Annotated in this window: 106 protein-coding genes and 4 pseudogenes; 18 read left to right on the top strand and 92 right to left on the bottom strand. The window is 45.2% G+C overall.

The annotated features are described in order from the left end of the window. Positions 1 to 1328: 1328 nt before the first annotated feature. From AM231_RS08600 to AM231_RS08575, 6 genes and pseudogenes are all read right to left on the bottom strand, one after another. The gene (locus tag AM231_RS08600; RefSeq protein ID WP_054402253.1) at positions 1329 to 2039 is read right to left on the bottom strand and encodes a DUF421 domain-containing protein; all 711 of its coding nucleotides are present in this window, start codon (positions 2037 to 2039) and stop codon (positions 1329 to 1331) included. A 231-nt stretch (positions 2040 to 2270) separates the two neighbouring features. Beyond that, positions 2271 to 2457: pseudogene (locus tag AM231_RS08595) on the bottom strand (RNA polymerase sigma factor); the annotation flags it as partial. Positions 2458 to 2642: 185 nt separating this feature from the next. Next, positions 2643 to 3344 (bottom strand): ABC transporter permease, encoded by a 702-nt coding sequence (locus AM231_RS08590; RefSeq protein WP_054402252.1) that lies wholly within the window; start codon positions 3342 to 3344, stop codon positions 2643 to 2645. After that, positions 3337 to 4260 (bottom strand): ABC transporter ATP-binding protein, encoded by a 924-nt coding sequence (locus tag AM231_RS08585; protein WP_054402251.1) that lies wholly within the window; start codon positions 4258 to 4260, stop codon positions 3337 to 3339. Before AM231_RS08585 ends, AM231_RS08590 begins: the two co-directional genes overlap by 8 nt. Before the next feature lie 145 nt (positions 4261 to 4405). Further along, positions 4406 to 5341, bottom strand: coding sequence for a sensor histidine kinase (locus AM231_RS08580; RefSeq protein ID WP_054403580.1), 936 nt, complete (start codon positions 5339 to 5341; stop codon positions 4406 to 4408). 6 nt (positions 5342 to 5347) lie between these two features. Next, on the bottom strand, positions 5348 to 6043 hold the full coding sequence (locus AM231_RS08575) for a response regulator transcription factor (RefSeq protein ID WP_054402250.1): 696 nt from the start codon (positions 6041 to 6043) through the stop codon (positions 5348 to 5350). Between the two features lie 228 nt (positions 6044 to 6271). On the opposite strand from AM231_RS08575, the gene AM231_RS29010 reads away from it, so the two are divergent. Then, on the top strand, positions 6272 to 6442 hold the full coding sequence (locus AM231_RS29010; RefSeq protein ID WP_165593381.1) for a hypothetical protein: 171 nt from the start codon (positions 6272 to 6274) through the stop codon (positions 6440 to 6442). 164 nt (positions 6443 to 6606) lie between these two features. On the opposite strand, the gene AM231_RS08570 is transcribed toward AM231_RS29010, so the two are convergent. Next, the gene (locus AM231_RS08570; RefSeq protein ID WP_054402249.1) at positions 6607 to 6990 is read right to left on the bottom strand and encodes a YmaF family protein; all 384 of its coding nucleotides are present in this window, start codon (positions 6988 to 6990) and stop codon (positions 6607 to 6609) included. Positions 6991 to 7009: 19 nt separating this feature from the next. After that, complete coding sequence (locus AM231_RS08565; RefSeq protein WP_054403579.1) at positions 7010 to 7771, bottom strand: DUF2935 domain-containing protein; 762 nt, start codon at positions 7769 to 7771, stop codon at positions 7010 to 7012. Positions 7772 to 8221: 450 nt separating this feature from the next. Between AM231_RS08565 and AM231_RS08560 the strand changes: the two genes are divergently transcribed. Both AM231_RS08560 and AM231_RS08555 read left to right on the top strand, forming a co-directional pair. Next, the gene (locus tag AM231_RS08560) at positions 8222 to 8641 is read left to right on the top strand and encodes a DUF1259 domain-containing protein (RefSeq protein WP_054402248.1); all 420 of its coding nucleotides are present in this window, start codon (positions 8222 to 8224) and stop codon (positions 8639 to 8641) included. A 50-nt stretch (positions 8642 to 8691) separates the two neighbouring features. Next, positions 8692 to 9111, top strand: coding sequence for a DUF1259 domain-containing protein (locus tag AM231_RS08555; protein ID WP_053493545.1), 420 nt, complete (start codon positions 8692 to 8694; stop codon positions 9109 to 9111). Between the two features lie 192 nt (positions 9112 to 9303). Here AM231_RS08555 and AM231_RS08550 read toward each other — a convergent pair whose 3' ends face one another. From AM231_RS08550 to AM231_RS08445, 23 genes and pseudogenes are all read right to left on the bottom strand, one after another. Next, positions 9304 to 10035, bottom strand: a complete 732-nt coding sequence (locus tag AM231_RS08550) for a lipase family protein (protein ID WP_242615092.1) — start codon at positions 10033 to 10035, stop codon at positions 9304 to 9306. A gap of 211 nt (positions 10036 to 10246) precedes the next feature. Further along, on the bottom strand, positions 10247 to 11272 hold the full coding sequence (locus tag AM231_RS08545) for a lytic polysaccharide monooxygenase (RefSeq protein ID WP_054402246.1): 1026 nt from the start codon (positions 11270 to 11272) through the stop codon (positions 10247 to 10249). A 273-nt stretch (positions 11273 to 11545) separates the two neighbouring features. Next, positions 11546 to 11830, bottom strand: coding sequence for a hypothetical protein (locus AM231_RS29465; protein ID WP_131724725.1), 285 nt, complete (start codon positions 11828 to 11830; stop codon positions 11546 to 11548). A gap of 144 nt (positions 11831 to 11974) precedes the next feature. Next, the gene (locus tag AM231_RS08540) at positions 11975 to 12871 is read right to left on the bottom strand and encodes an AraC family transcriptional regulator (protein ID WP_054402245.1); all 897 of its coding nucleotides are present in this window, start codon (positions 12869 to 12871) and stop codon (positions 11975 to 11977) included. A 137-nt stretch (positions 12872 to 13008) separates the two neighbouring features. After that, a complete protein-coding gene (locus tag AM231_RS08535; RefSeq protein ID WP_054402244.1) occupies positions 13009 to 13398 on the bottom strand; it encodes an iron chaperone in 390 nt (129 codons plus the stop codon). Positions 13399 to 13435: 37 nt separating this feature from the next. Continuing rightward, positions 13436 to 14095, bottom strand: coding sequence for a M48 family metallopeptidase (locus AM231_RS08530; RefSeq protein ID WP_054402243.1), 660 nt, complete (start codon positions 14093 to 14095; stop codon positions 13436 to 13438). A gap of 129 nt (positions 14096 to 14224) precedes the next feature. Next, positions 14225 to 15370, bottom strand: coding sequence for an oxalate decarboxylase family bicupin (locus AM231_RS08525; protein ID WP_054403578.1), 1146 nt, complete (start codon positions 15368 to 15370; stop codon positions 14225 to 14227). A 141-nt stretch (positions 15371 to 15511) separates the two neighbouring features. Continuing rightward, complete coding sequence (ggt, locus tag AM231_RS08520; RefSeq protein ID WP_054402242.1) at positions 15512 to 17143, bottom strand: gamma-glutamyltransferase; 1632 nt, start codon at positions 17141 to 17143, stop codon at positions 15512 to 15514. Between the two features lie 55 nt (positions 17144 to 17198). After that, on the bottom strand, positions 17199 to 18551 hold the full coding sequence (locus tag AM231_RS08515) for a uracil/xanthine transporter (RefSeq protein ID WP_082341567.1): 1353 nt from the start codon (positions 18549 to 18551) through the stop codon (positions 17199 to 17201). A 426-nt stretch (positions 18552 to 18977) separates the two neighbouring features. Further along, positions 18978 to 19895, bottom strand: a complete 918-nt coding sequence (gene hprK, locus AM231_RS08510; RefSeq protein WP_054402241.1) for an HPr(Ser) kinase/phosphatase — start codon at positions 19893 to 19895, stop codon at positions 18978 to 18980. Between the two features lie 175 nt (positions 19896 to 20070). Next, on the bottom strand, positions 20071 to 20982 hold the full coding sequence (locus AM231_RS08505) for a tyrosine-type recombinase/integrase (protein ID WP_054402240.1): 912 nt from the start codon (positions 20980 to 20982) through the stop codon (positions 20071 to 20073). Positions 20983 to 21493: 511 nt separating this feature from the next. Then, the gene (locus tag AM231_RS08500) at positions 21494 to 22288 is read right to left on the bottom strand and encodes a DUF2935 domain-containing protein (protein WP_054402239.1); all 795 of its coding nucleotides are present in this window, start codon (positions 22286 to 22288) and stop codon (positions 21494 to 21496) included. Positions 22289 to 22552: 264 nt separating this feature from the next. Beyond that, positions 22553 to 22729 (bottom strand): annotated as a pseudogene (locus AM231_RS29860) (IS3 family transposase); the annotation flags it as partial. Between the two features lies 1 nt (position 22730). Beyond that, positions 22731 to 23888: pseudogene (locus AM231_RS28035) on the bottom strand (IS3 family transposase); the annotation flags it as partial. A gap of 138 nt (positions 23889 to 24026) precedes the next feature. Then, the gene (gene yedF, locus AM231_RS08485) at positions 24027 to 24254 is read right to left on the bottom strand and encodes a sulfurtransferase-like selenium metabolism protein YedF (protein ID WP_053493555.1); all 228 of its coding nucleotides are present in this window, start codon (positions 24252 to 24254) and stop codon (positions 24027 to 24029) included. Then, a pseudogene (gene yedE / locus AM231_RS08480) lies at positions 24244 to 25459 on the bottom strand (selenium metabolism membrane protein YedE/FdhT). The gene yedF and the pseudogene yedE overlap by 11 nt, the downstream one beginning before the upstream one ends. Positions 25460 to 25745: 286 nt before the next feature. Then, on the bottom strand, positions 25746 to 26618 hold the full coding sequence (locus AM231_RS08475; protein ID WP_054402237.1) for a methyl-accepting chemotaxis protein: 873 nt from the start codon (positions 26616 to 26618) through the stop codon (positions 25746 to 25748). A gap of 246 nt (positions 26619 to 26864) precedes the next feature. Beyond that, positions 26865 to 27161, bottom strand: a complete 297-nt coding sequence (locus AM231_RS08470) for a hypothetical protein (protein WP_054402236.1) — start codon at positions 27159 to 27161, stop codon at positions 26865 to 26867. 75 nt (positions 27162 to 27236) lie between these two features. Continuing rightward, complete coding sequence (locus AM231_RS08465; protein WP_131724724.1) at positions 27237 to 29102, bottom strand: hypothetical protein; 1866 nt, start codon at positions 29100 to 29102, stop codon at positions 27237 to 27239. Further along, entirely contained in the window at positions 29074 to 32625 is a 3552-nt protein-coding gene (locus AM231_RS08460) for a DUF4132 domain-containing protein (RefSeq protein WP_054402234.1), read from the bottom strand. The genes AM231_RS08465 and AM231_RS08460 overlap by 29 nt, the downstream gene beginning before the upstream one ends. A 73-nt stretch (positions 32626 to 32698) precedes the next feature. After that, positions 32699 to 33838 (bottom strand): VWA domain-containing protein, encoded by a 1140-nt coding sequence (locus tag AM231_RS08455; RefSeq protein ID WP_207383547.1) that lies wholly within the window; start codon positions 33836 to 33838, stop codon positions 32699 to 32701. Continuing rightward, the gene (locus tag AM231_RS08450) at positions 33835 to 36399 is read right to left on the bottom strand and encodes a DUF5682 family protein (RefSeq protein ID WP_242615091.1); all 2565 of its coding nucleotides are present in this window, start codon (positions 36397 to 36399) and stop codon (positions 33835 to 33837) included. The genes AM231_RS08455 and AM231_RS08450 overlap by 4 nt, the downstream gene beginning before the upstream one ends. After that, positions 36387 to 37487: an ATP-binding protein gene (locus AM231_RS08445; RefSeq protein ID WP_423212919.1), complete on the bottom strand. Its 1101-nt coding sequence runs from the start codon at positions 37485 to 37487 to the stop codon at positions 36387 to 36389. The genes AM231_RS08450 and AM231_RS08445 overlap by 13 nt, the downstream gene beginning before the upstream one ends. A 267-nt stretch (positions 37488 to 37754) precedes the next feature. Between AM231_RS08445 and AM231_RS08440 the strand changes: the two genes are divergently transcribed. Further along, positions 37755 to 38888: a DUF4261 domain-containing protein gene (locus AM231_RS08440; RefSeq protein WP_054402233.1), complete on the top strand. Its 1134-nt coding sequence runs from the start codon at positions 37755 to 37757 to the stop codon at positions 38886 to 38888. 126 nt (positions 38889 to 39014) lie between these two features. Here AM231_RS08440 and AM231_RS08435 read toward each other — a convergent pair whose 3' ends face one another. After that, positions 39015 to 40031: an ankyrin repeat domain-containing protein gene (locus AM231_RS08435; RefSeq protein WP_054402232.1), complete on the bottom strand. Its 1017-nt coding sequence runs from the start codon at positions 40029 to 40031 to the stop codon at positions 39015 to 39017. Between the two features lie 250 nt (positions 40032 to 40281). On the opposite strand from AM231_RS08435, the gene AM231_RS08430 reads away from it, so the two are divergent. Next, complete coding sequence (locus AM231_RS08430; protein WP_054402231.1) at positions 40282 to 40845, top strand: hypothetical protein; 564 nt, start codon at positions 40282 to 40284, stop codon at positions 40843 to 40845. A gap of 383 nt (positions 40846 to 41228) precedes the next feature. On the opposite strand, the gene AM231_RS08425 is transcribed toward AM231_RS08430, so the two are convergent. The 14 genes from AM231_RS08425 to AM231_RS08360 form a co-directional block, all read right to left on the bottom strand. After that, positions 41229 to 41762 (bottom strand): GNAT family N-acetyltransferase, encoded by a 534-nt coding sequence (locus tag AM231_RS08425; RefSeq protein WP_054402230.1) that lies wholly within the window; start codon positions 41760 to 41762, stop codon positions 41229 to 41231. Positions 41763 to 41856: 94 nt separating this feature from the next. Further along, positions 41857 to 42177, bottom strand: coding sequence for a metal-sensitive transcriptional regulator (locus AM231_RS08420; protein WP_054403574.1), 321 nt, complete (start codon positions 42175 to 42177; stop codon positions 41857 to 41859). A 119-nt stretch (positions 42178 to 42296) separates the two neighbouring features. Beyond that, entirely contained in the window at positions 42297 to 42527 is a 231-nt protein-coding gene (locus AM231_RS08415) for a ferredoxin (protein WP_054402229.1), read from the bottom strand. A 166-nt stretch (positions 42528 to 42693) separates the two neighbouring features. Next, positions 42694 to 42933 (bottom strand): glutaredoxin family protein, encoded by a 240-nt coding sequence (locus AM231_RS08410; RefSeq protein WP_054402228.1) that lies wholly within the window; start codon positions 42931 to 42933, stop codon positions 42694 to 42696. Between the two features lie 32 nt (positions 42934 to 42965). Next, positions 42966 to 43166, bottom strand: coding sequence for a heavy-metal-associated domain-containing protein (locus tag AM231_RS08405; RefSeq protein WP_054402227.1), 201 nt, complete (start codon positions 43164 to 43166; stop codon positions 42966 to 42968). Between the two features lie 106 nt (positions 43167 to 43272). Beyond that, entirely contained in the window at positions 43273 to 43566 is a 294-nt protein-coding gene (locus AM231_RS08400) for a hypothetical protein (RefSeq protein WP_054402226.1), read from the bottom strand. A gap of 29 nt (positions 43567 to 43595) precedes the next feature. Beyond that, positions 43596 to 44411 carry a hypothetical protein gene (locus AM231_RS08395; protein ID WP_242615090.1) on the bottom strand — a complete coding sequence of 272 codons (816 nt, stop codon included), beginning with the start codon at positions 44409 to 44411 and terminating at the stop codon, positions 43596 to 43598. A 25-nt stretch (positions 44412 to 44436) separates the two neighbouring features. Beyond that, positions 44437 to 46815, bottom strand: coding sequence for a heavy metal translocating P-type ATPase (locus AM231_RS08390; protein ID WP_242615190.1), 2379 nt, complete (start codon positions 46813 to 46815; stop codon positions 44437 to 44439). Positions 46816 to 46895: 80 nt separating this feature from the next. Next, the gene (copZ, locus tag AM231_RS08385) at positions 46896 to 47096 is read right to left on the bottom strand and encodes a copper chaperone CopZ (protein ID WP_054402224.1); all 201 of its coding nucleotides are present in this window, start codon (positions 47094 to 47096) and stop codon (positions 46896 to 46898) included. Between the two features lie 89 nt (positions 47097 to 47185). Beyond that, positions 47186 to 47386, bottom strand: a complete 201-nt coding sequence (locus AM231_RS08380) for a copper ion binding protein (RefSeq protein ID WP_054402223.1) — start codon at positions 47384 to 47386, stop codon at positions 47186 to 47188. 853 nt (positions 47387 to 48239) lie between these two features. Beyond that, positions 48240 to 48896 (bottom strand): SGNH/GDSL hydrolase family protein, encoded by a 657-nt coding sequence (locus AM231_RS08375; protein ID WP_054402222.1) that lies wholly within the window; start codon positions 48894 to 48896, stop codon positions 48240 to 48242. A gap of 94 nt (positions 48897 to 48990) precedes the next feature. After that, entirely contained in the window at positions 48991 to 49596 is a 606-nt protein-coding gene (locus AM231_RS08370; protein ID WP_054402221.1) for a pentapeptide repeat-containing protein, read from the bottom strand. A gap of 233 nt (positions 49597 to 49829) precedes the next feature. Further along, on the bottom strand, positions 49830 to 50024 hold the full coding sequence (locus AM231_RS08365) for a hypothetical protein (protein ID WP_054402220.1): 195 nt from the start codon (positions 50022 to 50024) through the stop codon (positions 49830 to 49832). Further along, entirely contained in the window at positions 50008 to 50427 is a 420-nt protein-coding gene (locus AM231_RS08360) for a MerR family transcriptional regulator (protein ID WP_054402219.1), read from the bottom strand. The genes AM231_RS08365 and AM231_RS08360 overlap by 17 nt, the downstream gene beginning before the upstream one ends. Before the next feature lie 358 nt (positions 50428 to 50785). Here AM231_RS08360 and AM231_RS08355 point away from each other — a divergent pair, with 358 nt between their 5' ends. Further along, entirely contained in the window at positions 50786 to 51742 is a 957-nt protein-coding gene (locus AM231_RS08355; protein ID WP_054402218.1) for a cation diffusion facilitator family transporter, read from the top strand. Positions 51743 to 51818: 76 nt separating this feature from the next. Here AM231_RS08355 and AM231_RS08350 read toward each other — a convergent pair whose 3' ends face one another. Genes AM231_RS08350 through AM231_RS08340 form a run of 3 tightly spaced genes read right to left on the bottom strand, consistent with a single transcriptional unit; the run spans position 51819 to position 54757 of the window. Further along, positions 51819 to 52220: a c-type cytochrome gene (locus tag AM231_RS08350; protein ID WP_053493569.1), complete on the bottom strand. Its 402-nt coding sequence runs from the start codon at positions 52218 to 52220 to the stop codon at positions 51819 to 51821. 30 nt (positions 52221 to 52250) lie between these two features. Beyond that, positions 52251 to 53966 carry a GMC family oxidoreductase gene (locus AM231_RS08345; RefSeq protein ID WP_054402217.1) on the bottom strand — a complete coding sequence of 572 codons (1716 nt, stop codon included), beginning with the start codon at positions 53964 to 53966 and terminating at the stop codon, positions 52251 to 52253. Positions 53967 to 53992: 26 nt separating this feature from the next. Beyond that, positions 53993 to 54757 carry a gluconate 2-dehydrogenase subunit 3 family protein gene (locus AM231_RS08340; RefSeq protein WP_054402216.1) on the bottom strand — a complete coding sequence of 255 codons (765 nt, stop codon included), beginning with the start codon at positions 54755 to 54757 and terminating at the stop codon, positions 53993 to 53995. A gap of 123 nt (positions 54758 to 54880) precedes the next feature. On the opposite strand from AM231_RS08340, the gene AM231_RS08335 reads away from it, so the two are divergent. From AM231_RS08335 to tatC, 3 genes are read left to right on the top strand one after another with little or no spacing between them, the layout of a single operon-like run. Further along, on the top strand, positions 54881 to 55567 hold the full coding sequence (locus tag AM231_RS08335) for a hypothetical protein (protein WP_054402215.1): 687 nt from the start codon (positions 54881 to 54883) through the stop codon (positions 55565 to 55567). Between the two features lie 21 nt (positions 55568 to 55588). Then, positions 55589 to 55774, top strand: a complete 186-nt coding sequence (gene tatA, locus AM231_RS08330; RefSeq protein WP_053493573.1) for a twin-arginine translocase TatA/TatE family subunit — start codon at positions 55589 to 55591, stop codon at positions 55772 to 55774. Beyond that, the gene (gene tatC, locus AM231_RS08325; RefSeq protein ID WP_054403572.1) at positions 55774 to 56505 is read left to right on the top strand and encodes a twin-arginine translocase subunit TatC; all 732 of its coding nucleotides are present in this window, start codon (positions 55774 to 55776) and stop codon (positions 56503 to 56505) included. Before tatA ends, tatC begins: the two co-directional genes overlap by 1 nt. Positions 56506 to 56609: 104 nt before the next feature. Here the strand turns inward: tatC and AM231_RS08320 are convergent, their stop codons facing one another. From AM231_RS08320 to AM231_RS08300, 5 genes are all read right to left on the bottom strand, one after another. Next, positions 56610 to 57584, bottom strand: a complete 975-nt coding sequence (locus AM231_RS08320; protein WP_054402214.1) for a DUF1835 domain-containing protein — start codon at positions 57582 to 57584, stop codon at positions 56610 to 56612. 241 nt (positions 57585 to 57825) lie between these two features. Further along, complete coding sequence (gene ric / locus AM231_RS08315) at positions 57826 to 58524, bottom strand: iron-sulfur cluster repair di-iron protein (protein WP_054402213.1); 699 nt, start codon at positions 58522 to 58524, stop codon at positions 57826 to 57828. Between the two features lie 212 nt (positions 58525 to 58736). Next, positions 58737 to 59717: a helveticin J family class III bacteriocin gene (locus tag AM231_RS08310; RefSeq protein ID WP_054402212.1), complete on the bottom strand. Its 981-nt coding sequence runs from the start codon at positions 59715 to 59717 to the stop codon at positions 58737 to 58739. A gap of 229 nt (positions 59718 to 59946) precedes the next feature. Beyond that, a complete protein-coding gene (locus AM231_RS08305; protein ID WP_054402211.1) occupies positions 59947 to 61446 on the bottom strand; it encodes a malate:quinone oxidoreductase in 1500 nt (499 codons plus the stop codon). A 370-nt stretch (positions 61447 to 61816) separates the two neighbouring features. Further along, positions 61817 to 62449: a spore coat protein gene (locus AM231_RS08300; protein ID WP_054402210.1), complete on the bottom strand. Its 633-nt coding sequence runs from the start codon at positions 62447 to 62449 to the stop codon at positions 61817 to 61819. Positions 62450 to 62760: 311 nt separating this feature from the next. Here AM231_RS08300 and AM231_RS08295 point away from each other — a divergent pair, with 311 nt between their 5' ends. Continuing rightward, positions 62761 to 64149, top strand: a complete 1389-nt coding sequence (locus AM231_RS08295) for an amino acid permease (protein WP_082341564.1) — start codon at positions 62761 to 62763, stop codon at positions 64147 to 64149. Positions 64150 to 64190: 41 nt separating this feature from the next. Here the strand turns inward: AM231_RS08295 and asnA are convergent, their stop codons facing one another. From asnA to AM231_RS08260, 7 genes are all read right to left on the bottom strand, one after another. Continuing rightward, on the bottom strand, positions 64191 to 65192 hold the full coding sequence (gene asnA, locus AM231_RS08290; protein WP_341271617.1) for an aspartate--ammonia ligase: 1002 nt from the start codon (positions 65190 to 65192) through the stop codon (positions 64191 to 64193). A gap of 142 nt (positions 65193 to 65334) precedes the next feature. Further along, a complete protein-coding gene (locus tag AM231_RS08285; protein WP_054403570.1) occupies positions 65335 to 65970 on the bottom strand; it encodes a LysE family transporter in 636 nt (211 codons plus the stop codon). A gap of 253 nt (positions 65971 to 66223) precedes the next feature. Beyond that, complete coding sequence (locus tag AM231_RS08280; protein WP_054402208.1) at positions 66224 to 66667, bottom strand: SMI1/KNR4 family protein; 444 nt, start codon at positions 66665 to 66667, stop codon at positions 66224 to 66226. A 251-nt stretch (positions 66668 to 66918) separates the two neighbouring features. Then, positions 66919 to 69123 (bottom strand): heavy metal translocating P-type ATPase, encoded by a 2205-nt coding sequence (locus tag AM231_RS08275; RefSeq protein ID WP_054403569.1) that lies wholly within the window; start codon positions 69121 to 69123, stop codon positions 66919 to 66921. Between the two features lie 292 nt (positions 69124 to 69415). Beyond that, on the bottom strand, positions 69416 to 70438 hold the full coding sequence (locus tag AM231_RS08270; protein WP_054402207.1) for a serine hydrolase domain-containing protein: 1023 nt from the start codon (positions 70436 to 70438) through the stop codon (positions 69416 to 69418). A 57-nt stretch (positions 70439 to 70495) separates the two neighbouring features. Further along, the gene (locus AM231_RS08265) at positions 70496 to 71320 is read right to left on the bottom strand and encodes a MerR family transcriptional regulator (protein ID WP_054402206.1); all 825 of its coding nucleotides are present in this window, start codon (positions 71318 to 71320) and stop codon (positions 70496 to 70498) included. Between the two features lie 169 nt (positions 71321 to 71489). After that, positions 71490 to 72281, bottom strand: a complete 792-nt coding sequence (locus AM231_RS08260) for an alpha/beta fold hydrolase (RefSeq protein ID WP_054402205.1) — start codon at positions 72279 to 72281, stop codon at positions 71490 to 71492. Between the two features lie 246 nt (positions 72282 to 72527). Here AM231_RS08260 and AM231_RS08255 point away from each other — a divergent pair, with 246 nt between their 5' ends. Continuing rightward, positions 72528 to 74573, top strand: coding sequence for a serine hydrolase domain-containing protein (locus tag AM231_RS08255; RefSeq protein WP_054402204.1), 2046 nt, complete (start codon positions 72528 to 72530; stop codon positions 74571 to 74573). A 174-nt stretch (positions 74574 to 74747) separates the two neighbouring features. On the opposite strand, the gene AM231_RS08250 is transcribed toward AM231_RS08255, so the two are convergent. The 5 genes from AM231_RS08250 to AM231_RS08230 form a co-directional block, all read right to left on the bottom strand. Then, complete coding sequence (locus AM231_RS08250) at positions 74748 to 75713, bottom strand: DUF4097 family beta strand repeat-containing protein (RefSeq protein WP_054402203.1); 966 nt, start codon at positions 75711 to 75713, stop codon at positions 74748 to 74750. Positions 75714 to 75975: 262 nt separating this feature from the next. Further along, positions 75976 to 76791: a ZIP family metal transporter gene (locus tag AM231_RS08245; protein ID WP_054402202.1), complete on the bottom strand. Its 816-nt coding sequence runs from the start codon at positions 76789 to 76791 to the stop codon at positions 75976 to 75978. 296 nt (positions 76792 to 77087) lie between these two features. Continuing rightward, positions 77088 to 77738 (bottom strand): response regulator, encoded by a 651-nt coding sequence (locus AM231_RS08240; protein WP_054402201.1) that lies wholly within the window; start codon positions 77736 to 77738, stop codon positions 77088 to 77090. Further along, on the bottom strand, positions 77728 to 78672 hold the full coding sequence (locus AM231_RS08235; RefSeq protein ID WP_165593379.1) for a sensor histidine kinase: 945 nt from the start codon (positions 78670 to 78672) through the stop codon (positions 77728 to 77730). Before AM231_RS08235 ends, AM231_RS08240 begins: the two co-directional genes overlap by 11 nt. Before the next feature lie 594 nt (positions 78673 to 79266). Beyond that, entirely contained in the window at positions 79267 to 81450 is a 2184-nt protein-coding gene (locus AM231_RS08230) for an MMPL family transporter (protein ID WP_054402199.1), read from the bottom strand. A 243-nt stretch (positions 81451 to 81693) separates the two neighbouring features. Here AM231_RS08230 and AM231_RS08225 point away from each other — a divergent pair, with 243 nt between their 5' ends. Next, positions 81694 to 82257, top strand: a complete 564-nt coding sequence (locus tag AM231_RS08225; protein WP_054402198.1) for an NAD(P)H-dependent oxidoreductase — start codon at positions 81694 to 81696, stop codon at positions 82255 to 82257. Between the two features lie 75 nt (positions 82258 to 82332). On the opposite strand, the gene AM231_RS08220 is transcribed toward AM231_RS08225, so the two are convergent. Both AM231_RS08220 and AM231_RS08215 read right to left on the bottom strand, forming a co-directional pair. Continuing rightward, a complete protein-coding gene (locus AM231_RS08220) occupies positions 82333 to 82704 on the bottom strand; it encodes a winged helix-turn-helix transcriptional regulator (protein WP_054402197.1) in 372 nt (123 codons plus the stop codon). Between the two features lie 105 nt (positions 82705 to 82809). After that, entirely contained in the window at positions 82810 to 86007 is a 3198-nt protein-coding gene (locus AM231_RS08215; protein ID WP_054402196.1) for a bifunctional cytochrome P450/NADPH--P450 reductase, read from the bottom strand. A 406-nt stretch (positions 86008 to 86413) separates the two neighbouring features. Here AM231_RS08215 and AM231_RS08210 point away from each other — a divergent pair, with 406 nt between their 5' ends. Further along, the gene (locus tag AM231_RS08210; protein WP_054403568.1) at positions 86414 to 86905 is read left to right on the top strand and encodes a DUF2798 domain-containing protein; all 492 of its coding nucleotides are present in this window, start codon (positions 86414 to 86416) and stop codon (positions 86903 to 86905) included. A gap of 161 nt (positions 86906 to 87066) precedes the next feature. On the opposite strand, the gene AM231_RS08205 is transcribed toward AM231_RS08210, so the two are convergent. From AM231_RS08205 to AM231_RS08185, 5 genes are all read right to left on the bottom strand, one after another. Beyond that, positions 87067 to 88194 carry an NAD(P)/FAD-dependent oxidoreductase gene (locus AM231_RS08205; RefSeq protein ID WP_054402195.1) on the bottom strand — a complete coding sequence of 376 codons (1128 nt, stop codon included), beginning with the start codon at positions 88192 to 88194 and terminating at the stop codon, positions 87067 to 87069. A gap of 145 nt (positions 88195 to 88339) precedes the next feature. Further along, positions 88340 to 88714, bottom strand: a complete 375-nt coding sequence (locus AM231_RS08200) for a VOC family protein (protein ID WP_054402194.1) — start codon at positions 88712 to 88714, stop codon at positions 88340 to 88342. 233 nt (positions 88715 to 88947) lie between these two features. Further along, the gene (locus AM231_RS08195; protein WP_054402193.1) at positions 88948 to 89910 is read right to left on the bottom strand and encodes a DUF5643 domain-containing protein; all 963 of its coding nucleotides are present in this window, start codon (positions 89908 to 89910) and stop codon (positions 88948 to 88950) included. Between the two features lie 32 nt (positions 89911 to 89942). Beyond that, a complete protein-coding gene (locus AM231_RS08190) occupies positions 89943 to 91151 on the bottom strand; it encodes a DUF4179 domain-containing protein (RefSeq protein ID WP_054402192.1) in 1209 nt (402 codons plus the stop codon). Beyond that, complete coding sequence (locus AM231_RS08185) at positions 91138 to 91683, bottom strand: sigma-70 family RNA polymerase sigma factor (protein ID WP_423212907.1); 546 nt, start codon at positions 91681 to 91683, stop codon at positions 91138 to 91140. The genes AM231_RS08190 and AM231_RS08185 overlap by 14 nt, the downstream gene beginning before the upstream one ends. A 203-nt stretch (positions 91684 to 91886) precedes the next feature. Between AM231_RS08185 and AM231_RS08180 the strand changes: the two genes are divergently transcribed. The 3 genes from AM231_RS08180 (at position 91887) to AM231_RS08170 (ending at position 95832) form a co-directional block, all read left to right on the top strand. Further along, positions 91887 to 93362, top strand: a complete 1476-nt coding sequence (locus AM231_RS08180; protein WP_054402190.1) for an MDR family MFS transporter — start codon at positions 91887 to 91889, stop codon at positions 93360 to 93362. 37 nt (positions 93363 to 93399) lie between these two features. Continuing rightward, positions 93400 to 94851 (top strand): alpha/beta hydrolase family protein, encoded by a 1452-nt coding sequence (locus tag AM231_RS08175; protein ID WP_054402189.1) that lies wholly within the window; start codon positions 93400 to 93402, stop codon positions 94849 to 94851. Positions 94852 to 94944: 93 nt separating this feature from the next. Further along, on the top strand, positions 94945 to 95832 hold the full coding sequence (locus AM231_RS08170; RefSeq protein ID WP_054402188.1) for a TetR/AcrR family transcriptional regulator: 888 nt from the start codon (positions 94945 to 94947) through the stop codon (positions 95830 to 95832). A 255-nt stretch (positions 95833 to 96087) separates the two neighbouring features. On the opposite strand, the gene AM231_RS08165 is transcribed toward AM231_RS08170, so the two are convergent. Further along, positions 96088 to 97584, bottom strand: a complete 1497-nt coding sequence (locus AM231_RS08165) for an Lsa family ABC-F type ribosomal protection protein (protein WP_054402187.1) — start codon at positions 97582 to 97584, stop codon at positions 96088 to 96090. Between the two features lie 129 nt (positions 97585 to 97713). Beyond that, positions 97714 to 97842 carry a hypothetical protein gene (locus tag AM231_RS30190; RefSeq protein WP_278044613.1) on the bottom strand — a complete coding sequence of 43 codons (129 nt, stop codon included), beginning with the start codon at positions 97840 to 97842 and terminating at the stop codon, positions 97714 to 97716. 262 nt (positions 97843 to 98104) lie between these two features. Here AM231_RS30190 and mscL point away from each other — a divergent pair, with 262 nt between their 5' ends. Continuing rightward, on the top strand, positions 98105 to 98506 hold the full coding sequence (gene mscL / locus AM231_RS08160) for a large conductance mechanosensitive channel protein MscL (protein WP_054402186.1): 402 nt from the start codon (positions 98105 to 98107) through the stop codon (positions 98504 to 98506). 229 nt (positions 98507 to 98735) lie between these two features. After that, a complete protein-coding gene (locus AM231_RS08155; RefSeq protein WP_054402185.1) occupies positions 98736 to 99182 on the top strand; it encodes an OsmC family protein in 447 nt (148 codons plus the stop codon). 115 nt (positions 99183 to 99297) lie between these two features. Here the strand turns inward: AM231_RS08155 and AM231_RS08150 are convergent, their stop codons facing one another. The 17 genes from AM231_RS08150 to AM231_RS08070 all read right to left on the bottom strand — a co-directional run bounded on the left by AM231_RS08150 (position 99298) and on the right by AM231_RS08070 (position 115123). Then, positions 99298 to 99984, bottom strand: a complete 687-nt coding sequence (locus tag AM231_RS08150) for a DNA alkylation repair protein (RefSeq protein WP_054402184.1) — start codon at positions 99982 to 99984, stop codon at positions 99298 to 99300. A gap of 143 nt (positions 99985 to 100127) precedes the next feature. Then, entirely contained in the window at positions 100128 to 101279 is a 1152-nt protein-coding gene (locus AM231_RS08145; protein WP_054402183.1) for an NAD(P)/FAD-dependent oxidoreductase, read from the bottom strand. A 70-nt stretch (positions 101280 to 101349) separates the two neighbouring features. Continuing rightward, positions 101350 to 102066: an SAM-dependent methyltransferase gene (locus AM231_RS08140; RefSeq protein ID WP_054402182.1), complete on the bottom strand. Its 717-nt coding sequence runs from the start codon at positions 102064 to 102066 to the stop codon at positions 101350 to 101352. Beyond that, positions 102053 to 103210 carry a type III polyketide synthase gene (locus AM231_RS08135; protein WP_054402181.1) on the bottom strand — a complete coding sequence of 386 codons (1158 nt, stop codon included), beginning with the start codon at positions 103208 to 103210 and terminating at the stop codon, positions 102053 to 102055. Before AM231_RS08135 ends, AM231_RS08140 begins: the two co-directional genes overlap by 14 nt. Before the next feature lie 212 nt (positions 103211 to 103422). Next, positions 103423 to 103827, bottom strand: coding sequence for a hypothetical protein (locus AM231_RS08130; RefSeq protein WP_054402180.1), 405 nt, complete (start codon positions 103825 to 103827; stop codon positions 103423 to 103425). A gap of 50 nt (positions 103828 to 103877) precedes the next feature. Beyond that, positions 103878 to 104369 carry a hypothetical protein gene (locus AM231_RS08125; protein ID WP_054402179.1) on the bottom strand — a complete coding sequence of 164 codons (492 nt, stop codon included), beginning with the start codon at positions 104367 to 104369 and terminating at the stop codon, positions 103878 to 103880. 39 nt (positions 104370 to 104408) lie between these two features. Further along, positions 104409 to 104768: a DUF4181 domain-containing protein gene (locus tag AM231_RS08120; RefSeq protein WP_054402178.1), complete on the bottom strand. Its 360-nt coding sequence runs from the start codon at positions 104766 to 104768 to the stop codon at positions 104409 to 104411. Between the two features lie 340 nt (positions 104769 to 105108). Continuing rightward, positions 105109 to 106233, bottom strand: coding sequence for a GerAB/ArcD/ProY family transporter (locus AM231_RS08115; RefSeq protein ID WP_054402177.1), 1125 nt, complete (start codon positions 106231 to 106233; stop codon positions 105109 to 105111). A 17-nt stretch (positions 106234 to 106250) separates the two neighbouring features. Beyond that, the gene (locus AM231_RS08110; protein WP_053493612.1) at positions 106251 to 106490 is read right to left on the bottom strand and encodes a hypothetical protein; all 240 of its coding nucleotides are present in this window, start codon (positions 106488 to 106490) and stop codon (positions 106251 to 106253) included. A 9-nt stretch (positions 106491 to 106499) separates the two neighbouring features. Continuing rightward, on the bottom strand, positions 106500 to 107714 hold the full coding sequence (locus AM231_RS08105; protein WP_053493613.1) for a Ger(x)C family spore germination protein: 1215 nt from the start codon (positions 107712 to 107714) through the stop codon (positions 106500 to 106502). 35 nt (positions 107715 to 107749) lie between these two features. After that, positions 107750 to 109339, bottom strand: a complete 1590-nt coding sequence (locus AM231_RS08100; protein ID WP_054402176.1) for a spore germination protein — start codon at positions 109337 to 109339, stop codon at positions 107750 to 107752. A 187-nt stretch (positions 109340 to 109526) separates the two neighbouring features. Beyond that, the gene (locus AM231_RS08095) at positions 109527 to 110960 is read right to left on the bottom strand and encodes a DUF4179 domain-containing protein (RefSeq protein WP_054402175.1); all 1434 of its coding nucleotides are present in this window, start codon (positions 110958 to 110960) and stop codon (positions 109527 to 109529) included. Between the two features lie 23 nt (positions 110961 to 110983). Next, the gene (locus AM231_RS08090; protein ID WP_054403567.1) at positions 110984 to 111478 is read right to left on the bottom strand and encodes a sigma-70 family RNA polymerase sigma factor; all 495 of its coding nucleotides are present in this window, start codon (positions 111476 to 111478) and stop codon (positions 110984 to 110986) included. 250 nt (positions 111479 to 111728) lie between these two features. After that, positions 111729 to 111926 carry a hypothetical protein gene (locus AM231_RS08085; RefSeq protein ID WP_242615089.1) on the bottom strand — a complete coding sequence of 66 codons (198 nt, stop codon included), beginning with the start codon at positions 111924 to 111926 and terminating at the stop codon, positions 111729 to 111731. A gap of 221 nt (positions 111927 to 112147) precedes the next feature. Continuing rightward, on the bottom strand, positions 112148 to 112663 hold the full coding sequence (locus tag AM231_RS08080) for a DUF3189 family protein (RefSeq protein WP_054402174.1): 516 nt from the start codon (positions 112661 to 112663) through the stop codon (positions 112148 to 112150). Between the two features lie 143 nt (positions 112664 to 112806). Beyond that, a complete protein-coding gene (locus AM231_RS08075) occupies positions 112807 to 113889 on the bottom strand; it encodes a Gfo/Idh/MocA family protein (RefSeq protein WP_054402173.1) in 1083 nt (360 codons plus the stop codon). A 256-nt stretch (positions 113890 to 114145) separates the two neighbouring features. Then, positions 114146 to 115123 carry an N-acetylglucosamine kinase gene (locus tag AM231_RS08070; protein WP_054402172.1) on the bottom strand — a complete coding sequence of 326 codons (978 nt, stop codon included), beginning with the start codon at positions 115121 to 115123 and terminating at the stop codon, positions 114146 to 114148. Positions 115124 to 115343: the final 220 nt, after the last annotated feature.

The raw sequence follows: 115343 nt of genomic DNA, 5'->3' as shown, positions 1-115343 counted from the left end.
TTTTCCCGCTTTCCAAGCCCCATTCTTCGATTGAGCGCTTTGCCTCTCTTCCGTCAAGTTCATGGAAACGGACTTATCTTACCAGTACATCAACTACAAAATAATGGGATGTCGAACATATGTTCTGATTCGATCAAAACCGCATCTTCGAATTGCTTCTACAACTACGACAGTATACCTTGCTTTACATACGAAACAAGTTCTGTGGCAATGTCCATTAAAATGACCTTAATCTCCTGCATAACCAACACCGAATATATGTTTCTATTTGTGTTAAATCGAATCCCTCATAGAACATTAGAATAACCTTCGGCGTACGCTTACCGCTTATGCCAATCAGACTATGCGGCCAATGATGCTCATGTTTGAAATTCGCCGGCGGGAAAGTCCGTCTTCCGATATCCGGCAAACAAATCCGGCTCAACCGTCAGATCGTTTTGATGAAGAATATCAAGCTCGGTACGTTATGGTGAAACCGCTGTTGCTGATCTTGCAATAAATGATTTTGAGCACTTTCGGATTAGAGGGCCGTTAAAAAGTGACAGATGTAAAAGGGTATCACAGGTCCAATAATACATGGATTTGCGATGCTTTTATGGTGTGACATAGAACCTGTCCCGCCCCTTGGTTACGGGGTTTAGTGAAATTATTTAATGACATTAAATACAACTTCTTCTTTCAATTATTGCATCTACGATCACTATCTCCTTCTAATATTTAATGTGATTAATTAAATTAATTAATCATATTACATAGTAGGCGGTCAACCTTCTAATTTCTAAGAGCCGAGTAATCCACGACTCCATTATTTCCGTGCACCCTACATAAACCTCTGCCAGAATACCTCTCTTCTACCATGTCAGCCCGCTCGATTTTTCGGTGTATGTCTTGCTAACTTGCAGCTAAATAAAAACCTCTGATTATTTCTTGGGTAATCGCAAAAAACACATCCATTCGACAGATACACGATTAACTCGGAATTACTGTCGCAGGGTCGGCAGGTGATAGCTTTGAATCGGTCGGACTTTCCGGAAGATCATTTTTATATCCAGGAAGCCGTCAAAGAATCGTTGGCTTCGAATACGCGGCTTCAACATTAGGATTCACGCTATAGACTGAAGCCATCGCACTACAGCTTGCTAAGGAGCACATCAAGATACGTAGCGTTGATCCGGGTAGCAACCACACCCTAAGGAAAGGGATAACTCCGAATTCCCCTCATCGCAATACCGTAATAAAAATATTTCTTCTCTCCGCCAGCACGAAAAAATCCTCAGGGCCGCAAAATACGTTCCTGAGGGTTCTATATTCAAAGGCATCAATTCCTACTACTCTATATCAATTGGATGTTGAATCTTATCCTTATAAAAATCCATATAGAGTTGCCCGTCAGATCCCTTTACAGCATAAAAGACATCATTAACCTTTTTACCACGAGCGTTTAATTTCTCTATGATCCAATCTGGTTGTATACTGTTCACTTTCATATTCTTTTCCAGCAGATTTCCATCCATGATAAGTTCAATGGGCATCTTTTGACTCGCATTCGATCCTTTCCTCAAGTCTTTTAAAGTTACATTTTGATGCTGCTTTTTTTTCATAACGGATATTTTTCCGTTTATCTCCAGCAATGCATACTCTATTTCACTGTAATCAAAAATATCCTTTTGTCGTAACATCTGATTTAATGTATCTATCGTTAAATTGTTTTTCTTCAAGTTATCATCAAGAATTTTTCCGCTCTCAATAATAACTGTAGGTGTGCCCTCAGCCCACATGCGAATATTACGTTTTTTCACAACGATTTTTGATAATAAATACGATGTGCCGGTAAATACGGCCAGAGAAATAACTAAATGCATTGTTTGCAGCTTTTCATTAAAGGCTAAATTTGCTGCGATTGAACCCATGACCACAGCAGTAACAAATTCATGAAAATTCATGTTGGATAATGTCTGTTTTCCTAGTATTCGCGTAATAATTAACAGAAGCACGAATGCCGAGAAGCTGCGAAACAAGATGATGGCATTTTCGACCACGATTTCCCACACTCCAAATTACATTTTAGTCATAAGTATGGGCAAATAATAGTTTCTTAAACAATCCATTATAACTATATTAGGAAATGGAGTAAAATTCTATTTAATAACTTTATTTTTTACTTTCTATCGGAATAGTTATCTTTTTATCATAGGTTTTTATATATCTATATCCCTCTAATAGCAGTTGTTCCGGCTGATTCGATGTGATAAAGGAATATGTCTGCTCCCATAGTAACTGATCGATCTTTTCATAAATGGATACAATCATGTCTTCCATGGCATCCATTGCATCATGCTCGTTTCCCATATATGAATAAGCAAGACGATAATAAGCTTCCTGATCGGCCATAACGAGTTGCAATAAAGCTTCTTTGTTTCCTTTTTTCGCTTGTTTGACAAGACGGCTTATGTACATGTTCCTCCTCCTTCCATAGATAAGAGCTGTCAAAGGCATTAAAAGTTCATTTTTGCAAAAAAACTCCACAACCATGTCATAGGGAAGTTCCTGGACCCCGGGAAGGTTGCGGAGAGCGATTAAGTTCGGTATCTGATTCGACTACATAATCGCATTATACAAAAATCCGGCTAAGTCTCTCATCGCTAAATATCACCTAATTGATTCACCTTGGCAACCGACAAGTACACACTGACTAGGCCGATAAGACTCATCACGGCGTATAACATATCCGTATTTAACGTAATATGAAGCAGTCCGGTGAAATTAGGGAATTGCGCAAGAAAAACGGCGCAAATCACAGTCGGAATAACGGCCCGCTTCCAAAGCCCGAACAAGAACAGCGGAACAAAACTAATCAGAGCGACAACGACGGAATAAATGATCGACTTGGTCGTATACGCCATGATGTCTTCCATCGTTGGTTGTCCATGAATTACGTCGAATATCTGATCAATCACGTAGGTCGTGATGCCGGATAAGACAAAAGATATGAGCGTGCACAAGAAAACCGCCAGGAAAATAAACAGCACCTTTGCCATCAGCAGTTTCTTGCGGCTGATGGGATATCCGAATGAAAGAGACATCGTTTTATTCTTATATTCTTCAATAAACACATGATTAATCATGGAAGCCCCGAACAGAACAAACCCCATTTGAATAGGCACCATCAGCTGTAAGGCACTTGCGTAGCTTTCCGTAAAACCCATAAAAGCCATATCATCAGTAAATATAACTTTAAAAAAGAAGGTCGGTAAAAACATAATAATTACCCAATAGACCATCACTTCACCAATTACTTTTTTCTGATCTAATTTTCTCCACTCGAGTTCAATCAGCTTAGCCAACCTTACCGCCCCCCTGGATTTGATGATAAAAATAGTCCTCCAGCGTACTTGTATGCTTTTGGATCTCCTCGATTTCAATATCGTTAGATAAGAGCGTTTTTGAAATGTCACGTGTGGAGCGGGTCATATCATAGATACGGATCCTTGTTTCCTTCACAATTTTAATATTGGAAATTTGAAGCTCATGTTCAAGTAAGTAGACTGTTTTCTGTACATTCGAGGTTACCAATTCGATATAATCGGTCCGCAGCTTCTGGATGTCCGCCAGTGCTACTTCATTCACCAGTTTCCCATGCTGAATCATGCCGATTCGGTCTGCCATCTGCTCTATTTCGCCCAGAATATGACTGGACAAGAGAAAGGTAATACCATATTCCTTGTTTAACATCCGGATTAATTCTCTCATATCTTTAATACCGATGGGATCCAGCCCATTCGTAGGTTCATCCAGGACAATCAGCTCAGGCTTCGTAATCATGGCCCGGACAATTCCCAAACGCTGCTTCATGCCCAGCGAGAAATCCTTCACTTTCTTGTCATTGATCCCTTGCAAATTGACCATATCCAGCGCTTGGGTGATCGCCTTTTTATCATAAAAGCCCAGATATTCACAGTGAATCCGAAGGTTCTCCATGGCCGTTAAATGCTCGAAAAAAATTGGATATTCAATGATGCTCCCGACTCGCTTCAACCCGTCTTTTGTGGATTCGGTTAGCTTCTTGGCAAATAGCATGATCTCTCCTGAAGTGGGAATGATGAGTCCGGTGATCATTTTCATAATCGTTGTTTTACCGGCCCCGTTCGGTCCGAGTAAACCGTAGGTTTCTCCTTGTTTTATCGTGAGATTAACATTCGAGGTAATCGTTTTGTCCTTTACCTTTTTGGTGAGCTCATGGGTTCGAATGACGTCGTTCATGTGCGCTTGATCCTCCCGTATAAAATCGTTCTTTGAATTACTTCCATCGTAAAGCAAGGATTGGTTGATTTTTCTTACTCATTCCTTACAAGTTTCTTAAGTTGTGAAAAAGAGGCGTTCAGACAGAACACCTCTCTTGGGAGATCTAATAGGACACTTGTTTAAAAGTACACGTAAACGTCGTTTTCTCAAACGGTGTGCTCGTTAACCGAATCGAACCTTTCATGGCCTCCGTTAAACGTTTCGAAATGCTAAGACCTAGCCCGCTTCCCTGAAAATGCGGATTTCGGGCATCATCTAAGGTATAGAGCCTTTCAAACACGCGATCTTGGTGAACTTCCATAATCCCTTTTCCGCGATCCCAAACGTCAACAGCAACCGATTCCCCTTCTTCGCGAAGTGTTAAACCAAACACGCCCCCGTCACTTCCATACCGGATCGAATTCGATATTAAGTTGCTCAGGATTCGATGCAGCGCATGTTCATTGCCAAATATGTATAATGGACACTCCGGAATTTCTAGCTCTACCCGAAGACCTTGGGATGACAGCAGCTCATAAAATTCAAGCACGCTTTGGCGACAAATCTCACCCAGCGAAATTTTGCTGAGCGGGATTTCGTAGTCTTCTGACTCGATTTTTACAAGGTCAAAAAATTGGTTAAGCAATGCACCAAGATTATTCACCTTATCGTTCAGCCGCGAAATAACCTGCTTTCTTTCTTCTTCAGTTAAAGATTCTTCCAGGTTTAGCTTCTCTGCATATCCAAGAATGACAGTTAGAGGCGTTTTCAAATCGTGGGACATATTAGAGATCATTTTCCTGAGGCTATCCTTGGTTCGGGCATAATCTGCAATCACTTTTTGGTTATAATCCAGAAGACGGTTGATTTGGATAAGAACATGTTGGATGGCTTGCTGGTCGGTTTGGAGAAGCACCTTCTCAGCGGTTTGGTGTTCGATGATGTCGGAAATTTTATTCGTTATTTGCTGTATGTTCTGATTCCATCCTCTTCGGGAAACATATTGCCAGATATTCATCAGTAGCAAAACAGCAATCACTGCGCATAGAAAATAAATTATCATTCGCTAGCCACCCAGTTTATATCCGATACCCCAAATCGTACGAATAAACTGAGGGTTTGACGGATCCTCTTCGATTTTTTCTCGAAGCCTGCGGATATGAACATTTATCACATTTTCGTTCCCATAATAATCCTCTTGCCATACGAATTGATAGATTTGCTCCTTGGTGAACACCCTGCTCTGATTCGTTAAGAACAATTTCAAAATGTGAAACTCCTTCGAGGTGAGGGGGACGTTCTGACCACGGACCTGTGCAGAGAATGTGCTTAAATCAAGATTGAGGTCATGAAATTGAATCCGATCCCCCGTCGGCTGACTCTCGGTCCGGACATATTGCGTTGCTCTGCGTATGGCAGCCTGCACTCTGGCGGTCAGCTCAATCATGGAGAACGGTTTGCTTAAATAATCATCCGCTCCAAAACCAAGTCCAAGCGCCTTATCGAGATCGCTGCCCTTAGCCGAAATAATCAAGACGGGAACGACGCTTTTTTCCCTGATCCGCTTCAGGACTTCCATGCCGTTCACTTTAGGGAGCATTAAATCGAGTAGGACGAGATCAAACTCCTCCTGATCAATGAATGATTCTGCTTCCTCTCCATCCAATGCAATGAGTACTTCATAATTTTCCTGCTTCAAATGACTTTCAATCAGCTGGCTGATATCCCTGTCGTCTTCTACAAGCAGAATACGCTTTGGCACTTATACTCCCCCCCAGGAACTTCTGTTCATAAATTAATCTACGGATCTCGCTGTTAAGTTCAATTTTGATGATTCTGCTGGGAAAGGCCACCCGATGTGGATGGCCTCTGAATGATGAAATTTTATACAAATCAAGTATAGCATAGTGTACAGACGATTGTATAAATTGGTGCGGTTTGGCGAACTGTAGTCATGCAGAGATTATTAAGACAACATGGAGGGATCGTTTTGGCGAAGAGCAAACAGCATCAAGAAGCTCATGGAATTGGACAGATTGAACAGCAGTTAAATGATCAAATGGAAGCGGCTGAAGAAATCCAGGGACAATCGAAACTCGACCGAGCAATTCATAAAACCGCGAACCGTCATGCGGATCCATTAGAGGGCAATTCAAAATAAAACCGAGGGCTTTCCGCACAAACCATTATATCCAAAAAATCCCATCGTGAAGTCATGATGGGATTTTTATTTATTGAAGAGATGCCGCTTCGTCGAGAACAGCGTTAGTTCTGAAAAGGAAACTACACGTGAATGCCTCTTCAATCCGGCATAGAAGTTACTATTTAACCCTGCTCATTACCTGTGTTTCCACTATATCGATGAGCATGTGGAATCCTGCCATCAACAGTGGTGTAACCTTCAAAATAATGATAATGCCCACCGCCCGCCAAGGGAATAGCCGGACCAGTTGTACCTCTAATCATGTGTTTGTGTTGGTCATTGAATGATGTTTGGGCATGATACTGATGGACGTGTGGAACACCACTTGGAGCTGGCTCCGTCACACCCACATAATGATGGAAGTGTCCAACATCAAAGGATGTATTACCTTCAAAGGGATGGACGTGAACGTTAACTGGTCTTCCATCCCAAGATGTAAGAAAGAGTTGATGCGAGTGTCCCGAATCGGAGCCATTGGAAACAAACCCCGTTATGGGTATTTCCATCAAATATACCTCCCTTAAATTAATGCATGATTTCTTTCTTATTTACCTTCACACCAGACAATGACCGATCGAACATATCAAGAATAAATAAGAATCGTTCAGCCTCACGAAAAACGTGATCCGCTAATAAGGGATGAATGATACTCTTGATTCGACACTCCTCAATTAAATCGCGCGCAGTCTTCTTAAAATCTCGCAATGATTTAACTGAAACACGATTTTCATCAACAAATTGACTTAGTAATGGCTGGGTTTGCGATTGTGGACGCATGGAGCTTAAGTCAATGGCTTGATACATCAACGTATCAAAGTCTTGGCTAAACTCCCTTGCTTGCTCCACTAATTTTCGTTCGGATGGATCAAGCAGATGACCGATAAATTTTGCATGGTCAGCCATGATTTTTAGAAAAAAAACATTCTCATCGATAATCGCATCAGGTAATGGTTCAAGTCTTCCGTTATTGAGTTCCTCTAACCGATTTCTAAAGTAATTTGCTTCTCGGCTAACATGATCTACAAGCAGTGGGAAATTTGTTCCCCCAGGAAGTTGGCACCGCAGTATAAGCCCAAGTACCTTTCTCTTAAATGCCCAAATGTTTGCAGCAGCATTGTGAACCTCTGAATTAAACTGTCGAATTGTTTGTGGGTCAGTATCTGCTTGAAAAGAATGCGATCTTCTTTCAATATCCTCAAAGATTGCATGAAATTGATTAGCCTCATTAATTAACTGTGTGTCTTCACATCTAAAGCCTAGTCGTAGAAAAAAGGAATGTTCTTTCATAATGCGTGACCAAAAACGTATTTCGTCTAATGATCTGACTACAAAAGGATCCGACAAACCATACCCCACCCTTCGGCATACTTAAAGACAACCATCTGTATTGGCTTGATAGCAGAGTATATGGTGATGGCATGTTTCAATATGCTATCATCCCTCACTTTACTTCTTCAATAATGGCTTTCCCCTCTCATTAATCTGCTCTGGTCACGCCTGATCGGACATCTGCCACTTCCAGCAGCACCCTTCGCCTGGAATCTTGAGTATTGGAAATTTATCACCGTTACAGATCAAGCTCAACTTATCAATGAGTCAATTACGCTATATCAATGATCTTCTGTCTATGTGAGAGCAAGGCGAGAAAAACTATTCTAAATAATCTATGTTTTGGTCCAATCCAATACTCTCCTCTAGTCATAGGATACATAGAATTTGATTAAAGGAGGATTACTAATGGCGGAACAAGTGAAGGTAAGCCCACAATTTAGAAGACTCTGTGCCCAATTTGCAAGAATCCTGGGAGGCGAATCGGAAATCGAAGAAGGTCCGGTTTGTTTTGTAACGCGTATGACTAATCTTCGAGAAACCATCCTGGGTAGAAGAACAAGATCCCCACTGGTTCAAATGCAAATGTTTTCGTTTGAATCGCTTGATAAATCGGGCCGTGCACTTTGTTTGGGTGAAACTGCTGTACATCAAAACCAGGTGAATCGATTGATTTCGAATCTTCGCAAACGTGGAATTAAAGTAACCGCCGTTCATAATCACTGGTTAAAAGAACAACCTCGCTTAATGTATATGCACTGGGAGTCTGTTAACAATCCTGTAGCATTTGCTAGAAAAACAAAAGAATCCATTGCATTCTTGGGTTAATATGGATAGCCATGTTGACTTTCTATCATTTAATGAGAGGATGATTTCGTATGGCGGAAGTACAAGCGAGTGCTCGCTTTAGAAGATTATGTAATCGATTCTCAGCTATTCTAGGCGGAACCGAGCACGAGATTACAAAAGGACCTGTTTGTTTTGTTTCGAGGAACAGAAGAATCAGAGCTACTATTCTAGGAAAACGCACCACATCTCCCTTGATCCGTTATCAATTATTCTCTTTTGAATCGTTGGATAGTTCAGGTCGTGCTCTCTGTTTAGGAGAAACAGCTCTCTTCCAAAGCCAAGTCAATCAATTGCTGACCAATCTTCGCAAGAACGGGATTAAAGTAACAGCCGTCCACAATCACTGGTTGTTTGAGAACCCTCGTCTAATGTATATTCACTGGGAGTCCATCGATGATCCCATTGCATTTGCAAGAAAAGTTAAACGTTCCATAGCTTTCTTGGGGTAATTGTGAGCCCATAGGAAGCTTGTTATAACTGACCAAGGAATCAATTCCAGATATAAAAGAAGGCTATCGGATGAGATAGCCTTCTTCTGCGTTACAATTTACCGCTTTTAGTTCCCATTCAATCTGGGGCAGCCCGGATACAGATAGAGGCTGATATGATACTTTTCTCCCTTCACCATAGCTATTCTCAAATCATTGATCCGGATAAATTTCATGAATCTTAGAGATCAAAGCTGCCGAATTCGTATTCAATACTTGATTAGAATCCGTCCACGCTGATTTCAGGAAGTACGAAGCATGAAACCGCCATCCCTGATGAATCGGATTAAACTCCATATGTATTTCACGTCCCGGCCTTCCTTGGTACACCCTGGAACCCGGCTTCCGCCAAGTGCCGATTTGAGTAATTCTGTCCCGATTTTGGCCCGTTATATATGTAAACCTGTCATTATAAGGGATGTCCTTCAAATAAAACTTAGGGCAGCCTACAGTGAACACCTGAACTCCTTGAAATTCATAATTCTGCTCCAGATATAGGCCTGTCCGATAGGCGATCACGCCTCCGGCGCTATGCCCGATTAATATCAGATGCTTCGCACCCATTGCATGTTCTCGAATAATCTCTGTCGTACTTATTACTCGCCGGGATTGCTGCCGAGTCAGATCATAGCCTGCTTGAGTCAGCTGCCTTGATAATAAACGGATAAGCGAGGAACCCTCTATACCGTTCGCCATTCCGTAGGGATAGATCACGATGATTTTTGCGTCCCGATATCTTAGAGCAATTTCGCTGGCAGCGGCCTCAAAGTTATTCTGATACGTTAATATACCAGCTATAAAGCAAACCACAGTTCGGCAGTTGTTGGTACATGTGCTGCTGGGGGATACGAACGCCTCTAACATGATGCCATCTCCCTTCTTCATTGATGGTCCAATATATAAATAGCTTGAACAGCCAATCATCCTTTTAACGTCAAGACGCTTTTTATAATAACATATCTGTACACTTCTATTTACCACCTAGACGTCCATGAGATAACAAGCTTCCTTATGATGTATTATAGACCCATTTTCTAAATAACCTGCAATAAGCCCTGAAGGGATTCAGCCTTCAGGGCTTCTCATGTCGTAAACCCTAAGGAATAACCTTCCAAACATTATTGCCGGTTGGCGTTTCCCCTAAGGTCCACCACTTGGCTTCATAATTGACACCATTGTAAGACACCTTATTTCCGCCTACGTATACTGTGGTTGCACTCCAGGCCGGGTATGTGGTCGTATTGGTGCCTGTCGTACTGACTGTTAAAACTGAAGATGCCGGAGAAGAGTTACCCGAGGCATCGATGGCTGTCACCGTAAAATTATAGGATGTACCGCTCGCCAAGCCTGTGGACGTGAAGCTAGTGGAGCTTGTCGTGCCTATCGCAGTATTGTTGCGGAATACTTGATAGCTCGCCGCATTGCTTACCGCAGACCAACTTAACGATACGCTATTGTCTGTTATGGCAGTCGAGGTTAAATTTGTAGGTGCGGCCAGTGGGCTGCCTCCACCAAAATCCACATCAACGACGTTAACATAAGCGGTAGGTGCTCCGGAAACCTCCCAAATCGCCAGAATGACATGATAACCTGTTCGTGCGGGAACGTTGCAATTCGTGGTGTGGTAGTTCGTCGGGCTTGATCCATTTAGATCCTCCTGGCAAAAAGGAGTCAAGTCAAAAGATGCTCTCGTCAGAGGTGCATTTGGATTCCAGCCTGGTTTCGTGATGAAATATTTAAAGGTGGTCGTTGCATGCGCCGCGTTCAATTGCCAGCTAAAAGGCTGCGGTCCTGCTTGAATCGGCACTTTGCTCCAACGGGTCGAAGTCTGCTCATCCAGCTTCGGAAAGGTATTGCTTGCGCTTGCAATATGGCCATCGGGCGGTCCGCCGTTAGGGAATCCTTTAGGCGCTTCCGCACTTTGCGGCTCATACGCTGCTCCGCCACAATCCGTATTGACTTTATTTTTGCATAATAGACCGCGACTCGCCGGTGAATCTAAATAACCGTGGGCGGAGCTGGTGCTGGGAAACAAAATCATCAATAACGTGAAGATGATCAGGATGCCGCAAGCACCTAACAGTTTGTGTAACAAACGGTGATCCGGTGAAGCCAAATTCATTAATCATTCCTCCTCGGGATTTAGTTTCTGACTGCGTCGAAATGGTTTTCACATGAAAATATGGGTCTAAAATCCAATTTATTCCTCGCAGATACTTATCCTAAAATTTTTATTAAAATGGAAACGCCTTACAGGCTGTCTTGCTCCCAATTTAATCGGTCCCCACGCAGTTAATAGCCATAAAAAACCGCCCAAGGGATATTCCCCTTGAACGGCGCTGCTGCTTGCTCTGCTATGAATACTTCCTTTCATCGAAACATCAAGCTTGATAATCTACTCGTTAAAGGCAATCTCTCGCATAACGACTTTGTTCCCCCATGTGGTGTTGGCGGACTTGATGTTGATTTTGATAGCCGATCCAGTCAGAGGCTGCTGGAGATTCACCTTAACCGTTTCACCCGCTTCACGCTCACCTGCACTTGTCCATGGAATCGTATATTCCACGCCTTGATCTATCCAGCTCTGTGTTGACTCATCCCAAGCGGACAGCGTAAATGCGCGTATTCCCTGGCCGTTACCATAATTGGCGGAAAGTGTGAGTTCACTACTTATATGCAATTAGATCATATTAGCATTTTTTGATGAAGTGCAATATGTTCTTGTATGCAGCAGTTTTCACTAGACTCATATAACGAGCAGAAGGGCCACCCTGATTGGGGTGACCCTGTCGTTTTAAAATGTATGACAATTCCCGTGAAGAACTCAGTTGATTCTTCTTACCGCGAACCATAGCTCAAGATAGTTCAGATTATCCTTCGCTCCATAGATTTCAAATTCCATTCCATCGATTTGCTCATACCCCGCCGTAGGCAGCCATTCAGAAAAAAATCGCTGATACATTGTATCGATCGTTTCATTAAATTGATCCCATGTAAATGGATCCGAGGAAAATACTGCCCAAGTATACGCAGGAATCGTTATCGTGGTGTATCCATGGGTTTTGCTGGATTCGCTCTTAAAAGCACAAAGCATGTAGGGAAAAGTATCCTTCTCCGTTTTTCTATAACTACATAATGCATGTACTTTATGCAAATCTACACTCACATTCCCTGGCAAGTCGCCGGCATTCCCGGCAAGTCTCTCAACCTCACCATTTGCATGAGATTGCTGCCAGAACTCTGCTGGAGTTTTAAGTTCTCCATCGCTTCCGTTGGTATGAAACACCCGCTCCATTCCAAATACTTCAAAGGATTCTTTTGTTTCGATACGATAATTCATGGCCTCTGCCCCTTTAATTGAAATAAGGAAAGAAAGCCGAGGATAGGCCTTAAGCGCAGTTCCTTCCTGACGAGCGATTGCTGGATTAACACCGTGTAACAATTGAAATGCCCTTGCAAAAGATACGGGAGATTCATAACCATACCTCATCGCGATATCGATTACCTTTTCATCGCTGTTTTGCAAATCAATGGCTGCCAGAGTAAGCCGCCTGCGTCTAATATATTCCGAGAGTGATACATTTGTAATGAAAGAGAACATCCTTTGAAATTGATATGACGAACAACAAGCTTGCTTGGCAACCTCAGACAATTCAATCTCTCCGCACAGATTCATTTCAATGTAATCCAGCGCCCTATTCATTCTCGCAAGCCAATCCATCTCTTTCCCTCCTTTCAATCAAAGTATAGTGCAGCAGCAATCGCTGTTTCGCAACAGTTTGTGCACTTAAAAGTTGTGCGCTGTCATCATGCCAAAAACTACGATTCGCCAGCTCACCCCAGCTTAAATGATATCTGCTACTTCTTCTTCGATGATTTCCTCTTAGCTTTAGCGATATTCTCGCCCACCCTGAACTTTACAATTTTCGTTATCAGATCGTATGGGATAGGTTTGCCAAGCGGAAATTGTATGGTTCCTTTACCTGTAATATAAGGAGCCAGTTCCTGCTCAAACTCTGATATGCCACTTGGCGCCGGGTAGAAGCCGATATGATTCTTGAAAGCCGCAAAGTGGACAACATTACCCTGCTGCCAATACGTTGGCATTTGATAACCGATCTTCTCGTTCGCCTCGGGTGCAGCTTCTCGGATTACTCGCCTGATGGACTCCAAGATTTCTTGGATGTCAGCCGGGAAGGTTGAGATATAATGGTCAATCGACTCGTACGTAACTTTATTCTTATCCATGGCCGTGGCCTCCCTCTTCACCTCATACATTACATGCTTACAATGTCATAGCTTGCCCATATCTTGCCAGAAAAGCTTCTTTCTCCTTGTAGTCCTTCATCACGCTGCCAACACGTCGCCAGAAGGAACGATCATGATTCATATGGAGAATATGGCACAGCTCATGGATAACGACATAGTCAATGACTTCTAACGGTGCCATCGCCAGGCGGTAATTGAAGGTAAGATGCTTGGATGAATTACAGCTGCCCCACTTCGTCTGAGATTCTTCGATGGTGTATGATTTAGGATGGACCTTTAACTGCTGTTGATAGATTTTAATACGTTCGCCGATCACCTTCTTAAGACTTACGAAGTAGAACTTCTTCAGATCTTGCTGGAGTTCTCCCTGGGTTCGTCCATTTGTTTCGATTAACTCATGGAGGGGATAGTATTTCCCCAGATGAAGGAACTTTCCTTGGCCCTCTTCGTCATATGCTTTAACCTTGGGAGCCGTACGAGCAGCTTCCAGGGCGTGCAATTGCTTCAAAATCTTGCTCTCATACTGCTTCACCGTATGGATGATCACTTCATCTTCCGTGCGATTGGGTGCTTTTACGATAAGCAAGCCTGAAGCATGAAGCTCAATTGAGATTTTCTTACGTGAGCTGTATTCGACATGGCATTCAATCTGCTGAGAACCTAGATCAATTTTCATGATATCCACTTCACTTCTAGTTGGTTTTAATTCTATTATCAGAATGGAGGCCAAGAATTGCAAGCCATACAATAAGAATAGCCTTGACCTCAGCGGTATGCGAGGTCAAGGCTACAATGCTTCGTATGATTATTTTTTATGCTTTACGTTAGGGCTTTTTTCTTTCGGAAGCTTCTCAATAAAGGAATCATCCAGGTTCAGGTGTTCCTTCAGCAGATATGGTGGCGTTTGAGACATCCACTGTGTAAGAGAAAGATCCGCGAAATAATCACTTCTGAACATTTCCAGGAATTTAAGAGGCTTATCACCGGTATTCTGGATGTAGTGTCCCATGGCAAATGGCACATAACCTACATCTCCGGCTTGATAGTCATAGGTGCGGGCCTTACCGCCAGAAGCGAATACCGTCATTCTTCCTTGTCCTTCCAGATAATATTGCCACTCATCTGCGTTAGGATGCCAATGCAGCTCTCGCATACCACCTGGCTCCACTTCCACCAGAGCAGCCGCCACGGTTTTGGAAACAGGGAAGTTCTTCGAATCGGCAATCCATACCTTGCCGCCGCAAGTCTCAATAGGCTTCTGCTCTGTAAGCTTGTAGCTGAAGGATTCTTTCACCGAATCATTAAGATCCCTCGGCAGCTCTTGAATGATAGGACCTGGCACTTCTCCTTGATACATATAAACTTCTTGTTTAGGTATCTTGTCAAAGGTCTCTTCACAGACACCAAAATTTGCAGCCAGTACATCTTTAGGCGTATGCGAGAACCAGTCAGTAATCGAGAATGTACTGTTCTCGGAGAAGCTGCCGTCATCAAAGACCAATATAAATTCCACACCTTCGCTCAGGCCTTTGATGGAGTGCGGGATTCCTGGAGGGAAATACCACAAGTCGCCTTCCCCGACATCATCTACGAAGTAGCTGCCATCCGGATTAATCGCTGTGATACGTGCTTTTCCTTTGATAATAAAGGACCATTCTGCTTCTTTGTGCCAATGAAGCTCACGAACTCCGCCTGGCTCCAGGTGCATATTAACGCCGGCAATTTCAGTCGACGCTGGCAATTCCCTAACCGTTACTTCACGGGACCAACCTCCATGCTCTACGCGCATATGGGAGTCCGCATAGGAGAATTTCAGGTTCGGCATTGTACCATGGTCCGTATCTGGGGGTACCAGAATATCAGGATTTTGCAAGTCCCTGGCGACGTTACGAGCGCCCCAGATATCGCCGCCCCGGTCTCCCTTTTTCGGCTGAGGTGTATTTTCGCCCATACACTCGTGATTCTTGTTATTCTGGTTCATTGGGTTGTGCATGTCATTCTTCATATTGTTATCATTATTGTTCATGTTATTATTCATATTATATCACCTTTCTTTATTGGAATAGTTGGATATCATATCGCAGTTTGCCTGTTAGTCGCCAATAGCTAGTCCATCCGCTCGTGGGTCAGCACCTGCTTCGAGATGATCCGGCCAAATGCGAATTGCTTGGGCATGACCCATTAAATCACTGAAATTTTCGATAATCTCCACATTTTCATGTCCTAATTCACGCAGCTTGTCCGCTATTTTCTCCTCGTATCTTCCTTCCAGCCTCAAGCCCCTGACGTGGTCGCCCCAGGTTCTGCCAAGGAGCCACCGCGGTGCATCTATAGCTTCTTGAACCGAATATCCCTGATCCAGTACGCGCATGATGATCAGTGCTTGCGTCTGGGGTTCTCCGTCACCACCCATGGCGCCGACCACCATTTCAGGTTGATCTTCCTTAAGAACCATGGAGCACGTCAGCGTATGAGCAGGCCGTTTATTGGGCTCTAACCGATCTCTGGCCATCGGGTCCAAGGAGAAATGAGTTCCCCGGTTTTGCAGAAGAATTCCGGTATCACCTGCAACCAGTCCGGAGCCCCATTCCCAGTATAAGCTCTGGATCACGCCGACTACGTTCCCTTCTTCATCAGCAGCACAGGAGAACGTCGTATCTCCTTTTTTGCCAAAGCCTGTTTCCGGCGGTCCAAGAGATGGATTGTGCATCTGCTTGAACCGATCACGGAAATAATCCTTGCTCAGTAACGTATCCAGCGGGATATGATTAAAATTCGGATCATCCAAATAGGTATCCCGATCTTTGAAGGAGAAGGCCGTTGCGCGAGTAAAATGATCAATGAAATCACTTTCGCTTTCCTTCATCTGCTTAACATTCATATGTTCCATCATGCCAAGAATTTGCAAGGTAACAAACCCGGCGGAGTTTGGCGGCGGAGCAAGAACCTTCCAATCTCGATAGCTCACTTCCACAGGTTCCGTCCAATCGACCTGGTGGTTTGCAAAGTCTTCCGGTGTCAGAAATCCACCCTGCTCCTGCAGAAAGTCGCATATGCGTTTGGCTATGTCGCCTTTATAGAAGACATCGAAGCCACCTTCCGCAATCTGTTCCAGGGTCTTTGCCAGATTCGGATTTCTCATAATGTCACTAGCCACGTATGGAGCTACTCCATTTTTCAAAAACGTTTTGGCTGTAGTGGGGTAGGTCCTCAATAAGTCGATAGCAAATTCTGAGAATCTCGCTACAGAATCGCCGACTGGAAAACCATTCTTAGCATAATCGATAGCAGGTTCGAGACATCGGGATAATGGCAGCTTGCCAAATTTACGATGCGCTTCAATCCAACCACTCACGGCTCCCGGAACCGTATTAGCTGCCTTGGCACCACGTACATCAATCTCGTCCTTCCCGGAGAAATCGGACATGGAGACATTTGATGCTGATTTGCCTGATGCGTTCAGGGAGTGTGTCTTTCCTGTTTTTGCATCGTAGATCAGCCAGAATGCATCGCCGCCAGCGCCCGTCATATGAGGGAATACGACACCAAGTACACTGTTAGCTGCAACCATGGCATCCACTGCGCTGCCACCCTCATTAAGAATTCGATTAGCAGCCATTGATGCCAAGTTGCTTGGTGTAGCTACTGCTGACTTCCTGGCTATACAAGATCTTCCGTAACGGGGATCGATATCCCGTCCTATCTTGTACGTGTTCGTATTCATCTGCTCACCTTCCTAATATAGAGTTGCTTCCAGTGGAATAGGAAACATTAGTGTACTATTTAACCGAATTATTCGTGATTAAACTCTTATTTTGGTTTTTATCTCCTTTTTCTTGGATCTTGTCCCATGGAATGATGTTTTCCAGCACCAAAGCTAACGTAATTCCAACGAGCAGACCATTATGAATAAAAGGCTGAATATACGTTGGAATGCTGGCAAAATAGGACTCTGGGAACGTCATAATCACGACGGCTACAAAGATCGGTATAGCTGACCGGTATACGTTGCGTTTGTTGAATTTCACCTTTTTCAAGAAATCGAGCGAAGACATCAGCAGCTGTAGATAAGAGACGAACAACACAGTGCTACCCACGCTTAACGGAATATTAGAGAAAAAATGAGCGACAGGCGGAAACACGCCCATCATGAGAAATAGCACCCCACCAATGATAAAAGGCATTCGATGAATAATGCCGGATTGCTTTAAGAATCCGATCGAAGATACGAACGGAGCATACGGAACCAACCCCAATAATCCGCTTATTCCCGTGAATATGCCGGATATGATGAGGCTCGCGCTAAACTGTTTTTTGCTGGTATCGCTTTCGTACAGATCTTCTGTACCCTTCAAGGCGCCAAAGGTGTTCGCCAAATTGAGAATACCTGTTACCACAGCCACAATAATAATGCCGATATTGAATTCCGGTTTCCCCAACAAAAAGAAATCAAAGGTAAACGATGAACTACTCTCCACGGTCTTCTCTTCGCCCAAGAAAATAGCGAATGCAGCCCAGCCTATGACAATGCCGATGAGGAGAGAATATTTACTGATCTTGTTTGGCAGGGTCACATTAACAACAACCATGAGCAGCATCATAATGATGGACAGAATGGCAATACTCCCTACAATCGAAACGTTGTCAGGCGTGTTGCCCATGGGGATTCCCAACATCCCTTTGAGAAAAATTTGAATTAGCTGGAAGCCGAATAGAAGCATGAACACGCCCATCACGCCAGGCTTGAATAATTTGGCAAGCGCGGTCCCCCAGCCGAATATGCCGACGACCACCGTGATGGCTGCAGAGATTAGAATCCCCACGGCAAGGCTGCCCCCCAACTCACCCAAGGAAATCCCTTGAGCGGTGGCAATGCTTACCGTAGTCAAGATCATCCCCCACCACAAACCGGATTGCCCTTCCAGAATGGCCCTGCGGTGTCCCCATAATGCTTGAAAGACGCATGCGCACCCCGTCACGATAAAGGATAGCTGCAGCGTCGTCATAATTGCATTATCCGATAATTGGAACGCCTTTCCTACGGTGACTGGAATAATAACGATGTTGGCAAATATGAAAAATAACCACTGCAGTCCCGCAACCCAATTTTCTGTTTTTTTCAATTCTCCCATTCGGATGATCCTCCTAACGATGATGTATATACTTATGTCTGTAAAGCTAACCGCATTCAGCCAGAAATCCGGGAATGCGCACGATGCGTGGTTCGGGGTATGCTTAGTGACTGCTGCTATATGCCCCTGGATGACGCGTTCCAATCACTCGTCCATTTATCTAAACAGCAAGTACATGGCTCATATGTATGTTTAACATACAATTCTTTGTAATTACCCACTTCTGACAAACTTAATTAAGTGAGCTAGTATCTTTTGTTCCACCTTGAGGTTTTGCCAACCAGATTATGCATGAAGATGCGCTCGTTGGCATAACAAAATAGACCCTATTCGGGTCTATACCTTTTGAAATATACTTGGCGATAAAAAAGGTATGTTTGTTGCCTGATGACATTGTTAAGCGTAAATCTCAGATTGTTGTGCCTATCACGATTGCATCTCATCCTCGACTCGTTTCATAAACTCTTCGGCTGCGCTGTAGCCCAGTTGGCGAAGATACCAATTGTTCGCAGCTGCCTCGATCAGACTGGCGACATCCCGTCCCGGCTGAAGCTGTACCTCGATATGCGGAATCTGAATGCCCAAATATTCTGTGAATTGGGGCACTGCCTCCAGCTCATTATTCAATGAGTCCTCTTTCCATGGACATAACTCGATATCCAGTACAATGCGTGTTTCGTCCTGAAAGGCCGTCCGTCCATATTGACGCACGACATTGATCAGCCCAATGCTTCGCAGTGCGAGGAATTCACGGGTGATCTCATTATGAGTTCCCAGAAGCGTCGCCGGCCCCAGCTTCTTGAGAACGACGATATCGTCAGCAACAAACCGATGCCCTCTTCTAATAAGCGTATGGGCCGTTTCACTTTTGCCAATACCCGATTTGCCTCTAAGCAAGATCCCTATGCCGGATACGTTCACGCATACCGCATGTATCGACATTTCTGGCGCCAACGCCTTCACTAAATAACCGTTCAGCTTGGCAATAAACTCCGTTGTTGTCTCCGTTGTTCGGAGCAATGGAATGCCCTCCTGATTGCAAAACAGCGTCAGATAGGGAATTTCCTGCTGTCCCGATGTTACGATGAAGCATGGCGGATGGTATTTGACGATATTTCCTATATGCAGCATGCGTTCTTCCACGCTTAGTGTCAATAAATAAGTAATCTCCTTACGGCCAAGCACTTGAACTCGCTCCATAGGAAAGAAATCGAAGTACCCAACGAACTCAAGCCCGGGTCGGTGCGTCTGATGACGGGTAATCATACGTTCCATCCCCTCTGCCCCTGCAAGTACTTCCAAATGAAACATGTCCGTAAGACTTTGAACAGAAATCGACTTCATATGGTTGTTCTCCTCCTGCGGTTTAGGTATATCTCTCTTCACCTGCATTCCGTTATATTCAACGGCACCTATGTACTTTCCTGCACAATATACTGAAATTGATATGTTTCCTCCCTATACGATACACACAAAAAGCCGCCGATACCAGCGACTTCTATACATGGCGAATACATATTCAGATCCTCGGCACCTCAATCGTTGTCATGGCGCTGCGCTTCTGTTCATCGTTGATATGGGTATAGATCATCGTCGTTTCGATAGATGCATGGCCTAGTAGTTCCTTGGCCACACGGATATCGACATTGTTATTCAGCAGCATGGTCGCGAAGGAATGGCGAAGCTTATGGCAGGACAACTTCAAGTCAGTCATATGCGGATGGTCCTGCTTATACCCATTAAAGACCTGAGTAGTAATTTTTTGAATCTGGCGGATGGAAAGCCTTCTTCCTTTCTGGGAGACGAAGAAGGCTTCCTCCTTCGAGCTGTATGGCTGTATGCGTTCTTCCTGCACCTTCTCAAGGTATTCTCCGACTAAAGCCGGCAGCGGGATCTCGTTCCACTTTCGCCCTTTACCCAACACTTCCAGCGTACCTTTCTCCTTCTTAAAATGAGATAGGTTCAACCGATGAACCTCTCCCACCCTTAGTCCACAGTATCCCATCAAGAGGAATATGGCTAAATTGCGATTTCGATAACGTCCTTCTACATAAGATAGTGCTTTCTGAAGATCCTGCTCTTCCAGATAGACCGGTATTTTATTCTTCTCCGTCTTTGATTTCTTAACTTCAAGTGCAGGGTTTCTGGTTGTGAGTTCAAAATCGATTAACGAAGCATAAAAAGATCGGATTGCAGATAAGGTTCGATTCCTCGTTTTATCGCCAGCCGATTCCTGCTTGGATACGAGAAAACCAACCACATGCAATTTCCCCGCCTGCTGAACAGGCAGTTCATCCAATGACAAGAGATAGTCGTAAACCTCTCGCATATATTCTTTTCTTGTCGCTTCGGTATAACCCGACTGCTTCATCCATATCGTGAAGGCTTGAATAGGTTCGGAGTAGATTTCCTCAATATCATATTTATTCATTTATGCCATCCCTCGTCTTTCTATGATGCCGTCTATATTTGTTTGGGAATAAATAGTATTTTCGGCGTAAAATCAAATGGATAATGACCTATGTATCACTATATAAATCGTTTAAATCGCAAAGGGCGCAAAATACGTGTTTGGCGTACTTATTATAGCACGTATAATCCCCTAAAAGAAGTCGCCTTCCTTCTTGATTTCATTCAAGTTAGCATGTGTAATTAATCGTCTTATCGATTAATCATTCAGTTGCTGTTAATCTTCCTCGTATGCTTCATTATGAGGTTAATAGGTGATATATCGTTCATTGAATCTTGATAGATGTCCATAAATTCAATCATTTCTTAATTCTCTGTGTAGCTTCCCTTCGGATTTCGGAATCACCGATATCCTCTATTCATATCATCCTCATGACATAAAAACACCACAGACCTCTTATCCGATCTGTGGTGTTTCGGCGCCTACTTTGTCTAATCAAAAACACATCCTATTAATCCGTACAACATATTCTTTAACCCATAACTCTAGGCTTCGTCGGATCGCATTGCGGGTTCTGGACTTCTCCCAACGCAGCCAACTTGGACAGATAATAGCATTCTTCACGATACATATGATCTGGCATGAGCGGATTAATCCGGTCCAGCACCTCCCCGGTCAGTTCAAACTCCTCCAGTTCCGATAGAAAATGCATAAATACCTTCATTTCCAAATTAACATCAGCATGGAATTTGCGCAGGGCCGGAAAGTCTTTTAACTGAGTTCGTAAGTATCCTGTCATTTCCACTGCCTTCAGATAAAATCCTTCAAAATCCTTTTGGAATGCCATACTCTTTGCAATTAAAGGTTTTTCAGTTAAGTCCAGATCAGATGCTATAGCTGCGGCATGACCATATGCATCCTGCAACCAGAGCAAATCATAGTGCAGGGGATGGAACCAAGGAACTCCCTTGCCTTCCAGCAAGGACTGCAAGATTCGAAGATACTCCTCAAGTTCATTCACCATATGATTCACGAAGGATGGCGTCAATAACAGATCAATCTGGCCGGCAAGCTGACGTTCCAGCAGACTCAATTTGAACTGGCGCAGTTCGAGTGAAGCTTCATTGGCTTCCTGATTCAGTCTTGGAAGAATAGCAGCTGCATCCGGACGACGAGACTGGTCAAGCAGCGTATCAAATCGGGTCATTAAACGTTCCGCTATGGCGATATCCGCTTTTTCCTTAGGTGACAGTGCCGTAAAAATAAATCGACAGTGGTCGCCAAGAATCTGCAGCCAAAACCGGTGTTCATACAAGGGATCACTCATCAAGCATGGCCTCCTCTCACATATGCATAGTCATAAATATATATGCGTCAGGCCATGGAGTAGAACGAGGAAGGCATAATGGGATTTATGGCAAGAACCTTGCCGGGAAGTAGATCACGCAAAGGTTTACTCATCATTACACACATGAAAATGAAAATTTAGCGATTCACAGTCATTCTAACATGCGACGTTATAACATCCTTATATAAAACAAAGAAGCCGCCTTATTGTAGTGACCCCCAAAAGTTAGACACGGTTATTTCTTCAGACAGCTTTCTTCAAATGAGTTCGGTACTGTACCGGACTCATTTTTATTTTTGCCTTCAACCGTTTGGTATTGTAATATTCAATATATTTTTTCAGCTCTTCTTTGAAATGCTCTACATTTTCAAACTCTTTGTAGTATAGAAACTCCGACTTGAGAATACCGATTCTCTATGCNAATTCCCTTTTCGTGACATGCTTTGGAGAATGCCTCTGGACTTAAGTGCATGGCGATACGGTTTCATTTGGTAATGCCATCCTTGATCTGAATGAAGGAGAAGGTGGTGCTCTTCCGGCAGACGTTTCAGTCCTGCATCCAGCATCTCAGATACCAGAGAATATGTTGGTCGTGAACCTATGGTATAGGTGATAATCTCCCCGTTGAATAGGTCCAGAATAGGCGATAGATACAGCTTTTCTCCAAACAACTTAAACTCCGTGATGTCCGTCACCCATTTCTCATTGGGCGCCTTAGCCGTGAACTGGCGATCCAGATGATTCGGTGCAGTCTTGCCGACTGTCCCTTTATATGACTTATACTTTTTCATGCGGACCAAGCATTGAAGGCCCATCTTTTTCATGAGCCGCTGCACCTTTTTGTGGTTTACTTTCCATCCACGGATTGCCAGTTCATCACGAATACGGCGATATCCGTAACGCCCCTCATGTTCCGCATAAATGGACTGGATTTCAGCTTCTAAGTCGGCATTCGAATCGGGTTGATTCATACGTGCTATAAGGTTGTAGTAGGTGCTGCGTGGGATACCAGCCAGCTGTACGAGTGCCATCACCGGATATTTATGCCTCAGTTCCCAGACCGCTTGTGCTTTGTCTTGTTTGGTGATTTTTCCTTGTTTCGAACTAAGGCATTCAACTTTTTTAGATACTCGTTTTCCATTTCGAGCTGCTTGATACGTTCTTCGAGTGCTTCGACAGATCCTTCAACTACGGATCGTTTGTTAGACGAATTGGAAACTTTCTTCATGGATGGACGCCCCTTCTTTTTCGGCTCAAGGGCTTCTAGACCGCCTGTTTCCATCTTTTTCTGCCAGGAATGCAAGATGGAGAAGTTCGGAAGGTTGAACAGAGCAGCGGTATCCATGAGAGAAGCTTCGGATTGAGCCATATGATTGAGTACGTCCAGTTTAAAGCTTGCCGGATAATTTGTATAGCCGTTAGTAAAGGTAGACTCACCATGCATCTCATAGAGCTTCAACCAATATTGGAATTGGGACTTGGTAACGCCCATTTGATTGGCGTATTCCATTTGTGATAGAAAATCTGGATCATACCCTTGAATTATCGCCAATTTCCTATCCTTGGAAAATTTAGTCATGAAAAACTGCACCTCCAACTGTTAGAGAGTGTCTAACAATTGGGGTGCAGTTCATATTGGCGGCTTCTTACAGATAAAACAGATGAAAATACAGAAGAAAACTATGGTTTTCAGACACTTCGGTCAAATTTCTTGTAATTACACCTGGATGAACAGGCTGAATTCCTGGCCCTCTTTGAATGGCTCTTGAGCCATGGTATAGCCGTGCTTAACCACTTCTTCCGGTACGTTTCGAAAAGCAGACGGACAATCTGATATGACCTGGAGCGTTTGTCCCTTCTTCAGTTCTCGCAGTGTTTCGAGTGTGTAAATAACCGGGTATGGACAAGATTCGCCCCGGAGATCCAGTGTAAAATCAACGGACATTGGTTGTTTCCCCTTTCTTGAATCCTACGCCAAAGCGGTAGTTTTTTTGCCAATAAGCGGCGATAGCAAATCCGCCCCCAAGGACAAGTAGTGTAACAATCAAGGCAACCGCCGGTCCCATGGTGGTAATCAGGTTGACAGGCGATCCACTCTTCACAAGAAGATTATATACGCCCAGGTGATCCCATGCATATGCCAGACCAGTAGCTCCCAGGATGTTTCCAATAAACACAGGTAAAAAGACAACTTGCCCTTCCATCAGCCGGTACATCATACCGGTTTCACAGCCCCCGGCCATGACGATTCCCAGTCCGAACAGCAGTCCGCCAACAAACGTACTTGGCGCAGCTATTTTCGTAATCGGATCCAGACCGTACACCAAAATAATGATGAGTGTAGCGATAGAGCTGATGGCCATGCCAAGAATAATCGCCTTGGTCATCGTGGCCCGGCCGCTGATCCACAAATCGCGAAACGCTGAGGTAAAACCAGATTTGCCCTCGCTCGATCAGGATACCGAATGCAGCTCCGAATAAGGCGGCTGTTCCCAGCATCGTATGACCAGTGATATAGAAATATACAATCAGTGCAATGTAGGCGAGACCCAGAATACCTCCCACGAGAGGCTGCCGACTTTTGCCTGATTTAACAGCTGATAAAGTACCGCCCATTTTTAGTACAGGCTTGCCTTTCCACCATCTTGTATTAACCAGCTTCGCACCCAAATAAGTACCTGCCCCCGTAGCCACGATGAAAATCCAGGCATGAAGGGAAAATTGCGGCACACCGGTAAAAAAAGCTGCTAGATTGCAGCCCAGAGCCAGCCGAGCTCCAAAGCCGGCGATGATGCCACCGACAAAACCCTGGACGTACCGGCGCTTCTGTCTCGGTTTGCGGATTTTGAAATTGCTGCTCAGCAGAATGGTGATGAGAGCTCCGATAAACATGCCCCATACAATCCATCCATCTGTCCGCGTCCAGGTCGTGCCGTCCATATGGACAAGGCCAAAATACGCCCAATCCGATACATCCACTCCCATGAATTCGAGTATATGCCCTCCCAAACGAGTGAACTCACCGGTAACGGCCCATACCGTATGGGTAATTCCGAAATAGACAGCACTGAGAATACCCGCCAGAGCCATAACCAGATAGGGACTCCAATAGCTTCCGAACCATTTTGAATATAACTTTTTCACTTGCATCTTAACTCCTCTTCCGCTAAAGTCGCAGGCCCTATTCTATTATGAAAAGCCACGAGTTTTATTTTACTATAAAAATGATATGGTGCGCTTGAATTTTTTAGACAGGGCGACGATTGTATTTCCTACAAGTAGTGGCAGGTAGGCTTCTTCATCCAGGTATAAAAGCCGAATCCTATGAAGGTGTTATCTGCATCGCAGCCATAAAAAAGAGAAATACGTAAATACGTATTTCTCCCCAGCTTGTTCGCTTGGATATAATTATGTAGATTTGCCTGTGCCTGAGAAGCTACTGATTATCGTGTTCTTTTGATAAAAGGGTTTGCTCAGCGACCTGTGCTAATTCCTCTGCTTTTGCATTAATCTCCTGGATCGTGGCAGAGAATTCCTGAATCGTCCCTGACTGGGCATCCGTCAGCTTGTGAATATCGGTAAAGGTATGATTTAAGCGCAATAAGAGCTGCTGGATATTCTTCGTTACGTCATTAATCCGATCTACATTTTCTTTTGAGACAGTGGCCAGCTTCCGAATCTCATCAGCAACAACGGAGAAGCCTCTCCCCACTTCACCCGCTCTGGCTGCCTCAATGGCTGCATTAAGACCTAACAAGTTACTCTGTTCGGAAATCTCTTTGACAACCATGGATATCTGATCAATCTGCTGTGCGCTCGTGCTGACATCCTTCATCTGGTCTGTTACTTCGGTCATACGCTCTGTAAGATGAGAGATGGATTGACTGATATCCCCAACGGACGCTGTAGTCTGTTCAACAATGGCAGAGAAACCTTCAGCCATCTCGAATAGCTTATTGGCTTTCTCAAGACTCGTCCCCATACCTATGCCGCCAATAACTCGACCTTGCTCATCATGAAGCGGGATCGCACGTGCGACAAGCGGAAAACCGAACAGCTCTTTCGGAACGACAGCCGATAAAGCCTTATTATGCCGGATAGCATCAGTCACGATATCCCCTTCCATTAACGGGTCACCCGGACTGACATTCAAAGAGAACGTATTCCCCGGAATGTTAATGATCAGCTTCTCTGTGTCATAAATGCCAATCGTGATATCATCATTCGTCAGACTTTTTAACAATGGAGCTACCTGTATAAAGGCTCTTATCAACTCTTGCTGCGTATTTTGTTCCGTTATGCTGCTCATGTCCGTATCCTCCAACCTGTATAAGTGGACCCTTATGGTTCCTCATTCAATCTATTACCAATATTTTATATATCGGCATATAATCAATGGTTTTTAAGTCAATGCCCTCAGACCTTATGGGCGAAAAAAATAAATAACCACAACAGATCTCTATCTCTGCTGTGGTTATCCGCTATATTCGCTTGGTTATGCTTGTCTACCAGATGTATTACTGCTTATGAACCGCGAGCCTATTGAAAATTCACCTCATGCGTTCTCATATGCTTCATCCTTTAATATGCCGCTTTGCTCCACATACTGAACAAGACGGGCGTAGTGGAAGAGCATGGCCTCCTCCTGATCTCCGCCAAGCACAACCTGACGTGCTTCCTTAATAAAATGTTCCAGCAGCTCAGACATAAAAGCTAGCTGTAGCTGCGAGGCTTCGCCCGCTATACGTTCCAGTTCATCCAAATCTTCCAACGTAAGCTGCTGCAAACCCCGAAGCAAATGTTTGACCGCCCAGCCATGCGCTTGATTCAACAGTAACTGCAACTGATCCACTTGCACCCTCCTTCCACCGAATGACTCGAAGAAAAGCAACTTTCTACAAGTAAACGAACTTGATCTTTCCTAGCATCACAAATCCAGCTTTATACTGATCACATCTTGACCCTGGAGGAAACTGATCGGCTCCATATGATCCTTCTCCACACGGACCAGCATGAAAAAGGGACTAGCACCCGTCCGGAATCTGCCCTGCTCAAGCTTAGAAATGGCGGTTGCCCACTCAGCCTTATACGGAAGTGTAAGCTCGATAGTCCGGTCTTGTTCCATCCGGGCTGATATCAGCAGGCTCTGAGTACGCTGATCATACATCGTGCCAATCAGTTCAGACATGCGAATCATTGCAAGTGGTGACGAGGGTGCCGAGAATAGAGATGGCTGACATAAAACCCTATGATCTGCATCGATATCCTGTTTGATAAGACTCCCGAAGTCCACTTCCTCTACCGCTCTTCTAGGAAGCAGTTCCAGCTTCGCTCCCTCGCCGGCTGAAAGACGGCGTTCCTCATTTACTTTCATCCCCTCAAAATTCATTTCTGAACCTGAGAATTGGCGCAGGGATAAGCCAGGGAGCCAGGGAGACGTTGATGTGTATTGACTAGAATAAGAGAACCGGTTGTCGTCATAATACATCGGACGAATATCACTATAGGTGTAGATATGGTGGTCGTCGAAACAATAGCTATAATAGGTAATCCCGCGGTATCCTGAGCGGCTTTCCCAAGGTTCAGCACCCAACCCATACAAATGGAGATGAGAGGTTCTGTAGAACTTCGAACGAAATTTGCCGATGAGCTGGGCTTGTTGGACGACAGGGAGCTGCTCCTGGGCCAAAAGCTCCAGACTTAATAGCAGGCGGGTCAGCCGATCCAGCAGCATCGGCATGGAGAAACGTACATGCCTCTCCCAGAAGAGATTCAATTCTCCGAGAATGCCGCGCAGACTACGTTCGATCTCGGGCAGATTGCCGCTATGTGCGGCTACTGCCATGGTCTCCAGCTGAGCAGCATACGACTGAGGCAGACGGGCGATCCCGATTCGCAATATCTCGCGGATCAGCTTTCGGCATTCCCTGATGGCGGGAATCGAAAACTTGACTTGTGCCGCTCTTTCCGCAAGGATTGTCTCTTCCTCCAGCCCCTTATATGCCCGGTATCTCAATAAAGCCTCTACTCTTAGCAGATCACCCTCACGCTGTTTAACGTTGCATAATGCTCTCCCAACATCCGGCGCCTCCGTGAACGACACCTCTGCCTGCTTGCGGACCAGACGTACCGTCAACAAAGTATCCTCCTTGATTTCCAGCTCCTCATCGTATCGAAGCTGGAACCGAGCTTCCTCGATGATGGACGAATCAAAGGGTTGGAGCAGTACAGATAAGTCATTTTGTACCAGCCATTCGAATCGAGCTGGGAGCGGTTCAATTACCGATTCTAGTCCATCATTTCCTCCAACGTTCCCCGCCGATTCAGCTCCATGAGGATTCGGAGCTCCTGGAGTGAATGAGGATGCATCCGAATCTTGGTGCTGCCTGAATGAGAATGCATCCGAGCCATGGTGCTGCCGACTGTCTTCATCAGATTCCGTCGTGGATACCCTCTCGCCTGCTGTCTTTTTCAGGTTATTCTTCTGATAATACAAGATCGCGATTAATACATGCTTGCAGAGGTTGTCGGAAGGACAAGAGCAAGAAAAGCGATCGAGCGTATTTTCCAATACGCATATCGTTCCCTCACTTAAAACCGCCTCCACCGATTGCTCACCAAAGGTGTAGACCACCTCTATACCCTGATCGATTTCTTTATGGGCCCGCTTATATAGCCCCTTGTTGGCAGACCGAATCAGGTAATCCTCCGTACATTTTTCAATAAAATCTTGAAAGGCTTCTTCAAACTTACGGATGGACATCTCAGCGACCTGCTGCTCGTAAAATGTCATGGAGAGTCTCACTGAACACACGGCTAGGCACGTCTTTAAGTGTCAATGCCTGATTTACGTCATAGTAGTGATATTTACTTTTTTTATTTACATAGAAGGACAAGGATTCGAGCGTAATATCTTCCATGCCTTCATAATAAGAAATGCTCGTTCCACTAAAGCGCAATTCTGCAATCAGCTCACCGTATTCTTTATATAACTCATAATAGAATCCAGCATCCATCGCCATTCCCTTCACCCATCCGTATTTTTCCAGAGCTTTAGGAAAAGCGGCTGGCGAGTATTCTCCCTCAGGCAAGCTTTCATAGACTTTGGTAGTCTCATCTTGTTCGGTAATCAGATGAGTATCCCGATCCAACTGAGGGAACGGCTGCTCAATTTCGTAATCTTCCAGTTGCGATTTCCAACCTTCCAAAACCGGTTGTGCAAGCTCCAGGGGATGAACCAAACCGACAGTCGCATTACTTTCCAAGGTAAATTCCTCTTCATCCATGGTATTGAACGTACCATCTTCCATGTAACGGAAAGTGTCCACCAATTCCCCCTGCTCATAAACGCCCCAGATCAGTCCTAGTGCAAATTTCTGCATAATGACATTGTTAACGAAGAGTTCCTTCCATTCGTCAGCTGTCCATAAGCGCTGCTTGGACAATGACTCTTCCAAACGCTGCTCTTGCAGCGAAACCATGGTTTTCAAGTCCTTTTTGAGTTGAGTAAACCTCGCCTTTGACTGCGCGGCCAATTCCGGATCATCCTTCTGACCGGGAGCTGGCAGGCTTTTTAGTGTTTTCCCAGTCTCTTCATTGAGCACGATCAGCTGCAAATCTCCTTTTACCTTGACGAGGAAAGAGCGTTCCCCATAATCAAACGTCTGCTCGCCCCGATTATCGAACCCAAGCGTGGTAATCAGCTTATCTGCCAACTGCTCAGGGGTCAGTCCCTGTGTCTCTGCCGCGAGCTCGAGTGCTTCCTCAGCTGCGCCTCTGACTTGACGATTCTTCATCATCCGCATCATTTTATCAATTAGCATCAGCGCAGCTGGCTCTCGCAGGTATGACAGCATTTTCACCGTTTCTGCGGCAATGGCGCCACGGCTGTTCTCTGTCCAGTATTTGATCTGCGGTCCCAACAGGTCTAGCAGCCGCCGATCTCCGAACAACGCTCCGACATAGAGTACCCACTTCTCCTTGGCAGGAGCCTCACTTTGAATCCATAATTGGATCAATTCCGCAGTAAATTGGGCAAGAGACTCATCATTTGCATAAGATCGAACCTCGTTCAAGCGCTCATTGGGTCCAGAGTTGTAATCCATGGCCTGAACCAGGATATACAGCTTAATGCGTGAATCGAGTGTCTCCCCGTCATGTCCAATCAGGTTTGGCAAGTCATCCATGGATAACCAGCCCAGTCGCCCTAATGTCTTGGCGTCGGTTAAATCAGCGATCGCAGCATGCGCTTCTTCCGGACGCTGATCCGCCGTATCGAGAAGCACCTGGATCATCGTCCTCAAACTTGCGGTCTTCTCCTTAGTGAGAAGCTGCTGATACAGCTCCTTGCTGTTTGGCAGACTTCGAATGGCGTGCAGCACAAGCTCTTTAATGGAAGCTTTCTTCTCGGTCCGGTAGATATGCATGTATAACTCCGTATTCCGCTCTGGATCCTCATTGAATTTCGCAGTTGCCGCCGCACGGGCTTTCTTGGAAGTATCCTGTAGTCCAGCCCGGATCGCTTCGGACAATAGCTGGGTGGAGTCAGGTTCAATTTCCTTGAAAGCCACCTCCAGAATAGTTAGACGAGATTCAAGAGGCAGGTCCTTGTACAGAGCTAACGCCTCTTGCATATAATTTCGGATTAATGTGCGGTAAGCTTCCTCCGGAATCACGTGTGTATAGTAATAATGAATGCCATTCAGCTTGAACAAGGAGTTCAGCAGCTGCTTCGTATCCACTTCAGGGTCTTGATCGTATGCCTTCAGCATCGCCATTCCGTCAAACACATTTGCGTTGTATAGTACAAAGAGGAGGTCGGTTGTGATTTCCTCTTTGGCCGTTAGCAGGATCGCAAGCCGTCGGTATGCTGAAGATTCAACCGGAAGAAAACTGGTAGCAATGAGCAGATGCTTCCGCTTAGGATCTTGATTGTTCTGTTGAAATAACTTCTTGTTCTGCTCATCTTCCCAGAATGCCTGCAGTGTCAGTTCACCCTCCAGGTACCGAGCCCACATCAATCCGTACCGGCCGCCGTAGCGCTTATCCCTGAGTACATCAAAGACGGTTTGCTCCACTGATGGTGTTCCTTCCTTCAGAAGGAACTGTTGACCGTCCAGCATTTTACGGAGATAAGCACGAATATATGGATTCTGAATGAGTTCGAAGGCACGAACCGCTTCCGCTGGCTGTGACAGAACAGCAGCCTGAAGTGTACTCCATGACACTTGATGCATATTCAATTCCGTCCGCAGCAGCTCAATCAGCTCAAAGGGCTCTTCCACAGGTACGATGCCACGAAGCAATTCATCCCGTTTCTTCGAGTGCCCATCTATAGATAACAGATACTCGCGAACCTCAAGCGGGTACACTTCGTGCAGCATTCTAACAGCTTCCAGCAGCTCGCTTCTGATCTCATCAGGTTCGCTAAGCAGGCGAGCCTTCCCGCCATGCTGATTGACTGAGAACAAAAACGCCGCATGAATCGCAAGAAAGGTCTCCTGAAATTGCTCTCTAGTGAGCTTTTCACCTGATGCAGAAGGCTGCTTCGCGAAATGTCTGGAAATTACCTCTTCCCGTCGTTTCTGTATGTAATCAGAATCTAAATCGAGTGCGGAGTTATGATCCTTGAGTGATTGTGTTGTTTGCCGGATTAGCGGTTCCACCAGCTTTGGAAGAATACTCTTTATCAAACTTGCATCGCCAGCCAAAACAGCCCGCAGCAGCTCAGGCATTTTGGCTGTATCCTTTATGTCCTCCAGCACACTTGGAGCAATAAGTGAATAAGATTTGACCAACAGCAGCATCGTTACGATTTCATACACCGAACCTAAATTTTTGGAGTTAAACTTGCACAGACGAAGTGTATACTGAATCTCGCTCAGTATCGGCTCGTCACCTGCGAATTTCCGGATCTGTTCAAGACGGGATGCGGCAGCTGGAATTCGATGATGTCCATGGACGCTTTTACCTCCCAAACCAAACGCTTTCACTTCTTCCCCCAGCGTGATCGGGAATGGACGCATATACCAGTAATGGCGAGGGTTATAATCCAACTGAGTTCTCAATACCACAGCCGCTGCCCGGAAAAAGACATCTCCTGTGTCCTTCTTAGACAACTTTGTGAGCATCTCCAATGTACGGTAAGAATAATTATTAGATTTCGCCATGAGTTCAGGAAACTGATCCGTGCGTCCCATGACGTAATCGGTGATTTGCCGGCTCCGGCTCTCCGCAAGGGAATAATCGTCGGCACAGGCATCGGCAAAGCGATCCACCAGCGTCTCTAATGTGCGATCTTCCGTAATCATGTTCATAAACATCCCTCTCTCTTATATACATTGTCATCCATCGTTTTCAAACGGACTTACCTGCCATAGATCTTCCTTCTTAACGTATCGTATCCGCGATCCAATCGGCCAGTTCATTCGGTGTAATAGCTGCCACGTGAGCTCCCATATTAGCGAGTGTCTGTGCAGCCTGTCGGTTGTATACCGCCTCTCCTTCAAAGTTCAAGGCAGTTAGAACGAATAACTTGGCTCCCGAATCAATAATGTCCTTACAAGCTCGATACATATGCTGAATAGGGTATCCTTCTTCCAAATCACTCACCAGAATGAACATCGTTCTCCCGGGGTTCTCGATCATGGTTTCTCCATAACGAAGAGCTTTCGTAATATGTGTGCCGCCACCGAGCTGTACACTCATCAGCAGATCAACCGGATCATCCAGTCTGTCGCTGAGGTCAACGACCTGGGTGTCAAAGATGAACAGCCGGGTTCGCAGTGCGTTGATTTTATAAAAAATGCTGGCCATTACTGAGCTGTATATGACAGAATCCAGCATACTGCCGCTCTCATCTACACCGATAATAACTTCCCATGGATTGCAGGACTGCACATTCCCGTCAAAATATAGCCGATCAATAACAAATCGCGATCTCGCTTTGTCATAGTGTTTCAAATTCCGTGTGATGGTCTTCTTGATGTTCAGGTTACGCAGGGACTTGACGGTACTGCTGGAATAACGGTTTCGTTTACCATTGATGGTCATCCGAACATTGGATTCCAGCTGACGTTGTAAATCTTCAACCACCTTCCGAACGATCTCCTTGGCACTCTTAAGCACAGCACCTTTCATTCGGCCTTTAAATTGCATGATATTTTTAAGCAGATTCATGTTGGGCTCGAGCGATTCAAGCAGCTTCTTATCTGTTAAAAGCTCGGACAGCCCATAACGGTCAAGCGCTTGCTTTTCTAGAATCTCTGCGGTTTGCTTCGGGAACAAGGTGCGCATTTGGTGCAGCCACTTCGGTACGGTAAGTTGCGTGGCACCACGGCCCCCTGCTTTTTGCCGGTACCCCTGTTCTTCGCTATATTCCCGATTATATAAATAATCCAAAATCTCATCGGCTTCGGCATATTCAAAATGATCAGAGGAATAATGTCCTGTCGTGGACAGGCCCTCATCAGCCGACTTGCCCAGGATCAAGCGCCAACGGTTCAGATTTTCTTGGACTGATCGATTCATGTCAGGCTCCACTTGGCAAACTCCTCCCGTAAAGCTTGGTCCATACTTCTCGCTGACTGTAGAAGCTGTTCATCCACTGGCGGCCTATCGAGCTCTTCGACATCCGTTTCAAGCATCTTCGCAACCCGCTCTGCAACCAGATCTGCCTCCATGGGACTGAAATATGTGAAAGCAAGCCGCAGCTCAGGCACCATACTGATGAAATCTTCATAGGGCAGTTCAGCGATTAGATGATTTAACTCCATTAATAACGTGTCGTCATACAGGAGGGCGTCACGTGCCACCGCAAAGACACCATGCAGATAAGATGCCGTCTTTCTCATCTTCTCTGGTGTTCCACGCATATAGCCCTTTGCCCGCAATACGATCTCTTCTTTACTCCGATTGCCAAGGCCTACCGAGATGGCAGTGCAGCTTCCTTCAAGTTGGGCTGGCAAGCCGTTATCCGCTAACAGCTCATCCAGATGCAGGCGAAAAGTCTCCCGATCATATCGCTCGCCAGATGCCGTCGATAGCATAAATAACAGCTTAAGTGACTGTGTGATCAGAGCATGCTCATCGGGATGCGTATGTCCAAGCTGCAGCATCTGGCGAACGGCCTGATCGAAGGCTTCATGAATCAGCTCCGGTAGACGAATGTCCGGTGATAGACCCAGAAGTCGCGTATGTTGCTGCATTCGGTTCAGTACATTCAGCGTTCTGCATAGGGACAAGAAGCTTCCATCCAGCAGCAAGGCGGCTTTTACCCCGTCAAAGAGCCGATGAACCATATCTTCAAGCCCCATGAGGCATGCCTGTAACAGCAATTCCACCATTTTTTCACTGTGATGCTCGGGAATTTCAGCGGCCGCTTGCTCAATTTTTCGCACAGCTGCTTCCTGGACCGTACCTCCATAAATCGAGCATTCGATCCAGCGAGCTTCAATCCGGGAGGAATAGGAGTAGCTCCAGGTTTCTCTGACAAGACTCATATCCTTAAAAGCTACCCAATCCGGCCCGGATTGCCGGACAGCGAAGTTCGGAACGAGAAAGCTAACGCAGTGAAACCACTGGCTGAGCCGTCGATGCTGCGGTTTGGCATAAAGATCCAGCGTTTTTTGATGCTTGGCCGTAACCTTGAGATTCAATTTGAACACCATGCTGTGTTTCTTGAAGTCCTCCACAATCGGAATGCTGAGGCGGTTAGGAGCTACCGAACCGATTTTATCCCCTGTCAGCATCCGCGCAAGTTGTTCAAGCGGCTCGTCAGAGGCTAAAGTATGCTCCCCTTTGACAAACGATGAAAGTGAAGCATCCAGCAGCTCAAAGACGCCGCCTTCCCGTTTGCCTCGCAGATCCGCAAGCCCTTGAATCATTCGATAAGCTTCTATTGCATCACTCGTTGACACAGCCTCATTCCGATTACGCAGATGCCGGGTGAGTTGTGCCAGAAAAGATAGTCCAGCCCTGTGGAAGGGATGAGTGCTATGTTTCTGCATTTCATTCCAGACCATCTGATAATAATTCACATAAGGCATGCCGCTCGCATAGCCATTTAAGCGATCCGCTTCGGCAAATGTATAAACCATGGGATATACTTGATGGTCAGTAACGGCTGGATCGCTCACCACGGTTTTTTCAGTCATCACGTTTTCTTTTTGCAAAGTAAACGGTTGATGTGGCGCTGCGGTCGACTTCTTCGGTAATGACAGATGACTTAACGTTTCGGCATTCCCTTCGATATGCCTTTGCAGAAGCGCATAGGTGTGAAATCCGCCTGTAATGACCAGCACTCTTTTGTAGTCACGGGAAGCGCCAGCGATTTGCATTCTCATATGGACCTCACGCTCAACATCCCCAGAAAGCGCCAGCTCATGATCGGTGTAGCACAGTCTGGATAATGTGCAGTACGTGAATACGTTCCGAGCGAATACCGTAGTTGTTGAAGCGGTCCCGGGGATCTCAAACAACTTCTCCCATAGTTCATGAAAGCTGCGGCAATGAAATGTATCGCATAACCGCTTCATGAATTCAGATCCGGCCAGCAGGGTTTCATCCTGCAGAGAAGCTTCAACTTGCCGTTCTTCTTCTGTACGATTCTGGTGACGAAAATCCAAATCGATGAAGCGAATGGGGATCTGCCGCTCTGTTCCCAGCTTTAAGGCTGCATACTCCGGAGAGTAACTTAGCAGCGGATAATAATAGGCTGATCGCTCTCCATCCTGTTCATAGGTGCAGTATAAACTTACAGGCGGCTCGGTAGCTTGGTCTGCCAGAATGTCGATAAGCGGAGTTGCACTCTCAGGTCCTTCTATTAAAATAATCTCCGGTTTATAGCTCTCTATCACGTTCTTAACATGATAGGAGCAAGCCGGGCTGTGATGGCGTACTGGAAAATAGACGATGCCCTTCTTGAAGTTCATGACGTCTTCCTCAAAAATTTGGCGTAGATCCCCCGATGGATCCATGCTCCAATCCGGGTTCATTTCCATAACGCGATCCTGTATACCGGCTTCTTCGAATTCCGAAACTCCTTCATTCTGGGAGGCATTCCCGGGCGTCAATTGCTCTAACCGATCCATTGTTTTTCCTCATAGTAAGCCTGCCATACCTCGTCTTGCTTCGCACGTTCTTTGACAACCTTGGAGAAATAGGACTTTAAAATGGTCAGATCCTTGTCATTCTCCTTCGCGATCGTGCCGAGCATATTCTGGACAAGCCTGCTCAAAGCTATATGTTCATTCTCGTAATAATAGGAAGTCATGGCGCTCTGGACATACACGGATACCGCTTCAGCTGTACTAAGGGTCGCCTGTGGACTCTCCAGCTTGTAGCCTTCACGGGTTATTCCGGTTCGAAGCTCCATGAAGGTTGTTGCAAGAAGCTCAACCACATCAGAATTCACTTCGGCATCCACGCCACTGTGATCGAGCAGTGTGCGGGCCTGGGATTCGATGATCTTGGCCTCCATTTTGACATTGTTCACCGGACGGATCGTCTCGAAATTGAATCTGCGTTTTAACGCGCCGCTCATCTCATTGACTCCCTTGTCCCGGATATTCGCCGTTGCGATAATATTAAATCCCGGCTTGGCAAACAGTATGCCGCCACTGAGCTCGGGAATGTTCAAGACCTTGTCGCTCATGATACTGATCAGACTGTCCTGGGATTCGGCCGGACATCTCGTAATCTCCTCGAAGCGGGTAATAATACCTTCCTTCATTCCTTTATATAACGGCGATGGAACCAGCGCTGCCTCGGTTGGCCCCTTATCCAGAAGCATGGCGTAATTCCAGGAGTATTTCATCATGTCTTCTGTCGTACCCGCTGTCCCTTGGATGGTATTCAGGCTGGTTCCGCAGATAGCCGCCGACAATAGCTCGCTAAGCATCGTTTTCGCTGTTCCAGGCTCCCCCACCAGCATAAGTCCCCGATTACCGGCAAGCGTGACGACAGCCCGTTCCACCAGCACATCGTTACCATAGAACTTGCGGGTGATCGGTATTTCCCGTCCGTCCAGCTTGACAGGTTTCTCACGGCCAATAATGAAATCACGAACCGCAGCCGGCGACAGCAGCCAGTTAGGAGGCCGTCTTCCGGTATCCTCCTCCCGCAGGGCGCGCAGCTCCTCTTCATACATCGTCTCCGCAGGAGGCTTGATCATATCCAGCATGTATGTAAACTCCTCTCATCTAATACAGATCGTATGTTCCTATATAAGATATTTTATCATATACAATTCCAGCGATACGAATCTTTGAGTAAAAATGGTTGATTCGTCCTTCACAAAACCTGCACTTTCATAGGGCTAAGGTATTTATATACATAAAAATGAATCCCTATTTCAAGGTACCTCTGTTCTATTGCTGAACATCCTCCCACCCGGTAAAATATAACAGTCGTCATTTTACATTATTATTTTAAAGGAGAAGAACACATGACAGCGCAACAGCAAGCGGCTAAGGACACTATGATCGAATGGTTGATGAATGAACAAGAGCTTGGTCATATGCCCAGCAGAATTGAATTAGCGGGGGAATTCGATCTGCACGACATGCATTACTACATATTCAAATATAAGAAAACTCTGCTTGGTAAATGGCTTCTTGGCGTCTGCGGTGGTTATGAGAATCCCTCGGATACCGAGCATTGCGGGCACGTATTCAGTGAGATGCAGCCATATAACGCTGCTACCGCCGAAGAGGAATCCATACATATGGTTGAAATGATTCGTGAGTATTGGATGCAGCAAGCAGCCGCATATGAAGCAGCGCAGAATGCAGGTGAAGATGCCGCAGATACACAGGAATCATCCGGTTTATTCAACGGCTTCGTTCTACTCAATTCATCGGAATGTGATCTGGAGCAGATCAAAGCCAATCTGTTACGTGACTGGAATATCACTTGCTCTCCTGGGGAAGATGAGGATGGTAGCCAGGGAGAGGAAAAGGAAGGCATTCTCGTTTTTGAAGCTGACGGCTGTATGGCCGCAATCAGCTTTGTCGATGCTCCGATTCCGGATGGTGAAGCCGAGTATTATGCTCAGGGTAACTACATGTGGCCACAAGCCGAGGAGATTACCAAGACTCATGTCAGTCAGCTTATTCTGGCTTTGTTTCCACGTAAGGCATCACCACTGGCAGCCGGCAGAATGTACACCAAGCTCGCGGCAAGCTGTCTGAAGCTGCCTAATGCGATTGGTCTCTACTCTTCAGGAACGGTATTTCAGCCCGAGTTTTATGTGGATATGGCAGACTTGATGAAATCCGATGACGATCTACTGCCTCTGTTAAATTTGGTATACTTCGGTCTAGTACGAACCGAGACTGGAATCAGCGGATATACTTACGGACTTAGATCGTTTGGTAAGGATGAGATTGAAGTGTTGGACAGCCAGGTAACGCCCGAAGAACTTCGTGAATTCTTGATGGATATCTCGCTATACATTGTTGAGCAGGATGTTACCTTAAGGGATGGGGAAACCATCGGATTTTCAGCGGAGCATAAGCTTCCGATCACCCGCTCGGAGAGCGTGTATCTTAGTGGTGAAACACTTAAGATCGGATACTGATACTATGCCTCTTCTTTACAACGATGATAGGCCCTCCCAATCAGTTTTCCTGACTTGGAGGGCCTATTTTTACAAAATGAGAACAAATGTCTCCCTTAGTTTAATAGAGGCAGTGATTGAATTATGTTAGCGGTTCGCTCCGTAACTCAACAATAAATCCACCATCTCTTGGTCGTTACGAGAAGAACTATAACTCATATAAGTCTCCTCCCACTGTCCAAAACCGATGTACCCGTTGGGATCCAGCCCTGTCTCTAACAGCCTCTTCATTTTTTCCAGATCATGATTTTGCAGGGCTTCGTCCGCATGGCCCCTTAAACGTACTTCTTGGACATCTTTGATCTGCTTGGCGCCATGTTTTTCAAGCAATGTAATGATTTCATAATACTCCTTATATATCGAGTACCACAGGACAGAGATTCGGTCACTTGGCTCAATACCTTCAGCCATAGACGAAAAAGTCGTGTCGGGATCTGCTCCTTCGGCTAATAAACGTTCGACTGCTTCGATGTCGTTTAAGTAAACCGCTTCAATCAATGAATTGGCCTGAGTTTTAGAGACATCCACTTGCCGTGAGTTGCTGTCCAATTCCGCAAAAGTAATGCCACTGAATTCTTCAAACACGGATTGATATCCATAGGATATCTGTTCAATTCGTTCATCGGAACCCATCACAAATGACAGGAAACGGTCCTGCTCCGTGATGTATACAAACTCCCTGCCTTCACTTTCTCTTGGATCCATGTGCTCGTATGTATTCATTAGCTCAATATATGTGCTGCCTATCCCAATCCCGCTTGCGGTCTTGTACTCCCGATCTTCGGTTTCGATGGAAGCCACGCTATCGTTCAAGATTCCAAAAGTCAGTTCACCATATTTGTACGAAGTAGCCGTATCGTTATTCTTCGTTTCGATCACTTTTCCTTTGGATTGTGGATATCCAAGTTTCTCAACTACTTTCTCTTTGCTGTCACCAAGCCGGATGCCGTGAATCAAAAGCAGATCCTCCTCTGCTGTAGAGGTGGCATTGAGCATTGTTTGTTGAGAACTTTCTTCGCTTGTTGTTTCTGTACCCTCGCCCAACGAGCAGCCAGTCAGTGTCGTACAGAGTACAAGAACAAAGATGAAAATTTGCCTTCTCAAAAATATACCTCCTTGAAATTGGTAGAACTTTCTTCACATTCTATATCATTTATCGGTTTCAAGGATTGATCCAATAAGTGTTCTATTCCATGTGTGACATAGCCCTTTCGGATTCTGTAAGGCACGATAACTACTTGGCGTTATGCAGCCTTTCGGGTACAATGTGTTCTAAGCTATGCCAAATATGTTTAATCTTGTACTTCATGTCTTATGTACATAACAATGACCCGATGAAAGGTTGGAGACAGAGATGGACACGAAAAAGACTAGAAGCAGCACATCCGCTAGAAGAAACAGCTATATCGTATTGTTGATCATTATAGGTATCGTTCTGTTTCGATTATTCGTGTGGGATGTTTATTTTGCAAATTCAACGGTCGAGCAGGCTTTGGAAGATTATGAAGGCGGGCCTGGAATTGGCATGTTTGTTGATAAGGCCGAGAAGTATAATTTAACGATAAAGCCGGTTGAAGAAGGCTTTAAGGTGTATGGCGTGTCAAAAGGATTATGGGGATGGAACGTTACCGATGAGCTGCTGATCCATCATCCCGGTCCAGATTCTCTCGATGTGATCGAGAGAACCTTCCATTACAGATCAAAGAAAGATGTACACCTAATCTTGATGCCGACACTGATTAACCAAGTGGATCAGATCAAGGCCACTCGCAATGGCGGAGATCAAATTGCTTTTAACAACACGGTAAATGAGGACACCAGGCTCTATTACTATTACAGTGAACAACCTATAGGTAAAGTGGAATATAAAGCGTACTCCTTAGATGGTCAAGAAATCGATGTGCAGTTGTTGAAGTGAAGGCTTTTCCTATTGCCTGACTGTACATACTCTCGTATGACAAGATTTCATACTCTAAACAAGCACGAGGAAGCCTGAGCTCAGGCTTCCTCGTGCTTTCTTTGCATTATTTGTGATTCATAATTGATAGTACAAAATCTCATTTTTATGAAAATACAATCAGTCCAGCCTTGAATGGTTACATAATATTTATTATGTAAACCTACAATTTGTGTCTGATGTGTTTCATTTATTCTCATACACCATTTAGATCAATTTTCGCACTGTTTTTTTTATGAGTTCCCTTGCAGTGGTAAGCCCATTTGTTGCCGCTGTCGATGAAACGATATCGGGAATATAACAAGGATCTTGTCATCTGTCTGGAATGTGAAATGTATCAAAACCTAATTAAAGATTTTGATCCATTCATCCTCTAAAATACTCATCTGCCATAAGCTCCAATAGGCATCGTCCATTTTCCTATAATCTCTGAGTAACCCCTCTTTTACAAAACCTACTTTTTCATAACTTTTTATAGCTGGTTCATTAAAAGCATATACGCCTAATCCAACCCTATGCAGAGACAGATTATTAAAGGCAATTTTGAGTAATTCTACAACCATTTTCTGTCCTAGTCCCTTACCACGGAAGTGGGTATTACCTATTAAAACTTTGCCTATACTTGCAGAACGATTTTTTAAATCAATATTGTTCAGTGAAATATGTCCAATGGTTTCATTGGTTTTATCTAAAACGACTTTATAGATATATACTGTTGAATTTTCTTCGTTTGCACCTTTTATATATTGATTTAATTGTTCTTCATCTAAAGGATAATTAAAGTCAATTCCTGACCACTGCATTAGAAATTCAGGTGAGTCAATCCAACTTATAAGCAAATCAAAGTCTTGTTTATGAAAGTGCTCTAATCTAATCATAAATATTCACCTCCTTGAGCATACAGGATACATAGAATCTTCCTCTTCTTTTAAATTTTCTGGTACTATTAATTATGTGCTAACCTAGATTTATTTATTTCATCAATTTATATATGGTTGTTAGCAGTTCATCTACCACGTTATGATCGCCTTCCTCAATTCGTTCAATGATACAACTTTTTAAATGATGATCCAGAAGTTGTTTACCCAATCCATTAAGAGCTGATTGGATCGAAGCAATTTGATGAAGTACATCATCACAATACGTATCTCGTTCGATCATTCCCTTAACACCGCGAACTTGTCCTTCGATACGATTGAGTCGGTGCATTAAGTTAAGCTTTGATTTTTCTGAATAGTGACTTTTCCGCTCAATATTAGATACATTGTGACATGAGATGGTATCATACGTTATTTGTTTCAATCTAAATCAACTCCTTTGAATATATATTTCCTCTCCCTATATAAAGGGCAAAAGGATACTATATTATTTTCTATTAAAAAGCAGCTATTATCGTAGTATTTGAAAGCTTATTAAAAAGGTTTTTCTTCCACTTTTATTGAATCCGTTGGACATCCTTCTTGCGCGTCCAGAAGATCTTCCAGTAAGTCTTCGTCGATCTCTTTGATCCCACGATTATTATCTCCCTTGAAGATCACTTCAGCCAATCCTTCGTCGTCGTAGTCAAAAATATCGGGTGCCGTCGCTCCACAAGCTCCACACGCAATGCAAGTGTCCTTGTCTACACATGTATATTTTGCCATCTCCTACCTCCTGCTAGTTTTAGACTTTGTTACTTTGATTTCAGAACTAATACTTCTTCAAGAAATATCCCTTTATATTTCTCTAATTGAAGATCTTATAGTTGATACTTTGACACTTTGCTAATATTTATTTATAAAACCCGGTCGAAATTCGACCGGGTCTACTTTATTTAATCAAACTGCTTATTTCAGTTAGATTTTCTGCGAAACCGATGAAAACTTGATCATCAATTACAATCGTCGGAACCACCTGTTTCCCCGTCAAGTTGTAGACTTCCTCTGCATACTTGATGTCTTCTTCACAATTGTAATCTTTATAGGTGATTTCATGTTCTCTAAAATAGCGTTTGGCATAATTGCAGTCGCTGCAGGTCGGGATTGTATAAATTTCCACCGAATGATTCATGTTTACTTCCCCTTCCTCTTAAACGATTATTTTTATGCTATATTGTATCCTTTTTCTCGGATCGCTTTCTCTATGTCAGAAATTTTGATCTTCGACTCGTCAAATCGTACATCTACTGTACCTTGATCAAAATTCACTTCACCTTCAGCACCCATCGTACGGATTGCCCCTTCAATTTTAGGAACGCAAGAACGGCAAGACATCCCTTGCACTTTAATGCTCGCTTCTTTCATTTGTTGTCACCTCCTTTCCATCAGGTTCATTACCCAGCAATAAGTTTTAATTCTCCCAGCGAAATTCAATTTGCGAATTTGCTGAACTTCTCTAACCGCAATTGTCTTATTTTTTTGCCGTTTCCAGCCTCGCTTCTTCAGCACCCTTGCAGAAGTTGTAATCGAACAGACTCTTAGTGACAAAACCTGCAGGATTCACTTCAAGACCATTTCGCTCAAGTTCCTCAGTGATCGCCTCTCGTTGATTGATCGGCACTTCTGCATACAGTTGTCTGAAGGGAGTCATTTCCACCTTTTTATTTGGCCCAAGTCTACCCCCAATATTTTTAAGCCGATCGGGAGTATACAAGCTGCCTCCTAGTTGGATTGCTGAGCTAATGGCGATTTTAATTTCCTCCATGATTTATCGCCTCTATTTCAAATTAAAAATTACTTTATATCGACTACAAAAGGTACTGTAAATACGTTTCCTTGATGTTGAAATTGTCCCCACACCTTATAAATGCCGCCTTTTGGAAAATCTGTCATAAACGCTGCGTTAGGACCGGTTTCTGCCTCGTTCATAGGATGAACATGAAGATAGGTATTTGCATCTTCAGATATGATTACGACATGTCCTACAGCACCCAGATATTGTTCGAGGTTATTAATCCCTTCCTTCGTTTGCGTATCAACAAAGTTAAACGTAAGGGTAACTTCCTCATTTGCATTCATACTGCTCAAGGTGAGCTCTACTTCTTTTCCGTCGACAATTTTCATCAGCTCAGTATCAGCATTTATTGCTCCCGACATTTCAGCTTCTCCCTCGACCTTCACCCACTCACTTAGGGTTGTGCTCGATCCTCCTTTTGGAAGAACATCGGCGATGATTTTGTATTCTCCGCCAGTTGGAAATGTTGTATCAATCGTAAACTCTCCAGCTCCATCAAACTCAGGATGAATATGATTGAAAAAAGTAAGATCTTTACTCACCACAATAAGATGCATTAATTTTTCATGGCCCAATTCAAAATCCTTTACAATCGTGTCATCGGAGTTTTTAATTTGAATGTTGATCCGTGCATTTTCGTTTGCTTTCAGCGTTCCTGCCGGGAAAGAAAATATAGCTTTAAGATTGCTTTCCGAATGTCCACCACCATGATGATGGTGATGATGGTGACTGTGTCCTCCATGACCATCGGAATGCGAACTTTCTTGAGGTGCCTTGCTACCATCAAAGAGAAAAACACGATTTAGTTTAAACATCCTATACTTCCTCCTTTAAATTCTTTTACTGTTTGACTTTCACTCGTTGCAATCGAAGGGCGTTGAGAACGACGGAAACGGAACTTAATGCCATTGCAGCACCCGCAACCCATGGGGCCAACAAACCAATGGCAGCAACAGGGATACCTAGGGTATTGTAACCAAGAGCCCAGAATAAGTTCTGTTTAATATTTGCCATCGTTTTGCGGCTCATGTATATTGCATCTGGAATGCTTGTCAAATCTCCACGCATAAGTGTTACATCCGCTGCTTCCATGGCAACGTCTGTCCCTGTACCAATGGCCATACCGATATCCGCCATTGCAAGTGCAGGTGCATCGTTGATTCCGTCTCCGACCATTGCAACTTTTTTACCTTGAGCTTGCAGTTTTTTCACTTCTTCTGCTTTTCCTTCAGGAAGAACTTCAGCACGAACATGATCAATTCCAACCTGAGCGGCTATTGCTTTAGCTGTCCGCTCATTGTCACCTGTAATCATGATGACTTCGATTCCCATCTCTTTCAGGCGGCTAACAGCATCCTTCGATGTTTCTTTAATCGTGTCGGCTACAGCAACCATTCCAGCATAACGGCTATCTATGGCCACCAGCATAGACGTTTTACCCGACTCTTCCAAACGTGACATCGATTCATAAGCTTTCTTCGCATCGACATCATACTTTTCCATGAGTCGGCGTGTACCAATAAGCAATTCCTTCCCTTCGACTACGGACTTGATTCCAAATCCCGGGATAGCTTCAAACGATTCTGTGCCAGGCAATTCAATGTTTTTTTCTTGAATGCCAGTTACGATTGCTTCTGCAAGCGGGTGCTCTGAGTTTTTCTCAGCCGCTCCAACCAGTCTGAGGAATTCTGCTTCATTGCCTTCAGCTAAGACATCAGTTAATTCAGGTTTACCTTTTGTTACCGTACCTGTCTTGTCTAAAATGATTGCATTAATCTTATGAGTTTGTTCCAGGTGTTCACCACCTTTAAACAAAATACCCAATTCTGCTGCGCGTCCAGATCCTGCCATAATGGATGTTGGCGTTGCCAGTCCAAGCGCACATGGACATGCGATGACAAGAATAGCAATTGCTTTTTCCAGCGCTACGGAAAATTCACCAGGTGTAACTAGGAAATACCAAACTAAGAAGGCCACAACGGCAATTCCTACAACAATCGGTACAAATATACCTGAGATTACATCAGCTACGCGCTGAATCGGCGCTTTTGACCCTTGAGCTTCTTCTACTACTTTAATAATTTGAGCAAGTGCCGTTTCTTTCCCTACTTTGGTAGCTTTAACTCGAAGAATACCGTTTTTGTTAATCGTAGCTCCAATGACTGCATCGCCAGCTCTTTTTTCTACAGGCAAGCTTTCTCCTGTAAGCATGGACTCATCTACGGATGATACGCCTTCCAAAACTTCACCATCCACAGGAACTTTGTCTCCTGGACGAACGAGTACAACATCACCTACGATTACTTCTTCTACCGGAATAGTAAGCTCTTTTCCATCACGAATAACCAAAGCTGTTTTGGCTTGCAACCCCATGAGCGATTTAATGGCCTCTGAGGTGCGGCCCTTCGCGAGTGATTCAAATAATTTCCCCAAGATGACCAAGGTAATAAGTACCGCACTTGTTTCAAAATACAGCTGCGGACCGTGATGCATGGTACCCATTCTGGACCATTCAATGGTCAAATATAAACTATAGAAGTAGGCAGCCGAAGTTCCGAGCGACACTAGAACATCCATATTCGCGCTGGCATTCCTGAGCGCCTTATAAGCACCTACATAGAACTGTTTACCGATATAGAATTGTACCGGTGTAGCCATAATGAGTTGGAACCAAGGATTCATAAATAGTTCCGGGACATATATCCAGGAAGTAAAGGAAAAGTGACCTACCATCGTCCACAATAAAGGCAAAGAGAGAATGACCGATATCAGTAATTTTCGTTTTTGATTGCTAAGTTCTTTACTCCGGTGGTCACTTGATTTTTGGTCTTCCTGTTTGACGATAGCAGTATAACCCAGTTTTTTTACTTTATTTTGCATCTCTTGAATAGAAACTTCGCCAGGAGAAAATTCAACGCGGGCTGTTTCCATTGCAAAGTTTACCGAAGCATTAGTAACCCCTGGTAGTTTGCTAAGCCCTTTTTCGATTTTGTTCGCACATGCTGCACAGGTCATACCCTCAAGATTAAATTGTGCAACTTCCGAAAGAGAGCCATATCCGAGTTTTTTAATTTTTTCCTCAAGCTGCTTTATTTCCACTTTGGCAGGATCATAGGTCACGCTTGCTTTTTCAAGTGCAAAGTTTACATTTGCTGAAGTGACCCCGTCCATTTTGCTTAACCCTTTTTCAATTTTGTTTGCGCAAGCTGCGCAAGTCATACCGGTGATTTGAATGCTCGATTGTTTCGTTTGAGCAGCGGTCGTTTCCACAGTAGATCAACTCCTTACGTTTCAATAATTTAGAGTACATCGTATCCTTGCTCTTCGATGGCTTCTTTAATTTGATCCATAGTAACCTCGCTCTCGTTAAAAGAGACATCGACCGAATCATTCTGGAGGTCCACTTTACCAGTTACACCAATCTCTTTAAGAGCACCTTCAATTGAATTTACGCAATGCTGGCAACTCATGCCTTGGACTTTTAATGTTATGTTTTTCATTTCTATCTCCCTTTCGTAGTACGAATTATTATCGTATACCCCCCTACCCTATATATAAAAACAAAAAAATTAACCCAATCCATAATCCGTCAGAGTACATCGTATCCTTGTTCTTCGATAATTTCTTTAATCTGCTCAATCGTCACTTGGTTTTCATCGAAAGTAACAACCACTGAATCATTCTGGAGGTCTACTTTACCAGTTACACCAATCTCTTTAAGTCCGCCTTCAATGGAATTCACGCAATGTTGGCAACTCATGCCTTGAACTATTAATGTGATGTTTTTCATTGTATTTCGTCCTTTCCGCTGGAGGTTTTTTAGTATCTACCTAAACTAAAAAAATTATTAGAACTGGAGGATGTGTTCAAGTTGACCTCGCAAATGAAGTATACCCCCCTACCCTATATTAAGTCAACACCTTTCTTGAAAATTTTTAATTACCGCACGCCGACAATCAAAAATTTAAGAATCTTACTTCATAAGTGTGGCTGTTTATCAATAATAAACAATTAGTTCGCCGATTTTTTGAAACCATAGAAGAAAGAACTATAAAGCACTTAAAGACTTTTGTCATGAAGACTATGTATTTTATCCACAATTTGATTTGGACAAACAGCAAGCTTTTCTCTTGTGATATTATTACGTATTTCTGAAGGCAAAATTATTGAGCAAAGATCTTTTGTTGATGTTCAAGACATCATTAGACAAATTAAAACTTAATTAAGATGAAAGAACCATTAAGGGTCTCTCTTTCATACTAGCGTGATATTAGATATAAGATCTAAGTTCTAGGAATTACGATAATACCACGTTAAAATTCTAACGAAGTGCAACCTGTGCTGCACTCTTGCCATACTTTTAACCGATTGCAGAGTGCACTGGATGACTACATGTATAGCCGTATCAAGTTTCCATCTATCCGACAACAGTAAATTTAAGTACACCACTCTTACCCATCGCAGCTTGCTTGGTGTACTATACTGCCTTTGAGTTAAATAAGCCCAGCCGATCACTTTGACCGGCGGGCTTATTGTCTTTATTGAGCTTTAGTTTCTCGTTAGTTTAAGCGCCTAATCATCTTTATTAAATGACGTCGATGACTTCATATCGGGGATGTAACAATGTTCTTGTCATCCGGCATTTATCGTATAGCCCATGGACTGTTCTGAACGACGTTCAACCATTCTTGAGCTATCAGGTGATGACCAGCTGTTGTTGGATGTATGCCATCCCATGTCCAATAATCGGGCCCTGTTTGTGCAGACACATGGTCAAACGCCGCTTGTAGCGGAACAAATAGTGTATCGAACTCTCGTGCAAGCTGCTGAATCACCAGACTATATTCATCCAATTTTTGGCGCCACACTTCCCAGTTTAGGGTTCGCGCGCCTGTCTCCATCACGAACGGCTCACATAATACGAGTCCTGTCTGTGGCAATACTTCTTTCGTTTCCTCCAAGATGTGGCGATAGGCCCTTTCAAATCTGTCGGTAGCGCCGCCTGGTGACCCATCTATGATCCGTCCTGCATCGTTTGCGCCAGCCAGAATGCTGATTAAATCCGGACACAGACTAATTGCGTCTTCATTCCATCGCGCATACATATCTGATACCCTGTTGCCACTGATCCCTCTATTGATAAATAGCGGCTGAGTTTCTGCTAATTCAAATCCCAGCTGAGCCGCAATCAAATACACATATCCATGTCCATGAATGTGATTAGGATCTTGGTCTCTTCCCCGATTTCCATCTGTTATGGAGTCGCCTTGGAACAGGATCGTTTGCCTTGACTTTATCATCCTCTTCACTTCACCTTTCTGTATGGGCTATTAGCAGCTGTCCATTTTATATTACCAATCAAACACTGCTCATTCTATCTTGTTAACCTTTATCTTAATCGACCTTGGCACCGTGAGACAGTGAGAATAACACGGACTGCTCTTTATCCATTCTCATTCCCTTAATCGTTAATGTTGTAAAATCTACTCCTTTCATATCTGCCCCTCGAACATCAGCATCCTGTAATTTCGCATTCGCCATGATTGCCATACTTAAATCACAATCTCTTAAATCGGCTTTTTCCAGATTAGCACCTGACAGATCTGCTTCATGAAATTTCACATAACGTAAATTTTGCTTAACTAATCTGGAGTGTCTCAAATTCGTATAGGACCAATCACCTTGCAAAATCGTGATTCCATCCATATTCGATCCGGAAAAATCAGATCCTGTCATTTTACAATCTTCAAATTTGGAAACAAAAAGATTGGCGCTGTTAAAGCTGCAATTCACAAATGCTGACTCCGTATGAATAGAACCGTTTAACATCGCTCCGCGAAAATCACACTCTATAAAGCGGCAGTTGCTGGATGTAATCTCTTCGAGTGATCCGTTAGTAAACGAGCACTGATTAAATGTACAGCTAATGAGCTCGCCATATCTTAAATCTTGTGTGCTGAAGTTGACTCCTTCATAATTCTGATTGCTATACTGAAACATGAGTTGCCTCCTATGTATGATTTGTAACCTTTAGTGTTATGGCTTGTCATGATAATAGAGGAAGCCATCTTCTTTTAATATAGCACACGGCTGTCAAGTACCCGCCTACACACTACAAAAAAGTCAAGCAATATATATGAACAGAAACAGCAATCTTTTTATACTTTAAATGGATTTCTATGTTTCAAAAACACGAAGCCGCCGATCGTACCGGCAGCTTCTTCATTCATTCTTTAAGCTTTTTTCACTTCATACTTAGTGACATCTACCTGCTTCCCATCCATCCAGATTGAAGGTGTCATGGATTGTCCCTCATCAATATGGTGAATCGTAATCTCACATTTCGAACATGCAAGTTCTTGAACCAACTTGACGAGAGATTGACTGTAGCTGCTCCCGTCAGAGTACACATCAATTTTCTTGCTCATGGGCTTCTCCTCCTTTAGTAATCGTGAGGAGGACCGGGCATGACATATGTGATTCGTTCGATTGACCCACGGTGCGAATCAGAAGAGCTTTCATCTCCTCCAGTTGCTTAATCTTATTCTCAATATCCATAATCTTCTCCTCTGCATGTTGACGCAGTTCTGCTTCCGTCCATACTTCTCCCATACGCAGACTCATTAGATAACGAATCTCTTCCAAAGAGAACCCAATCCCTTGTGCCTGCCGGATCCATCGGATATGCTCAATATCCAATATGCTGTACAGCCGATAACCCGCTTTGTTCCGTGGAGGCTCAGCAATTAATCCACGCCGCTCATAATACCTTATGGTTTCAAGATGAACGCCTGCGCGCTTTGCCAGTTCTCCGATCGTTATATGAGTCATGAACCGTTCCTCCTTCCACTCACGATCTTACACCCCGTACTAAGGTACAGGGTCAAGAGGGAACCCATGAGTCCATCCACCATATTGCACACTGAATTTCTATGTAGACCGGTTAAAAATTTTGGAATGATCCTAATCATCTATTATGGAATTATTCTACCTGTTTACCTGCATTCCTTCAGGGCCACTAGAGATTACCTGATGCTGATGTGATGAAACATTCTTCAACCCTCATTCATAAATTCGAATCATTTGAGAAAATATAGGTTTAGATGGATTGACAAACCAATAACAAATAATTATTATGAGTATATGAGCAGTTGTTCAAATACAAATATGTAATGTGGAGGGTTTCCATATGTCTGAGCATAACCACAGCCATAATCATGGCCATACCAAGAACAAGAAAATTCTGTTTATCTCATTTTCTATTATCACTTTGTATATGATCGTTGAAGCTTTCGGTGGCTTTATTACCAATAGCTTAGCGCTGTTATCTGATGCAGGTCATATGCTGTCTGATTCAATCTCCTTGGGGATTGCCATTCTGGCTTTCAAGTTTGGAGAGAAAGCAATAAACCATGGAAAAACCTACGGGTACAAACGATTCGAGATACTGGCCGCAACACTTAACGGAATTACATTAATCGCGATTTCGCTGTACATTTTTTATGAAGCTGTCATCCGTTTTGCAAATCCTCCTGAAGTTGCAACGACTGGTATGCTTATCATTAGCGTTATTGGTTTACTTGTTAATATCTTTGTTGCGTGGATTATGATGCGCGGTGGGGATACTCATAGCAATTTAAACATGCGCGGCGCCTACCTGCATGTCATCAGTGACATGCTCGGATCTGTGGGGGCCATTGCAGCCGCATTGTTGATGATGTTCTTTGGCTGGGGTTGGGCGGATCCTCTCGCAAGCGTCATTGTGGCAGTTCTTGTATTACGGAGTGGGTATAATGTGACCAAGGCGTCGCTACACGTTCTAATGGAAGGAGCCCCTTCTCATATTGATCTGCAAGATCTTATTAAGTCGATTCAAAATGTAGAAGGCGTCGAAGGCATCCATGATGTTCATATCTGGTCCATCACAAGTAACTTCAATGCTCTTTCAGCTCATATTGTAGTCAATGGGAATAAAACCATCTATGAATCCGAACTCATACAGCAACAAATTGAACATATGCTGGAGCATAAAGAGATTCAACATGTCACTTTACAATTAGAATCAGAGAAGCATCTACACGATCAATCCATATTATGCTCAATTAAAGGGGATGCCTCTGATATCCATTCGCATCATCATCATTAATTGAATGTGCTTCTGAGGTCATGTCGCTAAAAAAGGGTCATCCCAGCATTCGGGATGACCCTTGTATTTATTCGCTTTATTTCTTTGCGGCTAACCATTGGGACAATGTGTCGATTTCATCATCCGTCAGCTTGCCCTTGAATGCAGGCATCCCATTTCTGCCGTTTGAAATAATACCCGCGATCTCAGCCGCGTCATGTTTCCCTCCTACATTTTGCAGATTCGGGAAATTTCCTCCACCCGACAGATCCGTTGCGTGACAAGCCATACAGTTCGCATTGTATAGCGAAGTAGCTTCCGCATTCGTCGCGTCACCACCCGTTTCTCCGCCCTCGTTTCCGGCCGGCGCTTGTCCGGTCTCCGGCGCTTGCCCTGTCTCCGGCGCTGGCTCGGAAGTATTATTCCCGCCTCCGCATGCCGTGAACACCATGGCAAAAGCCGCGAGCAGCATCATAATCAGTAAGCTCTTTTTAATCATTTCGTTACCTCCTGTTGTGAATTATTTAGGCTACACTAATAACTTACCCTTTTTACTGTATTCGACTATCCCATCTGCAGCACGATATGCGAGAGCGCCGATGGTTCCTGTCGGATTATAGCCGCTATTATGAGGAAAGGCGGATGCTCCAATGACAAACAGGTTTTCCATGTCCCACATTTGCATGTGGTTGTTAATCGCTGAATTTCCGGGATTCTCCCCCATAATAACCCCTCCAGTATTATGCGTTGACTGGTAAGTCGTAATTTCGTAAGGCCCCAATTCCTTTAACTTCAAAATGTTCTGGCCGCCCATTTCCTTCACAATCTCTCCGCAGCGGTCGGACAGATATCTTGCTAGCTCACGGTCCTGATCTTCGAAGTCAAAAGTGATGCGAATTAATGGATCGCCGAACTGATCCTTGTAGGTCGGATCCAAATCTAGATAGTGGTGTCTAAATGGCATGGATGATCCTTGAGAACCAACGGTTAGCACACTGTTCGCATATTTTAAGGATTTCGCTTTAAAATCCTTTCCCCAAATTGGCGTCCCCTCCGGAACAGGATTGTTCTGGATCGGTCTTTGTCCCGTCATTGTATGGGCGATGTTCCCCCCATGGATGAACTTCAAATCCGAGTGATCGAAATTGTCACCATTGTAGTCGTCCAGGCTGACTCCCAGGCTCCCTGCGCCGGCATACAAGTTGAATTTTTGATCTTCAAAAAACCCGGCTGCGGTCCCTTTAATAACCTGATAAGCGTAGTTCTTGCCGATCACGCCTGTTCCACTTGCCGAGTCATACGGCTTGCCGATTTTGGAGAGCAGCATCAACCGAGTATTGTTAAACACATACCCTGTCGAGACAACAATATCTGCTGGTTGTTCAATCTCCTCACCGGTCGTAAGATCCGTGTACATCACCCCCGTGGCTTTGCCACCCTTATGAAGGATTCTTCTCACATAGGAAAGGGTCCGGATTTCAAACTTACCGGTTTTCTTCGCAACAGGAATGACGGTAACGACCGGATCGGCTTTCGCTCCATATTCACAACCAAACCTTTCGCAGTACCCGCAGTATTGGCAGGCTGCTCGCGATATTCCATCCGGATTCGTATAATTCTCAGACAGATTAGCCGAGGGCACCGTATAAGGGTGAAGTTTGAGCTTGTTCGCCGCCTCCGTGAACATCTTCATGGATGGCGTGTGCAGCATAGGCGGAGTCGGATAAGCATTCGAACGCTTACCTGCCATAGGATTCTCTTCACCCGAGATGCCCGTAGTCTTCTCAAACTTATCGAAGAACGGTTCAAGCTCATCGTAGGTTATGCCCCAATCCTGGATCGTCATGCCTGGGGGTATTTTATCTTTCCCATATCGATCTATTGTCATGCTCCGGATTTTGAAATCATATGGTAGGAAGCGAAAAGTCTGTCCATTCCAATGGACACCCGCACCGCCAAGCCCCTCACCCAACAGAAAAGAGCCATATGACCTCATCGGCAGCGCACGAACTTTCTCATTGCTTCGAAACGTGATCGTTTCTTTGGATAGATCCTGCATTAAATCATACCGCAGCGCATAGCGCAGCTCGTCATGAGCCATGTAATAGTCTTCGGTTACACGTTCTTTACCTCGCTCCAGCCCGACAACAGAGAGTCCTTTTTTAGTCAGTTCTGAAGCGATGATACCGCCTGCCCAGCCGACACCTATGATCACAACATCTGTCTTCGGCAATTTTTTTGCCATGTTGATACCCCTCTCGATCCTTTGTTTTATAGATGATCTCTCAGACTTTTCGGCTGCATGACCGTAAATTTCTGCTCAATGACATTCGTATACGACATTTGGTTGCCCGGGTATTCCCTCATGACCCAGCCCTTCATATCTTTGTTTCCGCCGTACAATGGATCACTATAGACTCCTTCCAAGGTACTGCTGCGGAGCAGATTAAAGAAACCGCTGGCGGAAATCGTCGATAATTTGACATCGTCATTCTGAAAAGCGGTCAGGACAGCATCCTGTTCCTCAGGCGTCAAGCTTGGAAAGTCCTTTTTATACTTGGTTTGGCTGTAATTCTGCAATTCACGGAGCCCAATATAAAAGATCTCTCTTCTTCTGAGCCGCCCCTGGTAACCTTGCGTCTTCTCACCGACATAGAATGGCGGCTGCATATAATCTCTGGCATTGAAACCCCAATCCCCAGCTAACTGGTGATCGATGAAAAAAGCAGCACCCAGCTCTTTTGCCCCAGGCCCATTATCATCCGCAGGGAATATCCGCTCAACGGCGGCTTGCGTGATCATATATTGTTCCTGGTTGAAGAACATCAAGGCTTCATTAAAGTTTCTGTTTTCATTTGGTTGAGGAGCGGGCTGGGCAGCGGGTTGCTTTTTTCCTTTTGGCAGCAAATAACCAAGTACCCCGCCCAACACAACGCCTCCTACGGCATAACCGGAGTTGGTCAGAAATTTCCGCCTCGACATCGTCTGTCCTTGGTCGGATTTCGATGGTTTAGATTGTTGTTCTTGCTCACTCAAGCTAGAGCCCTCCTACTCACTTTCATGTATTGGATAATGGGTATTGTCCCCATCAAAATTCCATTCATACATTATTCTCCATCCGGGCATGATAACTATACCAAGATGATGGAGGCGAATGTTATGAATCAATTGTGGGGCAGTTGGAAAGGTCTCTTGTTGGGCTCATCCCTGCTTCTTGCTCTAACGGCATGTTCCAATCAAGCAGCAGACAACCAACAACAACAACAGAGTCAATCCGTGAAAAAAAACAATGCCGAATCGGCGCATCTTCATGACTCGTCGGTAATTCCGAACTATCATGGACCCAAAACGCAAACGACCAATGTCTATGGAAACACCACAAGTGGAATGGGCATGTCGGTGTACAGTGTGATTGGTTCCTCCAATCTGCACGAAGGGGGCATCTCCTCCCATATTCGATCCAGACTTGCAAGTGCCGGTATTGAAGGAGTTCAGGCTTTTGTACTCAACGACACGGTAATTCTTGCTCGAACAGAATCACATGTTTCTTCGAACCGGTATGACGAAATGCAAGAGAAGGTTCTGAACCAGAATTATGGATTGTCAGGTAAGGGTGAGCCGGATCAAGGCGTAAGAGGTGCTAAGTCTGCAGATGGTGATAGTTTGGCGCAAGCCAAAGAGCAGGTGAAGAACATGTTTAATGAGGAAATTCATATTCTCACGGTAACCAATCCACAAGCACCTGTAATTATTGACCGAATCGCCACAAAACTGCACAACTCACCGAAGGATAGCTCGATCGCAAAGGATATAACCGAGTTGCTTCAGATGGCATCCAACCAATAACTAGCTGAAGGAGATGATTTCATGCCTTTCGGAAACATAGGCGTAACGGGGCTGATTCTGATTTTGTTAATCGCATTAATCATATTCGGTCCCTCCAAACTTCCCGAGCTCGGTCGTGCATTCGGCCGAACGCTAGCCGAGTTCAAAAACTCAACGCGGGAACTGGTAACCAGTGACGATGCAAGTGATGGAGATAAATTGAAATGATGGATCAGCAACAACCGGAGCAATATCTTACGGAGCACTTGACGGAGCTTCGCAAGCGGATTCTCATCACATTGGGCACCTTCTTGGTTGCCCTTTGTGCTGCTTTTCTGTATGTAGAACCGCTATACCAAAGGTTGACCCGGGATGTTGAAGGCCAGCTCCAGCTCCTCGGACCAACCGATGTCATATGGGTATATTTCATGATTGCCGGCGTGATTGCCATTGCCGTAACGATGCCTATTGCTGGATTTCAGGTATGGCGATTCGTTGCACCCGGTTTGAGCACCCTTGAACGCCGCACCTCACTTGCCTATATCCCGGCGATCGGCATTCTGTTTATTATGGGACTTGCTTTCGGCTATTTCGTTATATATCCCATGGTGCTGTCATTCCTGAACTCGCTGTCGGATAACTTCATCACAGCCTATACAGCAGAGAAGTATTTTCGCTTTATGATCCATATGACCGTTCCGTTTGGCGTGTTGTTCGAGATGCCTGTGGTCATCATGTTCTTGACCTCGCTTGGCATCCTGAATCCACTCCGTCTGGCTAAAATGCGGAAGATCGCCTATTTGCTGTTGACCATTACTGCCGTGACAATTACACCACCGGACATTGTATCGGACATTCTTGTGATTGTGCCATTGTTCCTTCTGTACGAGATCAGCGTCGGACTGTCGCGGATCGTGTACAATAAGAGGATCGCGAAGATGGAGTTACTCAGTGAGTAATTCACCTAAGGTAATTAGCAATTACAATTGTCTTGATCAAAATATAAACAGCGCGCAACGATTGCTCATCGATGCGCGCTGTTTATGTTTATGGTGCATATCTTCTATGCTAAGAATGAACCTTTAGATATACGAACAGAAAACTGGTGCATCATATTGGGTATACCTTTGAATATAAGGTGACCATCATTGACCAATGACCAGATCCGGTTGATGATATAAGAATAACTTATCAGCTGCTGTGAATTTTCCATGACTCTCTCCAGGACTTCCCCTGCCTTGACGAAATCATCAGCTGCCACGCCTTCCTGCATTTCAATAACCGATTGTATAATCACTTCATCCAGTTGATTCTCATCACCACCTATGACTTTCCCCTGTTCCCACAAGCGGATAAGATGGTCTTGGCCGGCCAACTCTATCCATTCGGAGACATATTGCTCTCTTTGATTAGCATCCAGAAGAAAACCATTACCATAGTCCCTGACAATGTCCAAGTACTTTTCGTATTCGATTAACGATTGAGCAAAAGGAGCTTTTCCCTTCTCTCCGTATGATCCTGTCTCTTCCAATATCTTTGTCAAGTTAACAATATGCACTGGTGCTTTGCGTTCCCTCAACAAAAACAATGCGAAGCGAAGTCCCGTTTGATCGTGTGCGTTATCCGCAAACCAAATCACAACCGTCTTGTTCTCTTGTATATTCCTTAACTTTTCGATCATACGCATGATTTGATGCTCTTGATTGACAAGATTTCCATAGAAGGAATCTTTGTCATGTTCCATTAACCACATTTGCCGATGCTGTTGTCCTTCCGTCGTGTGCAAATCTGTGATGGGGCCGACTGAGAAAACATCATTAAAAGCTAATACTTTATTTTCCTCCCGTTTTCCAAGCCTGCTTAGCACTACTTTCAGTGAACCCGCGTCTGAGAGACCGAACACGACATGGACGTGCGTTTGAAGTTCCTCGGCTTGCATCTGCTGTTTGTAAACGGACTCAATCTCCTCTTCAAGCAGCCGATACATGCTCTCCGAAGCTTGCTGTTCTCCCCAAACTTCTCCTGCAGCGTGATGCATCGTTCTTTGGAGCAGACGATGTAGAATTAACGTATGGCCTCTGTCTCCTAACTCAGTTAATCTCCTGTAGAGCTTATCGATGCGAATCCCCCCTATACCTACACTAATATTAAACCTAACTGTAATCGTCGTATATTTTCGGCCTGTACCTGTTATTTTAACCCAAGCTGCGATTACATTCTAACCAGTAAAAAATCAAGAAGCGCTTCCTCACATATACGAGGAAACGCTTCTATTTCAATTACACTGCTGCCCGAATACGTTCGAACAACACGTTGTTTTCAAGATGGATATGCTCGAAGGTGTCTTTTTCAAGCATCGCGAGCCGTTGATAAACCAGTCGGTACGTTCCGCATGCATCTGCCGGCAATTCGTAATCCGTCGTTACATCCCTTAGCTCTTGAAGTATTTGGCCGGCTTGAGCATGCTCCTGCTCCAGTTCAGACACATGAGGCTTAAGCTGCTCGGCAGTTTGAGGATTAGGATCTGTGACGAACTTTAAGATAAGCGGAAATACTTGATCATCCTCGTCTTGTGTATGATCCAGAAGCTCCTGTTTCAAACCTGAGAAAAGCTTCTGTACTTCAAGAAGCTCGGGACGGCGGTCGCCGTGGACACGGGCCAATTTTGTCACATACGGCGTTAGAGCCGGTAGCTCCTCCCGCAAGAAGGCATGGTGTTTCTCCTGAATATATTCAATCAGTTCCGCCTCCTTCAGTGACGATGGACGGCTCTCAAGGTAATCTGCAAACTTGTTCTCCAAGGATTGCACTTGCTTTAACACGGCTGCAGGATCCAACTGGCGCTGTTTAGCCGCCTCTTCCAATGGCACCTGCCCTCCGCAACAAAAATCAATGCGAAGTGATCGGAATACATCCGCTGTCTGCGGAACAGCTGTTACAATATCGGATACAAGAGTCTGAAGTGTAAATGAACTCATATTGAAGCCTCCTCTATAATGATTCGTTTTGTGATAAAATTCACTTCTTATGACTCAAGTATATGAAACTTCTTCCGTCACCACTGTGATTACAATCATACTGAAATGCAACACTCTGTGAATTCGCAGTTACCATCCTATGTGATTGTTTGCGGTAAAAAGGCTGCCCCAAGCAATAGCTCGGCGGCAGCCTAGTAACTGTCCTTGATCTATTAATTAAATATGCTGTCAGCAACATAATAGATCTTTTGTGTGTTTTTCTTGTTCACAGGATCTGTCACGATGGTAAAATACACATTTCCATTCTTCGTTTGCACACCCTCAATTTCATGATTGCCCACATTCGTAATCTTTACAAGAGTCTTATAAGCCCCTGAACTTGTTATCAATGCGATTTGCGGGGTTTCACCTTCTGCTCCGCCTGAGGTAAATATTTTCGTTTGACCGAGCAGGTCAACTCCCTGAAATGATCCATTGGGTCTGATAATATTACTCCCGGACTGAGTAAAGCTGGTGACCGCAGCATTTACCGCAGCCACGCTATCCATCCGCACCTGTTGGTTGCTATCCAGCAGCTTATTTAATGCAACGGTGTCGTAAATGGACCAAGTCACGGTTTTCTCAGCAGTTTGCACACGGAAGACCGTGTGGGTACTATTACCACCGCCATCAACACGGTAAGTTTCACCTAATCGACTGCCCGTCTTATTCGCGTAATTCATATAGGTGAATCGCGGAAGTGCCGTATAATCCACTGTCTTGCCTGCTGTGTATTGGAGTCTAGCGACTTGGAGAGACCAGTAATAATCGGTAGATGGATCGGCCTTAGAACTGAAATAAAAATAGTTTACTCCGTTGTAAGTATACATATCGAGCGTTTGGCAATGCCCTGTATTGGTAACCGTCATCTCATCAACATATGTAGCGTCCTTTCCGTTAATGAGCAATCGGGATAGATAACAGGTACCCTTCGACCGCTGGGTGACGTAAATGTACTTATCCGCGATATAAGCCTTCTGAACCGCAACGTTATGATTAAGCCCTTTAAGATTGTACGCGAGCGTGGCTGAAGCATTAACTGTCTTCCCCGGCGTAGCCGCAAAAGCAGACAAGCCCGACATCCCAAACAGGAGTATAGCGAGTGACAATGAGGTCAGAACTCTCAATGATTGGTTTAATTTGAATCGATACATGAACAAACCTCCATCCATTAAAATAAGTATATTGGACAACCCGAATCCAGATAACGGGCTACCCAGTTATATTTGTCGAGTGTCACCTCCTGCCTAACTCTACAGAAAAAGTTCATTCAACATTACCCCCTGACCTGATTTATGAATCATCATTCATATGAAATAAGAAAACCCATGATCCTTAAGTGGAATCATGGGTTCGTATTATATATGGAATGATAGCCAGAGTCTAATGGTAAACCAGTTCTTTGCCGCTGAGCCCAAGCGTTTGAGCAGTTTCATTATAAATCTGTTGGAACAACTCAGGATTCTCGGCGAGCAAGAGGCCATAAGAAGGAATCATTTCTTTTATTTTCGGTTCCCATTCTTTCATATGCTGCGGGAAGCACTTCTGCAATACTTCCAGCATGACATGTACTGCAGTGGAAGCACCAGGCGAAGCGCCAAGCAGAGCAGCTACGGAGCCGTCAGAAGCACTAACTACTTCTGTACCGAACTGCAGCGTTCCCCGGCCAGCATCGGTATCTTTAATAACTTGGACGCGTTGACCAGCAACCACGATGTCCCAATCTTCACTCTTGGCATTTGGAATGAATTCTCGCAATTCTTCCATCCGCTTCTCATTTGAAAGCATGACCTGCTGGATCAGATATTTGGTGAGTGCCATTTCCTTAACACCTGCGGCCAACATTGTGATCACATTATTCGGTTTTACCGATCCGATTAAATCAAGATTCGAACCAGTTTTCAGGAACTTAGGCGAGAAGCCGGCAAACGGACCGAACAGCAATGATTTTTTGTTATCGATATATCGGGTATCCAGATGCGGAACCGACATTGGAGGTGCCCCAACTTTGGCTTTGCCGTATACCTTGGCATGATGCTGTTCGACTACCTCCGGATTGTTACATACCAGGAACAGCCCGCTTACAGGGAAACCGCCGATATGCTTCGATTCCGGGATGCCGGTTTTCTGCAGCAATGGCAGACTTCCGCCGCCACCTCCAATAAATAAAAACTTAGCCGTATGATATTCGATGACCCCGGTATTCAGATTATGAACCTTTACTTGCCACAAGCCATCATTCGTGCGTTTAATATTCTTTACGCTATGCTTGTAATTGATTTCAACGTCATTGCTCTTCAAATGTTCGAATAACATACGCGTTAAAGCGCCAAAGTTTACGTCCGTTCCGGAGTTGATTTTGGTTGCGGCGATTGGTTCACTCGAAGTACGGCCGTCCATAATTAGCGGAATCCATTCCTCTAATTTATCGACGTCATCGGAAAATTCCATGCCTTGAAATAATGGATTGATTGACAGCGCTTCAAAACGCTTTTTCAAAAAGGCTACATTCTTTTCGCCTTGAACGAGACTCATATGAGGTATGGGCATAATGAAATCCTGCGGATTCCGAATCAGATTATGTTTCACAAGATAGGACCAGAATTGCCTTGAAAGCTGGAACTGCTCATTGATCTTGATGGCTTTGCTGATATCTATAGATCCATCGGGTCTCTCGGATGTATAGTTGAGTTCGCATAATGCGGCATGGCCAGTTCCTGCGTTATTCCATTCGTTAGAGCTTTCTTCTCCTGCGCTTCCGAGCTTCTCAAACACTTTGATATCCCATTCAGGTACCAACTCTTTCAGTATAGATCCTAATGTGGCGCTCATAACTCCGGCACCAATCAAGATTACATCCGTTTTATTGTCCACGTTGCTCATGATAACCTTCCTTATCTCATATATTTGAAAAAAAGGCAGGCGCTTTTTGCTTAATGTGATTAATAAAGCAAGGCGTCTCCTGAAATCACATGGTCATTTGTGTCAATTCCAACCATATTATAGTGTATAATATATATTCAAAGTTGAAAATACCTACTGTCATCTAATCATTATAAACCATTTGATACATGTAACATAGTGTGAAGTTTCTCACAAGTGTACAGATTCAGCGCCTGTTTTTCTAGAAACCAAAAAACCAGCTCATAATGCGGACTGGTTTCATGTATGTACGATGCAATTGTTAATCAGGTAGCAGTTAACGATCAAAAAAAGCGCCGTGTCCTTTAACAGACGCGGCGCTTATCTATGATTAATGTGTCAGTTTACCAGGCATTTGCGGCTGGATTACTGCAGCTGCATAGCTGTTCTGTATATGCTGCATGTCTTGTTGTGATAATTGTGGTACTTGATAGTAGCCATGCTTATTTTGATACAGTGAGATCTCGTAAGCCATCTCGATGCAATTCGGAAGAGAGTCCGCAAGAACGCGGCGGACAACCGGATTCGTCGATTCCATCGCAGCCGTGGTTTTCATCGTGGCGCCGGACTTCACTGCGTTCAACATGCTGAGTGAAATGCATTCATCAGTCAGTTCGGCTGCAGATTGCATCGGCTTTTTCGGTTGACTTGGTTTTACACCGTAAACAAAATCATTGCCTTGTTTCATTTTGTAGCTTTTCGTCGGTTGGGACGGATCCATTCCTGATTTAAAGCACTCCAGGGTAATGTTGTATTCCTCTGTCATAAACTGCTTTTGGCGCTGCAAGATATCCCGCAGCTCCGGGTCCTGTACATGCCCGCTCAGCATGGTATAGGTATCGATCGTATTAATAGCCCCGCTCAGCACTTCGTGCACATCAAACATTTCATGACCGCCATGATTCAACTGCGGCGGAACCGTACCTGTTTGCATATTCTGATGATTTTGTGGTTGTTGATTCATTCTACACTTACCTCCATTTTTTCTTAGTTCTTTGCTTCTAAAGGACACCGAATGATATCTACCGGCTTGAAATTTTTTCGCAATTCAACCTTATTATCCATTAAGGGCGTGCAAACTATTCACATGCGTTTGCAAAATTGAGCCGTGTCTTCCGCCTGCTCTCGTGCCGTTCAGATAATAAAAAAACAGCCTTGCATCCGGTTAGTGAACCGGGCGACAAGCTGCTTCTCTCTATAACATTTATGAACTTCATTAGCAGTGCATACTCCGCCCAGCATAGGAACATGTTAACCGTAGAGGAGGAATGCGCTATGGCTTCAACTGGATGTACGAATCAAAAAGAGTCACCAAAGACATCCGATGGTGAAAGCAAAGGCCACTTGAAGTGGTGGCAACTCTCTCTGCTGGGCATTGGTTGTACAATTGGTACAGGCTACTTTCTAGGCTCAGGGATCGGTATTAAGCTAACCGGGCCCTCAATGGTATTTTCCTTCCTGATTGCTGCTCTCGGCACCTATATCGTCTTTCACTTCCTGGCGAAGATGACAACGGCTGATCCGCAAGAAGGATCCTTTTGCTATTATGCGGGAAAAGCTTTTGGCCGCTGGGCCCGTTTCGGTAGCGCCTGGAATTATTGGAGCACGAAAATCCTGATCATGGGCAGCCAGCTCACTGCGCTTTCGATTCTGACTAAATTCTGGTTCCCCGATATCCCGCTTTGGATATTCGCTGCCATCTATGCCGTATTATCGATCGGTGTAGTGCTGCTCGGTACCAAAGGATTCGATAAAGTGGAGAATGTGTTGGCCGTCATTAAAACGGCGGCAATTCTCATGTTCATTCTGCTCTCCATTATCGCCCTCATGGGCTGGATTCGTGGCGGAAGCGATGATAGGCCAGGCTTTCCGAACTCATACGGCGAGGTATTCCCTGGAGGTTTCCCAGCCTTCTGGTCTTCGCTATTGTATGCCTTTTACGCTTATGGAGGGGTGGAGACGATTGGCCTAATGTCCATGCAGCTCAAGAACAAAAAGGATGCGCCGAAATCCGGCAAGGTCATGCTCTTGGGTCTTACGGTAATCTATATGATCTCCATCGGACTGGTTGTCTTCATGGTGTCCTACAAACTCTTGAGCGAGAAAGAAAGTCCCTTCGTCACCGCGCTTTCCAGCTATCCGCTAACCTTCTTCCCCCATGTATTCAATGGAGCGATTATTATGGCCGGATTTTCGACAATGAGCGCTTCCTTGTTTGCAGTTGTGAATTTGCTTGTAACAATGGCCAAGGATGGCGACGCACCGAATATATTCACTAAGAAACTGGAGAAGTTCAAGAAGCTGCCTCTACCCTCGCTGGTGCTGGCAGCAGTAGGCTTGTCCGCTTCGATCATAACCGCGCTGCTCTTACCCGGAAAAATATACGAATATATTACAACCGCAGCCGGCATCCTGCAGATGTATAATTGGACCTTCATTATCATTTCGGCATATAAGATCCTTAAAATAAAAACATGGGATGTAATTTTAGGCGGTGCCGGGATCTTACTTCTTCTGGGTGCCGTAACGGGTACCATAATGGAAAAGAGCATTCGACCCGGTTTTTTTGTCAGTCTGATCTTGGCTGCATTGGTTGCAGGGGTTACGCTGATCATGGTTCGGATCTGGAATAAGATGCAGACCAATGCAATCGAAAACTCATGAAGAAAGGATATCTCACAGCGAGATATCCTTTCTTTCTATGCCTACAGAAGCGGAATATTGCCTTCTTGGCATTCTTTAATTGTTTTATCATTCCAAACAGAGACCTGTACTTCACCGATATGCGCTTTTTTCAGAAAGAACATACACAGTCTGGATTGACCAATACCTCCCCCAATGGTAGCCGGTAGTTCGCCCGAAAGGACGGCTTGGTGGAAGTCCAGGCTTAATCGTTCCTGATTGCCGCTAACTGAGAGCTGCTGGCGCAGCGTTTGTGCATCTACCCGGATGCCCATTGAAGATATCTCTACTGCACAATTCAAAACCGGATACCACAGTACGATATCTCCATTCAGCGACCAATCATCATAATCCGGCGAGCGTCCATCATGAACTCGCCCTGAATTTAGCACTCCACCAATCTGCATGATAAACACGGCGCCATATTCCCTGGTTATTTCCTGCTCTCTCTCTTTGGGAGACAGCGCAGGATATCGATCTTCCAGCTCCTGTGCCGTTATAAAGTGAATTCGTTCCGGGAGAATCGGTTCCAGGCTCGAATGGAATTCACACATATACTTTTCTGTAGACTTCAGCACATCATAAATTCGTTTCACTTCAGTTTGCAAGGTGCTCATATTCCGCATAGGTTCAGAGATAATCTTTTCCCAATCCCATTGATCTACATATATGGAGTGCAAATTGTCCATTACCTCATCACGTCTGATCGCTTTCATGTCGGTGTATAACCCTTCTCCTCTTGAGAAGCCGTATTGGGCAAGGGCTGCTCTCTTCCACTTCGCCAGGGATTGGACAATCTCGACACGCGCTTCCTTCATATCCATAACATCAAATGATACGGTCCGCTCCGTGCCGTTCAAGTTATCATTAATGCCGGTACCTTCTCGGACCAATACCGGAGCCGATACTTTGGTTAATTGGAGCTCCTGCCCCAACCGGGTCTGGAAAAATGATTTCATATTCTGAATGGCCGCCGCCGTTTCCTTCTTATCCAAAATGGATTCGTAACGCTCAGGAATTACAATAGCTCTCAACAAATAGTCTCCGTCCTCTCAAAGAGAAATGTATGCGTCTGCCTATTGAACGTAAAATCAGTGTATGTTTAACCCGTTTCCTTGTCACCTTGTCCCATACCTATTGGATATAAATAGGCGGATAATCATTCGCTCAGCCAATCAGTGCCAGAATGCCTTCAATGCCAAAATAGACGCCGAAACCAATGAGAGATACTCCCGAAATTACAGAAATAGCCCTCAGCATCTTCTCGTTCAAGAATCGACGCAGACCTGTCGTTAAACCGGCCACGCACAAGTCCCAAAGGAAGAGACCCAAAAAAATCATGCTGCTATATATGAGCAAGTGGTTCGTGCCGAATGTAGAAGCAGTTTTAGCAAGAATTGAACCGTAAATCCCGAGCCAGAAAAGAATGGATAACGGGCTTGTAATCGACATGAAAAATCCGAGTAAAAAACAACTCAGCATGGAATCCTTTTTACTTGCTGCCGAACGAACATCCAGTGTATTCAATTTCATAACACTTTCAATGCCGCTGTATATTAAGACAAATCCCCCGAACAGCCACAGAAAAATTTGCACGATCGGTATGTTGAGAAATTGGACAAGCCCCAAATAGATCAGCAGCATAAAAATAGCATCCGCCAGCATCGAGCCTGTTCCTACGATCCATGCATGCCAAAAGCCGTTCTTGATCCCTTTATCCAGTCTGGCTGAGTTGACCGGCCCAATGGGGGCGGCCAAAGTTACTCCTAATATAACGTAACTAATTAACAAATTCACATTCAACCGCATTCAACCCCCGCATCCGAATACAAAGCTTGTACATTTTATGTGAAAAACGGGGGCGGATATGCCTCTTAAACTTAAATATATAAAAAACCAGTCTTGGGAAGCAGGTAAGTTAACCACTATCAATATGTTTTCTTCGCTCGGTATGTATAGTTCCCTTCGCCAAGGGAGATTGCTTTGCGTATTCTTCTCGTTCGACCTTGTTGATTCCGTTGTAGACCGCTGTATCAATCAACAACTTAAGAATGACTTACCATTCATAAAAATTGTCCTCGATGAGCGCCTCAAAGGAATCTGCCAAAAATTTGACCTCTCCTGTGTCGTGATAGCAGATGAACACCTTTCCCGTCTGATCGATAATAATCGGATCGCCAGAACCGTCGATTGAAATGACATAACTGACTCGTAATTCTTCTCCAAAAGGAAGCTCCTTACATTGCTCACGGAAATCCAGCGTTAAATCAACGATCGTTTCATTTCCGATACTGGAACCATTAGAGAATGCGTGTATCGGAAGACCCGCATATGCTCCGCCGAACATTCTTATAAAACGTAAATAGTCCTCATGAAAACTTACATTCAGCAACTGCTCTGCATGTGAGATTTCCTCTTGGGTTGCCGGACATCCTACTAGTGAGGCCCGATCCTCCCTTGACAGGAATTTCTGTAATCTTTCCATTAATGCTTCATTCATAGATAATTCGCTCCTTGCCAACGAATCAAACCATCTCAAGTTGAAGATCAATACCGACAATGAATGTAACATACCGCAAGGTAAGCTTCATACCAATAAGGACCTGCCGCTAGCATGGTTTGGCTTTCCTTTCTCACAACCAATCTCATTTCCTTTATATGAGATATTCTAACAGAATTGATAGGAATTGAGAATCTTAAGATTTCTCCATGATCGTGATCGTAGCGTCACGCTTTCTGGATTTCAACCATTCAGCTGGTTAAGCCCATCTTAATCGTTCTCTTCAAGCTGACCTGAAGCCTAAGCGCATTTGCAACAACGAGTACAGAGCTTGCCGCCATGCCCATGCAAGCAATTCGCGGGTCTAAATAACCGCAAGCTGCGAGTGGCACGGTAACCGTATTATACAGCAGGGCAAAGAGCAGATTCTGATGAACATTCCGCATCGTTTGGCGGCTCCAGGTATAGGCATCGATAATATGGCTCAGTCTGTTTCCGATCAGCACAATGTCTCCGGCTTGTTTAGCAGCATCCGTACCACCACCCATTGCCATACCCACATCTGCCGCCGCAAGCGCAGCTGCATCGTTGATGCCATCGCCAACCATGGCGACAGATCGCCCTTGCTGCTGAAGCTCACGAATCAATGTCAGTTTGTCCTCAGGAAGCATGCCCGCACGCACCTTGACCTGGTCAATCCCTGCATGGATAGCTACGGCAGCAGCTGCCGGCTCCTCATCCCCAGTTACCATCCATACCTCGGCTCGGCGCTGTAATGCCTGTACAACCTTCCTTGCGTCTTCCTTAAGTTCGTCAATCAGTACCAGCGTACCGATAAACTTATCGTTCACGGCGATATAGAGCCTCGTATAGCCGGGTTGGTCTGGCTGATCCTTAAAATGTATGTCTTGCTCCAGCAGCCATCTCCGGTTTCCTACAACAACGCGTTTTCCGGCTACATAACCCTCCATCCCTCTGCCTGCCGTCTCCAGAAAATTCTGTGCTTCCGAATAGATGGATTGTTTGTCGCGGGCGGCTCGTACAATGGCTTGTGCGAGCGGATGAGCCGACTGGGAAGCTAGCGCAGCCGATATGGATAGCATATAAGCCTTATGACTGCCGTCGGCTGGATGAATGGCCGTGACCTGGGGAGAGCCTTCTGTCAACGTGCCTGTCTTATCCAAGAGGATGATATTGGTTCGCCGTAATTTTTCCAGAGAGCCGCCGTCTTTAAAGAGAACACCTCTTTGGGCTGACGAACCCGTAGCGATCAGAATGGATACCGGCGTAGCCAAGCCAAGAGCACAGGGACAGGCGATCAGCAGAACAGACAGTGCATGGCGCATGGCCGTTTCAGGAGCATCCGAAGCCTGGGAGAACCATAGCCACCCAGCATAAGTGAGCACAGCACAACCAATCATCAAAGGTACAAAATATGCCGCTATTCGGTCAACGGTTCGCTGGATGGCCGGTTTACCCTGCTGCGCAGTCTCGATCAGCCCGATCATTTGAGATAAACGGGTGCCAGCATGATTCTTATCCGCTACAATGTCCAAGCTGCCTACCAGACATCTAGTACCTGCATATACGCGATCCTCTCTTGCCTTGGCCACCGTTGTGCTTTCCCCTGTTAGCATGGATTCATCGGCATCCGCCATCCCCGACTGTACGTAACCATCCACGGAGATCCATTCGCCTTGCTTCACTCGAATACGGTCCCCAATCTGCACCTGATCTGCTGTAATCCACTCTTCCCCTTGGTTACGTGCGATTCGAACCCGCTTAACCTGAAGGGCATATAAGGAACTAAGCTGTTTCAGTGCTCGGCCTTTGGCCATCGTCTCAAGCCACTTGCCTAGTAAAACTGCCGTCATCGCCATCGCGATTGTATCAAAATATAACGTGGGATGAGTTAGGCTATGTCTCGATTCGAACATAACGAAGTGGCTGTAAAAATAAGCTGCAGAGGTGCTTAACGCAACAAGGGTATCCATATTTGCCGTACGATGGATTAGTGCCTGGTAAGCACCGTAATAGAAAGGATAACCTACACCAAACTGAAGCACAGTAGCGAGCACCCATTGGAAGACCGGCTCCATGAACAAACTCGGCGTCCAATGTGCAGGCCAGAGGGGGATATGCGCCATCATCGCCCAGATGAGCGGGACTGATAAACAAGCAGCACTGATAAACCTCATGCGGTATGCCTCTATTTCCGCCTTGTTCCCTTCCTTGGGATCAGACAGCCGATCATGCGCGCCATAGCCAAGTTTTTCGATTTTCTCCAGGATTGACTTCAATCCAATCTGCTTCGGTTCATAATGTATGGTCGCTTGTGACAAGGCGAGACTGACACGAACGGACTGAATGCCTTCCAATTTTCGAAGAACTTTTTCGATTCGGGCTGCACAAGCTGTACATGTCATTCCCGTCACATGAATTTGATGCAGCTTCACCAAGGTTGATCTCCCCCTGCTTACCGTCGTTTTCGCTTGTCCCTATATTGTATGAACATGCGCGTATAATCAGAATGATAAGGAGGAGCCATGTATATCTTTCCTATCTGCATACAATACTAGTTACAAGAAAAAAGCCGCTAGCTTAAACTGCACCCCATTTGTTAGACACTCTCTAACAGTTGGAGATGCAGTTCAGCTTGACGGCTTCTTCTATATAGATAGAATTCTATAGTGACACCTTACCTTCGTTATCCGGTTTTGATACCTGAAGCATTATTGATATCCTATGCTAGTCAACGATAGCCGGGATAACATGTTCTTTGATCAAGCTCCACCGATCCTTTGGATTGACGGAAAAAGCGGATGCAATCGCAACGACCATATCTTTTTCCGGAATACAGCAGATGATATTGCCTCCATCACCTATGGCCGAGTATGTTGATAGGCCGTCTTCTTCGCGCAACCACCACAGATAGCCATAATGGTTGGCGTTCATCGCCGTTGATTGGTCTATCCACTGCTCCGAAAGTATCGGCTGACTGTCCCATATGCCGCGGTTCAGATATAGAAATCCAAAACGAGCCATATCCTGAGGACTCAATGTAAGTCCCCACCCACCAGTAGAATGACCGGCCGGGTCTTTGACCCATCCCCTGACGTCTTTTCCGAATAACTCATCAAATCCGAATGAGCCCATGTCATAATCCGGAATTTCATTCATGCCAATCGGTTTGAACAAGTGTTCGTTTGCGAACTCGCGGGCACTTTGTCCGGTACTGCGGGAGATGATAGCCGATAGAAGATGAGCCCCGGCGGTAGAATATTTAAATGCCCCTACCCTTCCTCCTTCTCCCAGCATATCCAGTGTATACTTCACCCAGTCGGATTGCATGCACAGCTTGTCGAGCGGCTCGTGCCAGTCCTCAAATGGATAAGGTGCCGTCATTGTGAGAAGATGGCGTATCGTGATATCTCGTATTTGTCGGTCTGCAGCCTCTTGTCCATATTCGGGGAAAAAGTCCAGCACCTTCTGATCTGCATGTTGAATATAGCCTGAATGGATGGCGATGCCAATGAGAGCGGATAGAACACTTTTCGTAACCGATGCCATATGGTGCGTATCCTTCGGACCATATCCATTTGCATATTGTTCAAACGCGATAGAGCCATTTCTAACAATGACCATGCCATTGATATCAGGGTATTCTGATTGAATTATTACTTCCAGCTCCGCAAGCTTGTCTGCATTCATTCGCGAGGCTGCTGGGTCTTGGCTTTGCCAAGCTGTCGTTGGCCAGTAGGTTCTTTTCATTGAAAATACCTCACAGATTCGTTTATTAAAAACTAATAGGTTGAATCAACCATTCTGCTACTTCTTCGCCACAGGAAAGTACACCTCGGTAACCAGTTCATTGGTTGTAGATGTTTGATAGGGGTCCGTGACATATACCTCATACGGGGATTGTGTCAGCACATATTCCTCTTGTTCGATCCACTCCCGTAGTTTGGCATATACCGATGTCAGGTTCGAATAGGAGCCCTTCAAGACAGACCTCGCACAGAGACCGCCGCATAATTCTCTTGTACCCTTGACTGCTTCCTTTACCGGAAGAGCAAACTCCGTATCATTTCCTGCAGGATTGAATTCCTCGCTATGGTAAATCGTCATGGGCGTACCTGCCAAAGTCAGATTCTCCCTGGCTATCTGTTCATATAGCTTGCTGTAGTATCTTCCGTATCCCTGTACATATTCTTCCCTGCTCATCAATTGGCGCTCGTAGAGAATATTCATAGACTCTGTTTCAACAAGCTGCACTTCGATCTCATCTAAATACGCCATCACATGTATCCCCTGCTCCAGGTTCAAGATATCCTGATTCATCTGTACCAGCGTATCTTCATACCTCGTCAGCTTCTGTTGAATTTCCCTACGTTTGCGATGGAGTGCATAGCGAAGCTTCTCTTCGGATGGATGGATCTCCCCGTTAATAATTTCTTTAATTTCTTCGAGTGAAAAATGATATGATTTCAATCGGTTGATATAAAGCATTTTCTTCAATTGATGGATGGAATAATACCTGTAGCCATTGTCCGGGTTGATCTGATCCGGATGGATTAATCCGATTTCATCATAATAACGAAGCGTTTTGGTGGACACTTCGCATATTTTGGAGAACTCTCCAATCGACAGCACTGATTCACCTCTTTTCTGGTAACGACCTTTGTTCAAGACCACTATACATCTTGCCGTAAGGGCAATGTCTACAGCTATTTTTCGGGATGCGATGAGAGCCCTGCCCCAAAGGATAAACTCTCCAGCCCAGTCCTTCGTATGATGAGTTATGTAGAGAATAAGCGAGTCTCTATCCTTGAGTGATATCCTCCGGAACGGTACCCGTGACCAGCCAGTGATCGACTACCCGGTTAAATAGCCCCGGATCGGCGAGCGGTATGCCATGTCCGATACCGGGAAAGACAATTCTGTCGGCATGAACGCACAGCTTCTCTAAATCCTCCGCTGATTTCTTGAGACTGCCTCTCTCCTTCTCTCCTACCGTAATCAGTAGTTTCGTCGTTGTTTCTTGAATTGCCGGTGAGACGGCATAGGACATATTCTCCTGGAGTACCGAAACTAGCATCTCCCGGGACATTTGCAGAGATTCAGCATAGTATTGTTCAAAATGGGTTTCATCCACATACAGCGTCTTGGCCTGCAGCCCGGAGAACCATCGGTAACGTATGAGCGGATAAGTCATGCGAACTGAAGGCTCGATCCATCTGTACGCTGACGGCATCGGTCTTAACAATGCACTATTTATAATTGCGTAATTGATAAGACGCGGTTGTTGAGTTATCATCTCCACTAGAATCTGTGCCCCCAGCGAAAAGCCGAACACCACGATTTCTCTTCCGTCTGCCTTTGCCGATATCATCTCGTTGATGACCTCCGCTGTGCGGCTTATGGAAAAAGGCGGGGTGCCTGGACTGCGCCCATGACCGGGCAAATCGGGAATCAGACAATAATCGTCCTTAAAATACGAGATTTGATGGTTCCACATCCAGCCGCTCACTCCACCGCCATGCAAAAATACAATCAGTCTCTCTGCCTCGTTGTTTCCGGTTTCCTTTATGTATAGATTGTTCAGTTTGATCATCCTCCTGTTCCTGTTTTATAATTAATGTCATTAATGATTATTGGCATGAAATATAATTGCATCATTTATAGTATAACAAACAAGTGGTTGGCTCCACGAGAAAGTTCTAACTTACCTGGACTTAAGTCGAGTCCTCCATTCCCGCTGGAGACCTGTGTAAATCTCCTTCTGCGGTCCGTTCTTCCCTCTCCCTCCATCGTCTACCATGAAATGGAAACCATTTGCGATTGAGAAGGAGAGGAACGCATGAAGTCAAATAAACAAAGCAAGTCAAGAACCATCTGTATCCTGGCAGCCTCTGTGCTGTCCGCCAGCCTGCTGGCTCATCCCGCCGATATGTATGCTGATACGGCAAAACCCGCCACGGGGCAAACCGTAATACAGCACACGGGAACACCGCTACTGAGCGCCAAAGAAGTCAAGGCATTCACCGATGCCTATTTTGCCAAGCCCGAGGTTTCAGACATGCTGGCTGGTGCGCTGGTCGTAATTGTAAAAGACGACAAGGTACTGCTTAATACCGGCTACGGCTATGGCGACCTGGAAACAAAGAAAAAGATAGATCCTGATCGAACCTTGTTCCGCATGGCCTCGATATCCAAGTCGATCACTGCTACGGCGATCATGCAGCTGGTCGAAGAGGGAAGAATTGATCTGAAGCAGGATATTACCGCATATATGCCCGATATCAAAATCGTTAATAATACCGGCAAGCCGGTCACCGTAGAGCATTTATTAACTCATACCACCGGGTTTGATTATACAGACAGCAACCTCGTGCCCCCGCAGCTCCTACAGAACGACGAGATACCGCTAGCCGACTTCCTTCGGGTCAACGCACCGACTGTGGTCCGCTCACCAGGTGAAGTTTACCGGTATGATAACCTCGCCTCTTCCATGCAGGGCTATATTGTCGAGAGGGTATCGGGACTGCCTTTTGAGGAATATGTAAATACACATATTTTCTCCCCATTAAATATGAAGCAAGCTGCATTTCGGATGGATAAGAAAATCATCTCGAATCTGGCTACAGGCTACAATATCAATCGTGAACCGATCAGACCATATCCCAACATGCCTACAATCGCGCCTGAGGGCGGCATGTTCGCCACGGGCACCGATATGGCCAATTTCATTAGAGCTCACTTAAATAAAGACCAATTCGGGTCCTCCCGCATCCTCAAGGAAGAAACCATGCACTTAATGCATCAGACTCATGTTGATGCAGCCGGCATTCCCTTGATGTCGTATGGCTTCGAGTCATTTTTGCACAGCAGCCACAACGGTCAGACCGTCATTGGCAAGGGTGGCGACTTGAACGGCTACCATTCCTGGCTGTGGCTGCTCCCCGACCAGAACGTTGGAGGTATGATCGTTGTAAACAGCGATGCTAGCATTCCGATCCGTGAAGGCTTTTTCACCGCTTTCATGAACCATTTCTATCCGCAGAAGCAGGTACAGCAGAACAACTTTTCTCTCAGTCAGGAACAGCTCAATAACTTTGAAGGGTTCTATAGAAGTTTGAGGACACCAATAATAACGACACAAGTCAAGGCTATTCCAGATGGGTTATCAGTCTTGGATGCTCAGGGTGAACATAAGCTCACGCCAGTGGGTCCTCTGCTCTTCGTTGATGAAAAGGGTACTCCGGCTGCATTCAAGCAGGATGATACAGGTGAAGTAGCTTATATGTATTATACAGCGATGGATAGCATGTCTGAGAAGCTGGCGAAACCCGCCCCATACAATGACGTTACCGAAGAGAATCCATATGCCAAGGAAATTTACTTCGTCTCGTCCCTCAAGGCTTTCGGAGATCAAGAGTCATCCAATTTCCGACCGGATGAACCGATCACGCGGGCAGAGTTTGTCAGTGTGATCAGCCGTCTGGCTGGCATCAAGCCAAATTCGAATATAAGCTCGTTCAACGATTTGCAAAGGCACCCACTCGCTGGTTATGTGCAGAACGTGGTGGATATGGGCGCTGTCACCGGCACGGCGTCCCAAAACTTCGAGCCAGATCGGCCGATCACGCGCCAAGAAGCTGCGGCCATCATATGGCGGGCAGCACACAATATGCTAGGAGCAGAAGCGGTTCCGGCAAAATTGAGCTCGCAACCGGCTGTCTGGGCGGATGAAGCCGTTCAATTTATGGTCGGTGCCGGCTTGCATGGCCCTGATGTAACAATTGATGCGAACGGGGCCGCAGATTACCGGCCGTCCGACAAACTTCTGCGTAAGGAAGCTGCAGCGATCTATGCAAAACTGATTCAGCAATCCCTTGTTCGTTAATCCCAGGAATTAGCCTAAAGCAACATCTTGCTAATGAATAAAGATATCACGATATGAGTGCAGCGGCTGCGATGGATTTCAGCTCCCCCCTCTTTTCATCATTCATACATGACAAGAAGACACCCCAAGCCGGGGTGTCTTCTTGTCATCTCAGGTAATTATTCACCATTACATTTATTCCAATCTGAAGTTCCCGGAGCCTGTGCGAACCTTCAGCACCGCTTCGCCGCTTCCGAACGTTCCCTTCAGTTTGTTTCTGTCTTCGTTCTTTAACTCATATTGTATTCCGTCCCACTGGATTTTCCCCCCGCCAGAGCTTCCCTGATAATCAACCTTCAGGGAAGTTGGCTCTTGCTCTAAATCAATGGTCACATTCCCGCTACCAACCTGCAGATCGGTATCATAAATCAAGCGCTCAGCTTCCAAACGAATGTTTCCCGAACCTGTCTTTCCTTGGACTGCCGACTCCCCGTCCTTTAGTTCAACATTGCCGCTTCCATTTTGAAAGCTCAGCGTAGTGGCATGATAACGTTCTGCCGATATATTGCCGGACCCTGATGTTAACTTCAATGATTCAGCTTCCATATCTGCGACTTTGATCCGTCCACTGCTGGTATGCGCTGTCAGTGATCCAGCTTTCACATCCTGTATATCCATATTGCCACTGGACAACTTTACTGAAACCGTATCACCGCGTAAACCATCGATTTCAATATTGCCGCTTCCACTCCTGATCTCTGCATCCTTCCATTGCTTTTCCGGCAGCTCCACCGTTAACTCGAGATCCGTAATACGAATTCCAAACTGAATTCCCTCAGGCATATCAATTCCGACCACCAGCGTATCGCCGGTTGCTTCAGCCTTCAATCTCACCTGATCTGCATTCGTCTTGCTTACTTTTCCGTCTAAGCGGACCTTAATATCATCTGAGTTTCCTTTAATGATGGCAATATTACTGCTTCCAGTGTCTACCTTCAACGCCTGGACATCATTCGCTGCCCATGTTTTCTCTTCATTAATTTTCTTCGATTCCCATGAGAATCCGAATTGAACATCCGAAAAAATGTTCCACGGATTCATCATAAGCAGCAGTAGCACTACACCGGCCACCACAATCCATACACCTGTTTTTTTCTTCATATCGAGTCTCTCATTCCCTCCACGGTCCTTTTTAACGATCTCCTTAATGCCAAATCTTTGAAGTCCAGAAATAGTATAGCATTCCTTAGGAAAATGAACATTGGACCCGCGGATGAATTAGAGACCTCGACCTGAGTCCAGTATGACTGGGCAGGAAATATACTCTCATTCGCACGTATGCATATGTATATCCTTGTTCCTAGTCAGCGGATCTGAATGACAAAAGAACAGCCAGTCCGCATCCGGCTGGCTGTTCTGCTCTTTATCCCAACGCCACATCGAGAATCATCATCAATACGAAACCAAACATCAGGCTCATCGAAGCCAAATCCTTGTTGCCTTTCTCTTGCGAGCTCGGAATTACCTCTTCGGCAACAACGAAGATCATGGCACCGGCCGCAAAACTCAATGCGTAAGGCAGCATGGGTTCTATAAAGGCGACGGCTACTGCGCCGATAACAGCGGCAATCGGTTCAACCATCCCCGAGAACTGTCCATAGAAGAAACTTTTTCGCTGAGACATTCCGTCTCCTCGCAGTGGCATGGAAACTGCTACGCCTTCCGGGAAATTCTGAATGCCGATCCCCAAAGCCAGCGTCAGAGCGCCCACCAGCGAAGCTTCGGTTCCTCCATTGGCCAGTGCACCAAACGCAATCCCGACCGCTAGTCCTTCAGGAATGTTGTGGAGGGTAATGGCAAGTACCAGCAGCGTACTCCGTTTTCTTGCTTTTGGATTGTATCCTTCCGCTCCACCAATCGGAGAATTGGGATGAAGATGAGGCAATACCTTATCGATACCCCATATAAAGACCCCACCTAATAAAAATCCGAAGGCTGCGGGAAACCAGTTCCCGATCGCATTGCCTTCCGACATTTCGATAGCTGGTGCCAGTAAGGACCAGTAACTCGCCGCAATCATGACACCACCAGCAAAACCCAACATACTATCCAGCAGGCGCTGATTTAAAGTTCTTGTCACAAACACAAGAGCCGCCCCTAACGCCGTCATGCCCCAAGTAAACAAGGTGGCTAGTAATGCTTGGATAATGGGATTGAAATTCATAAAGAAATCGACCATTACACAAGAACTCCTTTTAGTTAAAAAGTATGATACCGATACGTTCTCCTATGTTGTGCCTTGCATAATTCTAGCCGTGATCTAGAGAGCGATCTAGTGTTTATGTACCCGCGAGAGTTCATTCTAATTACAGTCAGTGCAAATTATTATATCATAATATGCAATAATGTTAGTATCGAAATACGGGGCTATGAATTTATGGCAATCCGCATTAGCGTGGCAAGCAACCTTGTTTATGGGCATACAATCATGGGAATTCTGTGCCTTGTGGTTTGTTCATGAGGTCCGCCATCATCCTATAACTGAACGATAGCCCGTTCGACTGCAACAGCGACTGCTTGGGACCTGGAGTTCACTCCAAGTTTGTTATAAATGTTCGTCAAATGAGCTTTGACCGTACGCTCGGATATCCCCATATCGCCGGCTATTTCTTTGCTTCGATAACCGAGCGCAATGGCCCGTAGAACGATTCGCTCTTTCTCGGAGAGCACCGTTTGATCTGAAGACGAAGCAAGTGCCTCTTCGCGTTTGTTCCTTGCAGCGAATACTCTTGCCATAATTTCAGGCTGCAGCAACGTGTCGCCGCGAACCGCGGACTCTATCGTGCGGAATAAATGATCTCTGCCGGTATCTTTCAAGAGATATCCTTTGGCCCCCAATTCCAGTCCGCTTATCATCAGTTCATCTTCATTATATGTCGTCAATATAACGACAGGGATGTCGATGTTCCTTTTATTTAATTCCTCCATGGTCTCTAATCCGCTCATTTTAGGCATATTTAAGTCCATAAGAATGACGTCTGGGGTTAGCGACTCCAATAATCTCAGGGCCTCCTCACCGTTTTCCGCTTCTCCGAGAACATGGAAATTATCATTCGTCTCAATAATGAATTTTAGCCCTTCCCTTACCACAAGATGATCATCGGCGATAAGCACGTTATATGCCATCAGAGCTCTCTCCCTTCTCATCAGATGTATCAATTTTAATTAAAGTTCCGCGAGGGATGTTGTTGGTTATAATAAACGATCCTCCCAAGATGCGTACTCGCTCCTTTATACCGATTAGTCCGTAATGCCCAGACATGGAGCCCTTTTGATTCGAAGTCATGCCTTTCCCATCATCTTTTATTTCAAGATTCATAATCTCGGCCTCTATGCGGATGTACATCCAGACATGACTGGCTTCAGCATGACGGGCTACGTTGGTTAAACATTCGCCTATAATATAAAGTCCATGCTCCATCATCAACTTGGGGATGCTCCCATTTATGCTCATATCAAGAAATACTTGAATGCCGGTCGCATTCTGGAACCTCTCTATTTCGTCTCGAATGGCATCTGAGAAATCGACCGTCGCGAACGTTTTTGAACGAAGATTATCAATGGCCAATCTTGCTCCCGATAACGTTTTCTTTGCATGAATCATGGAATGCTGGACGATTTCTTGAGCCCGTTTAGAATTGCCTTTCGTCAAATGTGCGTCGACCGCATCCAGCTGCATGATGATACCAGCCAGACCTTGTGCCAGCGTATCATGCAAATCCCTGGCCATTCTTTGACGTTCATTAGCCAATGTCAATTCCTCAACCTTGCGATGTGCACGCTCTAGATCTTCAAGAAAAGTTTGTGTGCATTTCCGAGCATGAACTTGCTTTAAAAATAAATCCGCAAAAGAAACGAAAATGACGGTCATCATTACGTACAAAATCGACATTAAAATCAACAATTCAAATTGTCCCATAATGAAGAAAGTCGATAGGAATAACACATAGTAGAAAACGGACAGCATGACCATTTTGATTCTTTGAAAGTAGACCCCGACGCTTTGGCCAGTTAACACGGGATACATCCCGAGCAATAGCATGAAAGTTGCCTGATCCATGATAAGCGAACATCCCAGAATTATGAGACCTTGAATCATGAAATAGATCCAAGGATGTTTTTCAGTTAGAGATGAGAAGTGCCAAATTAATGAGGCGTGGAGCAGCATCAATCCCGAAAAGAAGGTCAAAGAAATAATCGACGGATCGTGCAGAACCTGTACAATCATGGATATGAAATAAACGAAAAAAACCCAAGTCATGCTCGGGACTCTGGCATTAAACATGGCATCGGGTAAGTTGTTATCTCGATTTTTTGGCGACCACCGCTTGAACTCGTTCCCCGTTTCCATGAGTTCTCCCCTTTCGTTCACCTATTATAACAACAATTACAATTTTCAATTGTATTTTCTATTATACCTTTTAGGGCGTGTATGCAAACCTAAGCGAGCCAGACCATAATTGATGCCAGCGTTAAAAAAGCCTTGAATGAGCTTGCTANCGTATTTCATATCGTCTCATCATACTTATTAATTACCCAAATTATAGGGTCACAGTTTGCATACAGGCCCTAGTAAACATGAAAAAATCGTACTTAAGGGCAGAGACTCTTACGTACGATCGGGCAAAATGTAAAACGGATTTTAGTTTTGAGCTCACGAGGCGATTTCTTTTTTGCTCTTCGGTTCTTTCTCAATGGACTCGCCTTCAACATCGATATTTGGTAATATGCGTCCAAGCCATTTCGGCAGATACCATGCCGAGCGTCCCATAAGGGTCATGACCGCTGGCACGATCGTCAGCCTTACGATAAATGCATCGAACAATATGCCGAAAGCTAATGCCAAGCCCATTGATTTAATCATGACATCTTCGACGAAGATAAAACTTGCGAACACGGCAATCATGATGAGACCAGCGGCCGTTACAACGCTGCCGCTATTTTTAAGCCCGGAGAGTACGGCATTTTTCGCATTTCCCGAATGGTTAAATTCTTCGCGCATGCGACTGACCAGAAACACTTCATAATCCATGGCCAAGCCGAATAGTATGCCTGCAGTCAGAATGGGCAAGAAGTTTAATACAGGGCCGGCTGCAGGAATATCGAAAAACTTGGCCAGGTTACCGTCCTGAACGACAAAAACCACGAATCCGAGTGTTGCCGTAAGCGTAAGGAGATAACCTAGCACGGCTTTGATCGGAACTAAGACGGACCGGAATACCATCATAAGTAGAATCAAAGCCAGTCCCACAATCAGAACTGCAAATCTAGGCAAAGCCTCATTTAATTTCTCAGATATATCGATATTCACAGCCGTTGCACCCGTAACCATAACCTCAACTTGATCCTGTTGCTTAATTGTGGCCGCCTTATCGCGGATCGAATGAACCAATTCGGTTGTTTTCTCACTTTTCGGATCGGTTCCAGGGATGATCGTTACCATGGCTACTTTGCCCGTTGCGTTCGAGACCGGCGGAGTTGCCATTGCCACATTCGGCAGCTCGCTTAGATTCTTCCCTACCTTAGCAAATGTCTCTTGTGCGTCATCTATTGACTCTGCTTTAAGAATAATAGCGAGCGGTCCGTTCATACCAGGCCCAAACCCTTCCGCTATCAAATCATAACCGCGGCGTTCCGTTGTTTCGATTGATTTTGAACCTTTATCCGGAAGGCCCGTTTGCAAATGCAGTGCAGGCAGACTTATGGCTCCTAACAGCAAAATGCCTGCAAGTGCGATAGGTAATGGATACTTCGTTATCGTTCGTCCCCACCGATTCGATTGTTCGATGACTTTAGGGGGATCCTGAATGGAAGCCGTTTTCGACTTCGGACGAATCCGTTCACCCGCAAATCCAAGAAGCGCAGGAACGACGAGGACGGAAATTATTACGGCCACAAGTACCGTGAATGCTCCCGCTACGCCCATTACCGTGATGAACGGAATTCCCGTTACGGATAATCCGGCAAGTGCTATAATAACCGTCAATCCGGCGAAAATAACAGCGCTGCCGGCGGTAGCATTTGCATGCGCAATGGACTCCTCAACACCTTTACCTTCCACAAGATTTTGTCTGTATCTCGAAATAATGAATAAGCCATAGTCAATTCCGACGGCTAATCCAAGCATGATGGCAAGTATTAAAGAGAACGACGCCATTTCGATAAAATTAGAAGCAATAATGACGGACATGACGCCTATTCCAAGTCCGATTACGGCTGTTAGTATAGGCAGCCCGGCTGCGAGCAAGGATGTGAATGTAATGGCCAGGATCATAAATGCGGCAATAATGCCAATGATCTCGGAGATTCCGCCTATTTCAAGTCCGGAGAGTTCGACGCTTCCTCCGAGTTCAGCCTGTAAGCCCTCTTTACGTGCTTTCTCTACACTTTCCAACACGAGCTCTTTAGATGCATCCGTGACTTGCAAAGCCTCTGATTTGTACGTGATTACCGCATATCCAATCTCTTTTTTATAACTGATTGTACCTGCCTCGTATGGGCTTACGATCGATGCAATCTCTGAGTCTTTAGATATGGACTTAAGCGTCTTGGCGATCATTTTTTGCGTTGATTCCGATTCCAGCGTTTGACCGTCAGGAGCCTTGAAAATCACTTGAATCGTCCCGCCTTCAGTACCTTCTCCTTGCGAAAATTCTTCTTTTAATACTTTCATCGCTTCCTCGGATTTTGTGCCAGGAATGGTCATTTCACCGTTTAAATGGACACCCATGCCGAGACCAACTGAAACGGCGATGATGAGAACCGCTAAACTTCCGGACAAGACCTTCTTTCTGTTTTGAGCAGCTAAAATTCCAAGTTTATACAAAAATGCTGCCAAACGTAATCACCTTCCTCTATTAGCAAGAATAACTGTCATTATAACGTCCGTGCAGTGGTTTGAAATCGTACATATGGGCATTCGCAGGATGTACTTTTGGGCATGTAATGTCCGATTTATTTAATTTTCTGTGATTTAACACTCACCTTTTGGTAAGTACCTGTACTAAAAGTGCATACTTACAAAATTGCAGTTCGAACTTTATACTCAAGGAAATCAATCATGCTCAAGGAGGACATATCATTGAAAACACTTGTTATCGTAACGCATCCAAGTCTGGAAACCTCGGTCATAAATAAGCGCTGGGTCGAGGAACTCCAAAAATATCCGGAGCGGTATACGGTTCACGAATTGCATAAGGTTTACCCAGACGGAAAAATTGATGTGCAAAAAGAACAACAGCTCATTGAATCGCATAGCCATCTTGTTTTGCAGTTTCCTATCTATTGGTTTAATTGTCCCCCTCTCCTCAAGAAATGGCTTGACGATGTTTTTGCTTATGGTTGGGCTTATGGTTCAAAAGGAGGCGATAAATTAAAGAATCGCAAAGTGGCTTTAGCTGTATCCGCCGGAATTAAAAAAGAAGATTATCGGGAAGACGGAAGGTATCGCTACACGCTTGCACAGATACTAGCACCATTTGAAACAACCTTCCTCTACTGCGACGCAGATTATCGTTCGTTCTTTGCCTTTTACGGGCAGGAAGCTGCTCCTGGCGGGAACACGCCTGACATGGACCTATCGCCTCCTGATAGCGCACTGGATATAAGTGCACGAGATTATTTGAAGTTCATAGACAACCTGTGATGAGTGAACAGAATGAAACCGTTAAAAAAAGAAGTATTTCCTGGTTAAGGAAATACTTCTTTGGATAGAACAACCTCACACTTTCCGCTGTACAGCTTCCAGAGCCGGCAAACTGTTTTTCTCTCCCCATTCGCACATCATATGTAACACAGGAATGAGGGATAGCCCGCGTTCTGATAAGGTGTATTCGACTTTTGGAGGGACCTGCGGATATTCCGTGCGAACGATTAACTCATCTGCCTCCAGCTCCTTTAACATGATGCTTAGTGTTTTAAAGGATATGGAACCAATGCTTCGCTTCAGTTCATTATGCCGCATCACCTTATTTTCAGCCAGCCAATACAAGATGATCATTTTATATTTACCGCCGATCAAGGATAATGTATAACCAAAGCCGGTGTCTTGGGGATTCACACCAGTCGGAACACAGGTTTCAGTTTCGCGCATAGGTCACACTCTCCTTCGAATCTTTTCCAATTATCATGTACTGACCATCTTACATAATAACCGTAGCAGATCGCAAGGAGATCTGAAGAACGACAAATCACGGTGTTATGATGATGTTCCCGCCCAGACGTCTTTTACATATTGTCCAGACGCCTCCAATCCGGATAGCCAGGCGGCTGCTTGTTCCTCATCCACGCCATGTCGCTCCTGATAGGATTGAATCAGTGTTTGTTCCACATCCGGCGCCATACGCGATCCATCGCCGCAAATATACATTCGCGCTCCTGACTCCAGCAGTGATAGCAATAATTCGCCGTCTTGTGTCATTAAGTGCTGAACATAGCATTTCTCTACACCGTCAACCCTCGAAAACGCCGTGTGCAAAGTCACCAGACCTTCCCGCTCCGCCTGCTCAAACTCCTCGTGGTAAAGATAGTCATGTTCCGGATTCCGGCAGCCGAAGTACAAATGCGCAGCACCCAGCTCCTGACCAGAATTCTGAAGCGCTTGTCTTGCCTGGATGAATCCTCTGAAGGGAGCCACGCCTGTACCCGGTCCGATCATGATGATTGGTGTTGCCGGATCTTCCGGCAGCGCAAAGCCCGACTCCGGAGTACGAATGAACATCAGAACCTCTGCACCTGTCTTTAATTGCTCCAAATAGTTGGAAGCCACACCTCTGTATTCCCCATGGCCGCTCCATGCTTGTCCTCGAACAACACTGACCGTGATGCTTGCCGTATGACGGCTAACCTTCGGAGAACTGGAAATCGAATAGTATCTTGGCTTCAATGGAGGCAGGAGCTCAAGGAAACGTTCAAACGGGAGCTCGCAAGCCTCATATCGCTCCAGCAGGTCGAGCATGGTGATCCGTTTGGCCCGTACTTCAGCCTGATAGGTCGCTTCCTCAAGCAAATCTTGAAGCTCCTTAGCATGTGGCGGGCATACCGTATAGGCAGCCATCTCCCGGATCTGCGCTCTTGTGGCAGGCTCCTGCAGCTCCACGCTGCGGGACAGCAGGTCATCCAGACGCACAGGAATGCCTGTCGGTAAATGCGCACTGCTTCTTCCTTCAGCAGACAAGATCAGGTTCGCTCCCGCGTCCAGTTTGAATCTTCGGAGAACACGCTGCACCAGCTCCACCGGATTAATGGGAAGCACCCCCAGATGATCTCCTTCATGATAATCCGTTCCAGCGGGTAGCGCGATTTCGATATGCTGCGTGATCCTTCCGCTATCCGTATGCTGCAGATTGCGTGTGTGAACCACGTGCCCTGTGACGGCTTGATAAGTTTCTGCCAGGGGCACGGCGGCGGCTCCTTGGACGAACTGGATGGACACGGCACTGCGCTTCGGCTCTTTGATAGAAGTCATAGGCAGTCCTAGTGATTGCATCAGATCCGGCCATAAATGCTCGGTCCATTCATCGACTTCACGCTCAAAATCGCCGCTGGCATCACTCTCACCACGCGTGAGTAATCGCTTCGCTCCTTTGGCAGCAAGCTGTTCGTCTATCCAGCGGGGAATCCGCTGATAGGTGCTGGCCCAGTTGTGATCCCCGCAGCCGAATACGGCATATTTCACACCCTGGATTTCCGATTCATCGGCCTTTTCAAGCCATTCTGTAAATGCTCTTGCATTGGAAGGCGGCTGTCCATTGTACGAGGCGCTGACTATAATAACAACGCCCTCTTTCGGAAGCTTTCCGGCATAATCATCCAATGTGCCTACCTGGCTGTCGAACCCTTGCTGCATTGCAGCATCTGCGACCTCGCGGGCAATTCCCTCAGCCGTACCTAGGTTGGATCCGTATAGAGCAAGCAGTGGTGTATGATGGGCATCAGCCACAGCCGTATTGGACGCCGAGGCGTTTGTCTTCTTCTCCGGATCGGATAACTGCGCCTTCCCTCCTCCAGAGACCAAGAGTGCTGTTCCCTCTTGACGGTTTCGAACTTGAATATGGAATCCTTCCGGTTTTAAAGTGAGCGTTTCCTTAACCTTCAGCTCATACGGCGGATTTTCGATCAAATCAAAATATTTGAGCACCAATCCAAGCACCAAGGTTGCCTCCTGCAGCGCAAACTGCTGTCCGATGCATGCTCGCTGTCCGTTGCCAAAAGGTTTGTAAGCATCATGCGGTACCTTGCTAGGATCTTCAAAACGTTCCGGTCTGAACGTCTCCACATCGTCTCCCCACACACGGGTGTCTCTATGCAGTCCAGGAATCAGAACCGTTACACTGTCGCCTTTCTTAATCGGAACATTTCCACCAATTAGCGTATCCTCCTTAGCATACAGCGAGAAGGCAGGCGCAGTTGGCCATAATCGCAGTGACTCGCTCAGAACCATACGGACGTATTTGAGCTCCCGCACCTGGTTGTACGTCGGCACAGGATCTTTCAGGATGCGGTCTACCTCGCTTACCGCTTTTTGCAATTTATCCGGATTTTTCATCAAGAAATAGATGGCAAAAGACAGCAAACCGCTTGTCGTCTCATGCCCGGCGATCAGAAAAGTAATCATCTGGTACCTTATATTCTCCTGATCCAGACCCTCCCCTGTATCAGGATCAACGCCTTCCAGCATATGCGCGAGCAAATCTCCTTCATCGCCGCCATGCTTCTTGCGGTCCTGAATGAGCTCATCAACAAGTGAGAACATACTCTGGACATCTTCCTGAAACTGCCGCTTCTTTTTAAGCATAAACATGTCTTGAATGCCCAGTCGGTGGAGCTGGTTCATGCCTTCATCCAGGGCTCGCACCATGCTGTCAATAAACGGATGATTGTCTTCCCGGTAGAAGCTGTTAAACCGGTAATTAAATCCGCACAGGCCGATGGTATCCAGCGTTAGCCGCGTCATGTCAGCAGGAACGTCAACGGTTTCGTCGGGGTTAAGCCGGGCCCATTTCTGGATAAGCTGCATGGCGATATCGACCATTTTGGTGTGGTAGCCTTGCATCGCCCGCTGACTAAAGCTGGAGAGCAGAATATTATGTGCTTTTTTCCAGTTGGGCTCATGTGTGGCGCTCGTAAACAATCCGTCTCCTGCAAAAGGCCGTACATTCTGGAGCGGCGCCCAGACTCGTTTATCAAACCGCTTCTCATCACAAGCGTCTTTCACATATTCATAGCCGGATGCATACAGCTCCTTACGTCCACCAGGATACTGAAACTGAAAGATTGGACCAAGTTCTGAAGCAACCTTCACAAGCGATTGGACCGGAGCTGCTGAATCCAGCAGCGGTAAATTGCCCAGCGGACCGTAGGTTTTAGGTTGAGGCACTGCCTTATTCTGTGTCATGATATCTCCCTCCATAATCCTATAATCTCTTAAAGTTTGTCCCATTGAGACATGATGGATCTCGATACAGAACCAAGTGACCAATAACGTAATATGGTCATTTTTTGTTAAAAAAGGAGGACTCGACGCTGCATCGTTCGTTTTCACTTACAATGACTGTCTGATCCTATCTTTACCCTATCATGACATGGATAATCCGCACATCTGCCGGAGGTCCGTAAAATCATCTAGGTCCACTGATATTCGCTTATAACTTTTCAACCAGGATTCATTCCATTTTTAAAACTTTAGGACTAAGAATTCATAAAAAACGGAATTTTTTCTGTAAATGTTCACAGAATGTTCACTTACGAGAGACTTTCCCCGATCTCTATAATGACTAAGGTAACTAGAAAGGATGATGAAATTGCCAGCAACAAAGAAAGAACATATTTATTTCGGGTTGATGATGTGCACGGGAATGGTCATTTTCATGACAATTTACAATCTAATCACAAACGGATTAATTGGAAAGATATCGTTCATGGCCATACTCATGCAATTAATATTGGGCTTTGTAATAGCCTTCTTGCTGGAATCGTTTGTTGTGGGACCCGTAGCAAAGAAAATCGTATTTTCCCTATTGCGTAATAAATCCAGCAAGATCCCTATGGTTGTGTTGATGGCGCTATGTATGGTGATCGGCATGGTTACCTTTATGTCCATGTACGGACTGGCTTCCGCTTACCATGCAAACAGCATTGCTGGAGACTCTTTGTTTAGTAATTACTTCTCCATATTCCTGAAAAATTTTATTTTTGCCCTGCCGCTTCAGCTTCTCATTATAGGACCGACAGTTCGACTTATATTCGGCAAGATCAAGGCGAACCAAGTGAACAAATCAATATCTACTGTATAACAGGTTGGACTACCGCCATCTCAACGATAAAAGCCGCGAAAATTTCGCGGCTTTCATCATACTACAGTTTCTGTTTGTCCACATGCTACATATGGCCTCGATATCAAAAGTCTGCCCTTGAATGATCGGTTTGTACCAAATCCGATTGTGCCGTATTTACCTCAACTCTCTCCGAGCGCCGAACGAATATCATATTCATGGATGTCGATATCGAGTGGCAAACCAAGCGCCAGCTTCGCCAATTGACTACCGATAAATGGACCCATCGTCAGTCCGGACGCCCCGAGTCCGTTAGCCGTAATAAGGCCTTCCCAATCAGGGACAGCACCTATAACCGGAAGAAATCCGGGTGTAAACGGACGAAAACCCACGCGTACCTCCTGAAATGTGCAGTCTGCCAAGCCAGGTGCCAAGGCCAATCCTTTATTCAGGATTTCCTGCATGCCGCCGGCAGTTATTCTCGTATCGTAGCCTTCGACTTCATTTTCGTGAGTCGCTCCGATCACAATCTTCTGTTTATCAAAAGAGAGTAAATATTGATCCGATGGCGGCATGACGACCGGCCAGATGCCTGTATTTTGCTGCTCAGCCGCCTGCACATGCATGATTTGCGCTTTTTGAAAACGAACCTGAAAATGAATGCCTAGTGGCTGTAGCAGTTGATTAGCCCATGCACCAGCACAAACAATGACTTCATCTGCCGCAAAGCTACTTGCTCCGACAGCTGCTCCGGTTACGCGATTAGCTTGATATAACAATGCGGCATCCCCGTTTATAAGCTTTGCCCCGTTCCTCTGAGCGGACCGGATCAGCGCATCGCGCAGTGCACGACCATCGACACGGGCGGCGCCGCTAATGTGAACGGAATGATAGCCATCTCGGAGCAATGGGAAATGCTCATGGGTTTCTTCCTCATTCAGCCGGGTTATCTCACCGATTTCCGGAGCATCCGCTTTTCTGTTATGAGCCCGTTCCTCCATCTTGCGGATTTTATCCAAATCCTCGTGGATGCTAAGAGCCCCGACTTGTGCGTAGCCTGTTTCTGCCTCGCCTTCGCTGATGAGTTCTTTCACTAACTCAGGGTAATAACGCGCGCCGGCCTTGGCTAATTGGTACCAAGCCTGATTCCGTCTTTGCGATAGCCAGGGGCAGATGATGCCTGCCGCGGCATCCGTAGCCTGTCCTTTATCATTGCGGTCTATAATAAGCACTTCGGCTCCCATTTTGGCTAACTGATAAGCAGTCGATGCCCCAAGTATTCCCGAACCAATAACGATCACGTTCTTCATGCATGACATTCCTTTCCTTAAATCACTGTATCCATTATAGCGAATGCAGGGAAAAAGTATAACACAAACGAACATACAAAAAAGCCGCCAAATAGGCGACTTCACATCCATTTGATCAATGGTTTTTCTTACGGACCGGTTATTATTATTTTTCCATGACAGCAAAGTAATTTTCCTCATAATCTGCGAAATTGAAAACTCTTCCAGAAGGCAAATTCACCACTTCGCCCACGGTGATATTATGGCTGGTCAAATGGCTGTGCAGCGCATCGAAATTTTCCGTAATAAACATTAAAGAAGGTGTGCCCAAATGTAATCCCGGCGACATTTTGGCTACTAGCTCCTTATCGTGCAGAATGATGCTTGTTTCTACTTCCTTCGAAGGAGCAATTTCTATCCATCTCATTTCACCGTTATTCTCTTCTGCTATGACTTGAAATCCTACCACTTCAGTCCAAAACTTCACGGCTTGATCCTGATTCTTCACGTACACCATGATTTGACCAATTTTGCTAATCATCGATTGTTACACTCCCTCGTATAAGTAAATTAAACGTCAAAACCAGCTTGCTTCTAAGACTTCCTTTTCTCTTCAGATCATAGCATGCCAGATGCAAGTATATTTCTTATCAATTGCTAATGTAGGTCAAATATTGGTTGAATTTCGCAATTTAGCAAAATGTAAAAAGAAGTGCCCGTCAAGATATTTTGCGGGCACTTCTTCACTTGCTCCAAAATTGGTAGTCTAGTGAATTATTTAATAGGGATACTCACCTCAAGATCTTTCAAGTAATTTTTGACGATCTCTCCGTTCTTATCCATTTTGAATTCGCCTGATGCTGCATTGGGATCTTTGAATTCAGGCGTGAACGGCTTCATGATAATCGATTTTGCGCTCGCATCCGGAGTCTCCAGAATAAAGTCGTAATAGAAATCACCGTTCTTGTTGTTCTCATCGGTGCCTCTTCCCGATATTCGCTCCAGTTCATTACCTTGATCATCAAAGAAATCATACAGGATCGTTGAATTATGTCCGCCCTTCAGAACGAACTGAATTCGGGTGGAGTGAGCTGTTGAATGAACCTGCTTTAGCGTCAAGCGGAGATCACCCATTTTTTTAGTTATGTTAGGCTGAAGAATAACCGGTTTGTTCATCACTTTTTGAATCGGAATCTCCAAGGTGAACGGTTTTTGAACACCTTCCAGATCTATTTTAGCCGTTAACTTGAACTTATCAGGAAAAGCTTCAAGGTTGCCTCCAAGCAGGGATGCATCGCTCAGTATTATAACCGCATGATTCGGATCTGTACCCGGTGATGTGCTTACGCTTGGTCTTTTTGCCAAATCCCCTCCCCCATATTCGTGTATGGATTTGCCGTCAATGAAGACGTCCATTTGGCGGATAGAACCTTTATCGTGGACATACTCACCCATCTGCTCATCCCACTGGCCTCCTGTTAAACTGCCGGCAAGTTCTTTACCGCTTCGCTTTAGTTCAACCTTAACATGGTTTCCGTCGTAAAATGCTTTGGACACTGCAAGGGTAATCCCTTGTTGGGTATCGCTAGCTGCCTTGAATTCGTCTTGGAGCAAGCTCTTTGACGCTTGAGGCTTAGTTGCCGTTATACTCGCCGCTTGAGCAGTTCCCCAAACGACTCCACCCAAAATCATACCTGTCAGTGCCACGGAACTCATTACTTTATATATTGTTTTCATGTTTTTTCCTCCTAAAATTGGTTTCTTCAGAACTATTTGACCGAAACGTCATACAGCTTATCCAAACCGAGATGATCCACTGGAATGGAAATTTCCAATTCCTTCAGGTACGTCTTGACGACTTCTCCCTTACTATCGACTTTATACAAGCCGCCATTAGCAGCGGGATCTTGAAAGACGGGCAGGAATGGCTTGATCGTTATGGAATCTGGCGTTTCTTCAAACCGGTCAAACATCAACTCCAGCCGCTGCTGTTGTTGTCGATCATCCTTGTAGACTCCCTTCCCGGAGATCCTGCCGAGTTCTCTTCCCCGATCATCCCAAACCTCAAACAGCAGATTATGGTCACCAAGCTTCCCGGACTTTTCCATCCGTTCGAGATTCACGATGAGATTTGTTGTGATTGGAGTAAATTTCAGTTGCTCCAGCGAAATTTGAAGTCCGTTCCATTCTCTTGTTTCTCCAGACGAGACCGTAATTTGATCTGTATTTTTCCGAACAGGTACATTAAAGATATAAGGGGCATCAATTCCTTCAAGCGTAATTTTGGCCGTTAACTGGAATTGATCCGGCAAGGATTGATTATGATTTTCTGAATGTGAAAATCCTATAAGTTCGTACAGTACGACGTTAGGATCCGAGGTCGGCTTACCAATCAGACCCGGTTTATCACTCAGGCTGGGATCATGGATCGAGGTGCCGTCTATGAGCATCTCAACATCGGTGATGGCTCCTCTTTGAAATCGATGCGATGTGCCCTTGCCCTCATTAATAACTTCCACATCCGTTATCCCCCCGGTAAATCCTTCACCCTCCCGCTTCACGGCTAAGGACAAACGAGTCCCGTCATATACAACCTGCGGTATTCGAATGGTCACACCTTCATGCGTTACGCTAGCGTTCGGTTCAGCTGCCAACCCCCGCTCCCCCGCTGTTTGAAGCCCCAAATCATCGGCTAACCTGAAAATACTGCTGATCAGCGGAATTTTTTTTAGCGATTCTGCCATTGCCGGTGAAACGTAAGCACTGCTTATCACCGCTATCATGGCCGTCGCGGCTGTAGCTGCTACCATTCTGCGTATCTTAGTGGAACGCTGTTGCTGATTCGATCTCGTTGACATCGGAAGATCTGTCAGAGAAGCGTAAACCTCATCCTGATGGCGGCGAATCATATCCGGAACCTCGCTCCGTGGCCCCTTTCCTATCTCCCGCAGTTCTTTATCCAAGTCAAAAGGATTCATAGGCCAGCTTCCCCTTCCGATTTTGTTTTATCTGATCAAACAATATTCCCCGCGCTCTGTGAAGACGTGCCCTTACAGCTCCATCCGTAATATCAAGCACGCTTGCGATTTCCTTAATGGGCAAATCCTGAAAATAGAACAAGTGTATAACGATTCGAAGCGATTCATCTAAGCGTTCTACCGCTTCACGAAGATCCAGCTTGTGGATGTCTTCATAATAATTGGATGTTCGTATGCGCTCAGGCACTTCTGCCATGACAACGGTACGCTCTCTGCTTCGAAGCAGCTGATTGCATTCATTGATCAGAATCCGAATCACCCAGGTTTTAAAGTACTTTGGTTTTTGTAATGTAGATAAAGATTTATATGCTTTAAGTGTTGTCTCCTGAAAAGCATCCGCACAATCTTCATCGCGTTTTAGAATGGACTTCGCCAAGCCGTACAGTTCGGGTTCCAGCCTCCGGAAGAGCCGGATAAACGCTTCACGATCTCCTCGCTGTGCTCTCTTGACTTCATGTTCCAATTCTCGCACGATATTCATCTCCTTTTGAGGGCCCTCTATAAGATTAGATGGACGAGCATACCAAAATGTTATATTTTTCGATAAAAAACTTGATGGATACCCGTTTGACACAGATTACGTTCATCGTTACTATTATAAATGACCTTTTGGTTTTTTTAAAAACCAATAAGTCCAAATCGCAAGATTATTAAAAAGAAAGTGGGTTCACCATCATGTCAGATCCATCTGCAATTGTCCGTAATACCTCAGAAGAAAGAGCTTTTGCAATCAAAGACATCATTGCGCCATTATTTGCCGTCATCATCGGCACCTTTATGGTCCTGTTGGACAGCACCGTCGTAAATGTCGCCGTACCTACGCTAGTTCAATATTTTGATAGCCCCCTCCATACCATTCAATGGTCGATTGCCGCATACACGCTTGCATTGTCAGCGGTCATCCCTCTCGCGGGATGGCTGTCGGATAAATTTCAGCCCAAACGGGTGTTTCTCATATCGATCGGATTGTTTACGATAGGATCGGTGTTATGTGCTTTTGCCCAGACAGCCGAGCAGCTCATCACCTTCCGGGTTATTCAGGGCATGGGTGGCGGCATGGTATCGCCGATCGGGATGGCCATGGTATACCGTTTGGCACCTCCGGATAAAAGAGGTTCTATTATAGGGATGTTTGGAATTCCATTACTGCTTGCCCCAGCGCTAGGTCCCGTATTATCCGGATGGCTGATTGAGTTTGTCAGCTGGCAGTGGATATTTCTGATCAATCTCCCGATTGGCATGATCGGACTATTCGTGGGCATCAAACATCTGCCTTCTTTTTCAGGAAATGAGGCTCCGTCTCTGGACATTGTCGGCATGATTCTTGGGCCTGTAGCTTTTGCCATGATTACTTATGGGGTCAGTGAGGGAGGGGTAAACTGGACTTCCGCCAGAACGCTATCCGGAATAACCATCGGTGGAATTGCGCTCTTGCTCTTTATTTGGTCCTGCTTGCGGCAAAAACAACCGCTTCTTGAACTGCGTGCGTTCAGATCGGCTGATTTTACACGTGGTATCATCATCTCCTGGATCATGCAGGCCGCGATGTTCGGCTCCGTGCTTCTATTCCCGCTGCTTCTTCAGCAGATTAGAAGTTTCACTCCGCTGACGACCGGGCTAATCCTGCTGCCGCAGGCAGTCGGTTCCATGATCTTTATGCCTATGGCCGGCAAGCTTTTTGATAAAGTGGGCGCACGTCCCCCGCTTGTGGCCGGAATGACGCTGATTACAGCTGCGTTGTTCACGATGTCCTTTGTTCGAACCGATACCCCTTTACTACTCATCATGATCGTATTGTTCTTCATGGGCTCCGGCATGGGGTTATCGATGATGTCCCTGAATACGCATGTATTAAATGCAACCCCTAAACACCTTGTAAGCCGGGTTACTCCGCTCACAAGTGCATCACAGCAGGTCATCGCTTCGTTTGCCGTAGCCGGCTTCACGGGATATTTATCTTCCCGGATGACATCAAACCTGCCGAGTCACCCTGCTGGAACCAACCCTCTGGAATCTCCTGCAGCATCCTTTGCGGACACCTTTTTCCTGGCTGCCTGCATTGCATGTACGGGACTGGTTCTCAGCTTATTTCTTAGAAAACCAACACAAATTACCGATGAATCTTCGTTCCACTCAAAGGCAGATATCTAATAAACCACAATAACCGTTAAACATAGGAGGAACTTACTTGAGATTCGGAGAAATGGTTATCATACTATTCATTATCGCGCTGGCTATAATTACGATTTGGGGACCAAAATCGAAGAAAAGCTTGCTGATTTACTCGTTAATCGCGCTATATATCGTTACGGTTGTGCAGATCATCGTTGAGGATTGCCGATGGCAAATGATTCCTTGTTATGCGGCATCCGTTATCCTAACGGTTTGCATCATTTTTAGAAAACATGATAAAAAAACGCGCAGTAAGAGCAGGAGAAGATGGAAAGCCTGGTTGTGGACCACGGTATTGTTCCTTTACGCTTCGGTCATGGTCGCACTGCCTCTCCTGCTCCCTGTATTCGCATTAAATCAACCTCAGGGTCCCTATCCTGTGGGAACAGCGGTATACCACTTTATTGACAATGACCGGTCCGATGAGTACTCTGCCGATCCGACGGATCACCGCGAGCTGATGGTACAGTTATGGTATCCTTCCGAATCTGAAGCGGGGGAAGAAGCCGCACCCTATATCCGTGATGTAGCAGCCATTACACAAGGTCTCGAACAGGCCTTGTCCTTCCCTGCTTGGACGTTAAGCCATCTGGGCCTCGTGAAGACCCATGCCTACAGCAATGCCCCGCTGTCCTCCATGGAGCAGGAATATCCGATCTTGATTTTTTCCCATGGCATGACGGGTTTCCGCAACCAGAATACCTTCCAGATCGAAGAGCTGGCCAGCCATGGATATATCGTGGTTGGAATCGACCATGCCTATGATGCGGCTGCAACGGTATACCCAGACGGCCGGGAGATTTTGATCAACAAACAACAGCTTTCTGGTTTTCAAGCACTTGACGAGCACATGACACTATGGACCCGCGATGTATCCTTTATTTTGGATCGGCTGGAACAATTGAATAGACAGGATGAACAGGACCGTTTTACGGGTCGTCTTAATCTGGAGCGAATCGGGATGTTCGGGCACTCTTACGGCGGAGCCACCGCTGCCCAGATGCTGCTGAAGGATTCACGTATCAAAGCTGCGATTAATATGGATGGAACCTTATATGGAGAACCCATGCCGAGCACGGGACTGAATAAGCCATATTTACAGATGAATGGTGAGAAGAGTATTGACAAGTCGATATTTGACAATACGCTGGAGCAAGCCATGGCGCAAAGCGGCCATACGCGGGAGTATTACGAAGAATTTTGGGAGGAGACGGTAAGGCGTCGTATGAATGCTCTGCAGGGAGGCGGATACACGATGACGATCCCGCATACTTCCCATATGAGTTATACGGATTTTCATTTATTCTCTCCGCTGCTGCCTAACCCGGGAGAGAATGCAAAATCGGTTCATCGCGTCGTAAACGAGGTGAGCGTTGCTTTCTTTGACCAGTATCTCAAGGGAAAACGGAATAACGCCATGGATGAACTGGTGAAGAAATATCCGGATATTGAGCTCGTTCAAGATTGAGATGCCTTCTTACGCCTGTGGATTAGCTCTGCAAAAAACGATATGATAATGATCGAATCCGGTTTATTTGTACATCGTTAAGGGGGCCACGCTGTGAGTTTGTTAAAAGAAAAAATATTGCAATCGGCTATTCGTTCCTTTGCCGAAAAAGGATATCAAGCTACTTCGATTCAAGATATCGCGGATGATTGCAGCATCGCTAAAGGCTCAATCTATAAATACTATGGCTCCAAAGAAGGGCTATACATCCGTATTCTGGAGAAACGACAGCAAGATATGATTGATGCCGTAGAACAAATCCGCAAAAAAGGTTTATCCCGCAGGGATACATTTCTAGAAGAGATCGCTTATCAGTTCGATTTTTTCATCGAGCATGGATATTACATTTCCCGTGATCATAACGAGCTCCCACCGGCGAACAGTGACAAGATCGGCACCGTCATCCATCAGCTTCAATTGAATATGTTTCGTTATTACCAGGATATTTTGCTCCGTCATTACGGGGGCTCGATAGCGGAATGGAAATGGGATGCTACAGCCGTCTTTAACGGATTGATCCGCGAGTATACCTTTCATGTCTTGTTTGGATTCAAACCGCTCATTCAAAAGGAATTGGCTGTTTTCATTGCTGAGCGAATGGATGATCTCGTGCTGGGATTGGAACAACGTGCTCCCCGCCCCTTACTCACCGATGAACTCATGAAGGAATATTCGATGGTTGATTTAGAGGCACTTATTCATACGCAGGAAATACGAAGAACGGCGTTGATGGATACGATTGAGTCGATTATCCCGGATATGTCCATAACGAACTCCAGAAAAAAAGACTTGTCTGAGGTATCGGCGATGCTGCGGGAAGAGTTCACCGCTGAACGTCCACGTTCCTTTTTGATCCAAGCGCTGCTTAAGGATCTGTCTTCGGAGAATGAGCTGACTTTTTACACCAATCAACTGCAGCAGTTGCTTCGAGAAAGTAATTGATGGGATAACCGATGAAGTCGTGGACCGTCCTAATGATGAGTCCATTTGGAATCAAGCGATGGAAGGAATGTATTTGACAGGCTACTGGAAGGGTTAGTTATATTGGAAGAGAAGTGCATCTGGTTGATATCATAACGAAACGTAAAAAAGCTGCCGCTAATAAGCGGACAGCTTTTTTTGATATTACTTATTAAGGAACTTGACCAGCTTAATCATACTCCCGTTCCATCTGGGGATAACAGTCTTCGTTGTTCCTTATGTTTCTTGATTGCCATCAAGCTCAACGATCTTGGTTGCCACATTCTCGCAAAATGCACGATCATGCTCCACGAACAGAAGCGTCGGTGCATACCCGAGCAATAATTCTTCGATTTGCATGCGAGAGATCACATCGATAAAGTTAAGCGGTTCATCCCAAACATACAAATGAGCATGCTCACTAAGGCTTTTAGCGATCAGCACTTTTTTCTTCTGTCCCCCGCTATAGGTCGAAATATCCTTTTCAAACTGAAGTCTGGAGAAATCGAGCTTTCGCAGTATGGATTTAAACAGGCTTTCATCAATCCCGCTGCTTATGGCATAATCCGTCAAACTGCCTTGTAGGTGGGACGTGTTCTGAGATACATAGGATATCTTAAGCTGGTTATCCCTGCTGAACTGGCCCGTGTATTGCATCTCTTCTCCGCATATCAGTTTAAGGATGCTGGATTTTCCTGAACCGTTTTTACCCGAAAGGGCAATCCGGTCCCCTTTTTCGATGACAAAACTCAGATTGTCACACACCTTCTTAAGGCCATAGGAAATCGATACATTCTCCAGCTCGACCAGTTGTTTTTTGTGATAATCCAGTTGAAATATCTGCAGACTCTCCGCGCTTTCAATATTTTTGAGAAGCTTCGACTTTTCCTCAATGGCCGATTGCTGCCGCTGCTCCAAGTTTTTAGAGCGCTTCATCATTTTGGCTGCCTTGTGGCCAATATACCCCTTATCTACCTTCGATCCGGAATTACGGGTGCCGTTCTTCGATTTTTCCACCTCATGGGACCAACCTCCCGTCCGTCTGGCAGAATCGGTTAAACGTTTAATATCCTTCCTGAGTTTCTCGTCGCTGGCAAGCTCAAATTCATCCTGCCGCTTCTTGTTCTCCCACCATGTGGAAAAGTTTCCTTTCTGGATCTCGATATTGGTTTTGTTTATGGAGAGAATATGGTCCACACAATGGTCGAGAAAGGACCTGTCGTGAGAAACGAGAATAAACCCTTTTTTCTTGCTGAGATATTCACTCACCAATTTTCTCGCATGCATATCCAGATGATTCGTTGGTTCGTCAATCAAGAGGAAACGGTTCTCCTTAATGAACAGCGCCGCCAGCATCACTTTGGTTTGTTCACCACTAGACAATAATTCAAAAGGCTGGTAGAGAACGTCTTCCGAGACCTGCAACAAATTGAGCTCGCGCACGATTTGCCAATGAACATACTCCGGATAGATCTCCTCGATAACATCAATCGTGAGATGCTCCTTGTGCTCGACATGATAGGGGAAATATTCGAAGCTTACGGAAGCCGAAATCGTCCCGCTGTATTCGTACTTGCCCAGCAGCAAATTCATAAATGTGGTTTTCCCTCTGCCGTTCCTTCCGGTAAATCCTAATTTCCAATCGGTATCGATTTGAAAGCTTACATTTTCGAATATCGGATCATAACTGCTATCATAACTAAACGAAAGGTTTGAAACATTGATTAATGACATTTTTCTCATCCTCTATGGCAATATTTCAGAACGAAAAAAAGCACAAAAAACACCAGAATTCCGGTGCATTTTCGCGCTTACGTTAACCTAACTATACCATAAAGAAACTAAGCGACAGTCAAGCCATCGCTAAGCACAGATGTTTATAAGTATAGAAGGATAAAGTTCCGGTATCTGATTCGTTATGGTGTGAACCTTGTCTACGTTGCTTAGTATCGACAGGTTCACATAAACATCTACAACCTCTAGCTCAGTCATCGCTTTACCCCTCCTCTATACAATCCCGTTATATTTCGAATAATAAAAACTTAACATGGATATAACTCACGGTCAACCTGTATACCAGGCTTGAGGACCGATGAAGCACACCTCCTCATGTATTAGTAATCCTTGGTAGAAGTAAAAAATGCCATGAAAAAATATGACGTTGTGATCTTGCACATTGAGCTGGTTGCTGTTAGGATATTTCGAGTGGCAGTATGCTGCCTAATATTATGGATTGAAAAGCAGGTGAATACATATGAACTTGTTAAAAGAATTTAAGAGCTTTGCTCTCAAAGGGAATGTCCTGGATTTGGCCATTGGGGTAATCATCGGGGCAGCATTCGGCAAAATCGTCTCCTCTCTAGTGAGCGACATCATTATGCCTGTCTTCGGGTTGCTTCTAGGCGGAGTTGATCTCTCCGGATTGAAGGCGACCATCGGGGATGCAACACTTACATACGGCGTATTTCTTCAAACGGTAGTGGACTTTCTGATCGTATCATTCTCGATCTTCATGTTCATTCGGACTCTCAATCGATTTAAACGAAAAGAAGAAGCTAAACCGGAAGAGCCAGCACTTTTGACTAAGGAAGAAGAATTACTAACAGAAATTCGCGACTTGCTGAAACAGCAAAATAACGCGCCCGACCGTTCTTAGTATCGCTGCAAGAGCATGTTCTCCTTACGAGACATGCTCTTTTTTTTTGGACTCCTTCACCTTTCTTCTAACCTCACGCAATCGCTTCAGCCCCCCTCTTCGCTTGTTTACTGATTTCTTATTGACAGATAAGAGCTGCAAAGATATAATCCACATTAATCATACAAGAAAAGTTGGTTTTTTATAGTCTGAAGCAACTCCAACATGGATATTAAGGAGCGATATAACCATGCCAAACGTTCAAACATTCAAAGCAACGGCTCACTTGCAAGAAGGAGTGCGAGTCGTCACTCGCGCAAGACAATTTGAATTGGTCATCGATGAACCCGCCAGCCTCGGCGGTACAGACACGGGAATGAATCCTGTAGAAGCATTACTCGCCTCTTTGGGAGCATGCCAATCCATTGTAGCGCGTGTATATGCCCCTAAGTTCGATGTAGTTCTCGATGATTTCAGGGTTGATGTAGAAGGGGATCTGGATCTCGACGGATTCTTTAACCGTTCTGACGTGCGCCCAGGCTACTCCGATATTCGTTATACGTTCTACATTAAGACTTCTTCACCCGCCGAGAAAGTCAAGGCGTTCGTGGAATTTCTGGAGAGTAAATGCCCCGTAGGAGATACGATTGCTGCACCCGTTAATCTCAAGCTGAATCGTAGCGTAATCGAAAACTAAGTAGATTTTTTTAGAGAGAGTACATAGAGGGCTTCAAGGTTGAAGGTTGTACATGCAACGTTGAAGCCTTTATTTTATTTGACGAGGACAACTTATTAAAGGAATAATATAGGCTTTACGGAGAAAGCGTTGTTCGCTGAATCACTTTTAAGGCTTCACGCTTACTTAGATTTGCTAAAGAATTCGACTCCACGAAATTAATTACGGCGTCCGGGTTCGTTTTGCTGTATTGGCGGAGGCTCCAGCCTATGGCTTTCTGGATGAAGAATTCATTTGAGTCCGCAGTTAAAGTAATATAGTGGAATAGTCTTTCTATATCCGTCTCCTGCTTATATTTTAACTGAAACAAGATAGCCGATCTCTGCAGCCAGAGGCTGCCTGAACGAATCCATTCATCTGCGATCCCCCGCTGTTCAGGATATTTGCTAAAATAATGCCCTGCATGATTTGAAGCGATATGGTCAACAGTATCCCACCACGATTTATGGACCGTCATATATTCAATAAGCTTGATGTCATCCAGGTGGAATTTTCGCTTTCTCATATCCATGATCTGCAGCGCAACGCACGCCATTTCCCTTTCGTCCATGCTCCATAGCTTTGTAATCACTTCGAAAACCTGATCTTCCTGCGGAAAACCATATTCATCAAGGAATTTCTTGGTTAGCTCTCTTCGCAAAGGCGACTGTATGCCATAGAACTCAAACTGATTGCGCATATACCCTTTCATTTTACCGGCCAAAAAATCATTTCGATGCTCTGCAAAAAGGATTCTTAGCTGCTCGAGGTCTGCTATGTTCATGAAAACGACTCCTTGTTCCATGGGCTAATTTTGCTTTGTTTTAGGATCATTTATCCCGTCATAATAGATCTCATTATACAATGATAGGCTCCGTGATTAAATCTATTCTGACCACACAACCCAAAAAAGCCGCAAATAGCGGCTTATCTTGTTGCGATATCCATCTCTGATAATCGGGTAGCTTTTACGATATAGGATGCCAGTCCGGGCATCATCCGGGCGATGCTTGGATAGAATCTGTTGGTTCTGGCAAAGGCCAAGCTTTGGATTCTCCTCGCCCTTCTGACAAGCTGACCAAAGGTACGATTCGCTTCATCGATATATTGATGTTTCCATTCTTCGAAGCTGATAGCTTCATTTAAATACTTATTGGTCCACATGGAGCATAACCATGCAGACCGCAGAGCAACCGACATCCCATCTCCACACAGGGGCGGAAGCATGAGCATGGCATCGCCGATATGCGGATATTGAGACCATGGCTCCGGTGTATTGGATAAGCGAAGCGGGGCTATCGATACCTGAGTTCCTGGAACAGGTTCTCCTTCAGCCATTCGTTCAGCTAGCCTTTTGTTCGTTCTGGAAGCAGCTCGGAGAATTTCCGGAACCGACTTACCGCCTCCCCGAACCGAATCCAAGCTTAGCAATGCGGCCACATTGACTGTTCCATTCTCGATTGGCGAGATCCCGACATAACCACCAGTGCAAAAATACAGCTCCACCCGTGAAGCCACCGTCATGCCGCTATAATGAGATTTTACGCCAACATATACGGTGTCATCCCGATATCCATCAGGGGAAGCAACGCCTTGGGGTCTTTTGGTGCCATATGCTCCAATAATAACCCTAGCCTCATACCGAGCAGACTCCTTTCCCTGCTTCGTATGAAGCTCGTAGTGATGATCACCACGCTTATGAATATCGGTGACCGTAATGCCGGTAACAATCTCCACCCCCATACTTATTGCCTTCTCATGCAGAAGACGATCCAGCTCATAGCGGCTTATACCTGTTGCCTGCCCCGGAAGTGGAGCCGTTATCTCACCGCCGTGAGGCATCACGATTTTGGCATGATCCATTATAGTGGGGTTAACCTTTTGGACATGTAGATCAACGCCTAAATAATTCAGCATCTCCCGGGTTTCAGGTGACATGAATTCCCCGCAGGTTTTGTGGCGTGGAAAAGCTTGGCGATCCAGTAAAATCGTATGATGCCCTTTCTTCGCAAGCTGAAGCGCACAGCTGGTGCCTGCCACTCCAGCTCCGATGACAATGACATCCGCTTGCTTCGACATCGGAGAATCCCTGCCTTCCTATTGCATGATGAACTTGGTGACGCAGTAAGCAGTGGACTAGAATATATCTCTACGGATCATTCGGGATGACAACGGAATAGCGGAATAACGGCTTCCATTCATAGGTCATCGTTTCACGCTGGAGCCGCTCTTTCAATTCTCTCCAATCTCTCCCTGTGAATCCCTTGGCAACCGATAGCGGCCCGTCATGGCGAATGTAACGATTGGCTGAGATCATGCGGGTGGTAAGCCAGACTGCTGTATATGGTAACAGATGCCGGTGAATATCATTGATCACGACGCCATGAATGGAGGCTCGAAGCATATGCGAAACAATCTCAACTAGCTGCTCTCCTTCGAAATGATGAATGAATTGGGAACCGGTCACAATATCAGCGGATGCATCCGGGACCTCTTGCACGTCGGCGAGCTGTACTTGAACTCTTGGTTCATGACGAAACAGCCGTCTTGCCTCATCACATGCTTCCTCGGTCTTATCCACTAAGGTAATGTTCAGCTGTATCCCCTTTTGATCCGACCACCGCAACAGCTTCTGGTTGACATCCCCGGAACCGGCCCCTACATCCATGATACTCAGAGTGCTTGGGCAGCCCATCGATTTCCATAACTTCTCGACGCCGGATAACGTTGGCCCAGGCGCTGCAAATATCCGATTCAGCCGCCTTAGATGCTGAAGCGCTTCGCTCAGCTCTTCTCCTCCCATGCTGAAGTCATCCATAAGCTCATCTTCCCGCGCGCGGTTGGACAAGGTTCTAAAGAAGGACATGATCCTGCTCCTTAGCCGATAGTGCATAAGCTTTGACATACGTAAAACGCATAAGCTCCGCTGTCAGACCAGGCCCAAAAGCCATAGCTACCCCTTCCGCCGAAGCTTTATTCCGATCATGCATTTCTTGACGCATAGCATTCAATACAAACATAATTGTCGCGGAAGACAAATTCCCTACCGTTCGTAGAATGTCCCTGCTATAGCGGGTTTGTTCATCGTTCAAGTGCAGCACCTCTTGTACGGAATCAACGATGCCTCGTCCACCCGGATGGATGGCCCACAGCTCTGGAAGTGTATCGTTTATTGATAAAGCACGCAGCTCTGCTTCCAGATGGGTACCCAGCAGCTTCGGAATACGCGGGGATAAGAACAGATCAAACCCCCTATTACCAATTTCCCATGTCATATCCTCGGTCGTATCAGGCAGCAGAACAGAATATCCTGCACCGAGCTCCAGATAATCTCGATGATGTGTTTCAGGGGAACCAATGACACAGGAAGAAGCTCCGTCTCCGAAGAACGAAGATGCAAACAAAGCCTCCCTCCCCTGAACGGGCTGAAAATGAAGGGTACATAGCTCGACGCTAACCACAAGTACTTGGGCGTCCTGCTTCCCCAAGACCACATCCCTGGCCATTTGAATGGCCTTGAGACCGGCCGCACAACCTTGGAAGATCAGCGGCAGCCGATTCACTCGCGGAGATAGCCCTAAATGACGGATCAGTGCAACATCCAGTCCCGGTTGATACTGTCCCGTACAGCTAACGGTTATGAGATGGGTGATTCGTTCGGGTGACATTCCGGCATCCCGAAGTGCGTTCCGTGCTGCTTCTATACCTAGTGGGGGAGCTTCTCTTTTATATGTATTCATTCGCTCCTCAGTAGTCGGGACACCGTTCTCGTCAGGTGAAGGCATATAGCGGCATTCCTCAACTGGCCCCAGGTAATTGGATTCGCAAGTATAACGTTTTTCAACACCGCATGATCGAAATACTTTACGGGCAAAGCGAGCCAGATCAGGTCGATCCTGCAAAGTTGAGACAATTAAATCTGCAATATCCGTTTGTGCCACTGCGTGCACAGGCAATGCTGTGCCCATTCCAAGGATCGCGACATTCAATGTACCAGTTATGGGTTTCATGCTCAAGCCTCCTATATCGTCCTGTATTATTCATGATTGCCCTCCAGCGGCATATCAGGGTGCATCCAAAGTCTTACCTCTGACGTTAGGATAACCCGAATATCACAACTTATATCCATTTAAACTAATCAATTACAGCAACCATAAATCCAAATAAAAAAAACCACGTTTTACGTGGTTTGTAGGATCTTGTTATTATTCTCGCACATCACTTAATAGCGATTGTAGAGTCGACTTAAAGGAAAGGTTGCTGGCGCCGAATCTTCCCAGTCCTCCCTATGCGCCTCATAAGCATCGATTACATCTTCTTCGTCCACCATGTCACTGATTTCACTTAAGCTAGGAAAATACCAGGTCAAATCTTGGATCGAATCTGCATAACTATATCTCTCTTGAAGCATCGGCGTTAATTCCATGCTGCCGCCATCCAACAATGGGACAGCTGCATCCATCTCTCTTGACCATTCTATGCTTTTTTGTTGGTGTGCAACCGGATAATCCATATCCATGATTCCGGATTCTTTAAACAGGTTCTGCACTTCTAACAGGCGCTCTGGGTAGCTTTCTTTTAACTTTTGAAGCAGTTGAGTTACCTGACCCGGCTGACCATATGGCATTAGATATTCCTGCTATTTATGAAAGATCCGCTGTCTAATGATCCTATTGTTCATTTGTCCTCGTTGGAGGACTCCATAAGGTTCACATATCGTTTTATTCTCTGCTCAAATAACGTCTGATAGTGGAATTTACGCGGGTACAGCTCTTCACGGAGCCACTCGCTTAATACCGATTGCCCTTCCTGGTATCGGATTGCAAATTCACATTCATCATAAAATTTACGGGATATCCGGCGTATCTCGCGATCTTCATACTTACTTCGCCAACCCAGTCGAATCACATCCATCTGATCCAGCGGATCACGATAGGTATCCAGCACGATGCAGGAAGTCGAATCCGACGTCTGTTCGAAGACAAGGATATGTCCACTATTCACGGGACTCTCGAAATAACGCTCGTAAATATCGGATACCGGAACCGAGATGCCAAGCCAATCCATAACCGCCTTGAAGTTCGGATGGACTTGATACTCATCTGCCCACTCATCTGGAAACCATACCAGCTCAGACATCGAAGCAGTTATACTGAATTCATAGTTCATTGCGCCCCCCATATTTGCAAAGGTGTACGTTTAACATTTTCAGAGATTCGTTGTACCAAATAAAAGGATACAAACCATTAAAAGTGCAAACAGAATGAATACTCCTGCCAGGATGAATGAAACTTGGTGACGCATGGTTTCCCGTATGTATTTCCACTCCATACAACCACGGTAACAATAAAGAACTGCTAATAAGAATGGCCATACGGGATAAGGTCTGCTCCTATCCATCGTCCATATGAGAATAAGAACGGGAATCAACAGAGCCCATGAACCCAAGAGAAACCATCTATAAACCGGCGTGTCCCGCATCTCCTCTTCGCCCACATCAATAATCTTAGGCAGGATCCACTGGCCCACTAACAACACAAGTCCAATAAATGAGTATAATGCCTCCATATTCCTCCTCTTATAGCAGGCTATGAACGTCAAAGTAGCTTTCATTCTGGGTCAATGCTCTTTCAATACCCCTGCATTCATGACATTACGCTTATAGTAACAAAAATATGGAAAAAACCCAATAATATTGCGACTCAATCACAGCTTTAGTAGAGAATCACCTTTTTTTTGGGTAACATTGAAAAAACCGCATGATTCATGCGGCTCCTCATTTTAAGTTTACATAATATATTTTATGTTTACTATTGTCGCTGACATGATTCTCTCAACTCTGGATTTTTACGTCTTACCTAAAATTATCCTCAATGGATTATCCGATAACTTGTTTGATTTTAACGATTCAGGCCGAGTTGGATGATTTTTTTGACTTTTGGGGCCGCTTTTTACGCAGATAATGCAAGCAGAGCAAAAACAATGGAAAAAGAAACCCCACAGTAATCGTATAAGGGCCCCATATCTTTTTATTAAAATGGGCCTCGTAGGGAACATTGGGGTATATGAAGACGGAAACCATCGCCATAATCCACCCAATCGGCAGTACCAGCGGCTGATAATTCTTGATATTAAAAATTTGGCTAAAGCCGATGGTAATGGCGTAAGTATACAGAGAGATGCGAAAAAATAAAGTGATAAACCACATCACAGCCATTACGGCTTCGATACGCTGTAGAAAATTGCCGATATTGATATTCTTGGCCAGTATATAACTGGGATATTGATTCCGTGCTGTAACCTCCGGACCTAAGACCAGAATCGACAAGGCGATAATCATAAACAGCACCAACCCTCCGATTAAGCAACCGATATACACGGCTTTGTGAGTATCCTCTGAGCGGTTAACGGAGCCTGGGTAAACGATCAACAGGACGATGTTCGGCAGGAAGGCTATGCTGACAAACGAAATCGCTGCCTGGATTATTGGACTAACTCCTGTTTCCAAAATAGGCTGTGCATTCTCCCATTTAATTGTCGATAACAACAAGATGCTCATCGAGAGGAACAGAAGCAGGAACCAAGGAAATAGCAGCTCCGCTGAACGGGCAAGCACCTCTAGCCCTAAGCGTACACCCAGTATAACCAATAGCCCGAAGAGGTAAATAATTGCCTGAATCGGGGTTTCCGGAAGCATCTGAACTGTCATGAAGAGGCCAATATCATGTAACACGGGAGCGGGTCCCCCTAGAAACAATGTGACCAAGAATAGGAGGTTCACGATTTTGCCGACCCATTTGCCTAACAACTTCTCGGACAAACACAGCAAGTTGGTTTCAGGGTATTTCCTGGACAATTGCCATTGCACCGTGAGAATGATGAATCCGAAACCCATCCCAACCAGAGAAGCAATCCAGGCATCTTGTTTCGCCATGGAGGCCATACCCGAGGGGAGGATCAGAATGGCACTGCCGATAAGATACATTGCAGTTAATATACTCACTTGACGCAGAGAAATTTTAACTTCGGGCATATTTCCTGCTCCTTTTCCTATTGAATCAAACCTACCGCTGAGAGCAAGTCACTGAACGGTTTGAATATAGCCGTTATGAAAACCAAGGGAGTTGGAATTTCCTTCAGCATGGTCTGAGCCACACTGATTCCTATGGCAAGGAGCATGAACGCCGCGAAACCCCAAATTTCCCTATATTCCTTCTCCCGCCGCATCCTCGGGAGTTCCAACCAAGTTAGAACCGCGGCAACGATGGCGATGAATGTATAACTCAGCATGACTTGCCCTCATTCCTTAAGATCATTTAGAAAAGAATCATTCGTTGTTCCCGTTCCGCGAATTTTGTAATCGACACTTACATGAGTTACAAGGGAGGTGAAATAACGATCATCCCATTCTTGCTCTATTCTTTTCCAAGTTTTCGGATGAGAACGGTGAAAAGCCTCACCGAAACCAAATATGTCAACTTTATGCTCGGTTTGCACTTTATCTATGACATCTTCCAGGATTTTTGTTACTTTCTCTTCCATATCGACTTCAAGCTGTCGTATCGTTGAAGGTTCAGTCAAATCCAACCCGCTGCATTCCACAGAACCGATATTTCCTTCAAGACTAACCTTAATATCCAGCTCTGGACGAGAGTCAACAAGTCTTCCCTTTAGCTTGGTGTCCGTGCGCAATGTCTCCAAGACGACTTTTCCTTTGTTTCTGCAAGAAACATAGCCTACAGAACTTTTAACATCTCCTCTAATCAGCCGATATCCTCTACTATCCTTCTCATTCAACCAGCCAATTAGTTTATCGAATTTGAAAACAGCAAGCCCTGAATATTGCAATTGGCTTGGAGTATAGATGTCTTCTACATTCTTCTTATCTTCTCCGATCTTCTTATCACCAGTTACCATTAATCCAGTGAGGACGGGGTGCTTTCCTGTGCTGGTTATACCATTGATTAATTCATCCAGAGTCACAACCATGCTGGATGACCAGGACTTATCTGAAATCTGCAGAGAGTTAAATAGTTTATTAGCAGGAATGGTTTCCATAGGAGTCATGATCTTCAAGGCTTCCTCTGCCGTTGTTCCTTTGGTAATTGCCAGATAAAAATCGGGTCTGAATTCGTGATCCCTTGCTAAGAGGTCCAGAACTTTGGCTACCCCTTCCCTTGCCATTGCCTCATCCATCAGGAATATCCTTAAATGAGAAAAATAAATTTTCCGCGGACTGATCTGAGTCATCCTTCGAGCCGCCTCAAATATGGTATCGCCTTCTGCCGTATACAAGGTAGCAGGAGCCTGGGTACTCGCGCCTCTCTTAGAAGTCACTTGCCCCGGAATGGCGACTTGAACCGATAAACGATATTGGTTGTCCACCCAATCAACCCCTGCACCTACCGCTATAGCCAGTTCGTTCAATTCTCTGCGGTTCCAGCAGCTGCTCAGTAGAAGCGCAATGACAGTCTGCAAGAGAATCATCGCTAAGATCTTTTTCCTTCGATTCATTCAACTCACTCGCTTTCCCGCTGGTCTTGATGTATTTATTCGCGCGATTTGCGCGGAGGTGAGCTTATTTTTCGAGTCATATCATTCTGATTGACCAACCGAGGACGTTTGGTTAACAGCCAATGTGGCAGTCGCAAGATCGTATCTTTTTGTCCCTCCGGAATCAATGGCGCGAAAGGAGACAGGTAAGGGACTCCGAACGAGCGAAGGCTGCACAAATGCAGCATAAGAGCGATAATCCCGACAAAAATGCCATAGAGGCCAAAGGAAGCGGCGAGCGCCATTAATGGAAACCGCAGCATCCGAAAGGCAATGGACATATTGAAGGAGGGAACAACAAAGCTGGATATGGCTGTTATCGATACAACGATAACCATGGCTGGAGAGATGATTCCAGCCTCAACAGCCGCTTGTCCAATTACAAGTGTCCCTACAATGGAAATGGCCGAGCCTATATTTTTAGGGAGGCGTACACCAGCCTCACGCAGAATCTCGAAGGTAACCTCCATGAAGACAGCCTCCACAAACGCAGGAAAAGGGATTTGCTCCCGCTGCCCCGCCAGCCCGAATAATAACTGTGTTGGCAGCATTTCTTGATGAAACGTGGTTACAGCGATGTAAAGAGACGGACCGAGTAATGAAATAGAAATACTTAGATATCGCAGTATACGGAGGAAAGAACTGATATCAGCGCGCTGATAATAGTCTTCGGCTGCATGCAGGAAAGAGACAAACAGGGCTGGAACGATCAGTACAAAGGGAGTGCCATCCACAATAATAGCGATCTTTCCTTCCAGCAGCTCAGCGGCAACCACATCCGGACGTTCGGTATTATAAACCGTGGGAAATGGTGTCAGCGTTTTATCCTGGATAAATTCTTCGATATAACCGCTCTCCAAAATGCTGTCTACATCAATTCGCTGAAGCCGAGCGCGGACTTCCTCGACGATTTTATCGTTTACAATGCCATTGATATACATTATGGCGACATCCGTTTGGGTAATTCGCCCAATCTGCTTCGTCTCCATCCAGAGATTAGGATCCTTGATCTTCCGACGAATCAGGGCTGTATTTGTGCGCAACGATTCCGAAAAAGCTTCCCGCGGACCCCGGACAACGTTCTCCGCAGACGTCTCCGTGACCCCGCGGTCCTTCCAACCACGCGTACCTGCTGCCATGCCTTGATCCAATCCATCCATCAGCAGAATCGTATCTCCCGACAATAAAGAATGGAATAATTCAGGGTAATCGTGTATGGTTTGAATCTCTTGATTAAAGGCAGCGATTTGCTCCCATAGCGCGTGACTATCAAAGGACCGAGATTGTTCAGGATTTTCTCCTATCGGTGACCCAGTCACGTCAGCTATAACCATCATGATATTATCTGAGATCATCTTTGGGTCTGCGAGACCGTCCGTATAAAGGATGGCAATTTGGCATTCTTTCTCTGCACCAATAGAGATCTCTCTTATCACAATGTCGGTACTGTGACCAAGGGATGCTTGGATATGATCCAGACTTTCCTTTAAACTCCCCTTCAAAGCATCGGAATTCTTTGCTTCCGCCTGCGGAGTATCATTTGTGTTGTTTTGGCTGGAATGATTGGTGCTTCTACGATTCCGCATGCAAACCATCTTCCTCTCCTAGATGCTATTCCCCCATTATTGCCGAAGAGAACAAGCTGTAAACTTAGATGGTTCATTCTCATTACAAAAAACCCCTCCAGCTGACAATGCAGAGTTCACGGTGATCATGATCTCTATTGCACTGTCTGCCATGAGGGGAAATTGATGATCCATAAAGATCGTTACTTTATTCGCTCAGCAGCTCTACCGCTTGTGTATCCTTAATCGGAATCCAATATTGTTTGACCTTGATCGTTAGCGGCTGAGGATAATTTACAGCTTCCTTCCCAAAATTATATGAAGTACTGTCTTCCATCGTATCATCTTTTACCGACGTGGCGAGCACACTTTGACCAAAACCTTCAGATGATCTGCTATGTTTTACTCCTGAGGCATCGGTGAAGCTGTCCTCCAGCCACATGCCGAAGCTTTCCGCAGCGTGAGCATTTTCAAGCTTGCGTTGAAAATGCACTTCCCCTACTCCCGATTGCTGGTCAGAGATGACCATCTGAAGATAATCATCTGGTGCTTCGACGATTTGTTTTTTGTTCAGATCAACGACAATCCTAAGCTTATCCTTATTCACAGCAGCGATACCAAATGTTTTTAACGATAATGTACCGAGCTGATCGAGCTGGCTGGACTTATAAACCAGCGTAACTTTGGAATCATCCCTTAAAGTAGATTGAGGATAGTATAACTTTTCAACATGTTCTCCCCGTTTACCAATCAGAACCGGGTTCAGCAATTTGTAAATCTGTTTCTCGTTCGTTTGGTCATATTCCAAGTCCGCATAGGTGTTCAAAGGCGTAAACAGTAATTGACGAACATTTATTTTTTGTCCATCTACCTTCAGTGTTCGATTGGGAGAATAAACGCGTTCCTTGTCTTTAAACATATTGGGTTCAAGCTGTAATGAGATGTCCATGCTGGTTACATATTTTTTACTGGTTGAATTTAGCGCTTGTGTTGATGTGTCTGATAAGGAAATGCGGATTTTTGCGTCATTCGTATAAGGATCGCTCGGCAAGAGATCCGTAGAATAAACATAATAGGAGCTTTGCCCTGCTGAAATCTGCCCGCTTCCGCTCAAAATGTCGAACCTCGCGCCAAATGACGGTGCCAGGTAACCTCCAAATTCAAGACTGAAATCTCTAAGTATAATATCTACTTCTTTATTATTAATTACATTAAATACGACATAGGCTTTACGGCCATCAGTAACAGCTCCCAATAGCTCCACACCATATCCATTCTTCTCAGTGATCAGGTTAATTGGCTTAACTAATCCCCCTTCAAGAGCCTTTTTAAGGGAACTGTCCCTTAGGAGTTCACTTGGGAACAATTCCAGACTATTCACGCTGCTAATGCTGGAGGTTTGGACGTGGCGATCCTGAATCTCTGTGAACGGAGAACGATTCACTATAACTAATAAAAGAACCATTGCAGTCAGTGTTGCTAGAGTACCCATGCCTACAGAATACATACGTCGTCGTTCGCGTTTCCTCCCCTGTTCCATTCCTTCTCGTACTGCAGCGGAAAGCTTCGATTCCGGTAGGGAATTGGCCTTCTCATTCAGCACCGTTGAATCTTTCATAAGCTCATATTCTTTGTCCAACATTTTGCCTCGCCTCCCATATCGCCCTACATATAATTCCGCAGCTGCTTCAACCCTTCACGCAGCCAAGTTTTAATCGTGCCTTCCGGTTTTTTGAGCACTTTTGCAATGTCAGCCGTGGTCATATCCTGGTAATACTTCAGCATGACGACGTGCCGGTACTTCTTCTTCATCCGAGTCATAGCTTGAGCAAGATCGATTCGATCATTGCTTTTCATCTCTTCAACCGCTTCTTCCTTCACGGTATCCACCGGAACTATACGCTTTTTACGCCTCAGCTCGTCCATGCAACAGTTGATTGTGATCCGAATTAGCCAGGGGGCAAATGCTTGTTGATCCTTGAGCTTTTTACGTTTCATCCATGCTTTGCAAGACGCTTCCTGCACCATTTCCAGCGCATCAGCTTCATTTCTCATATAACTGAGTGCAATTGAGTACAATTTTCGTTGTTCGCTTGATAAGTTATTAAAGAAGTTCTCTTCTTCTATCACTTTTGAATCAGCTGTCCTGATTTCCTTCATCGTGTTCTCCACCCCATCGTCCCCCTTTCTTCTATCTATGATTAATGGGAAACAAGCCTCTATCCGCTCTCCTCTTAAAGTAAGACGGAGCTGGACATGAAATCGATTGATTTTCCATAAGAAAATGATCTGAGTAAACAAAAGGACGATATCCCGGAAATCGATTGTCCAGGATACCATCCTCTTGTTCTATCGTTATGATTGGACCACAGAATGTTTAATCTTACTGTCATCTACAAGATAAGCATGGTTATTTCATCATTCGTCTCAACTTCTCGTATAACCTTCGATTCAAGTAGGTGAACAATTTGGGAATCCAATATAGTATGGTCACAATCATGGCGGTAATCCCAGTCATTAGCACAGTTGTACGAATGGTTAATGAGTCTTGGTAGATGCCAATCCCTAGCAGTACCAGATACAATAAGATAACGATCCATATTCCCATCCTGAAATAACGCTTCATCACCACCACGATCCCTTCATTATCTAGCTTGTATCATGAGGTTCACCTTATTTTGCAGCAACCTATCCAAATTATAACAAAGCCGGCTGCTATCACACGACAGTTTTTCAAACATATCCTCATAAAAAAAGAAGACCCCTTACGCGCACAGGATCATCTTAGGAGGGTAAATCGACAGGGTGCTTATCCATAATCTTCATGAGCTAAGAAGAGAAATTCTTGTTATCGATCACGATAACGCTCTCGGTTCCGGACCTTGCAGCTGCGGTTTGTTTCGTATGTAGGACCAGTTCCCGGATAAGACCGCAGCACTGCTTCGCACCTGTAATCAGCAGTGGATCGCCAATTCGACTTAATTTCATTCTTTTAGTTAGAAATCCGCCAATCGACATAACAAGTGGAACCGTAGGCGACGTATTGGAAAATACGATAGGCTCAGCGTTCTGATATTTGTCCTGCAGAATATGGCTAAGATTACTCAAGGCCGGTATTACGATTTTGGATGAACCGCGCCCCAAGGTATAAACGGGATTTCCGTTCTCATCCAGCCCATGGAATATGAGCCTTCCCATATCGGAAGTGCTCAGTTTATTGAAATAGTTTACTCCCAAAATCTCTTCGGTTGAGAGCGGTCGGTTCGTGGGTAATTGATTTAGATGATAAGCTGCCGCCAGCGAGGTCGTATGAGTCCCACCATAATCATTGTAAATAAAGATCATAACACTAACCTTCTTTCATATGTTATGAGGTTAGTATGACCCTTGACGTTCATCTCATACATCTGTGTGGAGTAGACATTGCTAGATTCACAATAATAAAGCAAGCCCTGAATAATCAGGGCTTGCTTATAAGGACTCTGTAATTAATCCAAGTAAACGGCTTTGCCGGTTTTAGCGGATTCATAAAGAGCTTCCAATATTTGTGATACAACATAAGCTTGTTCTGGAGTGACGACAGGGTCTTTATCCTGTTCAATTGCTTCAATCCATTTTCTCATCTCCACGTCAGGAGCCTCTTCCTTCTTGCCGTCATAGAATGCAACGCCGCCGGAGTTTAGTTCAATCTCATTTGTGTATAAGCGGCTGAATTTCTCCCCATTAAGACGAAGGCCATTCTTCATATCGGCGCCGCCCTCCGATCCGCTCAGGGAACATTTGGCTTCATCGATATCAAGCGTATTAAGCGCCCAGCTGGATTCCAGCATAATGGTAGCGCCATTCTCCATCACAATCATACCGAATGCGGAATCTTCAACAGTGAATTTTTCGGGATCCCACGGTCCCCATGCATTGGCCGCGTTTTCCTTACGGGACAGTTCATGGTATGTCGTACCCAGTACAACCTTCGGCTTGTAATTATCCATCATCCACAGAGTCAGATCGAGAGCATGCGTACCAATATCAATGAGCGGCCCGCCGCCTTGCTTTTCTTCATCCAAAAATACGCCCCATGTCGGAACCGCTCTTCGACGAATCGCATGTGCTTTGGCAAAATAAATATTTCCAAGTTCACCAGCTTCGCATACCTGCTTCAAATAAAGACTATCTTCGCGGAATCGGTTATTGTATCCGATCGTCAATTTCTTGCCTGTGCGCTTGGCGGTTTCCATCATCTTCTTGGCATCCGCAGCTGTCTTCGCCATCGGCTTCTCACACATAACATGCTTTCCTGCTTCCAGTGAAGCTATGGAAATCTCGGCATGAGAATCATTCGGCGTCAGCACATGGATAATATCGATACTCTGATCCTGCAGCAGCTCCGTGTAATCGCTATATACTTTCGCGTCCTCATTACCGTATTTACGCGCCGCTTCTTCTGCGCGCTCAACAACGATATCACAGAATGCGACCAATTCTACGTTCTTTAATCTGCTTAAGCTGGGCAGATGCTTTCCGTTTGCTATTCCGCCACAGCCAATAATTCCAATACGATACAATTTAGACATGATCGATTCACCATCACTTTTTCGTAATTTAGATAAACGATTGCTCCATCCAGCCAATCCATAAGTCTTTTAAATGGAGGCGGCTAATATGTAATTCTATATTGATAACATCCACATATAAGTTATCACATCTTGCTGAATTTTATAGTCCAACTATGCGACAATTCCTATCTAAAATTACGACATCGTTTTCCACTTCATATTTTTACCAAGCGTAATATGTTTACATAGTATATATTATGTAAACATAAAATTCCTAACATCTAGCATGAAGATGTCTGCGCATCAATTCGATCATATGTTCATTCACATCCGTACCTAAGTTACGAAAAGCAAGAAGAATTGCGCCCGCCGCAGCCGATAACTGGGGAGTTACGAATTCATACTGTTTATTAGGACTTGAATTCAAGCAGACTCTAAGTTCTGTTGTCATGTAAGGACAGTTTATGACACTGCCAATGCCAGTAACGGCTATTCGATCAGATTGGAAGTATGAGCCTAGAATCTCCACCCCTATCATAATTTGCTTCACGGCTTCATCGCATACATTTCGAGCTAATCGGCTTCCAGCTTCGGCTGCTGAAGTAACGAGAGGGGCCATCTCCCCAAACTTCTTATCTCGCTCTTGTCGGTCCTTGATAAAACCCGTCAACGCCAACATTCGAAGCTGTTCCATATTCTCGACATCCCAGAAAGATTGAATTTGGCCGACCAAAGTCTCATCCGATGGATCAATCATTCCGGCCAGTAATTGGTATACAGCCTCATAAGATAAAAATCTCGCAGCACTGGCGGCATAATGGTGGAAATCCACATTTCTAATCGGTATTTCTTGTTCGGTAATACCCAAAATCATTGACCCGGTCCCTGACACAACAACGATTCCCGGCTTCCCCATAAATGCACCAGCGTGCGCGACAACCGAATCGTTCACATACCATTTTGGACAATCCAATCCTTCGATCTCCGTTAAACGAGCAACCCATTCCATATCCTGTTCCGACTCATAGCCGGCTATACCCGCATATAGACCCTTAACTTGATTCAATTCACAACCCGCCATGGCAAGGGACGAACGAATCGTTTGTTGAACATTCTCGTGCGCATGACTGTCCTTATGAATCGAGGAGGCCCCTCCAACGGCATATGCTAGAACATTACCATTCAAATCGCTGACCATAACGCGCGTATTGGATCCGCCACCATCAATTCCTATTACGACCTCTTCTTTCATAGCTAAGACCTCCCGTGTTATATATGGCTCTTATATTTCAGTTATATTTGGACAATTGCTGCTAGATAGCTTCAACAACAGGAATGAATTCTCCTCCCTCTGTTTAAGAAAGGGAAGAATAGTCCCACTTGCCGAAATCAACATCAATCGAGTAGGAGGGGGTGACTAACCCCCGTCCTCTCACACCACCTAGCATGCGGGTCCGCACTAGGCGGTTCCA

Source organism: Paenibacillus solani (assembly GCF_001277345.1).
GTDB lineage: Bacteria > Bacillota > Bacilli > Paenibacillales > Paenibacillaceae > Paenibacillus_AQ > Paenibacillus_AQ solani.
Note: the sequence above shows the minus strand (reverse complement) of the source record. Positions and strands in the feature narration are given on the sequence as shown.

Bases quoted from the DNA above. Each gene is read 5' to 3' on its own strand.
- AM231_RS08400 (WP_054402226.1), bottom strand. From the start codon at position 43,566: ATGGAGGAAATTAAAATCGCCATTAGCTCAGCAATCCAACTAGGAGGC.
- AM231_RS08195 (WP_054402193.1), bottom strand. From the start codon at position 89,910: ATGAAAACAATATATAAAGTAATGAGTTCCGTGGCACTGACAGGTATG.
- ric (WP_054402213.1), bottom strand. From the start codon at position 58,524: ATGAGTTCATTTACACTTCAGACTCTTGTATCCGATATTGTAACAGCT.
- AM231_RS08155 (WP_054402185.1), top strand. From the start codon at position 98,736: ATGCCAAACGTTCAAACATTCAAAGCAACGGCTCACTTGCAAGAAGGA.
- AM231_RS08450 (WP_242615091.1), bottom strand. From the start codon at position 36,399: ATGGATCGGTTAGAGCAATTGACGCCCGGGAATGCCTCCCAGAATGAA.
- AM231_RS08320 (WP_054402214.1), bottom strand. From the start codon at position 57,584: ATGCATCACGCTGCAGGAGAAGTTTGGGGAGAACAGCAAGCTTCGGAG.
- AM231_RS08280 (WP_054402208.1), bottom strand. From the start codon at position 66,667: ATGAATGAAGCATTAATGGAAAGATTACAGAAATTCCTGTCAAGGGAG.
- AM231_RS08135 (WP_054402181.1), bottom strand. From the start codon at position 103,210: ATGAAACCCATAACTGGTACATTGAATGTCGCGATCCTTGGAATGGGC.
- AM231_RS08530 (WP_054402243.1), bottom strand. From the start codon at position 14,095: ATGAAAATTGATCTAGGTTCTCAGCAGATTGAATGCCATGTCGAATAC.
- AM231_RS08465 (WP_131724724.1), bottom strand. From the start codon at position 29,102: ATGACATTTTACGAGCAGCAGGTCGCTGAGATGTCCATCCGTAAGTTT.
- AM231_RS08415 (WP_054402229.1), bottom strand. From the start codon at position 42,527: ATGGCAAAATATACATGTGTAGACAAGGACACTTGCATTGCGTGTGGA.
- AM231_RS08090 (WP_054403567.1), bottom strand. From the start codon at position 111,478: ATGAAGGAAATCAGGACAGCTGATTCAAAAGTGATAGAAGAAGAGAAC.
- tatA (WP_053493573.1), top strand. From the start codon at position 55,589: ATGCCTTTCGGAAACATAGGCGTAACGGGGCTGATTCTGATTTTGTTA.
- AM231_RS08540 (WP_054402245.1), bottom strand. From the start codon at position 12,871: ATGGATTGGCTTGCGAGAATGAATAGGGCGCTGGATTACATTGAAATG.
- AM231_RS08070 (WP_054402172.1), bottom strand. From the start codon at position 115,123: ATGAAAGAAGAGGTCGTAATAGGAATTGATGGTGGCGGATCCAATACG.
- AM231_RS08120 (WP_054402178.1), bottom strand. From the start codon at position 104,768: ATGGAGGCATTATACTCATTTATTGGACTTGTGTTGTTAGTGGGCCAG.
- AM231_RS08100 (WP_054402176.1), bottom strand. From the start codon at position 109,339: ATGCGGAATCGTAGAAGCACCAATCATTCCAGCCAAAACAACACAAAT.
- copZ (WP_054402224.1), bottom strand. From the start codon at position 47,096: ATGAAAAACATAACATTAAAAGTCCAAGGCATGAGTTGCCAGCATTGC.
- AM231_RS08180 (WP_054402190.1), top strand. From the start codon at position 91,887: ATGTCAGATCCATCTGCAATTGTCCGTAATACCTCAGAAGAAAGAGCT.
- AM231_RS08260 (WP_054402205.1), bottom strand. From the start codon at position 72,281: ATGATCAAACTGAACAATCTATACATAAAGGAAACCGGAAACAACGAG.
- AM231_RS08235 (WP_165593379.1), bottom strand. From the start codon at position 78,672: ATGGATCAGGCAACTTTCATGCTATTGCTCGGGATGTATCCCGTGTTA.
- AM231_RS08125 (WP_054402179.1), bottom strand. From the start codon at position 104,369: ATGAACTATGAATTCAGTATAACTGCTTCGATGTCTGAGCTGGTATGG.
- AM231_RS08085 (WP_242615089.1), bottom strand. From the start codon at position 111,926: ATGGGAATATGGATCGTTATCTTATTGTATCTGGTACTGCTAGGGATT.
- AM231_RS08075 (WP_054402173.1), bottom strand. From the start codon at position 113,889: ATGTCTAAATTGTATCGTATTGGAATTATTGGCTGTGGCGGAATAGCA.
- AM231_RS08570 (WP_054402249.1), bottom strand. From the start codon at position 6,990: ATGGAAATACCCATAACGGGGTTTGTTTCCAATGGCTCCGATTCGGGA.
- AM231_RS08560 (WP_054402248.1), top strand. From the start codon at position 8,222: ATGGCGGAACAAGTGAAGGTAAGCCCACAATTTAGAAGACTCTGTGCC.
- AM231_RS08390 (WP_242615190.1), bottom strand. From the start codon at position 46,815: ATGACTTGCGCAGCTTGCGCAAACAAAATTGAAAAAGGGTTAAGCAAA.
- AM231_RS08405 (WP_054402227.1), bottom strand. From the start codon at position 43,166: ATGAAAGAAGCGAGCATTAAAGTGCAAGGGATGTCTTGCCGTTCTTGC.
- AM231_RS08365 (WP_054402220.1), bottom strand. From the start codon at position 50,024: ATGAGCAAGAAAATTGATGTGTACTCTGACGGGAGCAGCTACAGTCAA.
- AM231_RS08460 (WP_054402234.1), bottom strand. From the start codon at position 32,625: ATGAACATGATTACGGAAGATCGCACATTAGAGACGCTGGTGGATCGC.
- AM231_RS08425 (WP_054402230.1), bottom strand. From the start codon at position 41,762: ATGATTAGATTAGAGCACTTTCATAAACAAGACTTTGATTTGCTTATA.
- AM231_RS08095 (WP_054402175.1), bottom strand. From the start codon at position 110,960: ATGTTGGACAAAGAATATGAGCTTATGAAAGATTCAACGGTGCTGAAT.
- AM231_RS08565 (WP_054403579.1), bottom strand. From the start codon at position 7,771: ATGAAAGAACATTCCTTTTTTCTACGACTAGGCTTTAGATGTGAAGAC.
- AM231_RS08200 (WP_054402194.1), bottom strand. From the start codon at position 88,714: ATGATTAGCAAAATTGGTCAAATCATGGTGTACGTGAAGAATCAGGAT.
- AM231_RS08585 (WP_054402251.1), bottom strand. From the start codon at position 4,260: ATGAACGACGTCATTCGAACCCATGAGCTCACCAAAAAGGTAAAGGAC.
- AM231_RS08145 (WP_054402183.1), bottom strand. From the start codon at position 101,279: ATGTCGAAGCAAGCGGATGTCATTGTCATCGGAGCTGGAGTGGCAGGC.
- AM231_RS08300 (WP_054402210.1), bottom strand. From the start codon at position 62,449: ATGAATCAACAACCACAAAATCATCAGAATATGCAAACAGGTACGGTT.
- AM231_RS08215 (WP_054402196.1), bottom strand. From the start codon at position 86,007: ATGACACAGAATAAGGCAGTGCCTCAACCTAAAACCTACGGTCCGCTG.
- AM231_RS08310 (WP_054402212.1), bottom strand. From the start codon at position 59,717: ATGTATCGATTCAAATTAAACCAATCATTGAGAGTTCTGACCTCATTG.
- AM231_RS08110 (WP_053493612.1), bottom strand. From the start codon at position 106,490: ATGCTGAGTTATACATTCATCGCCATCGTTGCCGCGGTTCTAACTTGG.
- AM231_RS08535 (WP_054402244.1), bottom strand. From the start codon at position 13,398: ATGGATAAGAATAAAGTTACGTACGAGTCGATTGACCATTATATCTCA.
- AM231_RS08150 (WP_054402184.1), bottom strand. From the start codon at position 99,984: ATGAACATAGCAGACCTCGAGCAGCTAAGAATCCTTTTTGCAGAGCAT.
- AM231_RS08255 (WP_054402204.1), top strand. From the start codon at position 72,528: ATGAAGTCAAATAAACAAAGCAAGTCAAGAACCATCTGTATCCTGGCA.
- AM231_RS08190 (WP_054402192.1), bottom strand. From the start codon at position 91,151: ATGAATCCTTTTGACTTGGATAAAGAACTGCGGGAGATAGGAAAGGGG.
- AM231_RS08355 (WP_054402218.1), top strand. From the start codon at position 50,786: ATGTCTGAGCATAACCACAGCCATAATCATGGCCATACCAAGAACAAG.
- AM231_RS08455 (WP_207383547.1), bottom strand. From the start codon at position 33,838: ATGAATCGATCAGTCCAAGAAAATCTGAACCGTTGGCGCTTGATCCTG.
- AM231_RS08410 (WP_054402228.1), bottom strand. From the start codon at position 42,933: ATGAATCATTCGGTGGAAATTTATACAATCCCGACCTGCAGCGACTGC.
- AM231_RS08115 (WP_054402177.1), bottom strand. From the start codon at position 106,233: ATGCCCGAAGTTAAAATTTCTCTGCGTCAAGTGAGTATATTAACTGCA.
- ggt (WP_054402242.1), bottom strand. From the start codon at position 17,143: ATGAATACGAACACGTACAAGATAGGACGGGATATCGATCCCCGTTAC.
- AM231_RS08430 (WP_054402231.1), top strand. From the start codon at position 40,282: ATGGACACGAAAAAGACTAGAAGCAGCACATCCGCTAGAAGAAACAGC.
- AM231_RS08205 (WP_054402195.1), bottom strand. From the start codon at position 88,194: ATGAAGAACGTGATCGTTATTGGTTCGGGAATACTTGGGGCATCGACT.
- AM231_RS08555 (WP_053493545.1), top strand. From the start codon at position 8,692: ATGGCGGAAGTACAAGCGAGTGCTCGCTTTAGAAGATTATGTAATCGA.
- AM231_RS08525 (WP_054403578.1), bottom strand. From the start codon at position 15,370: ATGGGCGAAAATACACCTCAGCCGAAAAAGGGAGACCGGGGCGGCGAT.
- yedF (WP_053493555.1), bottom strand. From the start codon at position 24,254: ATGTCCGTTGATTTTACACTGGATCTCCGGGGCGAATCTTGTCCATAC.
- AM231_RS08500 (WP_054402239.1), bottom strand. From the start codon at position 22,288: ATGAGTGATCCCTTGTATGAACACCGGTTTTGGCTGCAGATTCTTGGC.
- AM231_RS08370 (WP_054402221.1), bottom strand. From the start codon at position 49,596: ATGTTTCAGTATAGCAATCAGAATTATGAAGGAGTCAACTTCAGCACA.
- AM231_RS08105 (WP_053493613.1), bottom strand. From the start codon at position 107,714: ATGAATCGAAGGAAAAAGATCTTAGCGATGATTCTCTTGCAGACTGTC.
- AM231_RS08240 (WP_054402201.1), bottom strand. From the start codon at position 77,738: ATGGCATATAACGTGCTTATCGCCGATGATCATCTTGTGGTAAGGGAA.
- AM231_RS08440 (WP_054402233.1), top strand. From the start codon at position 37,755: ATGACAGCGCAACAGCAAGCGGCTAAGGACACTATGATCGAATGGTTG.
- AM231_RS08305 (WP_054402211.1), bottom strand. From the start codon at position 61,446: ATGAGCAACGTGGACAATAAAACGGATGTAATCTTGATTGGTGCCGGA.
- AM231_RS08295 (WP_082341564.1), top strand. From the start codon at position 62,761: ATGGCTTCAACTGGATGTACGAATCAAAAAGAGTCACCAAAGACATCC.
- AM231_RS08080 (WP_054402174.1), bottom strand. From the start codon at position 112,663: ATGATCTTTATTTACAATGATTATGGTGGGACTCATACGACCTCGCTG.
- tatC (WP_054403572.1), top strand. From the start codon at position 55,774: ATGGATCAGCAACAACCGGAGCAATATCTTACGGAGCACTTGACGGAG.
- mscL (WP_054402186.1), top strand. From the start codon at position 98,105: ATGAACTTGTTAAAAGAATTTAAGAGCTTTGCTCTCAAAGGGAATGTC.
- AM231_RS08270 (WP_054402207.1), bottom strand. From the start codon at position 70,438: ATGAAAAGAACCTACTGGCCAACGACAGCTTGGCAAAGCCAAGACCCA.
- AM231_RS08375 (WP_054402222.1), bottom strand. From the start codon at position 48,896: ATGATAAAGTCAAGGCAAACGATCCTGTTCCAAGGCGACTCCATAACA.
- AM231_RS08545 (WP_054402246.1), bottom strand. From the start codon at position 11,272: ATGAATTTGGCTTCACCGGATCACCGTTTGTTACACAAACTGTTAGGT.
- AM231_RS08395 (WP_242615090.1), bottom strand. From the start codon at position 44,411: ATGTTTAAACTAAATCGTGTTTTTCTCTTTGATGGTAGCAAGGCACCT.
- AM231_RS08505 (WP_054402240.1), bottom strand. From the start codon at position 20,982: ATGAATAAATATGATATTGAGGAAATCTACTCCGAACCTATTCAAGCC.
- AM231_RS08165 (WP_054402187.1), bottom strand. From the start codon at position 97,584: ATGTCATTAATCAATGTTTCAAACCTTTCGTTTAGTTATGATAGCAGT.
- AM231_RS08220 (WP_054402197.1), bottom strand. From the start codon at position 82,704: ATGCGCGAAACTGAAACCTGTGTTCCGACTGGTGTGAATCCCCAAGAC.
- AM231_RS08475 (WP_054402237.1), bottom strand. From the start codon at position 26,618: ATGAGCAGCATAACGGAACAAAATACGCAGCAAGAGTTGATAAGAGCC.
- AM231_RS08140 (WP_054402182.1), bottom strand. From the start codon at position 102,066: ATGTCCTTCTTTAGAACCTTGTCCAACCGCGCGCGGGAAGATGAGCTT.
- AM231_RS30190 (WP_278044613.1), bottom strand. From the start codon at position 97,842: ATGACTGAGCTAGAGGTTGTAGATGTTTATGTGAACCTGTCGATACTA.
- AM231_RS08515 (WP_082341567.1), bottom strand. From the start codon at position 18,551: ATGGGAGAATTGAAAAAAACAGAAAATTGGGTTGCGGGACTGCAGTGG.
- AM231_RS08130 (WP_054402180.1), bottom strand. From the start codon at position 103,827: ATGCCATATGGTCAGCCGGGTCAGGTAACTCAACTGCTTCAAAAGTTA.
- AM231_RS08345 (WP_054402217.1), bottom strand. From the start codon at position 53,966: ATGGCAAAAAAATTGCCGAAGACAGATGTTGTGATCATAGGTGTCGGC.
- AM231_RS08360 (WP_054402219.1), bottom strand. From the start codon at position 50,427: ATGACTCATATAACGATCGGAGAACTGGCAAAGCGCGCAGGCGTTCAT.
- AM231_RS08245 (WP_054402202.1), bottom strand. From the start codon at position 76,791: ATGGTCGATTTCTTTATGAATTTCAATCCCATTATCCAAGCATTACTA.
- AM231_RS08380 (WP_054402223.1), bottom strand. From the start codon at position 47,386: ATGAAAAACATCACATTAATAGTTCAAGGCATGAGTTGCCAACATTGC.
- hprK (WP_054402241.1), bottom strand. From the start codon at position 19,895: ATGAAGTCGATTTCTGTTCAAAGTCTTACGGACATGTTTCATTTGGAA.
- AM231_RS08350 (WP_053493569.1), bottom strand. From the start codon at position 52,220: ATGATTAAAAAGAGCTTACTGATTATGATGCTGCTCGCGGCTTTTGCC.
- AM231_RS08250 (WP_054402203.1), bottom strand. From the start codon at position 75,713: ATGAAGAAAAAAACAGGTGTATGGATTGTGGTGGCCGGTGTAGTGCTA.
- AM231_RS08550 (WP_242615092.1), bottom strand. From the start codon at position 10,035: ATGAAGAAGGGAGATGGCATCATGTTAGAGGCGTTCGTATCCCCCAGC.
- AM231_RS08335 (WP_054402215.1), top strand. From the start codon at position 54,881: ATGAATCAATTGTGGGGCAGTTGGAAAGGTCTCTTGTTGGGCTCATCC.